General features: G+C 39.0%; 80 protein-coding genes, 2 tRNA genes and 2 pseudogenes. 43 read left to right on the top strand and 41 right to left on the bottom strand.

Going from position 1 to position 99116, the window contains the following annotated elements:
- Positions 1 to 86: 86 nt before the first annotated feature.
- The 6 genes and pseudogenes from nadA to astE all read right to left on the bottom strand — a co-directional run bounded on the left by nadA (position 87) and on the right by astE (position 6209).
- The gene (gene nadA, locus AB4128_RS17605) at positions 87 to 1154 is read right to left on the bottom strand and encodes a quinolinate synthase NadA (RefSeq protein ID WP_055023941.1); all 1068 of its coding nucleotides are present in this window, start codon (positions 1152 to 1154) and stop codon (positions 87 to 89) included.
- A 106-nt stretch (positions 1155 to 1260) separates the two neighbouring features.
- Positions 1261 to 1992 (bottom strand): annotated as a pseudogene (locus tag AB4128_RS17600) (2-oxo acid dehydrogenase subunit E2); the annotation flags it as partial.
- Positions 1993 to 2072: 80 nt separating this feature from the next.
- Positions 2073 to 2859 (bottom strand): annotated as a pseudogene (locus AB4128_RS17595) (biotin/lipoyl-containing protein); the annotation flags it as partial.
- A gap of 9 nt (positions 2860 to 2868) precedes the next feature.
- On the bottom strand, positions 2869 to 3846 hold the full coding sequence (locus AB4128_RS17590; RefSeq protein ID WP_065108094.1) for an alpha-ketoacid dehydrogenase subunit beta: 978 nt from the start codon (positions 3844 to 3846) through the stop codon (positions 2869 to 2871).
- 2 nt (positions 3847 to 3848) lie between these two features.
- The gene (locus tag AB4128_RS17585; protein ID WP_055023944.1) at positions 3849 to 5027 is read right to left on the bottom strand and encodes a thiamine pyrophosphate-dependent dehydrogenase E1 component subunit alpha; all 1179 of its coding nucleotides are present in this window, start codon (positions 5025 to 5027) and stop codon (positions 3849 to 3851) included.
- A 150-nt stretch (positions 5028 to 5177) separates the two neighbouring features.
- On the bottom strand, positions 5178 to 6209 hold the full coding sequence (gene astE / locus AB4128_RS17580) for a succinylglutamate desuccinylase (protein WP_080915705.1): 1032 nt from the start codon (positions 6207 to 6209) through the stop codon (positions 5178 to 5180).
- Positions 6210 to 6380: 171 nt separating this feature from the next.
- Between astE and msrA the strand changes: the two genes are divergently transcribed.
- Positions 6381 to 6860, top strand: coding sequence for a peptide-methionine (S)-S-oxide reductase MsrA (gene msrA / locus AB4128_RS17575; RefSeq protein WP_080915704.1), 480 nt, complete (start codon positions 6381 to 6383; stop codon positions 6858 to 6860).
- A gap of 169 nt (positions 6861 to 7029) precedes the next feature.
- Positions 7030 to 7983 (top strand): thioredoxin-disulfide reductase, encoded by a 954-nt coding sequence (gene trxB / locus AB4128_RS17570; protein ID WP_055023947.1) that lies wholly within the window; start codon positions 7030 to 7032, stop codon positions 7981 to 7983.
- Positions 7984 to 8012: 29 nt separating this feature from the next.
- Here the strand turns inward: trxB and AB4128_RS17565 are convergent, their stop codons facing one another.
- From AB4128_RS17565 to thrS, 5 genes are all read right to left on the bottom strand, one after another.
- Complete coding sequence (locus AB4128_RS17565) at positions 8013 to 8567, bottom strand: GNAT family N-acetyltransferase (protein WP_055023948.1); 555 nt, start codon at positions 8565 to 8567, stop codon at positions 8013 to 8015.
- 122 nt (positions 8568 to 8689) lie between these two features.
- The gene (gene rplT / locus AB4128_RS17560) at positions 8690 to 9049 is read right to left on the bottom strand and encodes a 50S ribosomal protein L20 (RefSeq protein WP_012325107.1); all 360 of its coding nucleotides are present in this window, start codon (positions 9047 to 9049) and stop codon (positions 8690 to 8692) included.
- Between the two features lie 18 nt (positions 9050 to 9067).
- Positions 9068 to 9262 carry a 50S ribosomal protein L35 gene (gene rpmI, locus AB4128_RS17555; RefSeq protein ID WP_055023949.1) on the bottom strand — a complete coding sequence of 65 codons (195 nt, stop codon included), beginning with the start codon at positions 9260 to 9262 and terminating at the stop codon, positions 9068 to 9070.
- A gap of 88 nt (positions 9263 to 9350) precedes the next feature.
- Positions 9351 to 9893, bottom strand: coding sequence for a translation initiation factor IF-3 (gene infC / locus AB4128_RS17550; protein WP_080915702.1), 543 nt, complete (start codon positions 9891 to 9893; stop codon positions 9351 to 9353).
- 3 nt (positions 9894 to 9896) lie between these two features.
- Positions 9897 to 11825 carry a threonine--tRNA ligase gene (thrS, locus tag AB4128_RS17545; protein ID WP_372038456.1) on the bottom strand — a complete coding sequence of 643 codons (1929 nt, stop codon included), beginning with the start codon at positions 11823 to 11825 and terminating at the stop codon, positions 9897 to 9899.
- 360 nt (positions 11826 to 12185) lie between these two features.
- Between thrS and AB4128_RS17540 the strand changes: the two genes are divergently transcribed.
- A complete protein-coding gene (locus AB4128_RS17540; RefSeq protein WP_055023952.1) occupies positions 12186 to 12386 on the top strand; it encodes a CPXCG motif-containing cysteine-rich protein in 201 nt (66 codons plus the stop codon).
- A gap of 64 nt (positions 12387 to 12450) precedes the next feature.
- Here the strand turns inward: AB4128_RS17540 and AB4128_RS17535 are convergent, their stop codons facing one another.
- On the bottom strand, positions 12451 to 13065 hold the full coding sequence (locus AB4128_RS17535; RefSeq protein ID WP_372038455.1) for a riboflavin synthase subunit alpha: 615 nt from the start codon (positions 13063 to 13065) through the stop codon (positions 12451 to 12453).
- A gap of 30 nt (positions 13066 to 13095) precedes the next feature.
- Here AB4128_RS17535 and AB4128_RS17530 point away from each other — a divergent pair, with 30 nt between their 5' ends.
- From AB4128_RS17530 to AB4128_RS17520, 3 genes are all read left to right on the top strand, one after another.
- Entirely contained in the window at positions 13096 to 14466 is a 1371-nt protein-coding gene (locus AB4128_RS17530; RefSeq protein WP_065108099.1) for an MATE family efflux transporter, read from the top strand.
- Positions 14467 to 14676: 210 nt separating this feature from the next.
- Positions 14677 to 14753, top strand: a tRNA-Val gene (locus tag AB4128_RS17525).
- 15 nt (positions 14754 to 14768) lie between these two features.
- A tRNA-Val gene (locus AB4128_RS17520) sits at positions 14769 to 14845 on the top strand.
- A gap of 100 nt (positions 14846 to 14945) precedes the next feature.
- Here the strand turns inward: AB4128_RS17520 and AB4128_RS17515 are convergent.
- Entirely contained in the window at positions 14946 to 17882 is a 2937-nt protein-coding gene (locus AB4128_RS17515) for an endo-1,4-beta-xylanase (RefSeq protein ID WP_372038454.1), read from the bottom strand.
- 556 nt (positions 17883 to 18438) lie between these two features.
- Positions 18439 to 19539 (bottom strand): endo-1,4-beta-xylanase, encoded by a 1101-nt coding sequence (locus AB4128_RS17510; protein WP_372038453.1) that lies wholly within the window; start codon positions 19537 to 19539, stop codon positions 18439 to 18441.
- A 289-nt stretch (positions 19540 to 19828) separates the two neighbouring features.
- Between AB4128_RS17510 and AB4128_RS17505 the strand changes: the two genes are divergently transcribed.
- A complete protein-coding gene (locus AB4128_RS17505) occupies positions 19829 to 20881 on the top strand; it encodes an SMP-30/gluconolactonase/LRE family protein (protein ID WP_372038452.1) in 1053 nt (350 codons plus the stop codon).
- Positions 20882 to 20889: 8 nt separating this feature from the next.
- On the opposite strand, the gene AB4128_RS17500 is transcribed toward AB4128_RS17505, so the two are convergent.
- From AB4128_RS17500 to galE, 9 genes are all read right to left on the bottom strand, one after another.
- Entirely contained in the window at positions 20890 to 21738 is an 849-nt protein-coding gene (locus AB4128_RS17500) for a ThuA domain-containing protein (protein WP_372038451.1), read from the bottom strand.
- A 133-nt stretch (positions 21739 to 21871) separates the two neighbouring features.
- Positions 21872 to 23362, bottom strand: coding sequence for a tryptophan halogenase family protein (locus AB4128_RS17495; protein ID WP_372038450.1), 1491 nt, complete (start codon positions 23360 to 23362; stop codon positions 21872 to 21874).
- Between the two features lie 58 nt (positions 23363 to 23420).
- Positions 23421 to 24437 (bottom strand): cupin-like domain-containing protein, encoded by a 1017-nt coding sequence (locus AB4128_RS17490; protein ID WP_055023959.1) that lies wholly within the window; start codon positions 24435 to 24437, stop codon positions 23421 to 23423.
- 62 nt (positions 24438 to 24499) lie between these two features.
- Positions 24500 to 25225, bottom strand: coding sequence for a SapC family protein (locus AB4128_RS17485; protein WP_065108105.1), 726 nt, complete (start codon positions 25223 to 25225; stop codon positions 24500 to 24502).
- A 72-nt stretch (positions 25226 to 25297) separates the two neighbouring features.
- On the bottom strand, positions 25298 to 26983 hold the full coding sequence (locus AB4128_RS17480) for a tryptophan halogenase family protein (protein ID WP_372038449.1): 1686 nt from the start codon (positions 26981 to 26983) through the stop codon (positions 25298 to 25300).
- 77 nt (positions 26984 to 27060) lie between these two features.
- Entirely contained in the window at positions 27061 to 30072 is a 3012-nt protein-coding gene (locus AB4128_RS17475; protein ID WP_372038447.1) for a TonB-dependent receptor, read from the bottom strand.
- Positions 30073 to 30389: 317 nt separating this feature from the next.
- Positions 30390 to 31442, bottom strand: a complete 1053-nt coding sequence (locus tag AB4128_RS17470) for a glycoside hydrolase family 43 protein (protein WP_119969259.1) — start codon at positions 31440 to 31442, stop codon at positions 30390 to 30392.
- 95 nt (positions 31443 to 31537) lie between these two features.
- Complete coding sequence (locus tag AB4128_RS17465; protein WP_055023964.1) at positions 31538 to 32884, bottom strand: MFS transporter; 1347 nt, start codon at positions 32882 to 32884, stop codon at positions 31538 to 31540.
- Between the two features lie 401 nt (positions 32885 to 33285).
- Positions 33286 to 34314, bottom strand: coding sequence for a UDP-glucose 4-epimerase GalE (gene galE / locus AB4128_RS17460; protein WP_372038446.1), 1029 nt, complete (start codon positions 34312 to 34314; stop codon positions 33286 to 33288).
- A 497-nt stretch (positions 34315 to 34811) separates the two neighbouring features.
- Between galE and AB4128_RS17455 the strand changes: the two genes are divergently transcribed.
- From AB4128_RS17455 to AB4128_RS17445, 3 genes are all read left to right on the top strand, one after another.
- Positions 34812 to 36008, top strand: coding sequence for an efflux RND transporter periplasmic adaptor subunit (locus AB4128_RS17455; protein WP_372038445.1), 1197 nt, complete (start codon positions 34812 to 34814; stop codon positions 36006 to 36008).
- Positions 36009 to 36011: 3 nt separating this feature from the next.
- Positions 36012 to 39215 carry an efflux RND transporter permease subunit gene (locus AB4128_RS17450; RefSeq protein ID WP_119969500.1) on the top strand — a complete coding sequence of 1068 codons (3204 nt, stop codon included), beginning with the start codon at positions 36012 to 36014 and terminating at the stop codon, positions 39213 to 39215.
- Positions 39216 to 39432: 217 nt separating this feature from the next.
- Positions 39433 to 40695: an ectonucleotide pyrophosphatase/phosphodiesterase gene (locus AB4128_RS17445; RefSeq protein WP_372038444.1), complete on the top strand. Its 1263-nt coding sequence runs from the start codon at positions 39433 to 39435 to the stop codon at positions 40693 to 40695.
- Positions 40696 to 40790: 95 nt separating this feature from the next.
- On the opposite strand, the gene AB4128_RS17440 is transcribed toward AB4128_RS17445, so the two are convergent.
- Entirely contained in the window at positions 40791 to 41039 is a 249-nt protein-coding gene (locus tag AB4128_RS17440) for a YdcH family protein (protein ID WP_055023969.1), read from the bottom strand.
- 293 nt (positions 41040 to 41332) lie between these two features.
- Between AB4128_RS17440 and AB4128_RS17435 the strand changes: the two genes are divergently transcribed.
- From AB4128_RS17435 to AB4128_RS17365, 15 genes are all read left to right on the top strand, one after another.
- A complete protein-coding gene (locus AB4128_RS17435) occupies positions 41333 to 42148 on the top strand; it encodes a hypothetical protein (protein WP_372038443.1) in 816 nt (271 codons plus the stop codon).
- Between the two features lie 115 nt (positions 42149 to 42263).
- Entirely contained in the window at positions 42264 to 43952 is a 1689-nt protein-coding gene (locus AB4128_RS17430) for an alkaline phosphatase family protein (RefSeq protein ID WP_372038442.1), read from the top strand.
- A gap of 155 nt (positions 43953 to 44107) precedes the next feature.
- Complete coding sequence (locus tag AB4128_RS17425) at positions 44108 to 46414, top strand: tetratricopeptide repeat protein (RefSeq protein ID WP_372038441.1); 2307 nt, start codon at positions 44108 to 44110, stop codon at positions 46412 to 46414.
- Positions 46415 to 46867: 453 nt separating this feature from the next.
- The gene (hyaA, locus tag AB4128_RS17420) at positions 46868 to 48004 is read left to right on the top strand and encodes a nickel-dependent hydrogenase small subunit (RefSeq protein ID WP_372038440.1); all 1137 of its coding nucleotides are present in this window, start codon (positions 46868 to 46870) and stop codon (positions 48002 to 48004) included.
- A gap of 3 nt (positions 48005 to 48007) precedes the next feature.
- Positions 48008 to 49711, top strand: a complete 1704-nt coding sequence (gene hyaB, locus AB4128_RS17415; RefSeq protein WP_372038438.1) for a nickel-dependent hydrogenase large subunit — start codon at positions 48008 to 48010, stop codon at positions 49709 to 49711.
- A gap of 38 nt (positions 49712 to 49749) precedes the next feature.
- Positions 49750 to 50415, top strand: coding sequence for a Ni/Fe-hydrogenase, b-type cytochrome subunit (gene cybH, locus AB4128_RS17410; RefSeq protein ID WP_055023974.1), 666 nt, complete (start codon positions 49750 to 49752; stop codon positions 50413 to 50415).
- Between the two features lie 3 nt (positions 50416 to 50418).
- Positions 50419 to 50973 carry a HyaD/HybD family hydrogenase maturation endopeptidase gene (locus AB4128_RS17405; protein WP_080915683.1) on the top strand — a complete coding sequence of 185 codons (555 nt, stop codon included), beginning with the start codon at positions 50419 to 50421 and terminating at the stop codon, positions 50971 to 50973.
- A 127-nt stretch (positions 50974 to 51100) separates the two neighbouring features.
- A complete protein-coding gene (locus AB4128_RS17400; RefSeq protein ID WP_372038436.1) occupies positions 51101 to 52951 on the top strand; it encodes a hypothetical protein in 1851 nt (616 codons plus the stop codon).
- Positions 52952 to 52961: 10 nt separating this feature from the next.
- A complete protein-coding gene (gene hypF, locus AB4128_RS17395; protein ID WP_372038434.1) occupies positions 52962 to 55502 on the top strand; it encodes a carbamoyltransferase HypF in 2541 nt (846 codons plus the stop codon).
- 103 nt (positions 55503 to 55605) lie between these two features.
- Positions 55606 to 56319: a hydrogenase nickel incorporation protein HypB gene (hypB, locus tag AB4128_RS17390; protein WP_080915680.1), complete on the top strand. Its 714-nt coding sequence runs from the start codon at positions 55606 to 55608 to the stop codon at positions 56317 to 56319.
- Positions 56320 to 56323: 4 nt separating this feature from the next.
- Entirely contained in the window at positions 56324 to 56560 is a 237-nt protein-coding gene (locus AB4128_RS17385) for a HypC/HybG/HupF family hydrogenase formation chaperone (protein WP_055023979.1), read from the top strand.
- A 2-nt stretch (positions 56561 to 56562) separates the two neighbouring features.
- On the top strand, positions 56563 to 57693 hold the full coding sequence (gene hypD / locus AB4128_RS17380) for a hydrogenase formation protein HypD (RefSeq protein WP_372038457.1): 1131 nt from the start codon (positions 56563 to 56565) through the stop codon (positions 57691 to 57693).
- Positions 57680 to 58693 (top strand): hydrogenase expression/formation protein HypE, encoded by a 1014-nt coding sequence (gene hypE / locus AB4128_RS17375; RefSeq protein ID WP_372038433.1) that lies wholly within the window; start codon positions 57680 to 57682, stop codon positions 58691 to 58693. Before hypD ends, hypE begins: the two co-directional genes overlap by 14 nt.
- Entirely contained in the window at positions 58693 to 59040 is a 348-nt protein-coding gene (gene hypA / locus AB4128_RS17370; protein ID WP_055023982.1) for a hydrogenase maturation nickel metallochaperone HypA, read from the top strand. The genes hypE and hypA overlap by 1 nt, the downstream gene beginning before the upstream one ends.
- Positions 59041 to 59104: 64 nt before the next feature.
- Complete coding sequence (locus AB4128_RS17365) at positions 59105 to 59269, top strand: hypothetical protein (protein ID WP_167692912.1); 165 nt, start codon at positions 59105 to 59107, stop codon at positions 59267 to 59269.
- Positions 59270 to 59340: 71 nt separating this feature from the next.
- Here AB4128_RS17365 and pgm read toward each other — a convergent pair whose 3' ends face one another.
- Together pgm and seqA are read right to left on the bottom strand one after the other, a co-directional pair.
- Positions 59341 to 60981 carry a phosphoglucomutase (alpha-D-glucose-1,6-bisphosphate-dependent) gene (gene pgm / locus AB4128_RS17360; protein WP_372038432.1) on the bottom strand — a complete coding sequence of 547 codons (1641 nt, stop codon included), beginning with the start codon at positions 60979 to 60981 and terminating at the stop codon, positions 59341 to 59343.
- Between the two features lie 20 nt (positions 60982 to 61001).
- Entirely contained in the window at positions 61002 to 61670 is a 669-nt protein-coding gene (gene seqA, locus AB4128_RS17355) for a replication initiation negative regulator SeqA (RefSeq protein ID WP_080915675.1), read from the bottom strand.
- Between the two features lie 340 nt (positions 61671 to 62010).
- Here seqA and AB4128_RS17350 point away from each other — a divergent pair, with 340 nt between their 5' ends.
- The 7 genes from AB4128_RS17350 (at position 62011) to AB4128_RS17320 (ending at position 67471) form a co-directional block, all read left to right on the top strand.
- A complete protein-coding gene (locus tag AB4128_RS17350) occupies positions 62011 to 62775 on the top strand; it encodes an alpha/beta fold hydrolase (RefSeq protein WP_055023985.1) in 765 nt (254 codons plus the stop codon).
- A gap of 111 nt (positions 62776 to 62886) precedes the next feature.
- Positions 62887 to 63108, top strand: coding sequence for a DUF2788 domain-containing protein (locus AB4128_RS17345; protein ID WP_055023986.1), 222 nt, complete (start codon positions 62887 to 62889; stop codon positions 63106 to 63108).
- A gap of 8 nt (positions 63109 to 63116) precedes the next feature.
- The gene (gene ybfE / locus AB4128_RS17340) at positions 63117 to 63389 is read left to right on the top strand and encodes a LexA regulated protein (RefSeq protein ID WP_055023987.1); all 273 of its coding nucleotides are present in this window, start codon (positions 63117 to 63119) and stop codon (positions 63387 to 63389) included.
- Positions 63390 to 63438: 49 nt separating this feature from the next.
- Entirely contained in the window at positions 63439 to 63966 is a 528-nt protein-coding gene (gene fldA, locus AB4128_RS17335; protein ID WP_065108130.1) for a flavodoxin FldA, read from the top strand.
- A 123-nt stretch (positions 63967 to 64089) separates the two neighbouring features.
- Positions 64090 to 65313: an elongation factor P maturation arginine rhamnosyltransferase EarP gene (earP, locus tag AB4128_RS17330; protein ID WP_372038429.1), complete on the top strand. Its 1224-nt coding sequence runs from the start codon at positions 64090 to 64092 to the stop codon at positions 65311 to 65313.
- Between the two features lie 47 nt (positions 65314 to 65360).
- On the top strand, positions 65361 to 65921 hold the full coding sequence (gene efp, locus AB4128_RS17325; RefSeq protein ID WP_055023990.1) for an elongation factor P: 561 nt from the start codon (positions 65361 to 65363) through the stop codon (positions 65919 to 65921).
- Positions 65922 to 66256: 335 nt separating this feature from the next.
- Positions 66257 to 67471: a pyridoxal phosphate-dependent aminotransferase gene (locus tag AB4128_RS17320; RefSeq protein ID WP_080915671.1), complete on the top strand. Its 1215-nt coding sequence runs from the start codon at positions 66257 to 66259 to the stop codon at positions 67469 to 67471.
- 103 nt (positions 67472 to 67574) lie between these two features.
- On the opposite strand, the gene cls is transcribed toward AB4128_RS17320, so the two are convergent.
- Positions 67575 to 69026, bottom strand: a complete 1452-nt coding sequence (cls, locus tag AB4128_RS17315; protein ID WP_372038428.1) for a cardiolipin synthase — start codon at positions 69024 to 69026, stop codon at positions 67575 to 67577.
- A gap of 153 nt (positions 69027 to 69179) precedes the next feature.
- On the opposite strand from cls, the gene AB4128_RS17310 reads away from it, so the two are divergent.
- Positions 69180 to 70028: an endonuclease/exonuclease/phosphatase family protein gene (locus AB4128_RS17310; protein WP_372038427.1), complete on the top strand. Its 849-nt coding sequence runs from the start codon at positions 69180 to 69182 to the stop codon at positions 70026 to 70028.
- A gap of 56 nt (positions 70029 to 70084) precedes the next feature.
- Here the strand turns inward: AB4128_RS17310 and AB4128_RS17305 are convergent, their stop codons facing one another.
- Complete coding sequence (locus AB4128_RS17305) at positions 70085 to 70993, bottom strand: hypothetical protein (protein WP_372038426.1); 909 nt, start codon at positions 70991 to 70993, stop codon at positions 70085 to 70087.
- Between the two features lie 223 nt (positions 70994 to 71216).
- On the opposite strand from AB4128_RS17305, the gene yfbR reads away from it, so the two are divergent.
- From yfbR to AB4128_RS17285, 4 genes are all read left to right on the top strand, one after another.
- Positions 71217 to 71825, top strand: a complete 609-nt coding sequence (gene yfbR / locus AB4128_RS17300; protein ID WP_055023994.1) for a 5'-deoxynucleotidase — start codon at positions 71217 to 71219, stop codon at positions 71823 to 71825.
- A gap of 66 nt (positions 71826 to 71891) precedes the next feature.
- Positions 71892 to 73262, top strand: a complete 1371-nt coding sequence (locus tag AB4128_RS17295) for an anti-phage deoxyguanosine triphosphatase (protein WP_119969516.1) — start codon at positions 71892 to 71894, stop codon at positions 73260 to 73262.
- Between the two features lie 436 nt (positions 73263 to 73698).
- A complete protein-coding gene (gene adhE, locus AB4128_RS17290; RefSeq protein WP_372038425.1) occupies positions 73699 to 76311 on the top strand; it encodes a bifunctional acetaldehyde-CoA/alcohol dehydrogenase in 2613 nt (870 codons plus the stop codon).
- 180 nt (positions 76312 to 76491) lie between these two features.
- Complete coding sequence (locus tag AB4128_RS17285; RefSeq protein ID WP_372038423.1) at positions 76492 to 77064, top strand: DUF1569 domain-containing protein; 573 nt, start codon at positions 76492 to 76494, stop codon at positions 77062 to 77064.
- 18 nt (positions 77065 to 77082) lie between these two features.
- Here the strand turns inward: AB4128_RS17285 and AB4128_RS17280 are convergent, their stop codons facing one another.
- The 7 genes from AB4128_RS17280 to zwf all read right to left on the bottom strand — a co-directional run bounded on the left by AB4128_RS17280 (position 77083) and on the right by zwf (position 84356).
- A complete protein-coding gene (locus AB4128_RS17280; RefSeq protein ID WP_372038422.1) occupies positions 77083 to 77544 on the bottom strand; it encodes a GNAT family N-acetyltransferase in 462 nt (153 codons plus the stop codon).
- Positions 77545 to 77670: 126 nt separating this feature from the next.
- Positions 77671 to 78666, bottom strand: coding sequence for a PH domain-containing protein (locus tag AB4128_RS17275; RefSeq protein ID WP_372038421.1), 996 nt, complete (start codon positions 78664 to 78666; stop codon positions 77671 to 77673).
- Positions 78667 to 78710: 44 nt separating this feature from the next.
- A complete protein-coding gene (locus AB4128_RS17270) occupies positions 78711 to 79448 on the bottom strand; it encodes a methyltransferase domain-containing protein (protein WP_372038420.1) in 738 nt (245 codons plus the stop codon).
- 228 nt (positions 79449 to 79676) lie between these two features.
- Positions 79677 to 80318: a bifunctional 4-hydroxy-2-oxoglutarate aldolase/2-dehydro-3-deoxy-phosphogluconate aldolase gene (locus AB4128_RS17265; protein ID WP_055024001.1), complete on the bottom strand. Its 642-nt coding sequence runs from the start codon at positions 80316 to 80318 to the stop codon at positions 79677 to 79679.
- A 19-nt stretch (positions 80319 to 80337) separates the two neighbouring features.
- Positions 80338 to 82164, bottom strand: a complete 1827-nt coding sequence (gene edd / locus AB4128_RS17260; protein WP_065108140.1) for a phosphogluconate dehydratase — start codon at positions 82162 to 82164, stop codon at positions 80338 to 80340.
- A 10-nt stretch (positions 82165 to 82174) separates the two neighbouring features.
- Complete coding sequence (pgl, locus tag AB4128_RS17255; RefSeq protein WP_055024003.1) at positions 82175 to 82873, bottom strand: 6-phosphogluconolactonase; 699 nt, start codon at positions 82871 to 82873, stop codon at positions 82175 to 82177.
- A gap of 10 nt (positions 82874 to 82883) precedes the next feature.
- Complete coding sequence (gene zwf, locus AB4128_RS17250) at positions 82884 to 84356, bottom strand: glucose-6-phosphate dehydrogenase (protein WP_282168019.1); 1473 nt, start codon at positions 84354 to 84356, stop codon at positions 82884 to 82886.
- Positions 84357 to 84686: 330 nt separating this feature from the next.
- Here zwf and AB4128_RS17245 point away from each other — a divergent pair, with 330 nt between their 5' ends.
- On the top strand, positions 84687 to 85541 hold the full coding sequence (locus tag AB4128_RS17245; protein WP_055024005.1) for a MurR/RpiR family transcriptional regulator: 855 nt from the start codon (positions 84687 to 84689) through the stop codon (positions 85539 to 85541).
- A 205-nt stretch (positions 85542 to 85746) separates the two neighbouring features.
- Positions 85747 to 87186, top strand: a complete 1440-nt coding sequence (gene pyk / locus AB4128_RS17240) for a pyruvate kinase (protein ID WP_055024006.1) — start codon at positions 85747 to 85749, stop codon at positions 87184 to 87186.
- Between the two features lie 139 nt (positions 87187 to 87325).
- On the opposite strand, the gene AB4128_RS17235 is transcribed toward pyk, so the two are convergent.
- Positions 87326 to 89602 (bottom strand): acyl-CoA dehydrogenase, encoded by a 2277-nt coding sequence (locus AB4128_RS17235; protein WP_372038419.1) that lies wholly within the window; start codon positions 89600 to 89602, stop codon positions 87326 to 87328.
- A 9-nt stretch (positions 89603 to 89611) separates the two neighbouring features.
- On the bottom strand, positions 89612 to 90256 hold the full coding sequence (locus AB4128_RS17230; RefSeq protein WP_055024008.1) for a TetR/AcrR family transcriptional regulator: 645 nt from the start codon (positions 90254 to 90256) through the stop codon (positions 89612 to 89614).
- 194 nt (positions 90257 to 90450) lie between these two features.
- Here AB4128_RS17230 and AB4128_RS17225 point away from each other — a divergent pair, with 194 nt between their 5' ends.
- Complete coding sequence (locus tag AB4128_RS17225) at positions 90451 to 92313, top strand: M2 family metallopeptidase (protein WP_282168021.1); 1863 nt, start codon at positions 90451 to 90453, stop codon at positions 92311 to 92313.
- Between the two features lie 830 nt (positions 92314 to 93143).
- The gene (locus AB4128_RS17220; protein ID WP_156003214.1) at positions 93144 to 93284 is read left to right on the top strand and encodes a hypothetical protein; all 141 of its coding nucleotides are present in this window, start codon (positions 93144 to 93146) and stop codon (positions 93282 to 93284) included.
- A gap of 99 nt (positions 93285 to 93383) precedes the next feature.
- Here AB4128_RS17220 and smrA read toward each other — a convergent pair whose 3' ends face one another.
- On the bottom strand, positions 93384 to 93974 hold the full coding sequence (gene smrA, locus AB4128_RS17215) for a DNA endonuclease SmrA (protein ID WP_055024010.1): 591 nt from the start codon (positions 93972 to 93974) through the stop codon (positions 93384 to 93386).
- Positions 93975 to 94104: 130 nt separating this feature from the next.
- On the opposite strand from smrA, the gene AB4128_RS17210 reads away from it, so the two are divergent.
- Positions 94105 to 94746: a DUF4440 domain-containing protein gene (locus tag AB4128_RS17210; RefSeq protein ID WP_372038418.1), complete on the top strand. Its 642-nt coding sequence runs from the start codon at positions 94105 to 94107 to the stop codon at positions 94744 to 94746.
- 11 nt (positions 94747 to 94757) lie between these two features.
- Positions 94758 to 95273, top strand: coding sequence for a YchJ family protein (locus AB4128_RS17205; RefSeq protein WP_372038416.1), 516 nt, complete (start codon positions 94758 to 94760; stop codon positions 95271 to 95273).
- Positions 95274 to 95613: 340 nt separating this feature from the next.
- Here the strand turns inward: AB4128_RS17205 and AB4128_RS17200 are convergent, their stop codons facing one another.
- From AB4128_RS17200 to AB4128_RS17190, 3 genes are all read right to left on the bottom strand, one after another.
- Positions 95614 to 97791, bottom strand: a complete 2178-nt coding sequence (locus tag AB4128_RS17200) for an EAL domain-containing protein (protein ID WP_080915657.1) — start codon at positions 97789 to 97791, stop codon at positions 95614 to 95616.
- 247 nt (positions 97792 to 98038) lie between these two features.
- Positions 98039 to 98326: a DUF406 family protein gene (locus tag AB4128_RS17195; protein WP_144430156.1), complete on the bottom strand. Its 288-nt coding sequence runs from the start codon at positions 98324 to 98326 to the stop codon at positions 98039 to 98041.
- 142 nt (positions 98327 to 98468) lie between these two features.
- The gene (locus AB4128_RS17190; RefSeq protein ID WP_372038415.1) at positions 98469 to 98972 is read right to left on the bottom strand and encodes a VC2046/SO_2500 family protein; all 504 of its coding nucleotides are present in this window, start codon (positions 98970 to 98972) and stop codon (positions 98469 to 98471) included.
- Between the last annotated feature and the right edge of the window lie 144 nt (positions 98973 to 99116).

The raw sequence follows: 99116 nt of genomic DNA, 5'->3' as shown, positions 1-99116 counted from the left end.
TATCTCAGGACGGGACAAATGATAGATAATAAAAAGCCCTGTTAATACAGGGCTTTTTTGTATCTGAAATAAATTAAAGTGAAATACTAAGCATTGCCTTTAACTTTCATATTCAAGGTTTTTGCAAAATCCAACATTCTATTTAATGGAATAAGCGCTTCATCACGCAGCGCGTCATCAACAAACACTTCATGCTGTGTTTTATCTTCAGCACTTAACGAAGCTTCAATTGCTTGTAAACCATTCATTGCCATCCAAGGACAATGAGCACAACTTTTACAAGTCGCTCCATTACCACCAGTCGGTGCTTCAATTAATGTTTTACCTGGCGCAGCTTGCTGCATTTTGTAGAAAATGCCGCGATCGGTAGCAACAATGAACTCTTGATTAGCCATTGTTTGCGCAGCTTTAATTAACTGGCTAGTTGACCCAACAGCATCTGCAAGAGCAACCACATTTGCTGGTGATTCAGGGTGGACAAGAATTGCTGCGTTGGGATGTTGAATCTTTAGTTCTCTTAACGCTTTTGCTTTAAATTCATCATGGACAATACAATCACCCTGCCACATTAACATGTCAGCGCCGGTTTCTTTGGCAATATAACTACCTAAGTGACGGTCTGGCCCCCAGATAATTTTTTTACCTTCGGCGTCTAAATGTTCAACGATTTCTAAGGCAATACTTGATGTCACGACCCAGTCAGCTCTTGCTTTTACAGCTGCAGATGTATTAGCGTAAACCACAACAGTATGATCAGGATGTGCGTCGCAGAACTCAGAAAATTTATCGATTGGACAGCCGATATCTAGCGAACATGTTGCTTCTAAAGTAGGCATCAAAACTGTTTTTTCAGGACTTAAGATTTTAGACGTTTCGCCCATAAACTTAACGCCTGCTACGATGAGTTTCTTTGCAGGATGATCACGACCAAAACGAGCCATTTCAAGAGAATCAGATACACACCCTCCTGTTTCTTCTGCCAGAGCTTGTATTTCAGGATCGGTATAATAGTGTGCAACTAAAACAGCATCTTGTTCGATTAATAACTGTTTAATTCTTGCTTTGTAATCTGCTTTTTCAGCGTCTGACAACACAGCAGGTTTAGCAGGAAAAGGATATTCAATAGAGTCAATATTCGGTGCCGAGGTGATCATTATGGTTCCGAGAAGTTACAACGTCCGAGGATTATACAAAAACACTTAACAAAATTAAAGGACGCATTAGCGTCCTTTAATTTGATTATGCTGAAAACAATGATGACTACTTCATCGCTAATAGCATTTCTTGTGGTTGCTCAAGATATTTTTTCCACAAATTACAAAAACGAGCAATGGTGCCACCATCAATAACACGATGATCGCCAGACCAACTCACTTGCATAATCTTACGTGCTTCAACTTCACCTTTAGCATTAAATCGAGGCAATACCTGTAGTTTACCTAAAGCAACAATTGCGACTTCAGGTTTATTGATAATTGGCGTGGCTACTGTGCCACCTAAAGCGCCAATATTAGAAATTGAAATCGTGCCACCTTTTAAATCCGCTGGGCTGACTCGTCCACTTCTAGCGGCGTTAGTTAGTCGCGTGATTTCTGCGGCAACATCAAGAATAGATTTATCTTGTACGTCTTTGACATTTGGTACTAGCAAACCCACTTTTGAATCAACGGCCATACCAATATTATGACTTGCCTTGTATGTTAACTCGCTACAATCTGAATTAACTTGGCTGTTCATCACTGGGAATGAATTGATTGCTAAAGACATTGCCTTCATAAAGAAAGGCATCATGGTTAGTTTTACTTCATCTGATGAATAACGTTCTTTCATCTCAGTACGAAGTGCAACTAATTCTGTTAAATCAAACTCTTCACAATAAGTAAAGTGAGGAATAGTTGAAACTGACTCAACCATCATCTTAGCCATAACCGCTTTTACGCCTTTAATTGGCTCTACTGTATCTGCAGCTTGTTTGACAATAGACTGTGAAACCGTGTCGTTAACAGGTGATGGTGTCGGAGTCGTCACAGGTTGAGCCTGTGCATTCGATGAACTGCCATTGGCAAAGTTTTCTACATCTTCTTTATATACTCGACCATTCTTACCACTGCCGGGTACATTAGCAATGTTGATATCTAACGTTCTCGCTAAGCGACGAACGGCAGGACTTGCTAATGCTTTTCCTTGTGGTACTGAAGTAGTCGTTGAAGCCGGTGTTGTCGTTGCTGTTTCTACTTGCGTAGATTCCACTACTGAACTAGTTGATTCGACTTCAATAGCGAATAAAGGTTCATGAACTTTAGCAAGTTGACCCTTTCGATAATGCAGCTTAACAATTTTACCATTTTTAATTGCTGGTATTTGTACTAACGCTTTATCAGTCATGACATCGGCAATGGGTTGATCTTCAACGACTTGATCCCCCTCTTCTACAAGCCACTCAACTAATTCACATTCGACAATACCTTCACCGATATCCGGTAAAAGGAATTCTTCAACAGCTTTACCAGATACGGTTACTGAATCAGTCGTTGAGCTAATTTCTACATTCTGCTGTTCAGTCGATACTTGATCATCGTTAATCTGTGATGAACTTTGTTTTGTTTGCTCGGCTGACGTAGCTTCAATATCAACGGCGTATAAAGGCTCATGTACTTTAGCGATTTCACCTTTTGCATAGTATAACTTAGTCACAACGCCACCATGTGGTGCTGGAATTTGTACTAATGCTTTATCTGTCATAACGTCAGCGATAGGTTGATCTTCAACGATAACATCGCCTTCTTTGACCATCCAATCAACTAACTCACATTCAACCACACCTTCGCCAATGTCAGGCAAAATAAAATCTTTAATCATATCTTGCTCCTAAAAATTGACTGAGGCTTTAATAGCTTCATAAGTTTTTAGCTCATCAGGCATGTATTCTTTTTCAAGAATTAATGGATATGGTGTATCAAGACCACAAACACGGCTGATTGGCGACTCTAGGTGTAAAAAACATTCTTGTTGGATTTGCGCAGCAATTTCACCAGCAAAACCACCTGTTAAAGGTGCTTCGTGGTTTATCAGAAGCCTTCCAGTTTTCTTAACCGATGCAGCTACGGTATCAACATCCCATGGAGACAAAGTACGTAAATCGACAATTTCACAAGAAATACCGTCTTTTTCTGCCATTTTGGCCGCTTTTTCTAAAATTTCCATCTGAGCGCCCCAACCTAACAAGGTTATATCGCTACCTACTTTAACGACTTCGGCTTTACCGAGTTCGATAACAAAATCACCAGCAGGTACTTCGCCAACAGATGCACGATACAAACGTTTAGGTTCAAAAAAGATAACAGGGTTAGGATCGCGAATTGATGCTAACAATAATCCTTTAGCTTGTTCTGGATTACGGGGTACTACAACCTTTAATCCTGGAGTTTGTGTGAAGTAAGCCTCAGGAGATTGTGAATGATAATGACCACCTGCAATACCACCACCGTAAGGTGTTCTAAAGGTTAAACCACCGACATTAAACTGATTACCACTGCGGTATCTGAATTTGGCAGTTTCATTCACGATTTGATCAAAGGCTGGAAAAATGTAATCAGCAAATTGAATTTCAGCAACTGCTGTCATGCCGTTAGAGGCAAGACCATTGGCAAAACCTGCAATGCCTTGTTCTGTTAACGGTGTATTGAAACAACGTTCACGACCAAATTTTTCTTGTAAACCAGAAGTTGCACGGAAAACACCACCAAAATGGCCAACATCTTCGCCAAATACTACCATGCGCTCATCATCAGTCATTGCGATTGATAACGCATCGTTGATGGCGTGTAACATATTCATTTCAGCCACGATTAAATTCTCCCTGCACTTTTTGGATATGACTTTGGATATTTCTTAATATGTTGTTTTAGCTCTGCCAATTGCTTTTCAAGGGCTGGCGTTGGCTTATCCAATACATCTGTAATCAATGAGTCAAGGTGCGGTAATGGCACTTTCTCTGCGACTTTTACTGCGTTTAACACTTCTTCTCGGTAATGTTCATACTGAGCAGCGTCATCTTTTTCGTTTAGCCAATCTTTATTGATCATCCAAAGCTTAAAGCGTTTTACGGGATCATGTTGTTCCCACTTGGCTTCTTCTTCTTTAGAGCGATAACCTGAAGGATCATCCGATGATGAATGCGCACCAAGACGATATGTCATCGCTTCAATCAACACTGGTGCATTATGCTCAAGTGCATAAGCTCTAGCTTGTTGTGTTGCAGCTAATACTGCAAGCATGTCATTACCATCAACTCTAATAGTGTGCATACCATAACCAACACCACGACTCGCAATACCATTACCAGCAAATTGCTCTTCGGTTGGAGTTGAAATGGCGTAACCATTGTTACGGCAGAAAAAGATAGTCGGAGACTTAAGCACTGCGGCCATATTTAAGCCAGCATGAAAATCACCTTCTGAAGCTGCACCTTCACCAAAGTAGCAAATTGCTACGTTACGTTTACCTTGTAACTTGAATGCATGAGCAACACCTGTTGCTTGCGGTATTTGCGTCGCTAGAGGTGAAGAAATGGTTTGATAATTAAGTTCATTACTGCCGTAATGAATAGGCATTTGACGCCCTTTGCCTAAATCTTTCTCATTACTGAACATTTGATTCATGAACTGCTCTGTGGTGAAACCACGATAGCGTAAAGAAGCATGCTCACGGTACTGGGCAAGAATTACGTCGCCATCATCAAGCGCAGCTGTACTACCAATAATTGAGGCTTCTTCACCAGTACAGGTCATGTAAAAACTAATCCGACCTTGACGCTGCGCACTTAACATACGTTCGTCTAAAACACGGGTAAATACACAAGTGTCGTAAATACGTTCAGCTAGTGCTTGATCAATGACAGGCATCACCGCATTTTCATATGTGGTACCGTCTGCTTGCAGAATTTTTAAAATAGGAATGTGCAATGACGCTTTGTCTAAGAAGCTGACACGATGCACTGTTTCATTATTCAGCGGTGCGTTGCTCATATTATGCTCTTGTTATCTGAGGCCTTATAAAATAAAGCTTAATTTATTATATGCGAAAGCACATTACGTTAACGTAAACTTACTATCAACTAATGTGCTTTCTTGTTGGTAAATAACCTTGCAAAAAATTTGTATATCTAACTTTACAAGTTATTGAATATCTTCATTGGGCGCTGGTACTAAACATAATACCGTGCGTTGCCCAACAGGTACATTTTCATTTGGAAAAACGATAGCTTCGTAGGGCTCTATAACCTTTATCTGTTGATTATTTTCAATTGCTAAAGTCTGGCCTTGCTCAAAGCCTGTAAAGTTTTCAGTCGTCTTAGAAAATGAAAAAGCAAAATCATCAAAATGCTTATTGATTGAACGTGATACTTTATACAGGTTGAGTTTATTGCTATCGAATACTGCTAATTCTGGTTCTATTTGAGTAATTAGCGCCGCTAACATTTTGTGGGTATTTGCAAATTTATGCATATCATTTTCACCAAATGGCATAACTTTACCTAGCTCAACGGTAAACGCATCAGCTTTAAATTGCTCTGATGAAAAATAACTAAATGTTGTTGTGGGTTCGTGATGAAACAAAATCGTATCTACATCGCAGCCTGCTAAAAACATTATTTGTTTTGCACTGAATGCTCTGCCTGGTCTGTAGGGATATATCGCAAACTTTTCATGCTTTGAAGGCTTGATAGCAGTGTGCAAATCGTAATGAATACGCTGCGAGTTATCATTGTCATTGAAAAAATCACTGACGTATTGTTCTAGCGCTTTAGCTCTCACTCGCTCTTTATTTATCAGCCCTTCTCCATCTGAATGAGCACCTGAAAACAAACGGTTCATGTTCTCTTCAACAAAGCGTGTTTGAGTCAATATAGAATCAGGGTTACCAATAATGAATAAAACACGATGCAGCGTTTCTATTTTACAAGTAAGTAAATCACTGATGAGTTTATTACATATTTCTATAGGCGCGGTTTCATTACCATGAATGGCACATGATAAAACCACATCCTTTGTAGAGCCAGATGCGGGGCTAAAGCTTATTACACCATTATCTAAGATTGTGACTGTTGTTTGATTTGATAATGTGAATGCTTGGCTTTTTAAAGGCTTATCAATATTGGCCAAAGTAAAAGCGAGAAAGTCATGATCGTCCATTAATTGCTGAAACACAAAGACTCCTTGAAAGACGTTTAAACGAATAGGTTTCATAATCGTGTTGATTCTAACACATTCAATGAACGCTAACGTTAAGTGTCATTTAACAAAATGTAAATCTTTGCTTGCATTCCTGCTGTGAACAAATATACTTTTAGCCATCTAGACTTCTTTATGGGTATAACTATGACATTAGCAACATTTGGTGCAGGCTGTTTTTGGGGCGTCGAATACTTCTTTAAACAAGTAGAAGGTGTTTTAGATGCCAAATGCGGTTATATGGGCGGGAATGATCAATACCAAACTTATGCTGAAGTTAAAGCGGGTAACACTGGCCATGCCGAAGTAGTTCAAGTTGAATTTGACGAAACCATCGTCTCGTACGAAACCTTAGTCGCTGTTTTTTGGCAAAATCATAATCCGACGACCTTGAATCAACAAGGTGAAGATATTGGCACACAGTATAGAAGCACTATCTTTTTCCATGATGATCAACAAAAAGAAATAGCTGAGTCAGCAAAACAACAATTAATCGCCAGTGGCAAATGGGGAAACCGTCAAATTGTTACTGAAATTGTACCATTAAAGCGTTTTCACATTGCCGAAGAATACCACCAAAATTATCTAGAAAAGAATGACTTGCCGAGCTGCCATATTTCGTTTTAACAAGTAAGCGCTGAAAATAAGTATAAAAAGGCACCACTTTGGTGTCTTTTGTGTACATAGTCGATTAAAGCAATCTATAAGTTAGACCGAACTGCGCTTTACCCGCCCCGTTAAATTCCCTACAATCCATTCAAATTGCTTAGGCATATGAATACGGAGATATACAACAATGAGTCAAGCACGTCATATTAACCTACTGATATTAGGTTCTGGCCCTGCTGGTTACACGGCTGCAGTTTATGCTGCACGCGCAAATTTAAAACCAGTTATGATCACTGGTATGCAACAAGGTGGACAGCTTACGACAACGACCGAAGTTGAAAACTGGCCTGGTGACGCGAATGATCTTACTGGCCCTGCATTAATGGAAAGAATGCAGCAGCATGCTGAAAAGTTTGATACAGAGATTATCTTTGACCATATTAACGAAGTTGATTTCAGTGAGCGCCCATTTAAATTAAAAGGTGACAACGGTGAATTCACTTGTGATGCCTTAATTATCGCAACAGGTGCGTCAGCTAAATATCTAGGTTTGCCTTCTGAAGAGGCATTCATGGGACGTGGTGTTTCTGCTTGTGCAACCTGTGACGGATTCTTTTATCGAAATCAAAAAGTGGCCGTTGTAGGTGGTGGTAATACTGCCGTTGAAGAAGCACTATATTTAAGTAATATCGCATCAGAAGTTCATTTGATTCATCGTAGAGATAGTTTCCGCTCTGAAAAAATCTTAATCAACCGATTAATGGATAAAGTAGCGAGTGGCAACATTATTCTACATTTAGATCAAACTCTCGATGAAGTTGTTGGCGATAATATGGGTGTTACGGGTCTAAAGATGAAGAGTACTAAAGATGGTGCGATTTCAGATTTAGACGTTGCGGGTGTATTTATTGCTATTGGTCATAGTCCAAATACCGGTATTTTTGATGGTCAATTAACCATGAATCATGGTTATATTACTGTAAATAGTGGACTACAAGGAAATGCTACCCAAACGAGTATTGAAGGTATTTATGCTTGTGGTGACGTTATGGATCAACATTATCGTCAAGCTATTACATCTGCCGGTTCTGGTTGTATGGCAGCGTTAGATGCTGAACGTTTCTTAGACGCTCAAAAATAAATTGCTATTTTTAGAATAAAGCCAACTATTTAGTTGGCTTTATTTGTGTCTTTTGAATATAAAACAACGTCTACATCGCCTTCCACATCAGGGTGCGACAGTTTTTCAATATATTTCATACCCAGTTTTTTCATTATATTAATTGAAGCTAGGTTTTCTTCATCTGCAATGGCGGAAAAGTGCTTTATGTTTTGCTGAGTTGTAAGCAAATGCTCCATCACAGCTTTTGCACTTTCAGTCGCTATTCCTCTTCCCCATGTTGATTGTTTAAAACGCCAGCCAATTTCTAAATCAGAATATGAAGGAGACAGAGTGAAGAAATGCATAGGTCGAATGAGTATCCAACCAAGAAAAGAACTAGGATGCTCTTTAAGAGATACTTTCCAAAGTCCCCAACCTCGTTCTGGGTTGATGTATTTAGCTAACCTCGGAATATAAATGTCTTCTATTTCTTGCGCTGAAGTGACTTTGCCACCGTTTATGTATTGCATCACAGCAGGGTCTTGATCTAACTCAAACAACAAGTCGCCATCGTTGAGTGTCATTAAACTGATTTGCAATCGTTCAGTGTGTAACTGTTCCATGTAAGTACACCTATTCTCTAAAGTATTAACACAACATTTTATTCGGTGTTTTTACTATCCTATAAGAATTTGGGGCATAAAAAAAGGAACCCGAAGGCTCCTTCTTTAAGCATAATAGCTAATTACTTAGCTAAAGCTTCTTTTGCTTTTTCAACTAAAGTAGTGAAAACTACTTTGTCGAATACAGCGATGTCAGCCAAAATCTTACGATCGATTTCGATTGATGCTTTTTTAAGGCCATTAATGAAACGGCTATAAGAAAGACCATTTTGACGAGAAGCCGCATTGATACGTGCAATCCAAAGTTGACGGAATTGACGTTTCTTCTGACGACGGTCACGGTAAGCATATTGACCAGCTTTAGTTACTGCTTGAACAGCAACGCGGTAAGTACGTGAGCGAGCTCCGTAATAACCTTTGGCTAATTTAAGTACTTTCTTGTGACGAGCACGAGCGGTTACACCACGCTTAACTCTAGGCATTGTTCATATCTCCTTTAATTAAGCGTATGGTAGTTGACGTGCGATTGCTGGCACATCAGACTTTGCAACTAAACATTTAGCACGTAAGTGACGTTTACGCTTAGTGCTCTTCTTTGTCAAAATATGACGTAAGTGTGCTTGTTTACGCTTGAAACCATTAGCGGTTTTTCTGAAGCGCTTTTGAACACCCTTATCTGTTTTCATTTTAGGCATTGCTAAAACTCCGCATTGGGACATTAATAAAACGTAAGGCGAGCAAAACCCTCAAAAGGACTTTGCTACTTTTTAGTGGGTTGCCCTACTATTTCTTTTTAGGTGCGAGGACCATAACTGCTTGTCGACCTTCCATTTTAGGGAAAGATTCAACTACAGCATATGTTTCCAAATCACCTTTGATACGGTTCAAAAGATCCATACCTAGGCTTTGGTGTGCCATTTCGCGACCACGGAAACGCAGCGTAATTTTCGCTTTGTCCCCATCTTCAAGAAAACGAATCAGGTTGCGTAGTTTTACCTGATAGTCGTTTTCATCAGTGCCAGGACGGAATTTTATTTCCTTCAGCTGGACCTGTTTCTGCTTCTTCTTTTGTTCCTTTTGTGCTTTCGCTTTATCAAAAAGGAACTTACCGTAGTCCATTATGCGACAGACAGGTGGCTCAGCATTAGGGCTGATTTCTACTAGGTCTACACCTGCTTCGTCAGCTAATTCCTGTGCCTGTGAAATACTAACGATTCCAACTGCCTCACCATTGATATCCGATAAACGAACTTCTGGTACGCCAGTGATTTCATCGTTAATACGATTAGGGGCTGGCTGTCGCCCTGCTGCTCTCTTGATCTTTATGACCTATTCCTCCAACAATAATAGACTACGGCTAGAAATTTGTTCTTGTATCTTGGCAGCGAAATCATTGATTTTCATCTTACCTAAATCGATACCGTCACGTGTTCTTACCGCAACTTCCTTATTTTCCATTTCTTGATCGCCTACGACCAATAAATAAGGTACACGCTTAAGCGTATGTTCACGTATTTTAAAGCCTATTTTCTCATTCCTCAAGTCTTTAGATGCACGAATGCCACTTTCTTTGAAAGTTTTAACAATTTCGTCAACATAATCAGACTGTTTATCAGTAATATTCATAACAATTACTTGCACAGGTGCAAGCCATGTTGGGAATTTACCTGCATATTCTTCAATAAGAATACCTAAGAAACGTTCAAGAGACCCTAAAATAGCTCTATGGATCATAACTGGTGTCTGGCGAGTGTTATCTTCTGCAACGTAAGTTGCACCAAGACGCGCTGGTAATGCGTAATCTAATTGGACAGTACCACACTGCCAAGCACGGTCTAAGCAGTCATGTAATGTAAATTCGATTTTCGGGCCGTAGAATGCGCCTTCACCTGGTAACACTTCAAATTCAATGTTATTTGCATCTAAAGCTTGCTTAAGTGCCTCTTCTGCTCTATCCCACATATCATCATCACCGATACGCTTTTCTGGGCGTGTCGATAATTTAACAACGATATTGTTGAAGCCAAAGCTACCATAAGTATCGTAAACCATTTGGATACATTCACTTACCTGCTCTTGTACTTGCTCGTCAGTACAGAAAACATGTGCATCATCTTGGGTAAAGCCTCGTACACGCATTAAGCCGTGAAGTGAACCAGACGGTTCATTACGATGACAACAACCAAACTCAGCCATTTTCAATGGTAAGTCGCGGTAAGATTTTAGTCCTTGATTAAAGATTTGAACGTGACCAGGACAGTTCATTGGTTTAATCGCATACTCACGATTTTCACTGTTTGTGGTAAACATCGCGTCAGCATATTTGTCCCAGTGGCCTGAACGTTCCCATAAGTTACGATCCATCATCAACGGACCTTTAACTTCTTGGTAAGTATATTGGCCTAGCTTTTGACGAATAAACTTCTCAAGTTCTAGATATAAACTCCAACCGTCGTTATGCCAGAACACCATACCTGGTGCTTCTTCTTGCATATGGTATAGATCAAGTTGCTTACCAATTTTACGGTGATCACGTTTTGCCGCTTCTTCAAGACGGTTCAAATGCACTTTTAATGCTTTTTTGTCTGCCCAAGCTGTACCATAAACACGCTGCAACATCTTGTTATCAGAGTTACCGCGCCAGTATGCACCTGCAACACTCATTAGTTTAAAGTGATGACAGAATTTCATGTTTGGCACATGCGGACCACGACACATGTCAGTATATTCTTCATGGTGATATAAAGCAGGTGTTGAATCCTTGCTAATATTTTCATCAAGAATTGCAATTTTGTATTCTTCGCCACGTGACTCAAAAGTGTCACGAGCTTCTTGCCAAGAAACAACTTTCTTAACAACACTATAATTTGTTTTTGCTAATGCCAACATACGCTTTTCAAGCGCATCAATATCTTCTTGCGTTAGCTTGTGGTCTAAATCGATGTCGTAGTAAAAACCGTTATCGATAACTGGACCAATCGCCATTTTGGTTTCAGGCCACATTTGCTTAATAGCATGCCCTAATAAATGCGCACAAGAATGGCGAAGTATTTCAACACCTTCTTCGTCTTTAGCCGTAATGATAGACAATTCTGAGTCTTTTGTGATCAAGTCACAAGCGTCTACTAGCTCGCCATTAACGCGGCCAGCGATACAAGCTTTAGCTAAACCAGGACCAATGTCGGCTGCGACATCTAATGTTGATACAGAATCTGCAAACTCGCGTTTGCTGCCATCAGGCAATGTAATAATAGGCATTATATTTCCTTATCCAGTGGTGACCCACACGTAGGGCCACTTGGTAATAATAAATAAAAAAGAAATGCCACCAAACTACAGACATTACAGGAGCCTGAGTTAATAGCGGCATGAGTTTGCATTCTAATTGAAAAGCCCTTTTGCAATCAAGTAATGCGGAGTAATAGAGCTTGTTATCGATAAATTAATTGATATGAACAGCATAATAGATGATCAATACAAAAAAATGCTGATAGATAATCCCATACTAAGATTTTATATCCTTACTTTGACACTCAACTATAATTTAATCCTAAAGCGTAATTTTGACCCAATTGAACAGGTTTCGGACAATGTTGAAGCTATATAAAGGAGTATGTTATGAATTTAGTCAGCAGAGTGATCAGTTGCCCACATTGTGGACATAATCAGCATGTTCATATAGATACAAGTTGCGGAGATCAAGAATATTATGACGATTGCAGAGTATGCTGTAACCCAATTCACATGACCTTATTAGTGAATGATGCCAATCGCACCATTCAACTATTTATAGATACCGATGATGAGCAACTATATTAATTAACCTACGCTAGTGCTTGGTGGAACACTAAACGATGAAGGAAGCTCATCGTTTTGGGTTAGACTAGGCTAGCGCTTTTTTAGCTAATATACGTTCTACAGTGTCTACAATAACTTGAGTTTGGCTATCGATTTCTATATTGATTCGATCGCCAATAGTAATATCACTCAAATTAGTCAATTTTAATGTTTCAGGGATCAAGTGCAACTTAAAGTTGTTATCACTTAATTCACCAACGGTTAAACTACAACCATTAACACCTATAAATCCTTTATAAAAAATATAGTCCATCCACTGTGCAGGTACAGCAAGTGTTATGTTGTAATGTTTATCCGTTTGACTAATTTCTGTCACTTCTGCCATTGTGTGTACGTGACCAGACAAAATATGTCCGCCAATCTCTTTACCGAACGTTAATGAGCGCTCAATATTAACTTTGTTACCTGGCTCAACAAAATTCAGGTTTGTCACTTGTAAGGTCTCTTCCATTACATCGAAATAAACACTATTATTCTCAAGTTTAGTGACAGTCAAACAAACTCCATTATTGGCAACACTTGCACCTGTCTCAAGTCCTTGTTGTAGTTCTTCTGGAATATTAACTTCAAATGTTTTTAAACCACTTTGCTCTATAATTGAAACCACTTCACAAGTGGCTTGAACGATACCAGTAAACATATTTTCACTCGTTAGTTATAAGGTTTCTTAATGAATCACACAGGCTTTCAAGCCAAAAAGTTAATCCAATTAGCTTTGCCCGTTTTAATTGCCCAAGTTACACAAACCATGATGGGCTTTATTGACACTGTAATGGCAGGTCGAGTTAGTGCTGTTGATATGGCAGCGGTTGCTATTGGTACTAGTCTTTGGTTACCAGCACTGTTATTTGTGCAAGGACTTATTCTCGCATTTACGCCTGTATTTGCCCATCATCATGGTGCAAATAATCCTAAAGCGATTCAACCTCTCATGTCACAAGCTTTCTATATTGCCATAATTGGTAGTCTGGGTGTGTTGCTGTTCCTCTCATTTGCGCAAACTATTTTCGACATGATGGAATTAGAACCAGAACTTGCTGAGTTAAGTGCTGGATATTTACATGGTTTTATGTGGGGTGTTCCAGCGTTTATTTTGTATCAGATACTCAGAGGTTGCTCTGAAGGTATTTCCTATACACTACCGACTATGATCATCGGCTTTGTTGGTTTAGCTGTGAATATTCCTGCTAATTATATTTTTATTTATGGACATTTTGGTGTTCCAGCGATGGGCGGCGCAGGTTGTGGTATTGCAACAGCACTCGTATTTTGGGCTATGATGATTGCTATGATGATTTACATGCAATTTCATCAAAAATTCGCCGAAATCGAACCTTTTAAACGCCTTAATAAACCTAATTGGAAAACCATTTGGGAAATGTTGAAGCACGGTATGCCGATCGCAATGGCATTATTTTTTGAAGTCAGTTTATTCGCCGTCATTGCATTATTGTTAGCTCCACTAGGTGCAACTGTTGTTGCTGGACATCAGATAGCGCTAAATTTTTCATCTATCGTATTTATGTTGCCATTATCTATTGGTATTGCAGTGTCTATCCGGGTGGGTTATTACTTAGGACAAGACAAACTCGACATATCTAACTTAGTTACCAAGATAGGGTTATTCATTGCTTTTTCATTAGCCGTCATTACGGCCGTGATCACAGTGTTATTTAAAACCCAAATTGCCCTACTGTATAATAACAACCCTGAAGTGGTCGCGTTAGCTGGTAGCTTAATGTTCCTAGCGGCACTGTATCAGCTATCAGACTCAATCCAAGTGGTTGCTGCAGGTGCATTACGTGGTTATAAAGATACTCAAAGTGCCTTTTATATTACCCTTGTGTCTTATTGGGCTATCGGAATGACGTTAGGTTACTTATTAGCAAGAACCGATATCATTGTACCAGCCATGGGTGCACACGGTTTTTGGATTGGTCTTATTGCAGGCCTAACTAGTGCTGCAATATTATTTGCCCTGCGTCTAAGATACATACAAAAATCTGGGAAATTGAAAGCAGTCATTGAAGAACGCAGTTAATAGCGACTATCGATTTGAATTAACCAAATAAAATCTTAGTTTTACAGCGGAAATAAAATAAATCTTAGCCTTTGTGCTGTAATAAGATTCAATTTGAACAGCAATTCACCATTCAAACAATTTTTTTGTTTTTTTACTTGCATCAAGCGACGTATACCGTAATATATCGCTCGTTCCAAAGATTACATGAATATGTAGTCTTTAAACGATACAACTGTAGCTCAGCTGGTTAGAGCACCACCTTGACATGGTGGGGGTCGGTGGTTCGAATCCACTCAGTTGTACCATTTAAAAGATATTATACAACTGTAGCTCAGCTGGTTAGAGCACCACCTTGACATGGTGGGGGTCGGTGGTTCGAATCCACTCAGTTGTACCATCTTTAACTTTTAAACCAGCGTAAGCTGGTTTTTTTGTGCCTCAAAAAAAACACCATCAATAATCAATGGTGTTTTGTTGGGGGGGGATAAAAATGTTAGTTATGGATTAACTGATACGTCATCTAATAAGTAATCCACTCCTATAGGTAATCCATCAAAATACATAAATAACTCCGCTAATGTACATTCTGGTACCACTAATTCACCGGTGACTTGTTGCCAATCAAGATTATTGATCAACCCAGCGCCTACGCCGTTATACTGTTCACTATCTCCTTCACAACGTGATTTAACTGTAATAGAGATATTGTGTTCAATAGTGCTCATGCTGCTGATTTTAGACCAAGCCGTGATTTGATAAGTCTGACCAGCTGTTGCCGTAGGTAATAAATCATATACGGCGCCCTGCCATTCTGCAGTCCTATTTTGAACCAATGCACTAAAGTTTCCTGAATGAGCATCGATATCAGTTTGGCTAATATTTGCATCTCCCCATGTTACCCAACCTTGTGTATCCTGTTCAAAATGAGGGTTCGTGATGAGATTATTTGGGTCTTCAAGTAATTCTGTACTTATAGTCACTTCATCTAGATAGATATTTGCATCAATAACAGGTCCATCAAAGTAAACAAATACCTCTTCCAATTGGCAATTTGGTAAGGTTAACGAACCATTTATAGCTGTCCAACCATCATTAGTTGCTTGAACACTGGCTAATTGTTGATATTGCTCTGTTTCACCAGCACAGAGTGTTTTAACTGTAATGTTAACAGGATTGGATTCAATACCTTCAATGCGTGTATATCCATTAATATTAATCAATTGACCCGCTTGAACACGTGATAATAAATCAATTAATGGTCCTTGCCATGTGCCAGTTCTATTAGATAATAATGCACTTTGAGTCCCCTGATATGCCTGCGCTGAAGTAACTTGTAAATCTCCGCCCCACGCACTCCAGCTATCAAGACCATGTTCAAAATCACTATATTGTATAACCGCGTTAATGGGTTGCGTGATGGCTTCATGTAATACCACGTCATCTAAGAATATATTTACCTCAGGAGATGGCCCTTCAAAATACAATACAGCTTCAATGAAGTTACAATTAGGAATAGTGACCAAGCCGCCAAGTAAACGCCACTCAGTATTGCTGGCTGTCGTCCCTCCTACACCAATATATTGATCCCCAGCTGGACAAGTTACTCGAATAGTCGCTTTTACGGTGGCTTGAGAAGCTGAAATTAAACTCTGTGCAAATAACTGATATGAATTACCCGCTGTTACTATGTTGGTTAAATCTAATGCAGGTCCCTGCCAGGTTTCTGTTCTGTCGACAGCAAGCAGGCTTTGCGACCCCGAATAGGCATTATCAGTTGTTATTGTTAAGACAGGATCACCAAATGGAAACCATTCATGATTAACTTGCTCAAAATCACTATTATCAATTAGATTAGGCCCAAATCCTTCAGTATTCGGCACTAAGCGTTTAGGTCTAAGGGTTAAGCCATCAACAAATAAGTCTATACCTGCTTGTGGGCCTTCTATATATAAAGATGCCGTTAATGAGTCGCAATCAGGTGTTGTAAAGCTTGCCGTAATTTGAGACCAACGAAAAAGTCGAGGAGAGACTGTATCTAAGGATTGGTATATCGCACCTTCACTATCACACTGTGTCATTAAACTTAATGATACTTGTTGATTTCGTGCAAGTACGCGAGTCCAAACACTAGTATCGTACTCTTGAGCGGGTTTTATAACTTCACTGATATCGTAAACTGCCCCATGCCAATTTTCAGTACGGTTCTTTACTCTTAATCCACCACGGCCATTTTTTGCAAAAAAAGCGGTTCGCTTAAGTTCACCAGCCCAGGTCGACCAGCCATCAAGACCGATTTCTAAATTACCGTTAGCGATCAAATTGGGTAGTTGCCCTGCTTCATCAGCTTCAATTTTTAATAAACCATCTGCAACACCAAAATATGCCGGTTTACGTTGATATTGATCATCATAGATGAGTGGATCATCTTCACCAAACTCTCCATCAATCCAGGTGTATTTGTCAGTGAACCCCCAAAGCGTAAACGCATCACATTGACGTACATTCATACATGCATTCACAGCACGATGATAAACTTGTTGTTGTATCGCTAGATTGGTGACGTCGTCCCAAGGAAGTGAAGATATTCTAACGTCAATCTCACTAATGTTGACTGATAAGCCAAGATCCGCAAAACGTTGTAAATTTACAGTCATTTCTTCAGTACTAGGTGCAGAAGCGGCATCTAGGTGCATTTGAAACCCTATTCCATCAATAGGTACACCATCAGCAATTAATTCAGCCATCATGGTATAAACGGCATCTGATTTAGCATTGATGGAATCAATACCATAATCGTTGTAAAATAATTTCGCTCTTGGATTAGCAGCCCTTGCTGAAATATAGGCATCAGTAATATAAGATTTTCCTAATTTTTTGTAAAAAACTGATTGTCTATAGTTAGCATCATCACCCATAACCTCATTAACAACATCCCAGGCATAAATTTCACCTGCATAATATTGCATTGTGGTGGTGATATGATTATCAATCATTTGTGCTAGCGTTGCTGCATCAACTTGTTCATTGACAAAATTTGGTGCCTGTCTGTGCCAAATTAATGCGTGCCCTTTAACTTTTTGTTTGTTGTCTTGGGTAACCGCCAACATGGAATCAAAAGCACTAAAATCCCATTCATTAGCGCTAACAGGTTGCAAAGGTCCCCACTTTGCTACGTTCTCAGGAGTAATATAGTTAAACTCAGATGCAAGTAGTGATAAATAATCTTCTTCACCTGAAGCCATGACACCATAACTCGGTGCCGTCCCCACTTTTTTACGTGCTTTTTTACTTGCATCTGCAAGAGTTTCGACATGGCTGAAAAAATTAAACTTTTTCCAATCCGATTTTTTTTGCGGAGCAGCCTCCGCAATATTTATTGTTAAGGTGGCTAACGCTAACGCGCATAACCCACTGTTTTTTACATGCTTGTTCATTAACTAATCCTTAAATAGATTCAGTTTTAAGGCAAAGAAAGCCCAAATGATTTTTTGATTGTTTTATCTCTTATTCAGTGACTGCTTTTTAAACCGAATAACAAAAAACTAACATATGGTCTTTTTGACAACAAGCTGAATTTTTAATCTATCTATTTTAAAGAGCACAATACCGATACTGGTAATACACACAAATGATAAACAATTTGGTTTACTAAATTATTGGCAAATAAAGGCATTACTTAATGTTAAGTAAAATTAAATGATGGCAATTTGGGCTTGATAAAGTTTATTTGTTTATTTTTTCTGATGTGATTTTAAGCAGATAAATTCACTTAACGCTGTTTCAATAAACAATCATTTTTGAAAGATACCCTTGATGCCCATTACAAAAGGCTTCAAGGATAAAATTTAGATCATTTGTTGGCGATTTTGGGTCAACTTATAAATCAGTTGTCATGTATCTATTCACAATAATTCAGATAGTTACTAAAAATATTGTTTGATCAAATATTGCGTAACTTAGAACTAGCTACACAATACTAGATTTAGCCCGTTATTGAATTTTCGGTATGTTCAAGATTGAAGTTAGAGCAGGTTTATAGCTTAAATCGCGATTCCATAACAATGGATAGTTTGTTCTTTGTGGAATAGGATAATCATTTTTCCAAGACATTGTGTCATGTACTCCCCAAAACGTGACTCGGTCAATTTTATCCTTCTTACGGTAAAACAATTCGAACAAAGCCTGATATCTTTTAGTAAGTTGCACTTGAACCGAATCAGGTAAACCATCACGATATGGGTCTAAATATGCTTTAAACTCTGACAGTTGAAATTGTGGGTGTGAGAAAGCCTGTCCAATGACTTGCCCATGCTTGGTAAATGGTAGTACGTCTATATCTAATTCTGTAATCATTACCTTTAACCCGAGCGCTGCATATGCATCAATTGCTGCTTCAATTTGCTCAATTTCAGGATAATTAAGTCCCCAATGTGCTTGAATACCGATACCATCAATTCTAATGCCTTCATCCTGTAGTAACTTGACCATTCGGATGATGCCATCACGTTTATTTGGCCTCCATGCATTAAAATCGTTGTAATATAGTTCTGTATCGGGTGCATATTCAGCAGCAAACTGATATGCATATTTCACAAGTTTATCCCCATCACCCACGGCCTTAACCCAATTCGTTTGGCGATAATATCCATCCTCACCAATCACTTCATTAACAACATCCCATGCATCGACTTTGCCAGCATATCTTCCTGCAACAAGTTTAATGTGCTGTTTCATTCTGTCTAATTGCTGCTCAGAAGAATTTGCTGAGTTGTCAGGTTGTAAGAAAAACCAATCAGGTGTTTGGTTATGCCAAACTAATGTATGCCCAATAATGAACATCTTATGTTGTAAACCGAACTCAACAAAATTGTCAGCTTCAGTGAATTCATAATATGAACGTGTAGGATTAACAACTTCAGCTTTCATGGCATTTTCTAACGTTATGCTATTGAACTGAGTCGTTACAATATCGGTCAATTTAGGCGAATTACCGTTGAGGATTGATTCATTTATCGCAACTCCAACTTTAAAGTGGCCATTATAGTGATTTTTTAAAGTCTCTAAAGTTAGGGTTTGTTCATTATTCGCCACCGTATACCCTGAAAAGAAACACAGACTTGTAAAAATACAGATAATTATTGGCTTAAGATAAACACCATATAGTGAACTGGTAATATTCTTGTATCTTTTTCCCTTGGAACACCTTTGACTATTCAATTTACCCCTCCTTTTGTAATTAGCTTTTCCTCATGAGTGATTTAATTATCCTCACTTTTTTAAGCATATATAACGACGCAACTAAATGTCAATTTGACTATTAGATACGAGGTAATTATGATGTTAAGCAATCATTAACAGGGAATATTGGGAAAAGGATCAAATGGGCAGCAAACATCTTTGTTTCATAAATATGGTTTTGGTTTTTAGCATGAGCTTTTATTTTACTTCTCCTGTTTTCGCTAATCCTGTTCAGCCTCATAAGGCCACTCAACAAGAATTTATTCAAAGCTCAAGTGATACAAGGTCAATCAACTCTTATTCAAACAACAAGGCAAACGCTGCGATAGATACAAAAGCACAATGTCATTCAGATATTCCACCTTTACCTGTTAATCCCACACCAAAATTGATTACTAAAGATCTAGGATTTCTCGAAGGACCAACCTGGTCATCAGTGAAACAACAGTTTTATTTTTCAGAAATGGATTTTGACGGGCCTCAGACATCAGGACCTATTTCAACAATTTTTACATGGAGTCATCAAGACGGTGTCAATAAACTAATCAATAATGTTGGTACGAATGGGTTATACGCTAAAGGTAATGAGTTATACCTGCTTGATCATGCTAACCGTGGTATCAGCAAGATGAATTTGTCGTCATTAAATCAACACGTCATTACTAACCAGTTTCAAGGCCAACAATTTAATTCTCCTAATGATGCCGTCATGGATAAAGATGAAATACTGTATTTTACTGATCCTGATTGGCAGTTAGGGCCACGAGAGCAGCAAACTCCTTATACTGGTGTTTATATGTTAAACAAGCAAGGTCATGTCCAGCTTATTAATAAGTCACTTAATAAACCTAATGGAATCGCTTTATCTAGGGATGAAAAGCATATTTATATCGGGGATTACTCGCATCATATTTATGTTTATCGCTTAACAACGGATAAGACATTAGCAGAAATTACGCAAAAAATTAGTATAGATACACCTGATGGAATGGCTATTGATTGTGCTGGCAATTTATATGCTACAAGTCATAACGAGGGTTTTATAAAAATTTATAATAAAAAAGGAAATTTGATTCAGTCAGTGTTCATTGCACCCAAATTGACTAATGTCGCTTTTGGTGGAAAAGATATGAAAACACTGCTCATTACAACAGGTAATGGGCTATTCAAACTGACAACAAAAGTTCCTGGTTAAATAATACTTTACTGACGATAACCAAGGCCTGTTGCCGCCCAATAAATGCCCCCGTATAAATGGGCTAAAAACAACGGGTCTTGATACACTGCACCCAGATGACCTAAGCCTGTATAAAATGAGCGACCACCATCAAAATATTGAAACCACGCAATGGGGTGAAAATCTCCCATCCCATCACCCTGTTTGTTTCCCCAATCAGATTGCGTTTGATAAGTCTGTTCGTCTACGGTTAATAAGTATTGCAAAGATGGTGTATTGGCCTCACTAAAGTCGTACCACTCGTCTGTAAACCAAAAAGAAGCAGGCAATTGTTCAGATCCGACAAAATCAATGGCAGTTTTATTGACGAGCGCAGTTTGGACTGTTGGATGAATGATAAACGTATGGCCAATTAATTTATGGTACCACTCCCAACTGTATTCAGTATCAGCAGCGCTGTGAATACCTACAAAACCTTTACCGCTTTGAACATATGTTTCGAGTGCTTGCTTTTGCTTTTCATTTAAAATGTCGCCACTTGTTGCCAAGAAAATAACCACATCCACATCTGCAAGGTACTGGGTATTAATATAATGTGCTTCCTGATGCCAGATAGCATTGAAGAAATGTCTCTCGGCCAATTCCTCTATTGCCTTTACTCCATTTAATATAGATTTATGATGCCAACCAGAGGTTTTACTAAAAACTAATACATTAAATTGCTTTTTAGGCAACGTATCAAACCCCGTGGCATTAACTTGTTTAATCGTACAACACCAAGCTGAAATAAATAATAGAAGCAAAAAACCAAGTAATTTGGATTGATAAAAACTAGATACAAAAACACGAGATAACTGATAATTTTTACTGATCATAATCTGTTATTCCTAATAGAATTATTTAAAAGTTAGCAGTTAACTATCAGCTAATAGCAAGCTTATAAAAATTTAGCCCTACTGTTTTATCAAAGCCAAGTTAAATAAAAAATGGCAGATGTTTAAAATTAACTTAGCTCATTTCAGCAGAGCGGCAATAATTTTGAATAAAATCCACATGATTAGGTAAGCTGTTTACCCTTCTCTGAATTGTTGATTTTATGGTATTTAGAAAACCCGCTAACTCCTCGTCAGACATGTTATCGACGATTGGATGATATTCTTTGGGCATGAGTCCTTGTCCAATCATCACTTGTAACCATGACGCTTCGCCAAACAATTCTTGATCTGTTTTATATACTTGTGCACTTTGTACAAACAAATCAATTCTATCTTGTAAGCTTTTTGGTATTTCCATCGATTTACAATAGCGCCAAAACTCACTGTCATCTCGCTGAGTTACATGATAGTGCAGCACAATAAAGTCGCGAACATTTTCGATTTCAAGTCGCATCTTTCGATTAAAATCATCAACTACAGCTGGTTCCATTTCTGTAGAAGGTAAGCTTTGCATCAATCTAACGACACTTTGTTGAATTAAATGGATACTCGTGGATTCTAGTGGCTCAATAAAGCCACTAGCAAGACCAATTGCTACACAGTTTTTGTTCCAGTGTTTACGGCGAGTACCAGTTTTAAACTTCAGGACTCTAGGTTCATTGAGCTTGTCACCTTCAATGTTTTCAAGCAGCAGGTCTTTTGCTTGCTGGTCTGTCATGTATTTACTACAAAACACTAAGCCATTACCCATTCTATTTTGAAGTGGTATTTGCCATTGCCAACCCGATGGATGCGCTATTGAGCGTGTGTACGGCACTAACGGTTTAGTTTGCCTTGTTTGCACTGCAATAGCGCTATCACAAGGTAACCAGTGACGCCAATCTTCGTAACCAGTATGAAGTGCTTCTTCAATGAGTAATCCTTTAAATCCTGTGCAATCAATAAATAAATCGCCGTTGATCTGTTGACCATCAGCTAAGGTCAGCGATTTTATAAAACCGTTTGAATGATTAAGGTTAACTTTCGAAATAGTACCTTCAACCCGTTTGGCACCATGTTGTTCAGAAATGGCACGTAAAAACTTTGCATATAAACCGGCATCGGTATGAAAAGCATGGTTGCGGTCTTGATTAGGTAAAGCGGCGAATTTACCTAATCGACAGGCTAAATGTTCAGGGCAATAGTCACCAATGTCACTCGCTATCCCCTGTTGATAACCTTTGAGCCAAAAATGCTGGAAACCAGCAGCCCAGCAACTTTGGCCAATATAGCCAAACGAATGCATATAATCTTCATTCACTTGTTTCCAGTTCTCAAAAGAAATTCCAAGCTTGAAAGTCGCATTCGTTGCCGCCATAAAATCTGACTCTTTAATTTTTAACAGGTCATGAAATAAATGAAGCGTAGGGATTGTCGCTTCACCAACACCAACGGTAGGAATGTTATCAGATTCAATTAAAGTGACTGAAATATGCTTTCCTAATAATTTTGAGAAAGCCGCAGCAGCCATCCAACCAGCCGTTCCGCCACCAGCTATAACTACATTTTTAATTTTATTTGACATTGTAATCCCCACTTGTACCTAGATTATTAGGTTATTGTTTTTATTCTATATTAAAACTTTAGCGCCTTAACTGATTTTGAATTTGCGCACGTAATTTTCTTGCCGTTATTTCATTTAATGGAGAGCGTAAAACACCTTGTGCAGATGGTTGGATATGTTCAAAATTACTGTATTCATCGTTAAAAACATAATGATCGAACAATTTTTTCCAAGCATCTTTTTGCACTTTAGGTAAGTCACGGAGACTTAAAATACCGTGCATTAAAGCGTTACTCGGTTGACCTAAATGCCCCAAGCCCGATGTAAACCAGTAGTTAATTAACACATTAAATGGTGCTAAGGCTTCAACTTGATGCCACCACATGCTAGGAATAATCAACGCATCACCCACTTCTAATTCGACAACTTGAGAAGCGTTAAAGGCATGTTTAAGCTTTGGGTATCGCTCAAAATCGGGATTTGTTAAATCAGCTAAGCTAATTGGCTGACCTCCAGGAGCAAGATCTATCGGACCAATATAAAGGTTATCTATTTGCTCAGGCGGAAATAAAGTAAAACGACGCCTTCCAACGACTGAACATGCTAGGTTTTGTGCAACATCATAATGCGCTGATATATTTGTTTGATTACCCATCCAGATATTCGTTAATGCATCATCTGGCATGGTATCGATTGTAATTTCTTCCAATAATTCAGGGAAATAGTGCTTAATGCTCGTTGAACCTACATAAATGGTATCGGGATGCGGCTTTGAGATTTGGTCAATGAGTTGTGCTAATACATCATTTAAAGGCAACTGCACAGGATCAAAATTAAATCCTGACAAATCTTTATTATAAAAAACTCGCCCTTGATGGTCGTTGTGTAGATAACAAGCATTAACACTATCACCATCAAATTTTTTACGTAAATAATCCATGGCTTTAAGTAATGACTTTTTACCATGGTGAACAAGTGTCCAATCACTGGCAAAGTTTTTTAATATGACTGGTTGCTCTGAATATAACAGTGTTCTGTCGATATTCTGGGGCGTGACACCAGTATATTCACTAATTACTAATTTTTTATTGGCCATATCATTCTCTTCAATCAACTCTGTGAGGGGGTAAGTCAACCTTTACTGTTAACACTCTGAAGTTAATTGTTTAGCTGTTTATTTTTTCGTTCAATCAGCTTATTAATGTGAGCTTGAGACGCGATAATCATGTAAATGACTTCTAAATAACCTGCATGGTGAAGTCCTAGGAGTTCTGCATCTTCTAATTTGGCTAGTCGTTCTTCATTAATGATATAAAATCCAATTAATTGATGATGAGAGCTATCATTTAATTTAATGTCCATTGACACTGATTCTAATAAATCACAATGGATTAACGCTGCTATAAATTGCTGATTTTCTTGTAAACCTAGGTGTAGGGTTTCAAGCACACTGCCAATATGTTCTAGATAATCACTGTTACCACCTAGCGGAAGAAACAATGCTGTACCTTGGTTGCTACTCACTCTCGGAGAGTCTGTATCTAAAGTAATCACACGTTGCATATCAGTAACACCGTCTTGCGCTGTTTTTTGATAGCCAATATAAAAAGGCATCCTTTGAACTGATAGTGGGATATAACTCGCATCCCAGCCGTTTTCAGTTAAAAACAGATTTTCTTGGTTTTTAAAACCAAATAAGGTGACAGGGCTAAACTCGCCAGTATCAGAATGCTTCTGAAATAAGATGGGATAATGGGCTTGCGCAGTTTTGATCTCTGCTAAAAAAGTTGCAGCAAACCATAAATCATCACCAAGTTCTGCTGAACGCTGAGTATTGATACGTAATTCTTTGTGCTCTACATTATTAAGTAATACATGATTCATCTTATTCTCCCGACAAGATTGCCCTTTCCCACAATCTCATATTATTTTGTTTATCTTGGTTAGTTTTTTTAGTTAGATAGCAGAAAAGCCTTGTTGCCTAACAAGATCTAACAGTTCCCGATTAGATTTCATTCGTTGAGATAATGTTTGTCGCTTACTCATCACATCTTCTAAAAAGGCGATATAACGAGGAGTGATGCCTGAGTTTGGACTCAATAAATTAACCTTTGGATCAGGTGTATTAGCTGTTGTCGTCTCCTTCATTCCCATATAAACATATTGGTAACTCGCACTAGGAAAGAGAGGATTCACGTGAGTAATATCCGCTGCACTTGGTAATTGGTGTTGCCACAGATTGAGTAATGTTTTTAGTGAATCAGGTACTGAGCTTAATGTTTGATGATCGCACCAATATTGGCTATCTCGTCGCTTGGATAAGACATAGTGCAATTTTAAAAATTCGATAATTTGCTGCCAATGTAACTTCATGCGCTCATTAAAACGCTCAGTAACGATTGGAAGAATTGCCAAATCTGTTGGAAATTGTTGTGCAATTTCAATTGCAGACTGTTCAACAAGCGCAATGGCAGACGCTTCAAGTGGTTCTATAAATCCCGCAGACATCCCTACTGCGACACAGTTTTTATACCAGAATTGGCGACGAAAACCTGGTGAAAAAGCAAGATGTTTAAATGACAAATTTTCTAGTTGCTGCTCAGACAAATTAGGCGTACTTGCCGCGATATAGCGCTTAATTTCAGTTAAGGCCTCATCCTTTGTTTGATGAGAAGAGGAATATACATGACCTACACCTCTTCTTGTTTGTAGCCCAATATCCCAAATCCACCCCGCACTTACAGCTGTTGATAACGTACTTGAGTTTATACTGGCTGCAGTGTCGTTAGGGATTTGAACCGCTATTGCACTGTCATTAAATAATATTGATTTTTGACACGCTAATGGGATCTTGTAATGCTGGCCTAATAACAATGAATGCTGACCGCTGCAGTCAATGAACAAATCACCTTGAATCTTTCTATCCCTGTTACTTGAATCTTTAATCGTCACTGATTCAATATGCCCATGGCGGTAAGTAACGCTATTATTTTCAGAATACTCGGTATCTGATATTTGAACATCAACGCCTTGGTTTACGTTATTTATACCAACCACATTAGCAGCGATATGACTCACCTTAAGTCTATTCACGCAATGTTGTTTTAATAAGTTTGCAAATTTTGCCGCATCTAAATGGTATCCATAATTACAAACGAATTGGTACTCTGGTGTTGATATCTGCTTAGGTGCGAGATTTTGCTGACATAACTGGGTTTGATACCCCATAGCATCGGCAAACTTGATATCAAACGGTAAATTATTTTTTATCGTTTGATATTGCTTGAAAGCATCGGTAAAGGGGAAGCTAATCAGTGAAAATGGATGGTAATAACTATGAGTGACAGAATTATCACTACAACTAATATCACTCACATTCCAATTAATAAACTTTGAGGCTTGTTTGAAACTGGCATCGCACTCAGTTAAAAACTCAGCCTCACTAATACCTATATCTTGTAAAGTTTGACGCATTGAAGGCCACGTCCCTTCACCGACACCGATTGTCGCGATATCAGGTGATTCGATTAAGGTAATAGTGACAGCATCATGAGTTATTTTAGAAGCCAAAATTGCAGCGGTTAACCAACCCGCAGTTCCGCCCCCAACAATAACGATATTTTTAATGGCTGTTGAAGTCATGTTGTGATCCACTAGATAAACATTCAAATTAATCGTACTGACTCATCTACCGAAATAGATGAGCCAGTGACGTATTGTTAGAATGTATATCTAACTCCTAAGCCATAACGTGCTCCTGTTTGAGTTATTTTATACACTAACTGATCAACACGACCGTATTCTTTCACGTACTCTTCAGTCACGTTTATACCTTCTAAGAATACTGTTAGGCCTTCTACAGCAGGGATGTCATAACTTACGTTGAAATCTATCTGATAATATTCGTCAGTATAAATAGGCGCAGTTAAATCACCATTTACACGACGCTCATTTAAAAATGCATCACGCCAGTTATAAGCAACACGCGCTTGTAAACCATAATTATCGTAGAATAAAACTAAGTTGGCCGTATCACTTAACCCAACTAATGCTTCAGTGTCTTCTAGCGAATTATTATCGTATTCAAGATCTGAGTTAACCATGGTGTAGTTAACGATACCGCCAAAGCCAGTTTCGCCAAATAAATGCTGAACATTAAATTCGAAGCCATCAATGGTGTGTTCTTCATCGCCATTAACAGGAACATTCAAGTTAAATGTGACTTCGTCGTCGGTAGCAGGATCACCAATAATTGTTCCGCCATCTAAGTTACCGTCTGCATCATAGTTTGGTTGAACATTCGGATCATTTTCATAATTCTCGAAAATATACTCGCGAATTTCCTCGTTCGTTGCACCAGCACCCAATGCAGCAACTGCTGAATCAAACTTTTGTCCACTTAATGGATTTGATAAATTGAAAATATTAGAGGTGGTTGTTCCGGTACGGATCCAATTCGAGACATCTTTTCTAAAGTAACCAACAGAGGCATAGCTGCCTTCATCGTAATACCACTCACCGGTGAAGTCGTAGTTAATTGATTCTAAAGGTTCAAGTCCTGGATTTCCTGAACTACCAGAGTAACCACTTAAACTGCCACCAGTATTAATTGAAGTTCCACCTAGCAAATCATTGTAACTTGCACGTGAAATGGTTTTACTTGCAGCAGCACGCACCATAACATCATCAGTAACTGATAAATTGAAGTTTAAATTAGGCAAGAATTGGTCGTAATCAGCTGATTGACTCAAAGATTCAATACCTGTGATACCTGTTACCGAAGTTGAGGTTGCTTCGGTCCATTCAACACGGCTATAACCTGGAGCAGACGCTTGTGAAAACACATCTGTTTGTTCATAGCGTAATCCTACGTGAACACTAAAAGGCATATCCGAGATTTCGCCAAAGTAGTTGGCTTGCAAATAAGCAGCTGTAGTTTTCTCTTCTGTAAAGCGGTTTGTTCCTGCATCCCATTGCGTTGAAGCACAGAATTGACCTTCACCATTAGGGCCTGATGCCGCGCCTGGGGCAGCCTGACAATCACCGTATAAACCATCAACATTCGCTTCAGGATCAGCAAGTTCTGCAGCATTAACAATCTGGTCGAAATCGGCATAAAAGATTTTGTTGAATAGATCATAATCTTCTTGCGTAGGCGTTCCTTCGAAATTGCCTGGTGTACCAGAAAATTTATCTAAGATAGTGTCTTCAGTCCAATCAATACCAGCGAAGTCACCCACCTCACCAACACCACCCCAATCTGGGCGCTGAACTTGAGTATGACGATAATGGTTATTCACTTTATTATATGCGACACCAAAGTCGATATTTAAATCTTCATTTAAATGATATTTACCACTTAATTGAGTTTGCTCAATATCAGAAGAGTATTTGTCATTAGCAAACCAACTTCCCGATAAACGCATCGTGCTAGGATTAAAGTTTTCGATATTACCAGTTGCAATCCCCGGAAGACTGCCGGTTAAGTCAAGACCTGTACGGCTACGGGTATAAGAAGGAAGTTGTACGTTATTACGTGTTCCGTGCCTAGGATCACTCGCTTCCATCGCCGCTGAGGAGTTATGATAGTCTAACGTTAAAGACAAATCGTCAGTCACATCCCAATCTAAGTTAATACCAATAGAATCTGTTGTTTCTTCACGGCCCCAAGCTCCGACAGTTAATGACGTATCTTGTAAATCTGCAGGACTATTGATGTTATAAATTTCAGAGTAAATCTCAGGCCATGCGTTAGGTTCTCCGCTCCAAACAGATTCACTTCTATCACCAGCATAGTTAAACCATACAGATGCATCAGTATGCTGTTCTTCGATGTTATTTCTAAACGTAGTGTAATCGACTGTTGCAGTGAAGCTTTCAACTGGGCGATATTGCAGAGTTACTTGACCATTTATGCGTTCGCGTTGACGTTCTTCAAAGATATAACGAGGTTGTTGTGCATTTGAGTAAATACCAGAAGTTGGACGATTTGTACCACCTTCAGCACCTGCAGGAACACCACCCCAGCCAGTATTAGTATAGTCACTTGCACGATAGCCTTGATCTTGAAGGAATTGCTGCATGCCACTTTCACGTTCCTGATAACTGCCTGAAATGGCAATACCAAATTTATCATCAGCAAAAGTTTGTGAATAAAGACCACTTAGCTCTGGTGTTGTACTGGCTTTATCTGATGACTTATCTTCAATTGCTTTACCACTGATAGTGGCTTTTAATCCTGGATTATCAAGTGGTTTAAACGTTGTAAGATTAATCGTTGCACCAATACCACCTGATGTAACACTGGCATTAGAGGTTTTATAAACTTGCACCCCATTAACACTTTCAGCTGCAACATTGGCAAAATCAAACGTTCTGTCGCCTGTTGTATTTGGTAATTGACGGCCATTTAAAGTTATTAAGTTATTCGCTGCGCCAAAACCACGTACAGTGACACGACTGCCTTCCCCACTAGCTCGGTCAATAGATACACCAGTAATACGCTGTAATGATTCTGCTAAGTTGGTATCTGGAAATTTACCGATATCTTCTGCAGAAATTGCATCAACAACACCTTCTGATTCACGTTTAATATCCATGGCTCTTTCTAAGCCTCCACGAATACCCGTAACGGTAATGACTTCAACTTCTTCATCAGCGTAGCTGTTATTAGCAGCCATTGAACTTAATGCTGCTAGAATCGAAGTTGTTATAATCGTTTTGTTAAACATCTAACTCTCCCCTTTTCTTCATTATTGCCAAATCGGCAATGACTCCTTTTTGGTTTACACAAGCCAATAAAAAACTTGAAAACCTAATTATCATTATCAATAAAGAGTGCTAACAAAGACTGCTATCGGTTTAGATGTTATTAAATAGTTAAAAGCATTAACTATCAAGTCCTTACCGATACTCTGTACATTTATTGCTTCATAAGCTGTAAAAAATTGACTACAGCTTTATTTCTCGTTGACATCGTCTGTATTGACTTAATAATTTAATGTCAACTTGACCATAACTAAAATAAGCAAAAAAATTTGCTCTAATGCTAGTCATACGCGGTTATTGGCAAAATCTTGCCATTTATATCGTGTATTAATTCTGTTTTCTTTACGCATCTCAGATGGGTTTTTCCTGATGACAAACTAGAGTCATGATAAAACAACCACCATTTTTCTTGATGAAATACAATTGAATGATGATTCGTCCATCCTAAAACTGGATTTAAAATCACACCTTGATAAACAAATGGTCCATAAGGGTTATCTGCTATGCCATAAACAATTTTATGGGTATCACCTGTCGAATATGAAAAGTAATACTTGCCTTGATATTTATGTAGCCACGATGCTTCAAAAAAGCGTCTCTCGTTATCACCTGTTGTGATTGGAGCGCCTGATTCATCAACAATCACAATATCTTTTACAGGCTCAGCAAGCGTTAACATATCGTCTGATAATTTAGCCATTTTTGCTGGTAACGCAGGCTCATTATCAGCTGGGTAGCTATCTTGAATACTAAATTTACCATCACGCCAGTTTTGTAGCTGACCGCCCCATAAACCACCAAAATAAAGGTAATAACTGCCATCATCATCTTTAAACACGGCGGGATCGATACTGAAGCTCCCTTCGATATAGTTTTCCTGTGCTTTAAAAGGCCCAGATGGCGTGTCACTAATCGCAACACCAATTCTAAAAATACCGTCATAATCACGAGCTGGAAAATAGAAATAAAATTGACCCGATTTTTCTGCGGCATCAGGTGCCCATAGTTGCTTTGAAGCCCATTTAATGTCTTCTAAACTTAATGCCACGCCGTGATCTGTCACTTCTTCACTATGGTTATCTATCGAAAGAACATGATAATCACGCATAGCAAAATGGTCGCCATCGTCATTTATCGCACTGTCGGTCTCAATATCATGTGAAGGGTAAATATAAATCTTTTCGTTAAATACATGAGCCGAAGGATCTGCTGTATAAATATTAGTGATTAAAGGCGGATTCTTAGGCTTAAAAGATCCCGCTTTCTTTAAGTCAAGTTGTTGTTTACGCTCAGCATCACTCATTTCAGCTTCTGGTTTCTTTTCCGATTCCATGTTGTTTACATCTCATCCATTATTAAACGTTGGCAAACTTGTTATAGAAACAACCCTTACCGTCTATATTCTGTAGCGATTAACAAGTCTTTGCCTTATTGCTGCTCAGTCCCTATCAATTTGAGTTGAATTTTTTTAACTTCAACTTCTGTTAGCTTGTATTTCGCAATTACAATTAAACAAATGACAGTGCAAATCACAGGTATGCCGGCAAAGGCTAATAATATGCCAGACAAGGTTTCATCTGTTTGTTGTTGATTAGGTATATAGTTATAAGCCGACAGCAACCATCCTGCTAATGCTCCGCCTATTGCGAAACCAAATTTGATAGCTAATAAATGGCCCGAAAAAGTAATTGCAGTCAGGCGTCTACCTATCTTTTCAACACCATAGTCAACGGTGTCTGCAACCATTGAGAACATAATGGGCGTAATAATCATGTGTGCAAAATTAGCAATAAAATAGATGATAAATATCAGCAGTATTTGATCGTTAGCAATCACGTAAAATAAGCTATGAGAGATAATGACAACAACTAAAGCAACCTGAAACAACACCTTTTTTTCAAAGTATTTAGATAAGAAATTTGTCGAAATTGCACCTAGAACAGAGCCAATAGCTGCTACTGTTAAAAAGTTTGATAGAAGGCTCTCGTCACCCACATAATATTTAATGTAATGCGGTGCGACAGATGCACGGATCCCTATGAGTGTTAACGTCGCTAAACTTATAATGGCTATCACTAACCATTGGTCATTCTTAAATAATTCGAAGAAGTCTTTATAAATGTGTCTAAAGCTTTTTCTCTCTGTTACCTGAATAGTTTCTTTAGTCATTTTAAAACATAACAAGAAGCAGCTTGCAGCTAATGCTCCCATGAACACCATTGCTAATGGATAGCCTTTGGTATCAGAACCTTGACCAAAAAACTCAACTAGTCTCGGAATTGCCCACACGATAATGACTAACGCAGCCATAGCCATTGCAAATCGGTAAGACTGTAATGACGTTCTTTCCTTAGGATCATTAACCATGACACCGCCAAGTGCGCCATAAGGAATATTGATTGCGGTATAACAGGTCATCAATAGTCCATAAGTGATATAGGCATAGATAAGTTTTCCAGTGGTATCAAAATCAGGAGTAATGAAGGCTAAACACGCTAAAACACCATAAGGAATCGCAAGAAACAAAATATATGGACGATACGATCCCCAACGGGTTCTCGTTCTATCAGCAATGCCGCCCATGACTGGATCAGTAAAACCATCAAATAACCTGACCGACAGCAATAAGGTACCGGCTGCAGCTGCAGACAGGCCATAAACATCGGTATAGAAAATCAACATGAAATTAGCGACCATTTGAAACACGATATTACTGGCAGTATCACCTAACCCATACCCCATTTTTTCTTTGATGGTCAGCTTTGCGTTTTCCATTTATTCCCCAGCCAAATGTAATTAACTTGTTATAGTCAAAAATACTATATGGTTAAAATTAGATTGTAAATACCTTTTAATGGAAATTTAACCATTTAGTAACAACAAGCTTGATGTGGAGTAATATAAAGAGAAATTAACGGCTAACTAGAATGTGTTCAGCGTTATTGACTAGTCACGACATTGATAAGAAGACATTGATAAGAAGACTTTCATTTTTTCGTGTTCAAGATTTGAAGCGGCTGATTAAGGATGGTTAACTTAGCAAAGTTTAACATACTCGTATAAGGACATTATTATGAGTAAAAGCATTCAAGGGTCTGATTTAACGGTTCCTGATAAAACAGACGTTTATAAGCAATAAAAAAGGCGATGTATTCATCGCCTTTATAATTAGAAACTTATTCTTTGTCGTAGCCATTTGGATTGGCAGATTGCCAACGCCATGTATCTTCCATCATTTGTTGCAATGTACGAGTGGCTTTCCAATTAAGCTGTTTATTGGCTTTCTCAGCATTAGCCCAGAAAGCCGGTAAATCACCAGCACGTCTTGGGCTAACTTCATAAGGTATGGCTTTTTTTACCGCCAATTCGAAAGCGCTGACAATTTCAAATACTGAAACGCCATTTCCTGTACCTAAATTGAACGCTTCAACCCCGGTAAATGCAGGATGACGAGTTAACCAATTCATCGCTGCTACATGACCTTCAGCAAGATCCATTACGTGTAAATAATCTCTCTCACAAGTACCATCTTTAGTCGGATAATCATCGCCGAAGACACTTAACTTTTCTCTTTTCCCAACCATAACTTGTGCGACATATGGCAGTAAATTGTTTGGTATTCCTTTAGGCGACTCGCCAATCAGACCACTCTCATGTGCGCCGATCGGATTAAAGTACCTGAGTGACACCCCTCTAAAATCGGGATTTGATGCAGCGGTATCGGCCATAATGCGCTCAACCATTACTTTAGTGGCACCGTACGGACTTGAAGGCGTACCTAATTTCATCGTTTCAACATACGGAACATCATTTTCTTCTCCGTATACTGTAGCCGATGAACTAAAAATAAAATTATGCACATTATGTTCAGCCATCACTTCCAGTAAGCAAACAGAACCATGCACATTATTTTGATAATAAGCCAATGGAATTTGTCCTGATTCACCAACTGCTTTTAATGCAGCAAAGTGAATGACTGTATCAATATTATTTTGACTAAATAATGATTTAAGCTGCGACTTATCTCTGATATCACCTTGAATAAAATGAACAGACTTTCCAGTTAGGTTTTCAACTCGCTTAATCGATTCTAGGTTTGAGTTAAATAAATTATCAAAAACAATTACATTACAATCATTTTCGAGTAACGATAAAACCGTATGCGAACCAATATAACCCGCACCACCAGTGACTAAAACGTTCATTTCTATTCCTTGTGAAATACTTTTACTTAAATGTGCTATTTGCTGAGCGTAATTTTGAACGTTAATGACAAAATTAGCTAATAAAATTAAGTCTATCGTAAAAATGTACCTTTATACAGATTGTTTTTTGTTAACGATATGCAGTATTCACCAAAAATGATTAACAATGACATGCTGATTGAGGCCTACCCACCCTCGTCACGAGTAACAAAATGGTTACAAAGTGAACTGTATAAACCTTTGAACTTCACCTTAAATATGAATTTAGTCGTACTTAACAAACCTTAGAAATTATAATAATCAAATTTAAATGATTGATTATTGGAAACAATAAGTGATCTAAAACGCAGCATATTATGTATACCTAATTGACACAAAAAATTACACATTGAAACAGTCACCTTTTAACAAAGCGTGTAACATACTCGTATAATATCTATAACCATAATATTTAAGCGGGCATTTCGCCTGTATAAGCTTCAACAAGAGGAAGTGTCGTGGCTACAGCAAAACAAATTTTATTCCCAATAGGGATCATTGGTGTAGGTCTTTTGATTTCAGGCGTGTTTATTTCAATGCAAAAACCACCTGAAGAAAAGCCACCAATTGATAATACGCCTCTCGTATCAATTAAAAAAATACAATATCAACCAATGACGTTTACTGTCAGTTCTTACGGGGTTGTTAATGCGAAATACCATACTGAAATAGTTGCTCAAGTCAGTGGTGAAATTACCTATCTATCAGATAACTTTGTTAAAGGCGGCTTCATCAAAAAAGGAGATGTTCTAGCCAAAATTGATCCAAGTGACTACGAATCAGCGCTGTTAGATGCACAAGCCAATCTTGCATCAGCAAAAGCGACATTAGTACAAGAAAAAGCAAACGCTCAAGTAGCCGAACGTGAATGGGCAGAAATTACTGATAGCAAACCCAGTGACTTAAGTCTTCGTAAACCACAACTGGCACAAGAGATTGCTAAACTGAAAAGCGCTGAAGCTGGACTATTACGGGCTAAACGCAACCTTGAACGTGCCATTATTAAAGCCCCATACGATGCGCTGATTGGCAGCCGTAACATAGGTCTTGGCACTTATGTCAGTAATGGCGCATCAATTGGGTTGGTTTATAGCACAGACAAAGCGGAAGTGAGATTACCTCTCGCAGATAAAGAAATGCAATATCTTGACCGTAAAGGTGCTAATGCTGAAGTTAAACTTGTTGGTAATTTTGCAGGTGAAAAGCAAGAGTGGATAGGCACTATTGTCCGCAGTGAAGGCATTATTGATAGTAAAAGTAGAATGACTTACCTCGTGGCTGAAGTCGACGATCCTTATGGTCTTAAAGGGGAGCATAAAGAGTTACGTTACGGCACTTATGTTACAGCACATATTGGTGGAACCCATGCTGGTGAAGTTGCTGTGGTTCCAAGGCACCTTATTGTAAATGGTCTTGTCGCCACTATGGATAAAGAAAATAAGCTGCGTTATTTACCCGTTAATATCATTCGACAAGATGGCAGTAACGTCATTATTTCGAGTGGATTAGAAAATGGTATGAACATTATCACTTCAGCCCTAGATTACCCTGTTGAAGGGATGTCAGTTGCTTTACCACAGGATAAGGTTTTACAAACTGAGCCAACAATTGGGGTGAATTCTGACACCGCTGTAGCCATGGAAGACAAGGAATAATTCATGGAAGATACAAATAAAGGCTTAATTGCTTGGTTTGCTCGTAACAGTGTTGCTGCAAACTTACTGATGATCATTATTTTACTTGGTGGTTTACTGACTGCTAATACGATTCGTAAGCAGTTCTTCCCTGCCGTTGAAATTAACTGGATTGAATTTAGTGCAGTTTACCCTGGCGCAGCACCGCAAGAAGTTGAAGAAGGTATAACAGTAAAAATTGAACAAGCACTTGAAACAGTTCAAGGTTTACAACGTGTCATCACCTACTCTAACCGCAACCAAGCAAACGGCTACTTCAGGATTGAAGACTCTTATGACCCACAGATTGTTTTAGATGAAGTAAAATCTGAAATTGGTTCTGTATCAACCTTTCCTGCGGGGATGGAATTTCCAAAAGTTGAGCGAATTAAAATTCGTCAAGAAGTCATGTATTTAAGTTTGTATGGCGATCTATCTCAGCGACAACTAAAAGATTTAGGCGAAAAAATCCATAAAGAGATCATGCAATTACCGAATGTGAATATTTCGGAGTTTTATGGTGGCTTAAATTACGAAATCAGTGTCGAGGTAAGTAAAGACCGTTTGCGTGAATTTGGTCTTAACTTTAATGATGTTGCAGAAGCTGTGCGTGGCTACTCACGTAATATGTCTGCTGGACAAATCAAAGCTGAAAACGGCTATATAAACTTACGTGTTGAAAACCAAGCTTATGTTGGTTATGAATTTGAAGATTTGCCACTGTTAACCTTAGATGATGGTACTAACCTTTTATTAGGCGATGTTGCCACGGTTAATGATGGATTTGAAGAAGGTATTCAATACTCAAAATTTAATGGACAAAATGCCGTCACATTTTTTGTCGGAGCAGCAAAAAATCAAAGCATCACCGATGTTGCTGACACAATGAAGGAATACATTGCTAAGAAACAAGCGCTGTTACCAGAAGGTGTAACATTAGAGCCCTGGGTAGATATGACCTATTACCTAGATGGTCGGTTAGATTTGATGCTAGACAGTATGAAAACAGGTGCTGTTCTTGTGTTTTTCATGTTAGCGCTATTTTTACGTGTCAGGCTCGCTTTTTGGGTAATGATGGGACTACCTGTTTGTTTCCTTGGTACCCTATTATTTATGCCAATGGGGTTTATTGACGTGACAATCAACGTCATTAGTTTATTCGCATTTATTCTCGTCCTCGGTATCGTGGTAGATGATGCCATCGTCATGGGCGAAAGTGCTCACACAGAATGTGAAGAAAATGGCCAAAACATAGATAGTGTTATTAGAGGGGTAAAACGAGTTGCTATGCCTGCTACATTCGGCGTACTGACCACCATTGCCGCTTTTTTACCTATTACTTTAGATGACGGTCCTTCATCCGCCTTTGGCCAAGCAATCGGCTATGTCGTCATATTGTGTCTATTATTTTCTTTAGTTGAATCAAAGCTGATTTTACCTTCTCACTTAGCCCATATGAACAAACCCAAAGTCGTTCAACCAGGTTCAAAGAATCCGTTGGATTGGCTGCGAAATGGGGTCAATTTCATTCAGAAGAAAATCGAAACTAATCTGACTTGGTTCATAAAAAACGTTTATAAACCAAGCCTTACTGTTGCGGTTAAATACCGTTATGCGGTTATTGCAACCTTTGTGATGTTAATTGTTATATGCGCATCATTATATATCAGTGGATTAGTTAGGTTTATTGGCCAACCTAAAATCCCACATGATTTCCCTCGCATCAGCTTGGAAATGAATGTCGATGCTGCGGAAACAGCAACTTTAGATGCAGCTCACTCAATCGAGAAAGCCTTACGTACCGTTGAAAAGCAGCTAGAGGATCAATATGGTCAAGGCATGATTGCAGAGCTACAAGTTGAATTACAAGGTCGTACTCGTGCGGAAGTAAGAACTAAGCTTGTTGATCCATCTTTACGTCCTATCAATACATTTGAAGTCGCAGAAATGTGGCGCCAAGCAATGCCTAAAATCCCAGGAGTCAAATCGTTCACTGTTCAAGATAGTTTATTTGGCGGTGGACGTGATGACGGTGATATTAGCTTTAGATTGGAAGGAAATGATGAACAACAACTGTTAGCTGCTTCTCAAGCATTAAAAGACAAACTTAACACCTTAAAAGGTGTCAGTGACGTCAATGACAGCCGCCAATCTTCAGCCAAAGAAGTTCAATTTGATTTAAAGCCGTTAGCCCATAGCTTAGGTCTAACATTAGCCAACATTGCATCGCAAGTAGGTAACAGTTTTTATGGTCTTGAGGCGCAACGTATTATTCGCAACGGTGAAGAAATTAAAGTGATGCTTCGTTACCCTGAGGAACAACGTAATTCTATCGCCTTGGTTCAAGATGTTTTAATCAAAACCCCACAAGGCGCAGAACTGCCTTTATCTGAAGTGGCTAACATTACTGTAGTACAAGGTGTGAGTAGTATTCGTCGTGAAAATGGTAATCGCACCATCAATGTATGGGCTTCAGTTGATGCAGAGCAAGCAGAGCCTTTCAAACTGGCTAAAGATATCCGCGATAACTTTATGCCAGAATTGTTAGCCAAATATCCTCGTGTAAAAAGTGAAGTCTCAGGCAGTATTCAAGAGCAGCTTGATAGTGCTGATACGCAAATGCGTGATTTTATTATTTCAATGCTAGTGATATATAGCTTGTTAGCGATTCCGCTTAAATCCTATGTGCAACCTTTTATGATCATGTCAGTGATCCCGTTTGGTGTGATTGGCTCTATGTTAGGACATATCATATTAGGCATTGATTTAAGTGCCCTATCGGTATTCGGGATCATCGCCGCTGCAGGTGTTGTAGTCAATGACTCCCTCGTTATGGTCGATTATGTCAATAATTCCCGTAAACAAGGCATTAAACTGAATGAAGCTGTTATTAATGCAGGTTGTCGCCGCTTTAGAGCGATAATGTTAACGTCATTAACCACATTTATTGGGCTTGTACCTATTATGACGGAAACAAGCATGCAAGCTCAGATGGTTATTCCCATGGCAGTCTCATTAGCGTTTGGCGTGTTGTTTGCGACTGTGGTTACCTTATGTTTAATCCCATGTTTGTATATTGCGATAGAAGATATGCGACGTATTGCACGTAAGATTTATCATCTTTATGTACCACAAACAAAGGAACAAGCATTAGCAGAGCTTAATTCGTTAACGAATAGTTCAAGCTAGCAAGGGATTAACTTCTGAATTGGCCTGACAAAGAATTAACGGCTAATGATTAAAAAAGCGAAACTTAGGTTTCGCTTTTTTATTACTTTTAAACCTGTCTTTGTCGATTTGTCATATAACTAAGTTATATTAACTCGCGTAAAGCATTATTAGTGTTAACGAAAACGAAGATTTAATCTCAGCAGTGCTTCACTTCTTTCAAAGGAAAATTATCACAATGCAAGCAAGTGTACCCTTCAAAAATAGGTTGTTCATAGTCGTACTTTTAAGCTGGTGCGTATTACTTTCCGCCAATGTTAACGCAGACAGTCAAAAAGCAGCTAAACAGCAAAATGTTCTATTAATCTCTATTGACGGTTATCGATACGATTACAATCAGCTACATAACCCTCAAGCACTTAATCAATTTGCTAAGGATGCCGCAACGGTTGAGTTATTCACTCCGGCTTTTCCTACAGTAACTTTTCCTAATCACTTAACTTTAGTGACCGGTCTGTATCCGGCAAATCACGGTATTGTGTCGAATCGTTTTTATAATCCAGTATTAAAACGTGATTATGCAATGAATATTCATGAAGCAGTCAACGATGGCCAGTTCTATCAAGGTGTGCCTTTATGGTCTTTGGCCCGTCAACAAGGATTAAAATCTGCCACTTATTTCTGGCCAGGGTCTGAAGCTAAAATTGCTGGCTTTAGACCTAATTACTGGCTTAAATATGATGGCCGAACCCCAAATGAGCAACGCATTCAACAAGTCGTTGAGTGGTTTTCATTACCAGAAAGCGAAAGACCACAATTCGTTACCTTATATTTTTCGGATGTTGATAGCGCAGGCCATCATCACGGCCCAGAGTCAACACAGACATACAACGCAGTGCAATACATTGATAAACTTATTGCGAGTTTACTTAATCAAATAAATGACTTACCGATTGATATCAATGTCATCATCACTTCAGATCACGGCATGGCTAAAGTAGATGAATTTGATAGAATTTACACTGATAAATTAGTGGGTAAAGTCGCTGATTTAAAAGATAAGTTTATCTTTAATAATGATGCTGCCTTCTCATTAGTCACAGCTATAGGTGAAAATAAAAAGCAAGATTTAGCTAGGCTGAAAGCGCTTGTGGAAGAGGTAGAAGGTTTAGCGTTTTATTTACAAGCTGAAATGCCAGAACGCCTCCATTTTAGTGGAAACCCTTCAATTGGTGATGCCGTTATTATTAGTAACAATCACTATATTACTTCCACAGATGCAAAACCTGGCGTGATCGGAAAGCATGGCTATGATCCACAAACTATTCACGATATGAATACAGTTTTATACGCCAAAGGGCCTGCATTTAATCAGGCAACAATTGCTCAAGCAGATAATATTCATCTCTACCCTTTGATTGCCAATATTTTAGGGCTAACGATACCCGATGATATTGATGGTGAGTTACGTTTTTTGTCGCCTTTGCTGCGCAAACCGTAATCCTATGACTTAACGGATCCCCTATTTGGTGATAAAAAAGCCTGTTGTCATCAACAGGCTTTATAACAACCAAGGAGTAGACAATATAGCGATAGTTACTTAGCTTCAGATTCCATTATTTTATGATAAAGCGCATCTTTCATTTCAACGCGTTGTTGTTTTAAATCATGGATTGCATCATCGGCAATTGGCGAGTCTTTGAGCTCTAAATCACGTATTTGTTTATCGAGTTCATCATAACGCTTTAAAATCTCAGCAAAGTTCGCATCACTACTGTTTAGTGCAGTGATTGTGTCTAAATGATCTGGAAATTCATTTCTAAGAGAGTGATTTTCACCTAACATAAAAGCCTCATTTGATTATTAAATAAACCATGTTCGTTCTTTATAAATTTACAAGAATAAATCTAACGTATTTAGAATGTAGATCACACAGTTTAAAATTCAATCAAATAATGCCACTTTTGACGCTAAGGTTTACAAGAAAGTGTTTTTAATTAAATACAGTAATTCAAAAGAACATATTTTTTGCCTATAAAGCAGGCGTTTGCAAGGCAATTTTTAGCGCTATTACTGGATTACTGTTAAGCTTACTGGTAAATATTTCTCTTTTTCTCATCCATCGTTATGGTTCTAACATGCAATTATTTGAGTCGCCACATTTTGGCCAAGTGACAATTATTGGCAATGCCAACGGAGATTGGCAAGCATCTAAAAATGGCTACTCGATAATTTTTAACGGAACTGTTGCTGAAGGAGAGCATATCATTAATATTTGTAATGGCCCTTTTGCAGGTTCAACAGAAGATTTTGTCGTTACCGGCCACCATAATAAATGGTTAAGCACTCAACTCTCTGCTATTGCTCATGAACTTCAAAGCAGATTGAATTGCTGGCCTTCCTCTGGACTGGCATGTTTTATCTTATTTAGTCGATTAACGATTCCCCTTTCATTAACAAGAATGTCGTTATTGCCTAATTTAGCCCGTAATAACACCATGACAAAAAACGAGCACCTGCCTTGCGTTGTTCATAACTGGCTAGGAGAAAGAAGAATCGCACTAAGCCAAATTAAAGAGTCACCAAGATCACAAATTAATTGGCCTGCTTTATTGTTATCATCAGATAACAATAAAGCCCTCTATCGTGCAGTAGACGTCACATCAGAGCAAAGCATTAACGACTCTCCTTTTACCCTACTAGCTAAAATTGCCAACTTACAATCAAGCACACCTGAAGGTGTTATAGCGCTAGAGAAACTAGCGAATTTACCGTTATCGCACTGGTTAGCATGTACTACACAATCTAATTTATTAGACGTAGAGCCCCTTTTCTTTAACCAACAACCAGAAAAAAACACAGGCATATGGTATTTATCTGACAACCACGCATCTCAATATCTTGACTCAATTCGCTTATCGTTAGCTCTCTGTCAGCAAGCTTTATTGAAATAAACAGCGTTACAACACCATTGTCTTATTTATCATTTTAAGGATCTCTGTTAAACATATCTAAGTACGAATCAATATTGAGTACACACTTCGACCACTATGTTGAAAAGGATATCAAATGAAATGGACGCCAATCGTTGCCGCTTTATCAGTTTGTCTTGTAAATCAGGTTGATGCTAAAGAGCCTAAATTAATCTTACAGATCACTGTTGACCAATTACGCGCTGATTTACTCAACCGCTATCAACATCACTTTACCGATGAAGGATTCAACTACCTTATTGATGAAGGCGTGTATTATACCGAAGCCCATCACCAACATGCCATTACAGAAACAGTTGTTGGCCACACCACTTTGGCGACAGGCGCACATCCTTCGAGTCATGGTATGGTGAGTAATTTATGGTTTGATAAACAATTACAGCAGCCCATCTATAACGTTCAAGATAAAACTCACCCTTTGATCAGTGCCAATGCCGCTGTTGATGCTGAAAATGAAATAGACCCCACGCAAAAAGCCAGTAAAGTTGAAGGCCGCTCACCTAAAAATATCTTAGCGACCACCTTTAGTGATGAGCTCACTGCCAGTAACAATGGTAAATCCAAAATATTTGCAGTGTCAGTAAAAGACAGAGGTGCAATTACACTTGCAGGTCACACAGGAAAAGCTTTTTGGTTCTCTAAATCAGCGGGTGAGTTTGTCAGCAGTCAATATTATTTTGATCAATATCCACAATGGGTTAATGAATTCAATCAACAAAATGATATTGCAAAATATGCAGATACGTCTTGGACTATATCAAAAGAATCAACTGAATATTTGTTTGGTGATAATGCGGCTCATGACTGGAAAACTAAATTACCAGGTTACGGTATTACATTCCCACATCAATTTGGAAAGCGAGACAATCCGTATTTCAGTACGTTTTTAACTGTCAGCCCAGTCGGTGACGAAATGACGGCCAATTTTGCTAAATCAGTCATAGAACATAATCAATTAGGTCAAAACAAAGTCACTGATTATTTATCTGTTAGTTTTTCGTCTACGGATTATGTTGGCCATATTTTTGGCCCATCTAGTTTAGAAGCAGAAGATAATTTACTTCGTCTTGATAGAACGCTAGCCAGTTTATTTTCTTATGTCGATGACAAAGTAGGTTTAGATAATACGTTAATTGTATTATCAGCAGATCATGGCGCACCTGAAGCACCTGGCTATTTAACCCAATTTGGCACCAAAGCCACTCATTTTGATTTAGCCTCTCTAGAAAAACAACAAGATATCGTTAAACTAAAAAAAGACTGGAAGATTAGCGGTAATTTGTTTGCCAATGCTTGGCAACCTTATGTCAATTTAGATCACGATGCCCTTAAAAAAAGTGGAATTAAATTGAAAGATGCAACGTCTGTAGTCGCTAACGTTCTAAATAATGTTGCAGGCATACATCGTGCCTACAGTTATCATCATTTACTAGAAGGTGCAGTGCCTAAAGATGAGATAACTCAAAAGGTCGTTAATAGTTTTTACCCCAGCCGCTCAGGTGATATTTACATCGTATTTAAGCCAAATGTATTCGTAGCAGATTTCGATGGCCTCAATGTCGCATCTGTACATGGTTCCCCATGGCGTTATGACACTCATGTTCCAATAATCTTTGCTGGATTTAAACTCGATGGGCAACAGATTGAACGACCTGTCGCCACCGTCGATGTAGCCACTACCTTAAGTGCCATTCTTGGTATTAATGCGCCATCGAGTGCTGCTGGTTTTCCATTAAAAGAAGTGATTAAACAATTTAACGATTAATCACTTTTACAAAATAACGACGTTTCGTGGTTATATCTATTGCAAACAAAAAGCCAAACTTATGTTTGGCTTTTTCAATTAGTCATCAGTTAGTGTTGGTAAAATGTAAAATTGGCTTTACTATAAAAGTCCTTTTGATAAATAGCCGTTTTAATATGAAATTCAATCAGCTAGTTTTGTATGCCAGCATTCTTATTACTTCTTATTGTTACCACTCAATAACACAAGCCGCTGAGTTCGTCGGAACGGATCAATGTATAGATTGCCATCAAACTGAATATAAAGACTGGCAAGGTTCACATCATGATATGTCAATGCGTCATGCAAATGCCGAATCGGTATTAGGGAATTTCGACAATACCTCTCTCACAGTCAAAAGTGAAGTATATCGATTATTTAAAATAGATGACCAATACTGGGTGAATACAAAAGGGCCTGATGGCAAGTTTAATGATTATCAAATCAGCTACACGTTTGGCTACCATCCATTACAACAATATATGGTTGAGTTCCCTGATGGTAGGCTACAACTTATTCCATTAGCATGGGATGCCCGAGATCAAGACCAAGGTGGGCAAAGATGGTTTCACCTTTACCCTGATATGGAACCCTATGATGAATTCTTCTGGACAAATAATGGCCAGAACTGGAATTACATGTGTGCTGATTGTCATTCTACAAACATCAGCAAAAATTATGATGCTGAAAAAAATCAATACAATACCACTTGGTCCGAGATTAATGTAGGTTGCGAGGCTTGCCATGGCCCCGCCAGCGATCACTTGTATTGGGCAAGCCAGCAACCTAACACCTCAAATGTAAAAGCTAAAATCAAAGGCAATAGCCAAGCGACGCACCAAGATGATAGTAAAACGAAAATAAATGAGGCGACTTTCGGGTTTGAGCGTACTTTATCGCCGAAAGTAGGAAAATGGATCTATAAAAAAGGTCAGAAAATATTAACCCCAACAGAAATTAAGGGATCTGATCAATTAGCCACGTGTGGTCAATGTCATAGCCGTAGAGCGCAAATAAGTGACCAAAATGATCACATTAAAGGCAACTTTTATGATAAATACATTTTGAATGCTGTCACTGCAGATCTGTATTATCCAGATGGTCAAATTTATGATGAAGTGTTTGTTTTAGGTTCATTTAAACAATCCAAAATGCATCAAGTTGGGGTAGTCTGCAGTGATTGCCATAACCCTCATAGTAATAAACTTAATGCGCCAATCGAGTCGATTTGTTTTAAATGCCACTTACCTAGTGAATATACCGCTGACACTCATAGCCAACATAAATCAGGCACAGACGCAGCGCAGTGTGTGACCTGTCATATGCCTAAAACGACGTATATGGACGTTGACCCTCGAGCCGATCATAGTTTTAAAGTTCCTAGACCTGATATCAGTTTAAAAATCGGCACTCCTAACGTTTGCACATCTTGTCATACCGATAAAGACAACCAATGGGCTGATAATGCAATTAAGCAGCGTTACCCACAATCAAATTATCGACAAACTGACTCTTTTGCTACAGTGTTTGCTCAAGCTGCTGTAGGCGTACCGACGAGCGGAGATAGCTTATCGTATATTGCTCAAAATAATGCTAACCCAGATATCATAAGAGCATCAGCATTAAGTAGATTAAGTGATTACCCTGGACAAAATGCACTAGTTGCAATCATGCGCGGTGTAAAACATGAAGATCCACAAATCAGGCTGGGTGCTATTGCTGGTGTGACCTCATATCCATTTTCTGACCGTTGGCAAATCATAAGTCCTTTACTTGATGACCCTGTACTTGCAGTAAGAACAGAAACGGCAAGTTCTCTCATTAATGACTGGTCAAGTATGACTCATACCCAACAAGAAAAACTTCGCCCCGCTTTGGATGAGTATCTAGCAATTCAATCCTTTAATGCAGATCGAGGTTTTGGTTTGATGAATACAGCTAACGTATATTTAGCCCAAGGAAAAATACAACAAGCAGAGAAGAGCTATTTAAAAGCAATTGAAATTGAACCTATTTTTGCCACAAGTTATGCCAATTTAGCTGATTTATATCGACAAACCGGTGATGATGACAAGTCCTTAGCTATTTTAAAACAAGGAATAACTAATCAACCTAAAGCGGGGTTACTAAGGTACAGTGCAGGACTTAATTTATATCGACAACAGCAACTTGCAGAAGCAATTGACTACTTCGAACAAGCAACGAAAGTAGAACCAAGAAATCCTCAATACTGGTATGTATTAGGACTCGCGCAAGAGAAAATAGATATAAAAAAAGCAATGAACTCAATCGAGCAAGCTTATAAAGTGGGTAATAACCCACAACATTTGTATGCGTTATGCGAGTTTAAAATAAAACATCGTGACCCAACAACGAATGCTTGTATTAAACGACTGTCAAAAATTGTTCCTCCACAGGTAATTAAGCAATTAACTGGACGTTAAGCATGAATGACTATTATTAGATTAAGGTACGCGCCTTACAGTGCACTCAAGGTTACAATAAACTCTGTAATCTTGAGTCACTAGTCTGTGTGAACGTTTTTATCTGAAAAGGTTAATTATATTTATATCGAATTAAGAACAACCTCTAAAAATCCAAATCCCCCCTTCAAAGCAGATATCCAAAAATTGCATTTTCAATAAATAGAAACGCAATTATATTTATTGCAATTTACTCTGTTTTTACAAGGAAAAAGGGTTTTATTCTGCAAGTTCACACTTAAACCTCAGCTGTCTAAATTAGCATCAATTGATTAAAATCAAATCAAACCTCATTGTTCGCTAATTAAATCAATCAAGTGTTTTAAAGTTGATTTATATCAATATGCCTCAGTTAAAGCCTCTTTATATTGTGTCCATATAGTTTGATCCTTCACCACGGAATAAGGTTGATTCATGGATACACACTCAGCTCTCTATAACCGCTGCAAGACACGATTGGCACAACTTCGTGAAATTGCACCTCGCCAAACCGTTACCCTAGAAGAAAAATTAAAGGAAAATGGCATCACTCGTCGTGAATTTATGACTTGGAGTGCGTCAGTAACGGCTTTATTAGCACTGCCCTTGCCTTTTACTAGTTTAGTTTCTGAAGCTGCAGAAATGGCCGATCGTGTGCCACTTATATGGCTACATATGGCTGAGTGCACTGGTTGTTCAGAATCACTTATACGAACTGATACACCTAACTTAGACAGTTTAATATTTGATCATATCTCCCTTGAATATCATGAAACCCTTATGGCTGCATCAGGCTGGCAAGCTGAAGAAAATTTAGAACATGCACTGGAAGCTTATAAAGGTAACTATTTACTCGCAGTTGAAGGGGCTATTCCGACCGCAAATAATGGCGCCTATTTAACCGTTGGCTGTAAAGGACATACAGGGCTTCATATCGTTAAAGAAGCAGCTGAAGGTGCTGCTGCAATTATTTCAGTTGGCACTTGTGCTGCCTTTGGTGGTGTTCAAGCAGCAGCGCCAAATCCAACTGGTGCTAAAGGGGTACAAGATGTCATTAACAAACCTGTTATTAACTTAGGAGGCTGCCCACCAAGTGAAAAAAACATCGTCGGCACTCTGATGTATTTCATTATGTTTGGCAAACTTCCCGCTTTAGATATGTTTAACCGTCCTAAGTGGGCATATGGCGCACGCGTTCACGACAATTGTGAAAGACGTGGTCGCTTTGATGCCGGTGAGTTTGTTGAAACCTTTGGTGACCAAGGTGCAAAAGATGGCTACTGCTTGTATAAAGTCGGCTGTAAAGGCCCATACACCTACAACAATTGCCCAACTGAACGATTTAACCACCACACCAGTTGGCCTGTGCTTGCAGGGCACGGCTGTATTGGCTGCTCAGAACCGAACTTCTGGGATGATATGGCTGATTTTGAAAAACCACTCGGGAGGCAATTACTTCACGGAGTTGATGCAACAGCAGACACTATCGGCGCAGTTATTTTAGGCGCAACCGTTGTAGGAATCGGTGCACATGCCGTCGCTAGCCTTTTTGCCAAGCCTTTAGAGGAATAACTCATGAACAAACGTGTCGTAATCGATCCTATTACTCGTATTGAAGGTCACCTTCGTGTTGAAGTCGAAGTTGATGAAAATAATGTCATTCAAAAAGCATGGTCTTCTTCAACTTTATGGCGTGGCATAGAAGTCATTTTAAAAGGCAGAACTCCAATGGATGTTGGCCTGATTGTGCAACGGATCTGTGGTGTGTGTACCTATTCTCATTACCGTTGCGGAACCGAGGCTGTTGAAAATGCGCTTGGCGTTAAAATACCACTGAATGCAAAGTATTTACGCTCATTAATGCAAACCTCGCTCTATATGCATGATCACATTGTTCACTTCTATCATTTACACGGTTTGGATTGGGTTGATGTGGTTTCAGCATTATCAGCTGATCCCGCGCTCGCTGCACAAGAGGCATTAAAATATACGGCAAATCCCATTGCAGCTGGTGAAGGTGACTTACGTGCCGCTCAAGAGCGTGTTAAAGGCTTAGTTGATACCGGTAAACTAGGTCCGTTTGCCAATGCTTACTGGGGAAATAAAACCTATAAATTTACGCCAGAACAAAATCTAATAGCCCTATCTCACTATCTCAAAGCATTAGAAGTACAACGAGTAGCAGCTGAAATGCTGGCGATATTCGGGGGTAAATCCCCTCACCCGCAATCATTAGTAGTTGGTGGAGTGACAGCGGTTCGAGATATGTTAAGCCCTGCTCGCTTACAAGAATGGAAACAAAAACACGCAATCGTACAGGATTTTATATTACGTGCTTATAAAGCCGATATCGTCATGGCAGCGGCAGCATTTGGTTCAGAACCAAGTGTGTTAGGCGGCGTTAATGTCAAAAACTTTATGGCCACCAATGATTTTGTATTAGCTGATGGTCAATACATGTTTGACCAAGGCGTCATTATGAATGGTGATTTAGCAGGCGTAACTGATATCGATCCTGATTCAATTAAAGAAGATGTGACGCATGCTTGGTATGAAGCAGATAATGCGCAACATCCATACGAAGGCACTACTGTCCCTAACTATACCGGTTTTGTTGAACGAGACACGGTTTACGGCAAATTACCTACGGTCGATGGTGATGGTAAATACTCTTGGGTTAAATCACCACGATACAAAGGTGAACCCGTTGAGGTTGGACCGCTCGCATCATTACTTGTGAGTTATGCCCGTGGTAATAAGGTCGTTGTTAATTCAGTTAATGGTTTACTTGAAGCAACTGGATTACCCATTGAAGCTTTATTTACCACATTAGGACGCACAGCAGCTCGCATGCTTCAAACCGTAATTGTTGCAGAAGAAGGATTAAAAACCTTTGATGCGATGCTAGTCAATATGCAATCAGACGAAAGCACCTTTGTTACACCAGAAATAGATTCTTCTAAGGATTATGTTGGTCACGCAATGATTGAAGCCCCTAGAGGAATGCTAAGTCATTGGATCCGCATTAAAGGCGGAAAAATTGAAAACTATCAGGCGATTGTACCAACGACTTGGAATGCTGGCCCCGTAGATGTAAACGGTAAAGTAGGCCCCTATGAAGCGTCTTTAATTGGGCTTGAACTTGAAGATCCTAGTAAACCTTTAGAAGTGATTCGTATCATCCACTCGTTTGATCCTTGCATGGCATGTGCTGTACATGTGATGGACTTTAAAGGTACCAGTTTAGGCGAGTTTCGTATCGACCCTAATGGACTCTAATGGACTATAACGAGACGACTGTCGAAGAGGATTGAATTATGACTCAGGTTGCTACGCATCACAGAGAACTCATATTTTCACCAGCAATAAGGATATTTCATTGGCTTAGAGCATTAGCCATTGTTGTGTTAGTTGTGACAGGCTTTTACATTTCTTGGCCTTTTTTAGTGGCACCAGAGTCATCTGATGTATTGGTACAAGGCTGGATCAGGTTTGCTCACATTGTTTTTGGCTTTGTATTAACTAGTGTCACGCTTATTCGTTTTTATTTGTTCTTTTTTGGAAAAAGCAGTATCGAAAGACGTTCTATGAAAGATGTACTCAGTGTTAAAAGCTGGATTGTTCAAATTAAATCCTACATTTGGATGGGACACCTTGATAAAGCGGGTGTTTACGGGCCACTTCAGTTTGTCACTTATGTTGCCATTTCATTGGTAGCGTTATTCATGTGCATTACTGGCTTGGTACTTTACGCCAACGTTTATCATGAAGGTTTAGGTGGCTTACTGTGGGATGTGTCTGCATGGTTCACTGCGATAATGGGGGGTTTAGCACAAGTCAGAATATGGCATCACATTCTGACTTGGGTATTTATCGTCTTTGTGGTCATTCATGTCTATATGGCCGTGTGGTCTGGTATTCGCTTCAAACATAACGCTGTGGACTCTATCGTGTCAGGTTATGACTACCATAAGGATCATTAAGCCTTGACCTCTACCTTACTTATAGGAATAGGAAACGTATTGTACGCCGATGAAGGTATCGGCGTACATTTCGTTAATTATATCCAAGAGAAATATCAATTTTATCATCCTAATATCACACTCGATTTATTAGATGGCGGTACCCTAGCCCAAGGGTTAATTCCAATATTATGCCGTTACGATAATTTGATTGTCGTCGATACCGTCAACAGTCCTGGGGTTCAACCAGGCGAAGTTTACTCGTTTAACTTTGATCAAGCTCCACCAGAAATTGATTGGCAAGGTAGTGCTCATGAAGTTGAAATGCTGCAAACCTTAATCATGATGGAAATGGTGGGCGACCGTCCAAATACCCATGTTATTGGTGTAACACCAACTGTGATTGAACCAATGACATTAGGTTTAACCCCTCAAATACAGGCCGCTGTGCCAGTGATGGAACAAGCCTTACTTAAGCATCTTAGTCTTCAGGGCTTTAGTTCAAAGTGCATTGCAGAGGTCGACATCAATTCATTAATCCCTGATTCTTATAAGCGTGGAGCAAACATGTATGCCTAAAATCAGGTTTAACTTTTTTTGCCTTCAACCAATCGCGCTGTACGCAAAGTTGTGTAATCAGTACATCAATGATAATCGGTATTTTTTCACTACAATCCACCAGCTGCATCGGGAGCAAAAATTTGATGTGTTGCACCAATATTGTATTGAAGTTGAAGCTGAAGAAAATCAGCTAACCGTAATTGCAGACGAGATAGCCGAGCGTTTTTTATATTCAGTTTGGCTTGAACGAGCCGAAGTTATTCGTATTACAGAAAGAATCGGCTCACAGGAGCAAATCCAACATTCAAAGCTCAATCAATATTTTTGTCATGCTTGCAGTAAGCCCATAGCAGACCATACAATTCCAGCTGATATCTCATTCGTTTGCCAACAATGCCATGGTGAAAATAATCTTAAACCTTATGAGATAGGCTATAGTCATCATGATATTGCTCAACTTACGACAAAACTGATTAAGGGCGACACGGTTGAGCTAACTTCTGATCTGAAAGCAAGCAGTATAGATCAAGCCAATGGCATCAGGTTATCTTTACTTCCTTTAGCAGCCCAGCAGCTTGACAAAAAAGCATGGCGTCAACAAATTTGTCCACAGATCTTAGTGACAAACCCTGAGCGTATCAGTCGTTATTTCCATATTGCCCCACATCAAGTCCATGCTTTATCAAGCCTTGAAAAACCATCAATAACATTACTTGCTAACAAGCAGCCTTCAGAGTCTGAATCGAGATTAAGTGAAACCCATTATCAAGTGTGTTTTGCAGATTCACGGCTACTATTGCAACTATCAACACACTTGCGACTACAAGGTATTGATTGGCTTTATATTGATAAACAACAAGATGACCTCGCATTAAGCTGGGTAAACCTTGCCTGGGTCGCAAACAAAACTAATGCTGCAGAGGTTAACATCCCAGCTCCTATGCCAAGACATGATATTCATACTTATCATCAATATCAGGCTACATATCTAAAAGAGAAGATTACTTGTAAATCAACGCTATTACCTATCGGTATAACAACCAGTTCACATGTAAAAAATCCAGATACTGTTACTCCGATAGCAAAGGTATTTTCAGGGTATGAGGCCGCGAGTTGTGCATTACATGCAGGGATACTGGCGAATTCTTTCTCAGCATCTCTGTATAAAGCTAATAAACGTCATATAAACAAACAAAAAGCAACGAGTGCAGCCTGTATCTACTTATCAAACCAACACCCTAGTTGTGTGATCACTCAAGATACATCAGCAAAGCATGATTGCTTTTTAATGATGCCCGATATTGCTAAATCAGGCGCAAGCATTCTCACTGAACTAGATAAAAACAAGCATCAAATTAGCGATAAGTTTCAACAAAAATCTAGTCAACGATGCCAAGTCATTAAATCTGTTTCTTTTAGCTCACACAATACTAGCAATAGCTTAGAGCGATTTATCGCTGTAGTGGCCTTGTTTGTATTATCTGAAGCGGACATACGGGCAATTACGCCGTGTAACTTAACGACTGTTGCTGAGACTCAACCGCTAACTTGCAAGCACATCGCCCAGTTAGCCGCTAAATTTCATCAATTAGCCCAATTATACAATGGAAACAATGCCCCACGTATCGACTTCCCGTTATGTGCATATAACGGAGAAAACACTTCTGATACACAAAAACGTTCGATTAACTGGCAGCAAACGCTTTCATCAGTAATGAGTTTTATGCTTGCTGATGCCAACCCTGCAATAGTGGCCTTTGGTTTTTTTGACTCTTTAGCTGACTATTTAAGTAACTGGATGGATCATCTTGACCAGGAAATGGGTCTTGATGCTGTTGTCTTAGCCGGAAGTGATTTCAGGTACTCAGTGTTAGCAGATAGGCTGTGTTTGCGCTTAGGGAAAAATTATCCAATTGTCGTCAATCGACTACTTGATTTAGACGGTGCAAACCTCGCAGTGGGTGGTTTATTCCTAGCTAAACGTCGACGTTACTAAGGAGTCTTTTATGACCATACACCAAGGTTACCGTCAACAAGTCAGACTTAACATCAATGGAATTGTTCAAGGGGTTGGATTTAGACCCTTTGTTTACCGGTTAGCGACTGAATTGAATCTCGTCGGTTCAGTATTGAATAATCAGCAAGGAGTTTGTATTCATTTACAAGGGTTAAACACCGATATTAACCGTGTTGTGCATCAATTAAAGGTGAACCCGCCTCCTCTAGCTAGAATTGATAAATTGATGATCAAAGAAGAAGCGATTGATCGCGATTTAACACAATTTGAAATAAAAACCAGTCACAGTGAAGACGTCGCAGTCGTTTCAATATCCGCAGACAAAAGCACTTGTGGAGATTGTTTACTGGAAATGCGCGATCCTAATAACAGACATTATTTGTATCCTTTTACCAACTGCACCAATTGTGGGCCACGCTATAGTATCGTTAAACAATTGCCATATGATCGCGTTAATACCTCAATGGCAACGTTTGAAATGTGTGATGATTGCGCACATGCCTATCATGACCCATTAAATCGACGTTACCATGCTCAACCTGTGAGTTGTCCTAATTGCGGTCCGCAAATACGCTACTCTCAAATCAACTCGGATAAAACAATCACATCAAATGCCAATGCCAATGCCAATGCCAAACCTCACAACAGTCAACATGTATTGCAAGCAGTGGTTAACGATCTTAACCAAGGTAAAATTATCGCAATAAAAGGCTTAGGGGGATTTCATTTAATATGTGATGCAACAAACGCCAAAGCAGTGAACACTCTACGCCTTCGTAAACAGCGTAAAACTAAACCTTTTGCAGTTATGGCTGTTGATATTAACCAAGCTAAGCAAATAGTTTCGGGTTCATTAAAGGAGTGGCAAATCCTTAATTCAGCTGAAAAGCCCATAACATTATTAAAAAAACGTGATGATATTGCATCTACAATATGCGACGACATTGCACCGGGTATTGATACTTTAGGGGTATTTTTACCCTACACACCATTACATTACTTACTGTTAGATTTATTTAAAAAACCTATTGTTGCAACCAGTGCCAATAAGTCTTCTATGCCAATCATCACGGACTCACAAAACATCATGAGTCAACTAGGCGATGTAATTGATGGAATACTCGACCATAACCGAGATATCGTCAATGCGTGTGATGACAGTGTCGTGCAGGTCATAAATGATGAGTTACAAGTGATAAGGCTTGCTCGGGGTTACGCACCGTTGAGTATTCCATTACCTCACTCTTTAAAACATGCCCTACTAGGAGTGGGTGCACAGCAAAAAAATACCCAATGCTACGCTTTTAATGAAAACGCATTTGTTAGCCCTTATATTGGTGATTTATTTAATTTAGAAACTGATCAGCATTTCATTAAAACCTTATCGACATTCAACCGGCTTTATCAATTTAACCCTGAACAGATTATTACTGATAAACACCCGACTTATTCTTCAAGCCAGTGGGCTGCAAAACAAGCTGATTTACATCAACTCCCCCTAGCTAAAGTTCAGCACCACTATGCACATGTATTAAGTGTTTTAGCGGCTAACAATTATCAGCATAACGTAATTGCATTTAGTTTTGACGGCACAGGTTTGGGAGATAATGAACAGCTCTGGGGCAGCGAGTGTATGGTTGCTGATGCTGACGGTTTTGAACTTAAAGCACATCTTAACTCGTTTAAATTAATTGGCGGTGAACAAGCTATCAAACAACCAGTAAGAATTTTACTGGCTTTGTTATTTGAGAGTATGACAATTGAACAAGTCATGTCATTACCCATTAATGCAATACAACAAATGGACAAAAGCACGATTACCAATTTACATACCATGTGGCGTAATGATACGGCATGTATCTATAGTCGCTCTATGGGGCGACTGTTTGATGCCGTCGCTGTAGCACTTGATTTAATTGTACAAAATGATTTTGAAGCTCAATCAGGCATGTTAATTGAAACTTATGCAAATGAAGCCATTAAATCGCTGCAATACCCTCAAAATCAAGTTAATGCTTTAGATCTGCTTACACTACAGCGCTTAGACCAGACACTGCCTGACGCTTGTCCTGTTCCCCATTTGAGTATGGAAGCAAATACAAGTAAAGATCAGGTACTAAATAAAAGTCCGGCCGTATTTAACACTGCTTTATTAATACAGCAGCTAGTTAAGGCATTACCTGAAACCTCGTCAGATAATAAGCAAGCGCACCTTTGCTTAGCATTTATCAATAGTATCGCTGACATGGTGTATGACATAGCCAATCAGTCTTCACATCTTAAAGTCGTACTCTGCGGCGGCGTTTTTCAAAATAAACTTTTGAATGAACTCGTAAGAATTAAGCTCACTACCCATGACAATAGCCTTGTTAGTAACCTTAAAACCTATGCCAACCGCTCAGAAATAAATGCGATGAAAAACACACGTATTTTACCTTGTCACAAAGTACCCATTAATGATTCGGGAATTTCAGTTGGGCAAGTTTGGTACGCGTATCAGCAACTTAATAGATCACAAACTCAGCATTAACTCATGATAAGAGATAAATAGCTGATATGAATCAAAGAAGTATTACCAACGCTTATTGATACTGGTTTGTACTAGATTCAGGGCGTTTTAAAGGAGTAAATATATGTGCCAAGATTGCGGATGCTCACTGACAGATCATAATCATCTTCATAGTAACCCACAGCTGAATGACACGAAAACCTTGTCGGTTATTCATAAAATACTCGACAAAAATGATCATGAAGCTCAGCATAATCGTGAGCATTTTGAAGCTAATCAGGTTCGTGCTTTTAATTTAATGAGTAGCCCTGGTAGTGGCAAAACAACATTACTCGAACACTTACACGAATATTTAGCTAAAAAGTATGCTGTCATTGAAGGCGATTTAGAAACCTCACGCGATGCGGATCGTCTTATTGCTAAAGGCATAGAAGCATACCAAGTACAAACGGGTTCAGCTTGTCACTTAGACGCATTTATGGTTCATCAAGCATTACATCATATCGATCTTGCGCCTATTGATATCTGTTTTATTGAAAACGTTGGTAATCTGGTCTGCCCTGCAAGCTATGATGTTGGTACCCATCGAAATATCGTTTTACTGTCAGTACCCGAAGGTGACGATAAAATTGAAAAATACCCTGTCATGTTTAGACGTGCTGATCTGGTATTAATCACCAAAATGGATTTAGCAGAACACTTTGATTTTTCATTACTAGAGTGTCGTAAACAACTTCAAAAGCTCAATCCAGATGTCACCCTCATGCCAATATCTATTAAGGACCCACAATCTATCACTGCCGTAGCAAATTGGCTTAATAAGCAATTAGAGGAATAACATTATGTGCTTGTCTGTGCCTTCTCAAGTAACGCAAGTGCATGCTGACTCCACAGTAACTGTCGATACCTTAGGTGTAAAACGTCGTGTTAGTTCTCATCTAATGTCTGAGCCTCTATTAATCGGTGATTTTGTGTTGATACACATCGGATTTGTAATGAATAAAATTGATGAGGAAGATGCAAAACTGAGCTTAGCGTTATACAGAGAAATCGTTGAAAAACTTGAGCAAGAGGAATAAGCATAATGGAATTATCCAACTTGTATAAAGAATTTCGCGATCCGAAAACCATTAGAGCACTTGCTAATGCTATTAAATCTTATGCTAAGACGGTTAATCAAGATATTAACATAATGGAAGTGTGTGGTGGGCATACACACACCATTATGAAATACGGTTTAAATCAACTACTACCATCTAATATCAAATTTATTCATGGGCCTGGCTGCCCTGTGTGTATCATGCCAAAAGAACGCATTGACCATGCCGCCACGTTAGCAATGCAGCCTAATGTCATTTTACTCACATTAGGCGACATGATCAGAGTGCCCGGTTCAAAAGGCAGTTTAGCCAAAATTCGCTCACAAGGTGCAGATATTAGGCCTTTATATGATCCAATGGATGCTTTAAATATTGCAAAACAGCACCCTGATAAACAGGTGATATTTTTTGCAATTGGCTTTGAAACCTCTACACCTATGACTGCGGTACTGATTGATCAAGCTGAAAAGCAGCAAATCAATAATTTATTATTTCATATAAACCATGTACTTGTTCCACCAGCCATTGATGCTGTTATGGCTGATAAAAGAACCCAAGTAAATGCCTTTATTGGACCCGCGCATGTGAGTGTTATAAGCGGAGCTAAAATATATCGTCCAGCTGTAGACCAATATCAAACCCCTGTCGTGGTTTCAGGCTTCGAACCTGTCGATGTTATGGAGTCAATTCTTAATATTGTTAAACAAAAGGCCCAGCAAAAATCAGAATTACAAATTCAATATAGCCGCGCAGTAACTGAAGATGGCAATGTCGCAGCACAAGCACTCATCAATCAATATCTGACAACTAAAACGTCTTTTCGTTGGCGTGGCCTAGGTCCTATACCCAATTCAGCGCTGACTTTAAAACATGAATATGCTCACCGAGATGCTGAAGTCATTTTTCAATCTCAATTACCCAGTGAAGAAATTGATGATCATAAAGCTTGCCAGTGCGGTGACATACTGCGGGGGTTATCTAATCCGCCAGATTGTAAAGTGTTTGGTAAAGGCTGCACGCCAGACAACCCATTAGGTAGCTGTATGGTCAGCTCAGAAGGAGCGTGTAACGCTTATTATCGCTACGCAGGAGTCGGACATGCCAATACGTAAAAACGATCGGATCCAACTAAGTCACGGCGGTGGCGGTAAAGAAATGAATGTATTGATCCATGACATGTTTTTTAAAGCCTTTGCCAATCCAATTTTGGCCGCTGAAGAAGATGCCGCACAACTGCAGCTGTGTGGTACGACAGCTTTTACAACAGATTCTTTCACTGTAGACCCGTTATTTTTTGCGGGTGGAAATATTGGCAAACTCGCTATTGCAGGTACTGTTAACGACTTAGCCATGATGGGTGCCATACCAGAATACTTAAGTTGCAGCTTTATCATTGAAGAAGGCTTTGCAATAACAGATCTGCAAACAATAGTGACGAGTATGGCTGACGAGATGCAGCACTGCGGTGCGCATATCGTGTGCGGTGACACTAAAGTTGTGCCTAAAGGGTGTGCTGATGGTATTTTTATCAATACCTCAGGCATTGGCCAAATTGTTAAACCTGATATTTCCGTGAAAAACTTACAACACGACGATGTGATAATCGTTTCTCGAGATATAGGAAGACATGGCGCTGCAATTCTAATGGCAAGAGACAGTTTAACGTTGGAATCGACACTCACAAGCGACTGCGCGACATTGTGGCCGATAGTTGAGCAACTTATTGCATCAAATGTAGACATTCATGCGATGCGTGATGCTACTCGAGGTGGCCTTTCAGCTGTGCTTAATGAATGGGCGCAAGCATCTAATGTTGGTATCAATATCAATGAAACCGCCATTCCTGTCTCTTCGGAAGTACAAGGGCTGTGTGAGCTGTATGGATTTGAACCCTTTGATTTAGCCAATGAAGGCACGTTTATTATTGCCCTGCCACGCAGTGCAGCAGATAAAGCACTAGAAGTCATGGCTCAGTATTGCCATTGCGATCAAGCAGCCATTATTGGCAATGTAACAGACAAGAATCCAGGTAAAGTCGTGCTCAATACACCTTGGGGTAGTAGCCGATATTTAGATATCCCTCAGGGTGAATTACTACCAAGGATTTGCTAATGCACGAATACTCGATTGTGATGTCTCTAATGGAACAAATTACTCAGCTCGCTAAAGATAATAATGCAACTGACATCATAAGGGTCGATATAAAAGTCGGTGTATTGAGTGGCGTTGAACCACAGTTACTTCAAACGGCTTTCGATACCTTTAAGCTGGGCACTATTTGTAATGATGCTGAATTAAATCTGCAACAACAGGCATTAGTTATCAAGTGTCGGCAATGTAATCAACAAACTGAATTAACTCAACGAAATATCGTTTGCCCACACTGTTTAAGCTATGAGACACAAGTCATTGATGGCGAAGATATGATGCTCATGCAACTTGAAATGAATTCGATTTGAAAGAATTAACACTGTTCAAAATTGATTGTTTAACATAACCAACTTAATGATAAAGGACACGACTATGAAAACTAAAATCGCAGCGGTACTCATGGCTATCACACCGTCACTGGCTATGGCACATGAAGGTCATGGCGGTGTTGGCCTTTTCCATCACATGTATGAAGTAGTGCCAGCGATAGTATTAGTCGCTATCGTTGCTTTTATTTTCTACAAGAAATCTAAGTAGCAATGACAACCTCAAAACAAAAAGCCCTCTACTGAGGGCTTTGAAGTCATTATTTATTAATTAATAAATAGCTATGCTTTTAAGGCAGTATCAATCATCACCTGAGCTTGACTGATTATGTCTTGCAGATGGGTTTCGCTTACAAAGCTTTCTGCATATATTTTGAAAAGTGCTTCAGTACCTGAAGGACGTGCAGCAAACCAGCCATTTTCGGTTGTCACCTTAATACCGCCAATCGCAGCGTTATTACCTGGAGCGTGAGACAATATAGCGGTAATGTCTTCGCCTGCTAGGGTTTTATCGGTAAAACTATCTGATGATAATTGCTCAAACTTAGCTTTTTTCTTTAAGCTAATTGGACTGTCGATTCGGGTATAAAAGCTTTCACCGAATTTGTCGGTCAACTCAGCGTATCGCTGTGCTGGCGTTTTGCCAGTTACCGCGATGATTTCAGCAGCAAGCAAAGCTAAAATAAAGCCATCTTTATCTGTACACCAAGTGCTACCATCTTTATTTAAAAAGGCTGCACCTGCACTTTCTTCACCACCAAACGCAATCGTACTTTGAGCCAATCCATCAACAAACCATTTAAATCCGACAGGTACCTCTAGACATTGACGCTCATGGGATTGGCAGATACGGTCGATAATTGCACTCGAAACCAACGTTTTGCCGATAGCTAAGTCAGCAGACCAATCTTTTCGGTAAGTAAGTAAATAATCGATTGCTACTGCTAAATAATGATTTGGATTCATTAAGCCAAAACCGGGACAAACAATGCCATGTCTGTCGTAATCAGGATCATTACCGACACAAACATCAAAGTTTTCACTGTGTGCTAATAAACCAGCCATAGCGTAAGGAGAAGAACAATCCATACGAATTTTGCCATCTTTATCTAATGGCATGAAGCTAAATGACGGATCAACTTTGTTATTAATGACGGTAATATCTAACCCATGTGCTTGTGCAATCTGGGACCAGTAATAAATACCAGATCCGCCTAATGGATCGACACCAATACGAATGTTAGCTTTTGCAATAGCTTCAAGGTCAATAACACTGCTTATGGCATTGACATATGGAGCGATAAAATCAACGTGATCAATCCAACCTGAATCTACTGCAACACCATAATTAACCTTGTTAACACCAGAGAGTTGTTTGGCAAGATATTCATTGGCTTTAGCTTCAATTTGTTTAGTAATCTCAGCTTCAGCAGGCCCGCCATGTGGTGGATTATATTTAATCCCGCCATCTTGTGGAGGATTATGAGAAGGAGTAATAATTAAGCCATCAGTTAAATCGGTACTGTTTCGATTAGCTGCAACGATAGCTTGAGAAACCACAGGAGTCGGGGTAAATCCATCATCCTTTTGAACGCAGACTTTGACTTGATTTGCTGTTAGGACTTCAAGTACTGACATGTACGCTGCATAAGATAATGCATGAGTATCAAAGCCAACAATCATTGGGCCCTTGATGCCGGCTTGTTGACGGTAATCAACGACAGCTTGGGTGATTGCCCAAATATGGTTCTGGTTAAAGCTCGCTTTTAATGCGCTACCACGATGGCCAGAAGTCCCAAAAGTCACCTTTTGCTGAACATCGTCAACATTCGGGATGATGCGATAATAATGGCTCATTAATTTAGGTAAATTGATTAAATCTGACTGTTGAGCCACAGTCCCTGCTCTTTGATGAATCGCCACCCGTAATCTCCCTATCGTAATTAAATGTTATCTGCTATCGATTTTGCCTGAGATTCATTACAACCTAATTGCAATAATACTTCCGATAAAATCGTACGCTTTTTCGCCGTATTATTGTTGGTTGTTACCCAATAACCGCTGTCACCAATTTCCTTTGGATTAGCAGATTGACTTGCTGATAATAATTCAGCTTTTGAACGTGCAAAATACAAACGACCGCGACCTTGAATTTTAAGGATTTGGTCAAATGTTGAAGGTGTTAAAACTGATAGTGATTCAAGTAAGAACATAAAGCGACCTACTGCCCCTTTTTGCTGAGCTAGCATATGTTCATGAACCAAGTTACTAAAATCAACAGGTGTGTTTGGCGTTGCAATATTTGCCTCGTTACCTGAAAGTGCAGCCGTGTTACTGACGGTGCTAACTTCTGCAGAGCTGGTTTCTATTTCTGCTTCAACGGCTGACTGATCATTTTCTATTGAAGTAGCTTCAGATGAAACGGCAACAGATTGGGTATTTGCAGAAGCTTCTAGACTTGGGTGACTAATATCAAGTGGCTCTGCGTGCTCAACAGCTTCTACAGATAACTCTAACAAACGACGTAAAATATCAGATGCACTTTCGCCAATACGTTCTGTTTTGCTAGCAATATAACGATAGAGCTCTTCATCTACCTCAATATATTTCATATTAGTCTTATTCCTTTTGGCTTAAACGAATGCCGCCAAATGCATTGCCTTGTAAAACGTCATACTCTTAATCATTATGATAGTTATAAACAAGTTAAGGGCGGCTAAAGGATCGATTTTGATCGATCTTAATCATGTTCACAGTCTACCCATGTGTGGCAAAACGATAAAGAGCTAATGTCACTTAATCTCTTAAAAATGAGTCGATTTCATCAGTTAATCTTGCTGGTGGATTGATTAATGAACATTTTAGATTTTTTTAATCTGATAACTCACTTGAAATCCAGCTAGGTTTAAAGGCAAAATCACGCCTCATTAATCATCATGTAGAGAAAAGTGAATGCATTACGTTTCGACAGGACAAGGACCAGCAGTGGTATTAATCCACGGCTTATTCGGTAATTTAGACAACCTAAAGAATCTAGCGAATGCATTAGAGCCTCATTATCAAGTTATTCGTGTTGACTTGCCAAACCATGGACAAAGTCAGCACTGGCAACAAATGGATTACCCTCAATTAGCACAAGAATGTGTGAACCTATTGTCTACATTAGCAATACCAGAAGCCCACTTTGTTGGTCACTCGATGGGCGGCAAAGTCGCAATGGCATTGGCGCTACTTCATCCAGAAAAAGTAACCAGTTTGGTGGTCGCTGATATTGCGCCTGTGAGTTACTCACCAAGGCATCAAAAAGTGTTTGCTGGATTAACAAGCTTACCTCTTGATAGCAAAACCACCCGTAAAACGGCTTTAGAACATCTTTTAGCTGCTGACATTGATGTCGGCACTGCGCAGTTTTTACTTAAGAATCTACAACGCACAGATACGGGTTTTGAATGGAAAATGAATCTTGCTGGTCTCATTGAAAATTACCCGCAAATCATTGGCTGGGATATGCCTAACAACAGCTTCAATAAACCTTGTTTTTTCATTAGAGGTGGAGAATCTGAATACGTTACAGCAGAACATACAGACGCTATTATGCAACAGTTTCCAAAGGTGAGTGCTAAAACGATAAACGGTACTGGCCATTGGTTACATGCACAAAAGCCAGAGATTTTTAATCGTTTAGTTGTTGAGTTTATTGACAAGCATTCGGTATAAGTCTTTACGTAAATTTTAATCAATTGAACTAAGCAGATATAGCCCACGTATCATCAATGTGATATATTCCTGCCCTCTTTTTAGCCTTAAAGCAAAACGAATGGTAAAAACATGTTGAATCAATACATGGATCAAATTGAGACCTTAGGTCTAAACTTGTTTTTTGCTTTAATCTTTTTCTTTATAGGCATGGCGATTCACGATGTGCTCAAACAAGGTAAAGTACCTAAGTTTGGTCGTTATATCGTTTGGTTAGTATTATTCCTTGGCTGTGCCGGGTTTGTAGCAAAAGGTATTATTCAGATGACCTGGGAAGGCTCAGGCGTCGGTTAAACAAAACGATGGCAAAAGAATCAACAGACAGAACAACGATTGACCTGTTTGCTTCTGAAAAACGTCGTGGACGTCCAAGAAGCAATCCCTTAAGTCGGGAACAACAGCTAAAAATCAATAAGCGTAATCAGATCCAACGTGATCGCGCTAACGGATTAAAACGAATAGAGTTAAAGGTGTCACAAGTTTTGTATGACGCCTTGAACGAACAAGCATTGGCCAGTAACATCAGCCGTAGCCAGTTAATCGAATTAATCCTGCAACAACAAATCGACAACTGAACCGTTTTTTACAATTCGCAAGACGAACTAGATATTTAAAGGATAGACAATGGCAACTGTAGGTCTTTTTTTCGGTAGTGACACGGGTAACACCGAGGCTGTAGCCAAAATGATCCAGAAAAAACTGGGTAAGCAAATGGTTGATGTTAAAGACATCGCCAAAAGCACCAAGGAGCAAATCGCTGAATTCGATTTACTATTATTCGGTATCCCGACTTGGTATTACGGTGAAGCACAATGTGACTGGGATGATTTCTTTCCAGATCTAGAACAAGTTGATTTCACAGATAAGCTAGTTGCTATCTTTGGTTGTGGTGACCAAGAAGATTACGCAGAGTACTTCCTGGATGCAATGGGCATGGTTGGTGATATTGTTTCTGCACGTGGTGGTATCATCATTGGTCATTGGCCAACCGAAGGTTATGACTTTGAAGCTTCTAAAGGCTTAGTTGATGACAAACATTTCATCGGCTTAGGTATTGACGAAGATCGTCAACCTGAATTAACTGAAGAACGTGTTGATGCATGGGTTAAGCAAATTTACGAAGAAATGTGCTTAGCAGAATTGGAAGACTAATCTCGTCTCAATTCTCCTATTAAAAAGCGGCTTAAGCCGCTTTTTTTGAGTCCGCAACAAACTCATTAGAATAAGTCATAATTTCAACATGATAATCTAGCTAATTAAAGTGAAGCCAACGCCGTGAATAAACAAGTTAATTATAATGCTCCTCACTGGGACGTCTTCTGTGCTGTTGTAGATAACTACGGTGATATCGGTGTCACTTGGCGATTAGCAAAACAGTTACATGCAGAATATGGCATTACGATTAACTTATGGGTTGATGATCTCAAAAGTTTCTCACATATTTTACCCAAGCTTGACCCGTTGGCTTCAATTCAATGCTTTTATGGTGTGAATATTTATCAATGGAACCAGCCTCTAGATATTACTTTTATACCAGGAGAGTTGTTAATTGAGGCATTTGCCTGTGAACTTCCCTCACAGGTCATTAAAACAATTGAAACTCAACATCAAGCGTATAAGCAATCAAACGGTCATGCTATTGCACCACCAACGTGGATTAACCTTGAATACTTATCGGCAGAAGATTGGGTAAACGGCTGTCATGGCCTTCCATCTATGCAGCCTAGTGGCATCAAGAAGCATTTCTATTTCCCAGGTTTTACCCGAGAGTCAGGCGGCTTAATATGTGAATCTTCATTATTTGATGAACGGGATCAATGGCAATCAGATGTTTCTAATAAAATGGCCTTGTTTAGCCAACTAAATCTTAAAGGTATCGAGTCATCTGATACTGTAATTAGTGTATTTAGTTACGAATCCACTGCATTAACTCAGTTATGTAAGCATTGGACAAAGGGTACATTTGATCAAACTAGTGATGTTATTACTCCTATTCATGCTTTGATACCCAAAGGTAAAAGTTTATCAAGTCTTGCGTCATTTTTAGATATCCCAATCGACTCTATCAACAGCGGTCAATCATTTACTGTAGACCATTTAACTATTCACGTTTTACCCATGACAGATCAAACTCAGTTTGACCGTTTATTATGGAGCTGTGACCTCAATATTGTACGAGGGGAAGACTCGTTTTTACGTGCTCAATGGGCTGCAAAACCATTTATTTGGCACATATACCCGCAAGAAGATGATTATCATCTAGTAAAATTGCAGGCTTTTGTTAATATCTACATTCAGAAACTTGATGATGACATTGCAACTAATTGGTCTAAAACCAATTTTGCGTTCAATCAACAAGATGCTGATGTCGTTAAACATTGGCAAAAACTAATTTCAGCGCAATTGCCGTTATTGCAGCATGCAAAACAATGGGCAATTGATGCTAAAACAGGTGCAGATCTTGCGTCTCGACTGGTTCAATTCGTTAAAACCAGCTAAGATACTGCACAATTAAAATTACTACCTAAACATATAGGAATAATGCAATGAAAACTGCTCATGAACTCCGTCCTGGAAACGTGATCATGTTAGATGGCAGCCCATGGGTTGTTCAAAAAACTGAAACAACTCGCTCTGGCCGTAACGCTGCTATCGTTAAAATGAAGCTTAAAAACGTACTTTTAGACTCTACTACTGAAACCACCTTTAAAGGTGAAGATAAGATGGAAGACATCATCTTAGAGCGTTTAGACTGTACTTATTCTTACTATGCTGATCCTATGTATGTATTCATGGATGCAGAATATAACCAATACGATGTAGAAGCTGACAACCTAGGTGACGCTGCTGCATATATCGTTGATGGTATGGAAGAACAATGCTCTGTTACTTTCTACGAAGGTAAAGCGATTTCAGTTGAATTACCTGTCACTATCGTACGTGAAGTCACTTACACTGAGCCTGCAGCTCGTGGCGATACTTCTGGTAAAGTAATGAAGCCTGCAACTATCACTGGTGGCGGGACTGTTACTGTTGCTGAATTCGTTAAAATCGGCGATAAAATCGAAATCGATACTCGCACTAACGAATTCAAAAAACGCGTATAATCGCCAGCATAATTGATCATTGTTAATACAGTGATAATTAAGTGGTAATTAAGTGAATCAAAGGCCAGCAATTGCTGGCTTTTTTATTGGGTACATTGAAATTATTAAGACTTTATTCCACTAGCGTCTTTACCTTCCCCACCCCTCACAAACAAGCAAAAACACTTTAAACTACACCTTTACCAGAGCAATACTTCAATAACCTCACTTAACAACCTGCTCGTTAGAATAAAACGCTAAAAATATACTCTCAAAAATTAAATAGTGCTTTTATATCCCTATTAAATTCGTTATTGTTCGCTGACTTAAGTCGTATTTAGTAAGGTTAAGCAAGTATGCGTCCCATTATCAAATCCAATAAACTCGATAGCGTTTGCTACGATATTCGAGGCCCTGTTCACAAAGAAGCGCGTCGACTAGAAGACGAAGGCCATCGTATTTTAAAGTTAAACATTGGCAACCCCGCCCCATTTGGATTTGAAGCACCTGAAGAAATTGTTCGTGATGTCATTTTGAACCTGCCTAGTGCGCAAGGGTATTGTGAATCAAAAGGGTTATTCTCTGCCCGAAAGGCGATTGTTCAGCACTATCAAGCCCATGGTATTCATGGGATCGATATTGAAGACGTTTACATTGGAAATGGCGCATCTGAATTAATTTGTATGGCGTTACAAGGATTACTCAATACCGATGATGAAGTCCTTATTCCATCGCCTGATTATCCGCTCTGGACAGCTGCTGCAAACCTTGCAGGCGGTAAAGCGGTTCATTATCGCTGTGACGAAGAATCTGATTGGTTTCCTGACTTAGATGATATTAAAAGCAAAATCACTTCTAGAACTCGTGGTATTGTGATCATTAATCCTAACAACCCGACAGGTGCTGTTTACAGCAAAGCGTTGTTATTAGAAGTCATTGAGCTATGTCGTCAACATGACATTATTTTATTCGCCGATGAAATTTATGACAAAATCTTATATGACGAAGCCGTTCATACCCATGCAGCGTCCTTGTCAGATGATATTTTAACCGTTACGTTTAATGGCTTATCTAAGGCTTATCGAGCTGCAGGTTTCCGAGTCGGTTGGATGGTACTCAGTGGCAATTTAAAATCGGCCAAAAACTATATTGAAGGTTTAGACATGTTGGCTTCAATGCGTTTATGCTCAAACGTGCCCAATCAACATGCAATTCAAACCGCATTAGGTGGATATCAGAGTATTAATGAATTAATCCTACCCAATGGTCGCTTAACGGCGCAGCGTGATGTCTGTTATGAAGTATTAAACAGTATTCCTGGTGTTAGTGTTAAAAAGCCTAAAGGAGCGCTCTACGCTTTCCCTAAGCTCGATATGAAGAAATTCAATCTACGAGATGATGAACGCCTAGTACTTGATTTGTTGAAGTCACAAAAAATCTTATTAGTGCAAGGTACCGCTTTTAATTGGCCAGAACCCGATCATGTTCGTGTTGTCTTTCTACCTCATAAAGAAGATTTGCATAAAGCATTATCAGACTTTGGTAATTTCTTGGAAGATTATTCTCAATAAATAAAGCTAACGATGCTTGTACTCGAACAAGATAAACATCAAAAGCTTGAAGGTAAACTAGCCACTGCTTACACAGTGGCTTTTTTATGACTCAGAATAATGGTTATAGTAAGGGGCTAAATAGATAAAACACTTGTTCAATGACTCGGCGATACATTGGACGCTTCTGCCATTCATCATGCGATAACCTGTCAGAATTATTCATGTAAGTCTGTAACAATCCCTTTAGCTTTGTGGCAAATTTGATGTCATCTACCGCAAGCGTCAGTTCAAAGTTAAGCCATAAACTGCGCATATCCATATTAACAGTACCAATCAAACAATGTTCGTCATCAATTAACACCGATTTGGTATGCAATAAACCACCATTAAATTGATATATATTGACATTAGCAGCTAACAGCTCACTAAAGAACGAACTGCTGGCCCATTTCACCATTGTCGAGTCATTGCGCCTAGGAATAATAATGTTTACTTCAACCCCACGTAGTGAGGCAGTAACTAACGCATCTAACAATTGTTCACTTGGTACAAAATATGGCGTGGTGATAACAATTTTCTTTTGCGCTTGATACAAACTTTGCAGTAAAACTTGATGAATGACTTCTTCAGGCATACCTGGACCAGATGGAATGGCCTGTACTAAAGATGACGTATCAGTACATTGTGCTTTGTCTGGGAACGCTGGCAATAAACGTTCGTTAGTTTCAACTTCCCAGTCCCAAGCACTAACGGTATTGATAACAGGAACAACTGGTCCAGTAATCCGAACCATCATATCGATCCACTCTCCAACACCATCTCCCTGTTTGAAGTATTTAGGGTCAACTAAATTCATCGAACCTGTATAACCAATATGGTTGTCTATAACCACTATTTTACGGTGAAGTCGCAGGTCCATCCTTCTAAAAAACATCCGAATAGGACTAACAATTAACGCTTGAACTACGTTGATATCAGATTTTTTCATCGCTTTAGGCCATTCAGACTTAAAGAATTGTCTACTGCCAGCGGCATCTAATAATAAGTTAACTTTTACACCTCGATTCGCAGCGCTAATTAACGCCTTAGCAACTTCATCCGCTAATCCACCGGGATGCCAAATATAAAACTCCATATTGATGGTCGTTTTAGCGTGATTAATATCGTTAATTATCGCGTGTAATATTTGCTCGGGCGTGTGCTGTAACTCTAATTCATTTGAAGTGAGTGAAGGAATATTAAGCTGTGAGTCGCACAACTTACTGATTGAAGCGGCATAATCACTTTGCTTATCTGGTTGGTGTGAATTATGGCTATATAGCGTACTAAACCACTTCCCATAGGGTTCATACATTGCTTTTGAGCGGCTTGAGCGAGCTTTGCCTAGATGCAATTCGCCAAAAAGCATATAGGCAAATACACCGACAAAAGGCAGAAAATAAATGATCAGTAACCAAGAAAAAGATACGCCAATACTGCGACGTTTAATGACAATACGGGTCGCTACGGCGCCTAATATCAGCCAATATAGAAAGACACCAAGGACCGCAATGATTTGAGTTAACTGATCCATTTTTAAAAATGTTATCCTTGGTGCTAGAGAATAGTAGAATGATTAATAGTAAAGTTTGATTGTACTCAATTCTTTATAAATCGTCACAAATGGCATTAATCTTCGTTAATAAATTGCATTCTAGTGACTAAACTTCGCTATTGTGAGGCTCAATTGCAGACAAGAAGTATTCAATATTGGCTGTTATTTACGTTTGTAACGATTTTAGGGATTTATATCGTTGCTATTTGCTATTTTAACGGTAATCCCGAGATCATGATGACGGAATCAAAACCCTATTTTTCTAGCCAATGCCTCTCCAAAGACACCACTTCACCACTCGATAGAAATGGACGGTTGAGTATTGCTGTCTGGAATATATACAAGCAAAAAAAGCAAGATTGGCAACCCGTACTTAAGCAGTTAACAGATCATAATGATCTCGTATTATTACAAGAAGCCAAACTTAATCATACATTTGCCACTTATCTTGAAGAGATTCAGCATCACGTTGTGATGGCTAAAGGCTTTAAGTTATTGAATGTACCTATGGGTGTCATGAACATTTCATCACAGCCAGCCAATCAGGCTTGTGCTTATCAAACCACTGAGCCTTTAATACGGTTTGCAAAATCAACGCTTGTCGCATCTTATCCATTATCAACCGGTGAAACGCTTATGGTGGTTAATCTCCATGGAGTCAATTTTGACATTCGATTAAATCGTTTCGAAGCTCAATTTAAGCAAGTTATCCACAAAATCAGTTCACACCGTGGGCCTATTATTCTTGCTGGTGATTTTAATACATGGCGTGATGGCAGGCTTAACATCGTAAAGCATCTGACACAGGGAATAAGACTACAAGAAGCACACTATAGAACTGATTTTAGAAAACGCGTATTTGGCTTGCCACTAGATCATTTATATTACCGTGGGCTTACTTTGGTTGAGGCTAATTCTGATAGAACGACAGCATCAGATCATAACCCGATCAAAACACAATTCATGCTGATGAATGAATAACGGGCCCCGTTAGAGAGCCTAATTAGTATTGTATTTCAGTCTGTCACAATGCTGAGCTAGAAGACTTTAAGGCTAATTAAACGTAGCTCATTACAAGTAAAACGATAATAATCAGTTTCTCTGTCTTGCCTACCGACAAACACGATCGCAGCCTTTTTATCAGTGCCTTTGACCAGTTGTTGTATGTGTTTTAAGCGTTCGACCAAGTGATTAATGCTTGTTTGGGGCCAACTAGCAATATCAATTTCGATATAATATGGCCGTAGATTTTGCTTTTTACCGTCCACTTCTTGCCACCAGCCAGCCGAAAGTTTTACTGTTATGGTATTTTCTGTAATGGCAGGTTTCTCCCAAGATAATGTGGAATAGAACACTTTATTTTCATCATCTTTGCTTTGAAATCGAAATTTTTGCTTACCCACTGGATTTAAGATTTTTTGGAAAACATCTCGATATTCAGAACCAGTTATTCCTTCAAAGTTAAGCTTTCTATCTCGGTCGTAAGGAAAATTAAAATATTGATCAACTACTGTTTGAAATGAACTCGTCACATAGTTATTTTTCTGACGAACGCCCAAATCTGCTTTAGCAGCCCTTTTAGAATGAGACGTGTCAGTCCCCTTTTCATCTGACACTTCAGGACTTTGTTTTACCGATTTTGCTGCAGTTAGATTAAAACAATTAGGATAAGATAATGGAAAGCCTTCTTCAGTAGTAATCCTAGACTTCTTAGCTTGTTCTCTAATTGTAGACACGGCTTTAGCAAAACAATGTGGCTTATGTTCTTTATTCTTACCGGTTTTAAAATAAGGTTTACGTAAGTTAATGGCTTTTTTATAAGAACATGGGATTAGTTCAACGCCGCATTCATCGCATATAAAGGTATGGGATTTAACGTTTTCAAGGAGGTACAAATCTTCATTAGTCATGCGTTTATTTAACTCAACGCAGTGGGCATCATCCATGTCAATACTCTATGATTAGATCAATAAGTCAGAGTAAAACTATCACATCCTAAATTCAACAATATCGACAAATATCATTAAATTAATGAATAAAAACAAGGTAATGTTCTGGCAGTTACTGAATAACTGCAGTAATGTTAACCAACAAAAAGGCTTATTTATAATAACGTTTAAGCCTGAGGCTTTTTGAATTCAGCGAGTCACTACTCACTAAGGGGCGAACATGAAACCAAGTACCTTTATGGCATGGATAACACGTATGCCATTATTAGAACGCTGGGCATTGATGCATTGCTTTCAAAAAGAAAATGTATCTGAACATTGTCACCAAGTCGCTGTCATAGCACACCTTTTGGTCGTGATTAAAAACAAACGCTTTGGTGGTCAACTCAATCCAGAAAAAGCCGCTACTATAGCCTTGTATCACGAAGTATCAGAAACCAAATTACAAGATATCAATTCAAACACTAAATACCACAGCCCTGAATTTACTAAAGCATTTAAAAAACTTGAAGATTTAGCTGAAAAGGAATGCTTAGCATCCCTTCCTGACGATCTTAGAGATGAAATGGAACCTTTACTGGTGCAATCAGAGGTCGATCCTGAATATAAGGCCATAGTCAAAGCCGCTGATATATTACAAGCATACGTTAAAACTATGAACGAATTGAGATTTAACAATGATGAATTTCACCATGTTAAAGATAACTTAGATCGTAAATTAAGTGAGATCCAACAGGCTTTACCTGAAGTAAAATGCTTTATTGATATATTTTTAGATAGCTGCACTTCAACACTCGATAAACTAACCCAAGATGATCCCCATCTATAGTTAGTTCAACAATTAAAATCTTTTGTTTAATGAACGACCTTATTGCAAGCACGAAAAGGAAGCGCCATGTCAGATACCATTTCTTTTAATACCGCATCAAATGAAACTCCTTGGCATGCAAGACGATTAGGTGAAGATAAAGCCCGACGCAATGATCATCGCAGCCCTTTTCAACGAGATAGAGCTCGTATATTACATTCCGCAGCATTTAGAAGACTACAAGCTAAAACCCAGGTTCATGGTATTGGTATGAATGACTTTTTTCGTACTCGGTTAACCCATTCATTAGAAGTATCGCAAATAGGCACTGGTATTGCGGCTCAATTAAAACGTAAATACCCACACATAAGCCATTTATTAGATTCAATGAGTTTAATAGAATCATTATGTTTAGCACATGATATTGGCCACCCGCCTTTTGGTCATGGAGGTGAAGTCGCATTAAATTATATGATGCGAAATCACGGAGGATTTGAAGGAAACGGGCAAACATTTCGGATTTTAGCTCGTCTTGAGCCTTACACTGAGTATTGGGGAATGAACTTAACCCGCAGAACGTTACTCGGTATTTTAAAATACCCAGCCCTTTATCATCAGCTTCATATTGATCTCGGACAGCAAGAAATTAAAAACCATCGTCAACTTAAACCATCCGAGTGGCCGCCAGTAAAAGGCTTATTCGATGATGATAAAGATATCTATGATTGGGTATTATCAGCCCTGTCGACCCAAGACAGAAACCGGTTTGTCAGTTACAAAAGCACTGGCGTATCTGTTTACCCTCATCTTAAAACGCAATATAAATCTTTTGACTGTTCCATTATGGAATTAGCTGATGACATTGCTTATGCAGTCCATGATTTAGAAGATGCTATCGTGATGGGTGTTGTGTCACCAAAACAATGGCAACAAGATGTTGCTTCTCATTTATCACTGAGTGAGGATGAATGGCTTAGCAATGAGTTTACTCATATCGCAGAGAAATTGTTTTCACATCAACATCACCTCCGTAAAGATGCCATTGGTACCCTAGTTAATGGATTTGTCACTGCGATTGTCATTGATGAAGATCCCCTTTTTGATGAACCCTTGCTGCGTTTTAATGCCAAACTAGAGCCAGCATTTGCTGATGCCTTAACGACACTGAAAAATTTCGTATTCAAGTTCGTTATTCGAAAACCTGAAATTCAAATGCTTGAATACAAAGGACAACAAATCATTATGGAGTTATTCGAAGCATTTGAATCCGACCCGCAACGTTTATTACCGCTAAATACTCAAGAGCGTTGGCAACATGCCAAGGATAATAATTTGAACGAAATGCGTGTGATTGCCGATTATATTTCGGGAATGACAGATGAATTTGCTGGACGATTACATCAGCAACTGTTCGGTCCAAAGTCAGCGGGTATTTTTGAAATCAGTTTAGAGCGCTAACCCGACATATACGGCAGTCGACCTATTAAGTAGCACTGCCGTATGCCCCTTATTAAACTATAATCCCTTTAAGCTAACTTTTAGCGTTATCGCTCGTTATCTATATAATCCTAACTGTGAATCCATAAGTAAATTAGCCTAGTGGCAATCTGCTAATGACCTGAGATTATTCATCAATTGACCTGCTAAGTTAACACTAAAGTGCACTATTCAATGACTGTCATTTTTAGTTCAATAAATCAGCATATGATTAGCAACTGCTACCTTTATTCCTCTCTCGTTAAAATGTAATAAAATTACACTTAACTTGAATCTGTGGGCTTGATCACGACATAAATGCCTCTAAAGAGGTAATTTTATAACAGAGACACAAATTAAGAATTTGAAAGAGTCGTTAACTAAACTGATTTAGTTAACTATTTTTAAGGGAGTGATTATGACTGTCACCAATTCTGAACAACTTAACCAATTAGTCGATCGTGTTGCCAAGGCGCAAAAAGAATTTGCTAATTTCAGCCAAGAACAAGTCGATAATATATTTAGAGCTGCTGCACTCGCTGCAACTGATGCTCGTATTTCACTGGCCAAAATGGCAGCAAGTGAAACCGGTATGGGGTTACTTGAAGATAAAGTCATCAAAAATCACTTTGCATCAGAGTACATCTATAACAAGTACAAAGATGACAAAACCTGCGGCATTATCGATGAAGATGTCACATTCGGTACAATAACAATTGCAGAACCTGTCGGTATTATCTGTGGCATAGTCCCCACCACTAACCCAACCTCAACAGCAATTTTTAAAGCGCTAATTAGCCTTAAAACGCGAAATGGGATTATTTTTTCACCCCATCCTCGAGCAAAAGAATCAACCACAACAGCAGCAAGAATTGTACTTGAAGCCGCCATTGAAGCTGGCGCTCCTAAAGATATCATTGGTTGGATTGACGAACCTTCAGTTGCGCTTTCGAATCAGTTAATGACTCATGACAGAATTAATCTCATTTTAGCAACTGGTGGTCCTGGTATGGTAAAAGCGGCTTATTCTTCTGGTAAGCCAGCAATTGGTGTCGGTGCGGGTAACACCCCTATCGTGATTGACGAAACAGCTGACATCAAACGTGCCGTGAGTTCGATTCTCATGTCTAAAACGTTCGATTACGGTGTTGTGTGTGCTTCTGAACAAGCCGTTGTGGTCGTTGATAGTATTTACGATCAAGTCAAAGAGCGTTTTGCTAGCCATGGTGGCTACATGCTATCTAAAAAAGAAACAAAGGCTATGCAAGGTGTCATTCTTAAAAATGGCGGCCTAAACGCAGATATCGTTGGTCAAAGCGCCGCGACGATTGCTGCTATGGCAGATATTACTGTCCCAAGCTGGACCAAAGTATTGATTGGCGAAGTCTCTGACATTTCTGATGCAGAAGCATTCGCCCATGAAAAACTTTCGCCATTACTAGGTATGTACCGAGCAGCCGACTTTAACGATGCAATGGATAAAGCTGAAGCATTAGTCACCCTAGGCGGTATAGGCCACACATCAGGTCTATATACCGATCAAGATAGTCAAAGCGATCGAGTTAAAGCGTTTGGTTTTAGAATGAAAACCGCCCGTATCTTAATTAATACTCCAGCCTCTCAAGGTGGAATTGGTGATTTATATAACTTTAAACTCGCGCCATCATTAACCTTAGGTTGTGGTTCTTGGGGCGGCAACTCTATCTCAGAAAATGTGGGTCCTAGTCATTTAATTAATAAGAAAACCGTCGCGAAAAGGGCTGAAAATATGTTGTGGCATAAACTTCCATCTTCAATTTATTTCCGCCGTGGCAGTTTACCTATCGCACTTGAAGAACTTGAAACTAAAAAACGAGCCTTGATCGTTACCGACAAGTTCCTGTTCAATAACGGTTATTGCGACGAAACCATCAAGATTTTAAAAGCTCAAGGACTTGAAACTGAAGTATTTTATGAAGTAGAAGCGGATCCGACCTTAGCGATTGTTAAACAAGGTGCAAAGGTCGCTCAAAGCTTTCAACCTGATGTCATAATTGCACTAGGTGGCGGTTCACCAATGGATGCGGCTAAAATCATTTGGGTTTTATATGAGCATCCTGACGTTGATTTTGCAGATTTAGCACTACGCTTTATGGATATCCGTAAGCGTATCTATAAATTCCCTAAACTGGGCGTAAAAGCTCAAATGGTGGCCATCCCAACCACGTCAGGAACAGGCTCTGAAGTGACCCCGTTTGCAGTTGTAACTGATGAACTATCTGGGATGAAATACCCTATTGCGGATTACCAGTTAACACCCAATATCGCCATTGTCGATCCTAACTTAGTAATGGATATGCCAAAATCATTAACCGCTTTTGGTGGAATTGATGCGGTTACTCACGCATTAGAAGCCTATGTTAGTGTGATGGCAAATGAGTTTAGCGATGGTCAAGCACTACAAGCACTAGATTTACTGGTTGAGTATCTACCAGCAGCGTACGAGCAAGGATCGAATGCACCTGTTGCCAGAGAGAAAGTCCACAATGGCGCCACGATTGCAGGTATTGCATTTGCTAACGCTTTCTTAGGAATTTGCCACTCTCTTGCTCATAAACTTGGCGCTGAATTCCACTTAGCCCACGGTCTTGCAAATGCATTATTAATCAGTAATGTCATTCGCTTTAACGCGACTGACATGCCAACTAAACAAGCCTCTTTCAGCCAATATGATCGTCCAAAAGCCCTGTGTCGTTATGCAACGATTGCAGATCACCTAAAACTTGACGGTGTGGAAAAAGCTAAAACTGATAATGACAAAGTTGAACTACTAATTGCAAAAATTGATGAACTAAAATCGGTTGTCGATATACCAGCTTCAATTCAAGAAGCAGGTGTTAATGAAGCAGACTTTTTAGCAAAACTCGATGAACTAGCAGAACATGCATTTGATGATCAATGTACTGGTGCTAACCCACGTTATCCTTTGATCAAAGAGTTAAAGCAAATATTACTCGATAGCTTTTATGGTAAAGCGTATCAAGATAGCTAAACATTTCCCCTTTAGTTTTCATTACGCATAAAGAAAAACGCTAACAATATTGAATTTGTTAGCGTTTTTTTATATTGCATTTCTATGATTAGATAATTAGCAAAGCAAGCTATTTGCTGAAATCGTTCACATCTGATTTACTAGTCTACAAATTAAACATAAGACGGTAACTCACAAGCGATGCAGCGTAGATTGGTTTTAAAATCATTAATTGCAGGTGGTGCAGTGTTCAGTGCAGCTGGTATAACTTGGTTTTCTATCTCGCCAGAAAACCAACCTCTGACAATTAAGCAGACTATTAACACCTTAAATAGACTCCATATGATTTTAGTCACCCAGAGTGAATCCAATTCCGAGTACATATCATCAGCAGGACAATGGAAATTGGGGCAAATATTTGAACACTGCGCCCAGAGTGTTGAATATTCGATGACAGGTTACCCTGAACATAAATCAGCACTATTTAAAAACACCTTAGGCCATATCGCTTTTTCGGCATTCTCTGCTAAAGGAAAAATGACTCATAGTCTTCATGAAACAATACCAGGAGCACCTCAGCTTTCATTAAATCAAGACGTTAGCTATTATTTATCGGCTTTATCGAGACTAAGAAAATCACTAACCGATTTTGAATCTTACGCTGGAACGTTAATGCCCCACTTTGCTTATGGCGCATTAACAAAAGCAGAATATGAACTCGCCCATGTCATGCACATTAATAATCACCTAAGTGAAATTATCACTCGAACATAAGACGAACTTTGGTACTGTCTACAAGTTTAACTTCATTTCTACTAAGGTTTTTGTAAAACCTACTTTCTCATAGGCTCGAATTGCTGCATCGTTAGCATCATAAACATCTAGATAAAAATCCAAAACACCTTGTTCCTTGCTCCAGTGAACAAGTTTGTCTATCAGACATTTATTAATACCTTGGCCTCTATATTCAGACTCAACAAACATAAAGCCTAAATAACAGTGTTTAGCATGATTCAAAGATATTTTAGACTGTCTGATTTGTGCATAACCTGTTGCGATAATGGCATTTTGAATTTCGCCAACTAAAACACAACTAAGTGGGTCTATCAGTAATGATTCTAAATTATAATAAATAGCGTTTTCGGGTTTAATACTCGAATTATAAGGCCTTTCCGCTTGAACCACCTTCTGTTCTAACTCTCGCAAAATGGCTATATCTGCCAGTGACGCTGTTCTAAAAGTAATATTATCCAATCTTTTTTCTCATCATTTAACCAGTGTCTATTAATTCATTGTGATAAAAGCATTAAGCTCACCGCGTAGCTATGTTGATAGTCTACGCAATAATAAAAAATGGGAAACCGATAATGGTTAACTAAGTTAGTTTATCCAATGCTGAACTCGTGAAATCATTTTTTGCGGGCTATCAACACCAATATAAATCTGTTTTGCATCATCAATTTGAGTCTTCAAAACGATGTGGATATTGGCTGCACCACTAAAATTATATCGCTTAACGCCTTTTTGCCTTCTTATTACACTCTGATTAAATTCTATTGTTTTAATATTATCCAACGCAATGGTAAACACGTTAAACACCCCATAACGTAAATATATCTGGCGATCATCAATCGAGATAGGTCGTCTAGACATGGCTAGATACTCGGCGACAAAGAAAACTAAACTGAGTGCAGTTAACAATGTCACTATATTAGCTGCTAAGGGTGACCAAATAAAATGTAATACTAGGTGCATGAGTGGAATTTCGAATGCAATCATCAATATAAAGCCTAGGGAATTAGATTGATTTGCATCTTTTAAATGATAACTGAATTGTTCATCTCCTTCATAAGCACTTGAATGAATCAATCGACTGCAAAAAATAAAGCTCCACACTCTCGTTTCAAAAATAATTAACTTACTGATAGCACTATCACCAATAAAACGTTTGATTGGCTTTTCGATTGCAAAGTCGGGATCAAGCCCCTTGGTTATCGCCTGTTTAATTGCAAATATTACGCAAGCAATAATGCTCAATTCAACGACAATGAAGCCGAATAAAATGAGGTAACGTAGGTCTGTAAGGTAAGGCCATACAACTTGATACTGATTGGGAATAATGTAGCTACCTAAAGCCACCAACAATGCAAAATAACCAATTGATTTCATTAAAGCTATCTTTTTAGATTTAATGCAAATGAAACACAGCAAAGGTAAGGTAACGCCAATATCAATCAACAATAACCAATCACTTTTTGACTGGCCGAAATCATTTAGCCTGGTGTCATAATTAAAAAAATGCCACCAGCTTGCAGCCATCAATATCAGAAATACCAGTGGTAGTTTTTCAATAACGTGTAAATGCTGTAAATTCATGAATGTCCATTTCAATCAGTAAAACTGTCAGTAAATCAATTTATTTACCCTAAACGCTTAAGATACATAAAACAATCTGTAGCCTGTTTCACACCTTCAATTAAATAGTCTTTTTCGTATTGTTCAATAACCTCAAAGCCATTCTCACGAAATAAATTTGCGACATATTTTGACGGGTAAAAATACATATGTACTTTATTTCCTTGGGTTGAGGTTTGAGTTTGTGAATAGAACTTATTTGAGGTCATAAAACTGACAAACAAGATGCTGTTATTGGCCATAAACTGAGGCAAGTCAGCAATAAATTGCTTCAGTTCGCGTTGATTTAAATAAGGAAAACAAAAAGCACAAATAGCAAAGTGATACTTATTAGATACTAACGCAGTAGAGGCATTACGTACCTTACGCATATCCAACACTTCATAATGAAACAATGGATTGTTAGCTGTTGCTAGAGCAACCATTTGTTCAGCAAGATCGAAACCATAGACACAAATATCTATGCTTATTTGTCGAGTCGCTTGCCGAGTTTTACACTGCAGGTATAAATACAAACTCACATTACCTGGGCCGCAACCTATATCCAATATGAATATGGGCTTTGTATAAGTGACTGAGTCAACATCCGAAACTTGATCAACATCGGGAGATAAAGCCATTTTGAAAATATAGTCGCACAACTTATCAAGACTGTGGCTATATAAACTGCAATCCATGTATTTATCTTGATATTGTTGTGCCATCCTATTAAATGTTGCCACACTTTGCGCTGATTTATCCATATGACCTTTATAACGAATAAAAGAGTAAAACGATGGCTAAGGTGCTAACAATTAAACTCTTCCCTAACTCCTAGCTCCTAACTCCTAACTCCTAACCAAGTGATATCAACCATTTCAATTTTGAACGTTATTTTAATGAATGTGCATTTTAAACATTAGTCTATTTTAACCAATAAAAAACCACCCGAAGGTGGTTTTATTTAACGAATGCTCACTTAAAGAGAGTAATTAAAGCGCACTAATCGCATCTTTACATAACTGGGTAATTCGGTCCCAATCGCCTTGCTCCATAGCATCAGTTGGTGCTATCCAGCTACCACCAATACAATCAACATTGGGTAAAGCCAAATAGTTTTTGTAACTAGTTGGAGTAATACCGCCTGTTGGGCAAAAACGAATATTTGCCAAAGGACCTGAAAATGCTTTTAACGCACCAACACCACCAGAGGCTTCAGCAGGGAAGAATTTGAAATGAGTGTAACCTAATTCCATTCCGACCATGACTTCAGAAATACTCGCAACACCAGGAATTAAAGGTACAGTACCTTTCATGGCCGCCTTCAATAACCCTTCTGTTGCACCAGGGGTGATGATGAATTGCGAACCTGCATCAATTGCTTGCTGAAGATGTTGTTCGTTTAAAATTGTACCTGCACCCACAATGGCTTCTGGCACTTCTTTAGCAATTAATTTAATTGCTTCTAAAGCGCACTCTGTGCGTAAAGTTATCTCTAAAACACTGATACCGCCCGCAACTAATGCTTTCGCTAACGGTACTGCATGCTCAATTTTATTGATAACCATTACAGGAACAATCGGACTGCGTTTAAAAATATCTTGTGGCTGTATCGTCCAGTTATTCTCAAGCATTCGTTATTCTTCCTTACAATTAGTATTTTTCATCAATGGCACTGGTACAGCGAGCGCCGGTTTCAGGACCACTTAAATTACTTCGTAAAGCACCAAATAATTCACGTCCCATGCCAAAACTTGAATGATGTAAATCGACTTTAGCAGCTGTCCTAGCGGCTAATGTTGCATCGTCAACTAAAAGTGTTAGTTCACCAGTATCAGAATTAACACGAATTACATCGCCGTTTTCAATTTTTGCAATCATGCCACCGTCTAACGCTTCTGGTGTTAGATGAATAGCGGCAGGTACCTTGCCTGACGCACCTGACATGCGGCCATCAGTCACTAGTGCGACTTTAAAGCCTTTATCTTGTAGCGTACCTAAGTAAGGGGTTAACTTATGAAGTTCTGGCATGCCGTTGGCTTTAGGTCCTTGACCTTTAACCACGACAACACAGTCCTTATCTAACTCACCCGCTTTAAAGATAGCGTCTAACTTGTTTTGATCGTCAATAACAACTGCTGGTGCTTCAACAACACGATTAGCAACTGGCACTGCCGATACTTTAATAACAGCTCGTCCGATATTACCTTTGAGCAATGTTAAGCCACCATTTGATTGGAATGGTGTATCAATATGGGTTAACACTTCTTTGTCTAAACTTTCTGTTGGGCCTTCAACCCAAATCAGTTCGCCGTCGACCAATCGAGGCTCTTGGGTATATTTACGTAAACCAAAACCTGCAACTGTATTAACGTCTTCGTGTAACAGGCCGGCATCCAATAGTTCTTTAACCAATAACGCCATACCGCCAGCTGCATGGAAATGGTTAATATCAGCATGGCCATTAGGATAAACACGAGCAAGTAAAGGCACGTTTGCAGAAAGTTCTGAAAAATCATCCCAATTGACAATGATCCCTGCAGCACGAGCAGCAGCAACTATATGCATGGTTAAGTTGGTAGAGCCACCTGTTGCCAATAGTGCAACGATGCCGTTAACAACTGATTTTTCATTAACGATTTCACCAATTGGGCTGTATTGCGTTCCCATTGAAGTTAAACGACATACCTGCTTAGCTGCCATTGACGTTAATGCATCACGTAAAGGATCGTCTGGGTTAACAAATGACGAGCCAGGTAATTGAAGCCCCATAACTTCGAGCATTAATTGATTTGAATTTGCAGTACCGTAGAAAGTACACGTACCAGCACTGTGGTAAGAGCTAGATTCAGCTTCTAACAATGCTTCTCTATCAACTTTGCCTTGAGCGAAAAGTTGGCGTACTCGCGCTTTTTCTTTATTAGGAATACCCGATTTCATTGGGCCAGCTGGCACAAATAGCATCGGTAAGTGACCAAAACTTAACGCACCGATCAATAAACCCGGCACGATTTTGTCACAGATACCTAATAATAAAGCGCCATCAAACATATTGTGAGATAAGCCTACAGCAGTCGACATCGCAATGACTTCACGGCTAAGTAGACTGAGTTCCATACCAGGTTGACCTTGTGTCACACCGTCACACATAGCAGGTACACCTGCGGCAACTTGAGCAACACTGCCTACTTCCTGACAGGCTTTCTTTAAGAAATTTGGATAATCTTCATATGGCTGATGAGCCGACAGCATGTCATTAAATGCTGTAACAATACCAATGTTAGCTTTAGTAAATTGACGTAATGATTCTTTATCTGCAGGCTGACAAGCAGCAAACCCATGGGCTAAGTTACCGCAGCTTAAAGCACTGCGGTGTACGCCTTTTGCATTAGCATCGTTAAGGGCTTCAAGGTATTTCTTACGTGTATCTTTGCTTCGTTCGATTATTCTATCGGTAACAGCTTGAACTACTGAGTGCATAATTGACTCCTTAAGCGCTATAGAACACATCAACGGGCGTTTTACGCTGCGCTAATACGGCTCTAATAGGCATTTCGTTCACATCGTCATTTTGTAATGCTTGGCGATATACGGATAATTTAGATTCACCAACAAGATGAAGATAAATCTGACGACTGTTTAAGATTGCCCCTTTTGATAATGTGATGCGGGGATGCGGTGCTGTTGTCGGATTGACAGCTGCGCATAACAAATCAGTCGTAAAAGCGTTTTCTAGTTCAGTACTGCATGGGAACCATGAGCATGTATGCCCATCTGTTCCCATACCTAATACCACCACATCGAAAGGCTTTGGAAAGTTAGCTAATGATTCAATGGTCATTTCGCAGCCCTTTTCAGGACTATCGAACATATTTTTCAAACCACGAAACTTAGCACTAGCAGCACGGTTTTGTAGAAGGTGCTCACGGACTAGGCGCTCATTAGAGTCAGCTTCTTCAGCATCAACCCAACGTTCGTCAGCTAATGTAATGTAAACATCACTCCAATCAATTGCTTTATTACTAAGTAATTTAAACAGTTTTAACGGTGTGGAACCGCCTGATACTACAAGACTGGCTTTACCACGACTATCAACAGCATCTTGTAGTTGATTAGAAATTTTCTCTGCTAATTTAGCTTCTAAATCAGCTGGAGTATCAAATGATTTAAATACAGATTCTTTAATCATGACTCATTCCTTATTCGTCCCAAGAGCGGCCGTCTTTAGTGATCAGTGCAACTGAAGCAACTGGGCCCCAAGTCCCTGCTGGATAAGGCTTAGGTTTTTCACCGCCTTTTTCCCAAGAGTTCATGATGCCATCAACCCATGTCCACGCTTCTTCAACTTCATCACGACGAACAAATAAGGCTTGATTACCTATCATGGCTTCAAGTAACAAACGCTCATAAGCATCAGCAATACGTTCATTTTTGAAAGTATCGGTAAAACTTAAATCAAGTTTAGTAGTTTGAATGCGCTGCTTCTCTTCAAGACCAGGCACTTTATTCATCATTTGGATCTCTACACCCTCGTGAGGCTGCAGACGAATGGTTAATTTATTTGGTGGCAGGTTGCGCATACTGTCACGGTATAGATTCAATGGTGGGTTTTTAAAATAAACCACAATTTCTGAACTCTTGAACGGCATACGTTTACCGCTGCGCAAGTAAAATGGCACCCCAGCCCAACGCCAGTTATCAATATCAACACGCAGTGCGACAAACGTTTCAGTATTGGACTTAACATTAGCGCCCTCTTCTTCAAGGTAACCAGGAACAGGGCTGCCTTTTAAGAAACCTGCGGTATATTGACCACGTACGGTATTTTCAAAAACATTGTATGGCGTAATTGGACGAAGAGATTTAAGTACTTTTACTTTTTCATCACGGATGCTGTCAGCATCAAGATTGACAGGTGGATCCATCGCAACCAGTGTCAGCACTTGTAATAAATGGTTTTGAATCATGTCACGCATTTGACCAGCAGTATCAAAGTAGCCCCAACGCCCTTCGATGCCCACTTCTTCAGCAACTGTAATTTGTACATGATCAATTGTTCGATTATCCCACTTTGACGCAAATAGTGAGTTAGCAAATCGAAGTGCAATTAGGTTTTGAACGGTTTCTTTACCAAGATAATGGTCAATACGATAAACTTGGTTTTCGTTGAAGAATTCAGAAACTTTGTCGTTAATGACTTTTGAGGATGCTAAACACGTACCGATTGGTTTTTCTAAAACGATACGAGTGTCAGGATGGATGAGGTTTTGTTCATTTAAACAGCGACAGATATCGCCAAAAATAGAAGGAGGCGTTGCGAAGTAACTAACCATGACACGTTTTGTTGGTTCTAATAGGTCATGGAATGCTTTGTAACCTTCAGCTTCTGTAAAATTAGTCCCTATATAATGACAACGCCCAATAAAGCGTTCTAAGGTCTCTTCACATAATTCATCTTTTACAAAGGTATTTAATGCTTTTTGTACTAACGCGATAAATTCTTCTTGAGTGAAGGCATCTTTTGCAACGCCAATCACTTTAGTGTCTGTATCTAACAGGTTAGCTTTATCTAGTTGATAAAGCGAAGGCAACAATTTACGTCTCGCGAGATCGCCCTTTGTACCAAAAAGCACAAAATCGCAAGCTTTAGCCCCTGAAGTTGAGTTACTCATTGCTCTACATACTCCTTTATTTTGTGTGATTCACCTTACGAAATTTAAGTATCCGACGATTTAAACCACACTTTTGTTGTAATATAACAACAGAATTAGTTTTGTGCATCTATAATTTGAAAATAATCCTTTGTTTTGTATCTAGCATTATTAACATAAAACCTGATAGTATTTTGGTGATTAAATTACTTTACTATCTTAGTCTAGTTACAAAACAACGATGAAAAGTGACTACATTTTGTTTTTAGAGGGATAAAAATTACTTCATTTCCTCTCAAATTGTAATTTATGATATAAAATTACATCATCCATTTTAGCGGACAATTGCTTATGAATACCCTTGAAAAGGTGCAAAAGAGCCTGACACAGTTTAGTAAGTCAGAGCGTAAAGTGGCAGAAGTTATTTTAGCTTCTCCTCAAACAGCTATCCACTCAAGTATCGCTACCCTTGCCAAAATGGCTGACGTCAGTGAGCCGACCGTAAACCGCTTTTGCCGACGACTGGATACTAAAGGGTTCCCTGATTTTAAATTACATCTTGCTCAAAGTCTTGCTAATGGTACGCCATACGTAAGTCGACATGTAGAAGAAGATGACTCACCTGAGTCGTACACAACAAAAATCTTTGAGTCTTCAATGGCATCCCTTGATACCGCACGTCAAAGCCTTGATGTGGTTGCTGTCAACAAAGCCGTCGATATTCTCACTCAAGCAAAAACAATCTCGTTCTTTGGTCTTGGTGCCTCATCATCTGTTGCACATGACGCTCAAAATAAATTCTTTCGTTTTAACGTCCCAGTAATTTGTTTTGATGATGTTCTCATGCAACGTATGAGCTGCATTGGTTGTAATGAAGGTGATGTTGTTGTGTTGATATCCCATACAGGCCGTACTAAATCATTGATTGAAATTGCACGTATCGCACGTGAAAATGGTGCTGCAGTGATTGGGATTACAGCACGTAATTCTCCACTGTCCCATGAATGTACGTTGCCTGTAACCATGGAAGTACCAGAAGATACCGATATGTACCTACCCATGGCATCTCGTCTAGCTCAGTTGGTCACTATCGATGTTCTCGCAACTGGATTTACCCTAAGACGTGGACCTCGATTCCGTGACAACTTGAAGCGAGTTAAGGAAGTATTGAAAGAATCACGAGTTAATAAAGATCTTACTATCTAAATATTTCTGTTGAATGACACTTCCAAAAGGCCGAACAGTCTTGACTGTTTGGCCTTTATTTTCTGTAAATATCGAATCTGTCACAAAAATAAAACATTAAAAATGACCTTTTTGTTCGTAACTTTCCTACAAAATACTAAAATCTCTGTTAATATAGTTTCATATTTGTACCGAATTCTTTTTCTTAATATTAACGGAGTATCTTATGTTCCGCAGAACTAAAATCGTTACAACACTTGGTCCAGCAACAGATCGTGATGACAACCTACGTAAAATCATCGCAGCCGGCGCAAATGTTGTACGTCTTAACTTCTCACATGGCTCACCAGAAGATCATTTAAAACGTGCTACAGACGCTCGTAACATCGCTAAAGAGTTAGGTGTTCATGTTGCAGTTCTTGGTGACTTACAAGGCCCGAAAATCCGCGTTTCTACATTTAAAGATAACAAAAAAATTCAACTGAATTTAGGTGATACCTTTATCTTAGATGCTGATTTAGCAAAAGGCGAAGGTGACGAAAAGCAAGTCGGCATTGATTACAAAGAATTACCAAAAGATGTCACCATTGGTGATATTTTGATGCTGGATGACGGTCGCGTTCAACTTAAAGTTGAATCAGTTGAAGGTAACAAGGTATTTACCTCTGTCACTGTGGCCGGTCCCCTTTCAAATAATAAAGGCATCAACAAACAAGGTGGCGGCTTAACAGCCCCTGCACTAACTGATAAAGATAAAGCTGATATTTTAACTGCTGCTCAAATTCAAGTTGATTACTTAGCTGTATCTTTCCCACGTACAGGTGCTGATTTAGATTATGCTCGTAAATTAGCAGAAGAAGCTGGCAGTTTTGCATTGATCGTTTCAAAAGTTGAACGTGCTGAAGCAGTTGGCACTGACGAAGCAATGGATGACGTTATCAAAGCATCTGATGCTGTAATGGTTGCACGTGGTGACTTAGGTGTTGAAATCGGTGATGCTGCCCTTGTTGCTGTTCAAAAGAAACTAATTAAACGTTCTCGTCAGTTGAACAAAGTGGTTATCACTGCAACTCAAATGATGGAATCTATGATTTCAAGTCCAATGCCAACACGTGCAGAAGTCATGGACGTTGCTAATGCTGTTTTAGATGGTACTGATGCTGTTATGTTATCAGCAGAAACTGCAGCAGGTGATTTCCCAGAAGAAACAGTACTCGCAATGGGTAATGTTTGTGCTGGCGCAGAAAAACACCCTTCAGTGATGTCTTCTAAGCATAGACTAGACCAGAAGTTCAATTCTATCGAAGAGACGATTGCACTTTCAACTATGTATGCAGCAAACCACCTTGAAGGTGTTAAAGCGATTATTAGTTTAACGGAATCTGGTGAGACAACTAAGTTGATGTCGCGCATTAGTTCTTCTTTACCTATCTTTGCTCTGTCTCGTCACGAAAAGACATTAGCTAAATTAGCTTTGTTCCGTGGTGTATTGCCCGTTAAATTTGATTCAACAGCTGTACCTGCTGATGCATTAGCATCTGAAGCGTTAAAAGCAGTCGCTAAAGCGGGTTACTTAAAATCAGGTGATATGGTATTGATGACTAAAGGCGATGCGATGGAAACTGTCGGTGGCACCAATACATGTAAAGTGCTGGTTGTTGCATAATTCTGGCATCGAAAATATGAGTTAAGTTTGTCTGTTATAAAATTAACTCAGCAAATAAAAGTATAAAAAAACCACCTCAATGAGGTGGTTTTTTATTTGTGCTTAAATCGTTTTTTAGCAGGCTAGTTTCATTAGCACGCTATAGACTTTCAAAGTCATCAACATTGATTGCAGCTAAACGTTTGGTATCCGCATCAACAAGTTGAGCATGCTCTTCATCATTGATAACCCCTTTCTCTAATGCTTGAGCAAATAACGTTAATGCAGGCAGTTTAGGCGTTAATTCTCCGTCCTTTTGCGCTTTCTTTAATCGTTTAAATAACTGCTTGCAAGCGTATTTAGCTAAAAATGCTTGTTCGACTTCTGCTAAGCCGCTCTTATCACCTTCAAATTCTGCACATAAGAAAGTAATTCGATCACGAGCAGGAGAAGGTTGTAAGAAGTTATCAGCTAACACTGTCGCTTGCTTATCCGTTGGCGCATTAAAATGATTGCCTAATGGGAATATCACTAGCTTTAATAAAATGCCCACAAACTTACTTGGGAAGTTACGGATAGCTTGTTGCAATGCTTCAGCAGCTAAATGGAGGCGCTGTGTCATGACATAATGGACAATCGGCAAATCATCTTGTTGACGGCCATTATCTTCAAACTGCTTTAACGTCGCTGACGCTAAATACAACTGACTTAATACATCGCCCATTCGTGCAGAAATCATTTCTTTACGTTTCAGATCGCCACCCATGATCAACATAGATAAATCAGTCATGATAGCTAAACCAGAAGATAAACGGCTCATATCACGGTAATACTGCTGTGTTGTACCACTCACTGGCGCTGAATTCGTTTTACTTGCTGTTAGCGCATTAAAAAACGCCATAAAGCCATTACGAGCAGCATAGCCCATATGTCCCATGAGTAAAGCATCAAATCGGTTGATAGCCGCTTTTTGATCTTCCATTGCTGCTGTTTCCATTTCAGCGAGCACATATGGATGACAACGGGTTGCACCTTGACCAAATATCATTAACGAACGCGTTAAAATATTTGCCCCTTCAACCGTAATTGAGATGGGACTTGCCATATATGCATGACCAAGATAGTTTTTAGTACCCAGCTGGATCCCTTTACCTGATTGAATGTCCATTGCATCTTCAACTACATCACGACCTAACTCAGTCATATGATATTTAGCAATTGCTGTAACAACCGAAGGTTTAACTTTTAAATCAATTCCTGTCGTAGTCAAACAACGTGCAGCTTCCAATTGATATGTATTGGCAATAATACGTGCTAATGCTTCTTGTACACCTTCAAACTTACCAATTGGCATGCCAAATTGTTGTCTTACAAAACTATAAGCAGTTGTAGTCTTAGTGGCCATATGTCCAGAAGCGGTTGCCAGCGCAGGCAATGAAATACCACGCCCAGCTGATAAACACTCAACAAGCATTCGCCAGCCCTTACCTGCAAATTGTGGCCCACCAATAATCCAATCAAGCGGAATAAACACATCTTCGCCACTTGTCGTTCCGTTCATAAATGACATCATTAACGGGTTATGACGACGACCAATTTCTACACCTTGGTGATCAGTCGGAATTAACGCACAAGTTATACCTAAGTTGACTGTATCACCAAGTAACCCATCAGGATCGCGCATTTGGAATGCTAAACCAAGCACTGTCGCTACAGGGGCTAGTGTGATGTATCGTTTATTCCAAGTTAGGCTTAATCCGAGTGTTTCTTCACCATTAAACTCACGGCGACAAACAATACCAGTATCAGGAATAGCACCAGCATCCGAACCAGCCTCAGGACCCGTTAATGCAAAACAAGGTAACTCTTCACCTTTAGCAAGCGCTGGTAACCAACGTTCTTTTTGCTCTTGAGTGCCATAATGCGTTAGTAATTCACCTGGGCCTAATGAGTTTGGCACCATAACGGTTACGGCAGCACTAATACTGCGCGTGGCAATTTTACTGACAATAGTCGAATTGGCGTATGCAGAAAACTCTCGACCACCAAACTTTTTAGGAATGATAAGTGCAAAGAAGCCTTCTTTCTTAAAGTAATCCCATAATTCAGGAGGTAAATCTTTACGGTTATTAACAATGTCATGATCATCAATCATGGTGAGCGCTGTCATGACTTGATTGTCGATAAAGTCTTGCTCATCTGCCGTTAATTGAGGTTTGCCATAATTGTGAAGCATATTCCAATCAGGTTTACCGCGGAATAACTCTCCTTCCCACCAAACATCTCCAGCTTCCATGGCTTCTTTCTCTGTACTGGACAGAGGGGGTAACACTTTTTTAAAGAAGCTAAATACAGGTCGCGTGATAAAACGCATACGTAAATTTCGAACACCAAATAGCACTAGCAGTGCTATTAATACGAGTATGAGGACAGTCATGTTAATCCCTTATTCCTTTCCTAAAATCGGTACAGATACACCAGCTGCCATATATGGAATAACCTTACGAATAATCGCTTCAGTATCATTATGTTCACCGTAGTCAGCCTCTGCGATTTCATTTAATGCATCAGCTGATGCCATAGTGAAAACGATGGTGCCTAAGGTAAAGTGTAGTCGCCAAAACATCTCAGCAGGCGGAATATGTGGCGCACTAGCTGAAACGGCTTTAACAAACACTTGTAAGTATTCACCGTAATGCGTAGTGATAAACCATCTTAAATGGCCTTGGCTTTCTATATATCCACGACCCAGTAATTGAAGAAAGATGGTTGTACCACCTTGCCTAACTTGATTTAATTCTAACAGCGGCTTTATTAGTGATGAAAAAATTTCATTCAAATTCGCCAGCTCTGGATTCTTAAAAAGTCTTTTAATTTCAGATGCTGCGCTAGGCATAAACACATCTAAATACCGTGCTAAAACAGCGCGAATTAACTCTTTCTTTGAACCAAAATGATAGTTCACAGAGGCCAAATTTACTTCAGCTTTGCTGGTAATTAGCCTCAAAGATGTTTCAGAAAAACCTCTTTCTGCAAAAAGTTTTTCAGCAGCATCGAGAATTCTTGTTTTTGTATCAGTTCTGCTTGCCATTCCGTGACCCAATTCAATTTAAAACACCCGTTTAAATTAAACACTGAGCGCACACTTGTCAATGTTAAATCAGATTATATGTTCAAGCTTACACCGTCTTTAGTACTCTTCTGGCACTGTTTATTAACTAAAATGCAATATTTACCCTAATTATGTAAACTGTCGACGACAATAAAAATAAGGAAACCTGTAAGATGAACCAGCCTTTTAAACAGCCGTCTAAAATTGCAATCGTCATTTCAGTCGTATTGGGATTAACAGCATGCCAGCAAGCTGAAGAAGAAATCATTACATCAACCGTAAAAGTCACTCAACAATCAGCAAGTATTTCAACGGAATCTGCTATTGCATTTATAAATGAAGCAGAAGCTGAATTAGCTCAATTATCCGTTGAAGGTGCTCGAACCGAATGGGTTTACAGTAATTTTATTACTGAAGATACTGCAGCGATGTCGGCAGCGATTGGTGAAAAGCTGACATCACGATCAGTATACTTTGCTACAGAAGCAGCTAAGTATGCCGATGTAAAACTTGATCCAATCAATGCGCGTAAACTTCACATCCTTCGCAGTAGCTTAGTACTACCAGCCCCATTAGATCCTGCTAAAAATGCAGAGCTTGCGCAAATTAGTTCAGAATTAAATGGCTTATATGGTAAAGGTAAATATTGTTTCGCTGATGGTCGTTGCATGACTCAGCCAGAGCTGTCAGCGTTGATGGCAGACTCTAAAGATCCTGCAATTTTATTAGAAGCATGGCAAGGCTGGCGTGAAATTGCCAAACCAATGCGACCTTTATTCAAACGCGAGGTTGAGCTCGCTAATGAAGGCGCACGCGATCTCGGCTTTACAGACCTCTCAGAGCTTTGGCGTAGCCAATATGATATGAAACCTGATGATTTTTCAAATGAACTAGATAGGTTATGGGGAGATATTAAACCACTTTATGATTCACTACATTGTTATGTACGTGGTGAGTTAAACGAACAATATGGCGATAATATTGTACCGAATCAAGGGCCTATCCCAGCGCATTTATTAGGTAATATGTGGGCTCAGCAATGGGGCACAATATATGATTCTGTTGCGCCACAAGATGCAGATCCTGGCTATGATGTCACCGCATTGCTAGCAGAGAATCAATATGATGAAATTAAGATGGTCAAACAAGCTGAAGGCTTCTTTTCTTCACTAGGTTTTAGTCCATTGCCTGATACCTTCTGGACTCGGTCGATGTTTGTTCAACCAAAAGACCGTGATGTCGTTTGCCACGCTTCTGCTTGGGATTTAGATAACGAAGATGATATCCGCATTAAAATGTGTATTCAAAAAACAGCAGAAGACTTTACAGTCATTCACCATGAACTGGGTCATAACTATTATCAACGTGCCTACAAAAACCAACCACATTTGTTTAAAGGCTCTGCTAATGATGGCTTTCATGAAGCAATTGGTGACACTATCGCCCTCTCCATTACACCCAGTTATTTAAAACAAATTGGCTTACTAAAACAAGTACCTGACGAATCGAAAGATATAGGTTTATTACTCAAACAAGCATTAGACAAAATCGCTTTCATGCCTTTTGGTTTAATGATTGACCAATGGCGCTGGAAAGTGTTCAACGGTGAGATTTCGCCAGAAGAATATAACCAAGCATGGTGGGATCTGCGTGAAAAGTACCAAGGTGTAGCAGCACCAATAGCACGAACTGAGGCTGACTTTGACCCTGGCGCTAAATATCATGTACCTGGTAATGTGCCATATACACGTTATTTTTTAGCTCACGTATTACAGTTCCAATTCCATCAATCATTATGTGAAATAGCGGGTAACGAAGGACCAGTTCACCGTTGTAGTATTTACGGTAATAAAGATGCGGGTCATAAGTTAAATGAAATGCTAGAAGCTGGATTAAGCCAACCTTGGCCTGAAGCACTTAATATAGTGACTGGCACTAAAGCAATGGATGCAAACGCAGTTTTAGATTATTTTGCGCCTTTACATGTATGGCTCGACAAACAAAACCAATCTAAAAGCCGTCAATGTGGCTGGTAATGTATCGACTCAAAATACGTTAAAATCAATAGCAATATAAAGATAAATATAAAGCACCTTAGGGTGCTTTATATTTTGGCTTCAATCATCGCAATTCTCAGTTAATGTATACCCCCATCAAGAATTAACATTAAACCAACAGGGCAAAAACATTCCTGAAACACAAAGCACCAAGTGCTTTAACGACAATATTCTGACACGTGTCAATTTGCACCAATGCGTGATCGAGATCACATAAAAACCCATTCTCAACCCTGTCGTTTATGATAATTTTACGCGGTACACAAAGTGAATGGAGTTACTTGTACACGTCATTATGACAAGTGTAATAAAAGCCAGAAGTCACATTAAGTATCAATACGGCTTTCCGTTTTATCTACGCTTATCAAGTATTAAAACCTTCTATATTTTGAGTATAACGATACAGATTCATTTCTGTTTTGTCGTTTGATATTGCTAATGAAAAAAAGAAACTACGTAAAATTAAGAAATGGCCGTGCTAAGCGGATCCGTAAAGGTTCAACCCTTAATTATAGTAATCATAAGAGTAGTATTCATTTATTGTTTATTACCATCGCTATTTTATATTTTGTGCTGAATTAGTGATAACTAAAATAACGTTAACATGATAACGAGATTAACAAATTCACTAAAGTACACTTACATTTCTAACTAGGTTCTTTAGCATTTCTAGAATGAAAAGCAGTCATTTTCTGCAAAGATCACAAATCTAACCCAAACAAGGTTATTAGCATGCTTGAAAGTGACAAAGTCTAGCGTCACTGCTTGTGTGAATTACACTTGTTGTTGTTTGTTAGCCTAGGTGTAGCATGAAAAAAAGTCATTACCAAAAATTAAGAAATGAACGTTCAAAACGATTAAATAATGAAGAAACGCCAAGAGAAACGAATCCTAAAATGATAGTGGCTGTTATTGTACTCCTTGCCATCCTAGCTTTCTTACTCGTTTAACTTGCAAGCATCTTTTTAAGAATTGTTTTATAACGGTGTTTGATAAGGGCTTTATTAAAAGCCCTTGTGAATATGTCATATTCCAACAATATACAAGCGTTACCGAAAGCCACTGCCTTTTCTATTCGTTTCTCCTGATACAATGCGTTGCTCATCAGACTTAACCAACATCACAAACAATGCACCAGTTCCGCCTTGTTCACGGGTCGCACTGTGAAATGCTTGCACTTGATCAAACTGCATCAACCAATCGTTGACCGCAGATTTCATGAGCGCTGGATAGGGTTTATTATTCACTCCTTTACCATGAATGATTAATAAATTTCGTTCGCCTCTTTCATGTGCTTGAATAATCGTTTCAACAAGCAACTCTCTGGCTTGAATCAATCGATAGGCATGCAAATCTAACACTGTTTGCTTTTTGTATTTGCCTAAACGCAAATGGCGAAACACTTCTTCTTGGACACCATTTCGTTTGTAACTCATTATCTCGTCAGGCGCTATTGGAGTTAATAACCTTGGTTCAATAGGTAATTTCGCCAAATACTCATTTTGCATTGCTGCTTTACGTCTTGCTCGATGTGCATCCGTATCGAGTTGTTGTGATGAGACAAATACCTTGTCATTAGTGGTTAACGGTTTAACATCGCCCATTTCAGCTAAAAATAATGCTGTATCATCAACGCTCATAATCAACTCCTACACACTTTGTAAAGATTACTTACTGTTGCTAATTAATAGAATAATTTATAGTGTCATGCATTATCAAAATCTGCACCTGAAATTATTCATTAGCCAGAGTAAAGAGTAAAAAATCTTGATGACTTATATCAAATTGTTGTTTTGTTGTACTTTTATGCTTCTCAGCATCAATGCCTTAGCAGGAAAAACACCTGAAACAACTTTGTCAGACAACGACATCATTAATAATAATTATAAAACCTTCCACACAGGTTTCGAGAATCTAGATCTGGATTTTATTAATAAAATATACACGGATGATGCCACATATATTTCTGAGGTTTTAGATCAAGAAATCGTCATCGGTAAACAAAATATCCTCGACCTCTATACGGTATTTTTCAAGAAAATAGCCAAAAAAGATGCTCATATCGAAGTTGATTTTAGAGTGATTAACCGTGAATTAACTGAATCAAGTGCCACAGATGTTGGTTACTACCTAGTGAGGTTTCATCCTCGTAAAGAAACTGGCGATCCTACAAGTGTTTTCTCTGGTAAGTTTGTTTTAGTATCACGAAAGACAGCGAAAGATCAGTGGCAATTTATTGTTGATTCAAACACTAAAACAGATCCTAAGTACTATTTTACCGCCAAGCCTGTTTCAAACTTATATTACGGCAGACAATTCAACCAAGCCCCCAAACCAGACATCATCATTGAAACTGAATCAGAACAAAATACGCAGCAGCCTATAGATTCGACAGATGCCCATAATCATTAAAGCGACCAGTAATGAATACTCGTTTAATCAATACTCAAACAGCTAAGACGCAAATGGCCAATACAAGGTGCCCTTGCGGTCAAAATCAACACTATTCTGAGTGCTGTGAGCCTTATCACTTAAACGTAAATACAGCAGCTGACGTAGAGACATTAATGCGCTCACGTTACTGCGCTTTTGTATTTCAAGAATTTCAATATTTACTCGATACCCATCACCCTGACTTTCTGAACGGACTTAGCATTGCCTTACTGGCTGAAAATGCGTCATCAACAACTTGGCTGGGATTAACTGTCGATGAGGCCAATCAAACCGCTAACCATGGTACTGTCACCTTTAAAGCATGGTTCTTACATGATGGTATTATTGATGCCATTTTTGAAACATCACAATTTGAGCGTGTAGGTGGACAATGGCTCTATACTACTGGCGAGCAAAAACAAGCTAAATTACCAAAACGTAATGAAACGTGTATCTGCCACAGCGGCAAAAAGTTTAAAACCTGTTGTTTAAAGAAAATAAGTTAATTTACAATCTGAATAAATTAGTTGAAAAGTGAATGAGTCAGATAACACCTAGGTTGTCGTTTCAAACATTAACCTATTTCCACACTTGGTATGTTTAAGCATCGTAAGCATTATCGCTTTATAAATATCGCTTTATAAAGCGATATTTATAAAGCACTTTGATTATAGATATTTAATTTAAGAGGTTTGATTTAACTGATTTAACTGATTTAACTAACTTAACCAGTTAGGTAAAAATAATCAGACTTAACTAATTTGGTTTAGCAAAAAGGTTTTAGAATTGGTGGCTGTTATGAATGAACAGTTACGAGTGTGCAGTTATGAGTAGAGAGTTTCGAAGTTAATGTACCGTTTCATTTTGCTCAGAAATGAACCGAGAGAACTCATTTTCTCTTATAGCGGGACTGTATAAATAGCCTTGAGCGTGATTACAAAGACTATCTTCTAAAAACAACTCTTGTTCTTTTGTCTCTACCCCTTCAGCCGTCAGTGAAATATTTAATGCTTTCGCCATTGCGATAATCGCACTTACAATTTCTCTGCTTTGATGACTGGTCGTTAAATCTGAAATAAATGAACGGTCGATTTTTAATTTGGTGATTGGGAACTGTTTTAAATAACGCATTGAACTGTAACCCGTACCAAAATCATCAATGGCCAACCCTACCCCTAAATCAGCCAACTCTTGACACAAACAAGTCGCATGACGCACATCACCCATTAATTCAGTTTCGGTAATTTCTAATATCAAGCTTTGTGGCTTTAAACGGTAGCGAGTCACTAAATTCCAAACTTGCTCAAATAAATTCCCGCTAAAGAATTGTCTTGCCGCTACGTTAACATGCATAACAATATCAACATTTTTACGCTGCCATAAGTTAAGTTGTTTACAAGCAGCTTCTAATACCCAATCTCCTATGGCATTGATCATGCCCGTTTGTTCGGCAATATCAATGAATGCGCCTGGGTAGAGCACTCCTTTCTTAGGGTGATGCCAACGTATTAAGGCTTCTGCGCCAATGAACTTATGGTTCTTTAAATCCATTAAAGGTTGGTAATAAAGCTCGAACTGACGTCCACGTATTGCTGTTTGTAAGTCACGTTCAATTTCTGCATTATTTTTAAAGGTCGCTAATAAATCATCATTAAAAATTTGATAATTCATCATAGCTTTCTTTTTCGCATATTGAAGCGCAATATCAGCGCAAGAAAGCGGTGAAAACTCTCCAACAACAGGCGCAATATCAACCACAGCAATAGCGGCTTTCGGGTCAACTTTTTCTCTTCCGATCACAGATGGAACACTAAGCTTTTGATATAGCTTAACAATCGTTTCTTCTAAAATGTCACTTGAATGTATCGCTGGTAAAATCAACGCAAACTCATCGCTGCCTACTCGGGCAACATCAATTGCACCGTTACTTTCAGCAAAATGCTTGAGTCTTCTTGCCACTTCAGTGAGCAACGAATCCCCTTGCTCATGACCACTTGTGTCATTGAAACGCTTAAAGCCCATTAAATCGATTAGTATCAGAACACCTTCAGACGTGACGTCGAGCTGTTGAGTAAAATGTAGTCGATTGTGTAAACCCGTTAACGTGCAGTTCCATGCGAGCTTTTCAAGTTCATCTTTATGACGTCGCTGTTCTGAAACATCTAAACACGACACCAATGCGTAATAGTTGCCTTGTTCGGTAACGAAACGACTTGCTTGATATTGTACCCAATAATTTGTGCCGTCGATTCGTTGTAGTTCGGTTTCGCCTTGAACGGTTTTACCCGCTATCAATTCTTGTGTTAATTCATTAGCAAGCTCACGCTTACCTCTAAAGAAGTCCAAGGTAATGAGTTCATTGTTTTGCACAACGTCACGAGACAGCCCTGTCATTTTTTCATGTGCAGGATTGATATACTCAATAATTTGATTTTTTAAGTTAACCAACATCAACACATGTTTAGCTTGCTCTGTTGCACTATGGAACAAGGTTAAACGTTCGTCTTTGTCATAAGCGTAACGGGTGGCAAGTGTCAATGCTAATTGGTCTGCAAATTGACAAGCAAATTCAATCGACTGTTTTGGCAGTTCAATTTGGTGATCAAATTCAATGCACAGTAGTCCTTCAATATGACCATTGATTCGAATTGCGACATCTAAATTTGATTGGATTCCAGACTGGAGATAATACTCAGAAAAGCAAGTAAGGCGTTTATCTGTAGGAGAAATATTACTGACAATGTGTCGATAACGTCGGATTTCATCAAAATACAGCTCTGATGCAAAGTGCTTATGACGGAATTTCTTGGTGACTTCAACCATAGCTGTGTTGGGTGAGGCGCAAGCAACGACTTTTTGCTCAAGTGCTTTATTTCGTAGCGAAATAACTGATACACAAGTCGCATTAAAGTATTTCAATAACAATTTACAGGCAAGTTCAGAGGTCGCAGTAAAGTCGCCCTTTTCTTTTGCTTTTGAGTTAACAATTAACTCTAATAAATGTTGTTGCTCATTTTGCTTCATTATTGTTCCCAAAAAGACAGCATAACAGTCGGGTCACCTCATTCTTTGGAGGCTTTTTCCAGCTAAAATAAGGGATGACTTGATAAAAATCAACATCCCTCATGTACCAAAGCAAATGTAAAATGGCCTTGGCGCTTATGACATATGTCTAAGCATAAAGTAGTAATGTAACGATGGTTACACTCACTGAATTAAATTGCAAGTTGTTAGCGCAAAAATCATTATATATTTGATATATTTTAGCTATTTACAAGCCATTCTCTAATTGAAAGATCATTTTTTCAGCAGTGAATTCAAAATCTATAATGACAGTAATATCTGCTTCCGTTTGCTCGCTATTAACCTTAACTGAGTCAAAACGAGTTTTTGCTTTAGTAATGATACCTTCTGCTTCTTCGACAACGGCATCGCCAGTAATTTTCAAAATAAGGCGTGTATCTTGCTCGTCAATTACAGTGCCGATATCGACAAATGATCCACAATCATTACAGCTATCACTTACCTGAACTTCTTGCTGGGTAATTGTTTTAATCATAATTAGTCACCTATCACAATGATAAAGAAAGCGTCAGCTTAACGTAAAAACTGAGATTAATTTTATAACTAGTTCACACTATTAGTGATTACTGTTATTTCATTCTGACTCGGGTGGTTATTTCTCGATACTCTATATAGTGCTATGCAACTGCATACAGCTGACTCGCAATTGTTTCGCTGATTTTTCGCTGTACTGATAACTGATCTAAAAAGTGCATTTTAGCTAACTCAGATACTTCAGGTAGTTTTTGCTGATGCTTTAATTTTGTTAATACATCACAGTTTGCTAGTGTTATTTGCATGCCATCATCGAACTCACCACGAGTCACTATGGCCTCTGGATGTAATGCTTGAGTCAACTGAAATTGAGATGAGCCGCTTTGATGAAATGCACTAGCATTATCTATTGCTTGTTGTTTCGATAAATCACAAACCAATTGTTGCTGCTTGGGTAAGTCAAAGGCTTTATACAGCTTTTGATTATCATCGAGTTCTTTATCAAGCTGAAATTGAGACATATCTCTAGCGTCTGCCGATAGCATTGATAATAGTAAGCCAAATTCGCCGCGGCGGTCATGTTCAATCGCGTCATTTAAACGACGACCTAACTGCAGTTCATTGACTAAAGGAAACTCGATTTGCATATAAAAACATCATTAATTACTAGGATTGATATTTTATCGACCACTTAAACAAATACTTGAGAGTTATTTTCGATTTTGGCTTTACTTATATTTAATTCGTGACTATCATTGCCGCCGCAATTGAGGAGGGGTTCCCGAGTGGCC

This window comes from Shewanella sp. 10N.286.52.A9, assembly GCF_041468985.1.
Taxonomy (GTDB): Bacteria; Pseudomonadota; Gammaproteobacteria; order Enterobacterales; family Shewanellaceae; genus Shewanella; species Shewanella japonica.
This window is presented reverse-complemented; position numbering and strand designations above follow the sequence as displayed.

Coding starts and splice junctions, on each gene's coding strand:
- AB4128_RS17535 (WP_372038455.1), bottom strand. CDS start 13,065: ATGTTTACTGGTATCGTTCAAGCCACTTGTGAAGTGGTTTCAATTATA.
- AB4128_RS17445 (WP_372038444.1), top strand. CDS start 39,433: ATGCAAGCAAGTGTACCCTTCAAAAATAGGTTGTTCATAGTCGTACTT.
- galE (WP_372038446.1), bottom strand. CDS start 34,314: ATGAACGTTTTAGTCACTGGTGGTGCGGGTTATATTGGTTCGCATACG.
- AB4128_RS17365 (WP_167692912.1), top strand. CDS start 59,105: ATGAAAACTAAAATCGCAGCGGTACTCATGGCTATCACACCGTCACTG.
- AB4128_RS17505 (WP_372038452.1), top strand. CDS start 19,829: ATGGGCAGCAAACATCTTTGTTTCATAAATATGGTTTTGGTTTTTAGC.
- AB4128_RS17235 (WP_372038419.1), bottom strand. CDS start 89,602: ATGACTGTCCTCATACTCGTATTAATAGCACTGCTAGTGCTATTTGGT.
- hypA (WP_055023982.1), top strand. CDS start 58,693: ATGCACGAATACTCGATTGTGATGTCTCTAATGGAACAAATTACTCAG.
- AB4128_RS17270 (WP_372038420.1), bottom strand. CDS start 79,448: ATGGATAAATCAGCGCAAAGTGTGGCAACATTTAATAGGATGGCACAA.
- AB4128_RS17190 (WP_372038415.1), bottom strand. CDS start 98,972: ATGCAAATCGAGTTTCCTTTAGTCAATGAACTGCAGTTAGGTCGTCGT.
- cls (WP_372038428.1), bottom strand. CDS start 69,026: ATGGATCAGTTAACTCAAATCATTGCGGTCCTTGGTGTCTTTCTATAT.
- AB4128_RS17515 (WP_372038454.1), bottom strand. CDS start 17,882: ATGAACAAGCATGTAAAAAACAGTGGGTTATGCGCGTTAGCGTTAGCC.
- zwf (WP_282168019.1), bottom strand. CDS start 84,356: ATGAGTAACTCAACTTCAGGGGCTAAAGCTTGCGATTTTGTGCTTTTT.
- AB4128_RS17585 (WP_055023944.1), bottom strand. CDS start 5,027: ATGAGCAACGCACCGCTGAATAATGAAACAGTGCATCGTGTCAGCTTC.
- AB4128_RS17320 (WP_080915671.1), top strand. CDS start 66,257: ATGCGTCCCATTATCAAATCCAATAAACTCGATAGCGTTTGCTACGAT.
- AB4128_RS17495 (WP_372038450.1), bottom strand. CDS start 23,362: ATGTCAAATAAAATTAAAAATGTAGTTATAGCTGGTGGCGGAACGGCT.
- thrS (WP_372038456.1), bottom strand. CDS start 11,825: ATGCCTATTATTACATTGCCTGATGGCAGCAAACGCGAGTTTGCAGAT.
- msrA (WP_080915704.1), top strand. CDS start 6,381: ATGACATTAGCAACATTTGGTGCAGGCTGTTTTTGGGGCGTCGAATAC.
- AB4128_RS17480 (WP_372038449.1), bottom strand. CDS start 26,983: ATGACTTCAACAGCCATTAAAAATATCGTTATTGTTGGGGGCGGAACT.
- AB4128_RS17500 (WP_372038451.1), bottom strand. CDS start 21,738: ATGATCAGTAAAAATTATCAGTTATCTCGTGTTTTTGTATCTAGTTTT.
- AB4128_RS17450 (WP_119969500.1), top strand. CDS start 36,012: ATGGAAGATACAAATAAAGGCTTAATTGCTTGGTTTGCTCGTAACAGT.
- trxB (WP_055023947.1), top strand. CDS start 7,030: ATGAGTCAAGCACGTCATATTAACCTACTGATATTAGGTTCTGGCCCT.
- AB4128_RS17220 (WP_156003214.1), top strand. CDS start 93,144: ATGAAAAAAAGTCATTACCAAAAATTAAGAAATGAACGTTCAAAACGA.
- hypE (WP_372038433.1), top strand. CDS start 57,680: ATGCCAATACGTAAAAACGATCGGATCCAACTAAGTCACGGCGGTGGC.
- AB4128_RS17565 (WP_055023948.1), bottom strand. CDS start 8,567: ATGGAACAGTTACACACTGAACGATTGCAAATCAGTTTAATGACACTC.
- yfbR (WP_055023994.1), top strand. CDS start 71,217: ATGAAACCAAGTACCTTTATGGCATGGATAACACGTATGCCATTATTA.
- AB4128_RS17285 (WP_372038423.1), top strand. CDS start 76,492: ATGCAGCGTAGATTGGTTTTAAAATCATTAATTGCAGGTGGTGCAGTG.
- AB4128_RS17425 (WP_372038441.1), top strand. CDS start 44,108: ATGAAATTCAATCAGCTAGTTTTGTATGCCAGCATTCTTATTACTTCT.
- AB4128_RS17475 (WP_372038447.1), bottom strand. CDS start 30,072: ATGTTTAACAAAACGATTATAACAACTTCGATTCTAGCAGCATTAAGT.
- efp (WP_055023990.1), top strand. CDS start 65,361: ATGAAAACTGCTCATGAACTCCGTCCTGGAAACGTGATCATGTTAGAT.
- AB4128_RS17540 (WP_055023952.1), top strand. CDS start 12,186: ATGAATTTAGTCAGCAGAGTGATCAGTTGCCCACATTGTGGACATAAT.
- AB4128_RS17435 (WP_372038443.1), top strand. CDS start 41,333: ATGCAATTATTTGAGTCGCCACATTTTGGCCAAGTGACAATTATTGGC.
- hyaA (WP_372038440.1), top strand. CDS start 46,868: ATGGATACACACTCAGCTCTCTATAACCGCTGCAAGACACGATTGGCA.
- AB4128_RS17345 (WP_055023986.1), top strand. CDS start 62,887: ATGTTGAATCAATACATGGATCAAATTGAGACCTTAGGTCTAAACTTG.
- AB4128_RS17430 (WP_372038442.1), top strand. CDS start 42,264: ATGAAATGGACGCCAATCGTTGCCGCTTTATCAGTTTGTCTTGTAAAT.
- AB4128_RS17465 (WP_055023964.1), bottom strand. CDS start 32,884: ATGGAAAACGCAAAGCTGACCATCAAAGAAAAAATGGGGTATGGGTTA.
- ybfE (WP_055023987.1), top strand. CDS start 63,117: ATGGCAAAAGAATCAACAGACAGAACAACGATTGACCTGTTTGCTTCT.
- AB4128_RS17245 (WP_055024005.1), top strand. CDS start 84,687: ATGAATACCCTTGAAAAGGTGCAAAAGAGCCTGACACAGTTTAGTAAG.
- AB4128_RS17210 (WP_372038418.1), top strand. CDS start 94,105: ATGACTTATATCAAATTGTTGTTTTGTTGTACTTTTATGCTTCTCAGC.
- pgl (WP_055024003.1), bottom strand. CDS start 82,873: ATGATTAAAGAATCTGTATTTAAATCATTTGATACTCCAGCTGATTTA.
- cybH (WP_055023974.1), top strand. CDS start 49,750: ATGACTCAGGTTGCTACGCATCACAGAGAACTCATATTTTCACCAGCA.
- AB4128_RS17265 (WP_055024001.1), bottom strand. CDS start 80,318: ATGCTTGAGAATAACTGGACGATACAGCCACAAGATATTTTTAAACGC.
- AB4128_RS17485 (WP_065108105.1), bottom strand. CDS start 25,225: ATGAATCATGTATTACTTAATAATGTAGAGCACAAAGAATTACGTATC.
- pyk (WP_055024006.1), top strand. CDS start 85,747: ATGTTCCGCAGAACTAAAATCGTTACAACACTTGGTCCAGCAACAGAT.
- hypF (WP_372038434.1), top strand. CDS start 52,962: ATGACCATACACCAAGGTTACCGTCAACAAGTCAGACTTAACATCAAT.
- nadA (WP_055023941.1), bottom strand. CDS start 1,154: ATGATCACCTCGGCACCGAATATTGACTCTATTGAATATCCTTTTCCT.
- smrA (WP_055024010.1), bottom strand. CDS start 93,974: ATGAGCGTTGATGATACAGCATTATTTTTAGCTGAAATGGGCGATGTT.
- rpmI (WP_055023949.1), bottom strand. CDS start 9,262: ATGCCTAAAATGAAAACAGATAAGGGTGTTCAAAAGCGCTTCAGAAAA.
- edd (WP_065108140.1), bottom strand. CDS start 82,164: ATGCACTCAGTAGTTCAAGCTGTTACCGATAGAATAATCGAACGAAGC.
- adhE (WP_372038425.1), top strand. CDS start 73,699: ATGACTGTCACCAATTCTGAACAACTTAACCAATTAGTCGATCGTGTT.
- AB4128_RS17295 (WP_119969516.1), top strand. CDS start 71,892: ATGTCAGATACCATTTCTTTTAATACCGCATCAAATGAAACTCCTTGG.
- rplT (WP_012325107.1), bottom strand. CDS start 9,049: ATGCCTAGAGTTAAGCGTGGTGTAACCGCTCGTGCTCGTCACAAGAAA.
- AB4128_RS17225 (WP_282168021.1), top strand. CDS start 90,451: ATGAACCAGCCTTTTAAACAGCCGTCTAAAATTGCAATCGTCATTTCA.
- AB4128_RS17200 (WP_080915657.1), bottom strand. CDS start 97,791: ATGAAGCAAAATGAGCAACAACATTTATTAGAGTTAATTGTTAACTCA.
- AB4128_RS17490 (WP_055023959.1), bottom strand. CDS start 24,437: ATGGCCAATAAAAAATTAGTAATTAGTGAATATACTGGTGTCACGCCC.
- fldA (WP_065108130.1), top strand. CDS start 63,439: ATGGCAACTGTAGGTCTTTTTTTCGGTAGTGACACGGGTAACACCGAG.
- hyaB (WP_372038438.1), top strand. CDS start 48,008: ATGAACAAACGTGTCGTAATCGATCCTATTACTCGTATTGAAGGTCAC.
- AB4128_RS17350 (WP_055023985.1), top strand. CDS start 62,011: ATGCATTACGTTTCGACAGGACAAGGACCAGCAGTGGTATTAATCCAC.
- AB4128_RS17305 (WP_372038426.1), bottom strand. CDS start 70,993: ATGGATGATGCCCACTGCGTTGAGTTAAATAAACGCATGACTAATGAA.
- AB4128_RS17530 (WP_065108099.1), top strand. CDS start 13,096: ATGAATCACACAGGCTTTCAAGCCAAAAAGTTAATCCAATTAGCTTTG.
- AB4128_RS17205 (WP_372038416.1), top strand. CDS start 94,758: ATGAATACTCGTTTAATCAATACTCAAACAGCTAAGACGCAAATGGCC.
- AB4128_RS17470 (WP_119969259.1), bottom strand. CDS start 31,442: ATGGAATCGGAAAAGAAACCAGAAGCTGAAATGAGTGATGCTGAGCGT.
- AB4128_RS17195 (WP_144430156.1), bottom strand. CDS start 98,326: ATGATTAAAACAATTACCCAGCAAGAAGTTCAGGTAAGTGATAGCTGT.
- AB4128_RS17275 (WP_372038421.1), bottom strand. CDS start 78,666: ATGAATTTACAGCATTTACACGTTATTGAAAAACTACCACTGGTATTT.
- hypB (WP_080915680.1), top strand. CDS start 55,606: ATGTGCCAAGATTGCGGATGCTCACTGACAGATCATAATCATCTTCAT.
- AB4128_RS17230 (WP_055024008.1), bottom strand. CDS start 90,256: ATGGCAAGCAGAACTGATACAAAAACAAGAATTCTCGATGCTGCTGAA.
- seqA (WP_080915675.1), bottom strand. CDS start 61,670: ATGAAATATATTGAGGTAGATGAAGAGCTCTATCGTTATATTGCTAGC.
- AB4128_RS17385 (WP_055023979.1), top strand. CDS start 56,324: ATGTGCTTGTCTGTGCCTTCTCAAGTAACGCAAGTGCATGCTGACTCC.
- AB4128_RS17440 (WP_055023969.1), bottom strand. CDS start 41,039: ATGTTAGGTGAAAATCACTCTCTTAGAAATGAATTTCCAGATCATTTA.